The sequence below is a fragment of the Nocardia sp. NPDC060255 genome, assembly GCF_042727395.1.
Lineage (GTDB): Bacteria > Actinomycetota > Actinomycetes > Mycobacteriales > Mycobacteriaceae > Nocardia.
In genome coordinates this window covers 1-114,247 of sequence record NZ_JBHXAU010000019.1, presented here as the reverse complement: position 1 = coordinate 114,247, position 114,247 = coordinate 1, and the positions used below count along the sequence as shown (strand labels likewise).

105 protein-coding genes (1 of these 105 cut by a window edge) are annotated in these 114,247 nt (G+C 67.3%); 59 read left to right on the top strand and 46 right to left on the bottom strand.

The features are described from left to right. Positions 1-302: the final stretch of an aspartate aminotransferase family protein gene (locus ACFWF1_RS29955; RefSeq protein WP_379283809.1), read on the top strand. Its footprint begins 922 nt before the window's first position; 302 of the gene's 1,224 nt are visible here — the last part of the coding sequence; its start codon lies beyond the left edge, outside the window; it ends in the stop codon at positions 300-302. A 100-nt stretch (positions 303-402) separates the two neighbouring features. Here the strand turns inward: ACFWF1_RS29955 and ACFWF1_RS29950 are convergent, their stop codons facing one another. Further along, positions 403-936, bottom strand: coding sequence for a GNAT family N-acetyltransferase (locus ACFWF1_RS29950; RefSeq protein WP_379283810.1), 534 nt, complete (start codon positions 934-936; stop codon positions 403-405). A 127-nt stretch (positions 937-1,063) separates the two neighbouring features. Here ACFWF1_RS29950 and ACFWF1_RS29945 point away from each other — a divergent pair, with 127 nt between their 5' ends. After that, the gene (locus ACFWF1_RS29945) at positions 1,064-2,695 is read left to right on the top strand and encodes an acyl-CoA synthetase (RefSeq protein WP_379283812.1); all 1,632 of its coding nucleotides are present in this window, start codon (positions 1,064-1,066) and stop codon (positions 2,693-2,695) included. A gap of 262 nt (positions 2,696-2,957) precedes the next feature. Here the strand turns inward: ACFWF1_RS29945 and ACFWF1_RS29940 are convergent, their stop codons facing one another. Then, a complete protein-coding gene (locus ACFWF1_RS29940; protein WP_379283813.1) occupies positions 2,958-3,689 on the bottom strand; it encodes an SDR family NAD(P)-dependent oxidoreductase in 732 nt (243 codons plus the stop codon). 261 nt (positions 3,690-3,950) lie between these two features. Between ACFWF1_RS29940 and ACFWF1_RS29935 the strand changes: the two genes are divergently transcribed. The 4 genes from ACFWF1_RS29935 (at position 3,951) to ACFWF1_RS29920 (ending at position 7,229) form a co-directional block, all read left to right on the top strand. Beyond that, positions 3,951-4,988: an AraC family transcriptional regulator ligand-binding domain-containing protein gene (locus ACFWF1_RS29935; protein ID WP_379283815.1), complete on the top strand. Its 1,038-nt coding sequence runs from the start codon at positions 3,951-3,953 to the stop codon at positions 4,986-4,988. A gap of 95 nt (positions 4,989-5,083) precedes the next feature. Continuing rightward, entirely contained in the window at positions 5,084-5,764 is a 681-nt protein-coding gene (locus ACFWF1_RS29930; protein ID WP_379283817.1) for a DUF5134 domain-containing protein, read from the top strand. A 69-nt stretch (positions 5,765-5,833) separates the two neighbouring features. Then, positions 5,834-6,508, top strand: coding sequence for an ECF RNA polymerase sigma factor SigK (gene sigK / locus ACFWF1_RS29925; protein ID WP_379283818.1), 675 nt, complete (start codon positions 5,834-5,836; stop codon positions 6,506-6,508). Continuing rightward, a complete protein-coding gene (locus ACFWF1_RS29920; RefSeq protein ID WP_379283819.1) occupies positions 6,501-7,229 on the top strand; it encodes an anti-sigma factor domain-containing protein in 729 nt (242 codons plus the stop codon). The genes sigK and ACFWF1_RS29920 overlap by 8 nt, the downstream gene beginning before the upstream one ends. 344 nt (positions 7,230-7,573) lie before the next feature. Here ACFWF1_RS29920 and ACFWF1_RS29915 read toward each other — a convergent pair whose 3' ends face one another. From ACFWF1_RS29915 to ACFWF1_RS29905, 3 genes are all read right to left on the bottom strand, one after another. After that, on the bottom strand, positions 7,574-8,248 hold the full coding sequence (locus ACFWF1_RS29915) for a PhzF family phenazine biosynthesis protein (protein ID WP_379283820.1): 675 nt from the start codon (positions 8,246-8,248) through the stop codon (positions 7,574-7,576). Between the two features lie 150 nt (positions 8,249-8,398). Further along, entirely contained in the window at positions 8,399-8,938 is a 540-nt protein-coding gene (locus ACFWF1_RS29910) for a carboxymuconolactone decarboxylase family protein (RefSeq protein ID WP_357378915.1), read from the bottom strand. A gap of 84 nt (positions 8,939-9,022) precedes the next feature. Further along, positions 9,023-9,610, bottom strand: coding sequence for a peroxiredoxin (locus tag ACFWF1_RS29905; protein WP_107658151.1), 588 nt, complete (start codon positions 9,608-9,610; stop codon positions 9,023-9,025). A 123-nt stretch (positions 9,611-9,733) separates the two neighbouring features. Here ACFWF1_RS29905 and ACFWF1_RS29900 point away from each other — a divergent pair, with 123 nt between their 5' ends. Both ACFWF1_RS29900 and ACFWF1_RS29895 read left to right on the top strand, forming a co-directional pair. Then, entirely contained in the window at positions 9,734-10,642 is a 909-nt protein-coding gene (locus ACFWF1_RS29900) for a hydrogen peroxide-inducible genes activator (protein ID WP_379283822.1), read from the top strand. Positions 10,643-10,708: 66 nt separating this feature from the next. Next, the gene (locus ACFWF1_RS29895; RefSeq protein WP_379283824.1) at positions 10,709-11,203 is read left to right on the top strand and encodes a gamma-glutamylcyclotransferase family protein; all 495 of its coding nucleotides are present in this window, start codon (positions 10,709-10,711) and stop codon (positions 11,201-11,203) included. On the opposite strand, the gene ACFWF1_RS29890 is transcribed toward ACFWF1_RS29895, so the two are convergent. Together ACFWF1_RS29890 and ACFWF1_RS29885 are read right to left on the bottom strand one after the other, a co-directional pair. Further along, positions 11,165-11,482, bottom strand: a complete 318-nt coding sequence (locus tag ACFWF1_RS29890; protein WP_379283825.1) for a hypothetical protein — start codon at positions 11,480-11,482, stop codon at positions 11,165-11,167. The two genes, ACFWF1_RS29895 and ACFWF1_RS29890, sit on opposite strands and share 39 nt — an antisense overlap. 3 nt (positions 11,483-11,485) lie before the next feature. After that, a complete protein-coding gene (locus ACFWF1_RS29885; RefSeq protein WP_379283826.1) occupies positions 11,486-11,794 on the bottom strand; it encodes a hypothetical protein in 309 nt (102 codons plus the stop codon). Between the two features lie 109 nt (positions 11,795-11,903). On the opposite strand from ACFWF1_RS29885, the gene ACFWF1_RS29880 reads away from it, so the two are divergent. From ACFWF1_RS29880 to ACFWF1_RS29870, 3 genes are all read left to right on the top strand, one after another. Beyond that, positions 11,904-12,494 carry a TetR family transcriptional regulator C-terminal domain-containing protein gene (locus ACFWF1_RS29880; protein ID WP_379283827.1) on the top strand — a complete coding sequence of 197 codons (591 nt, stop codon included), beginning with the start codon at positions 11,904-11,906 and terminating at the stop codon, positions 12,492-12,494. 75 nt (positions 12,495-12,569) lie between these two features. Next, positions 12,570-13,304 carry an SDR family NAD(P)-dependent oxidoreductase gene (locus ACFWF1_RS29875; RefSeq protein WP_379283828.1) on the top strand — a complete coding sequence of 245 codons (735 nt, stop codon included), beginning with the start codon at positions 12,570-12,572 and terminating at the stop codon, positions 13,302-13,304. Further along, the gene (locus ACFWF1_RS29870; RefSeq protein WP_379283830.1) at positions 13,304-13,504 is read left to right on the top strand and encodes a 4-oxalocrotonate tautomerase family protein; all 201 of its coding nucleotides are present in this window, start codon (positions 13,304-13,306) and stop codon (positions 13,502-13,504) included. The genes ACFWF1_RS29875 and ACFWF1_RS29870 overlap by 1 nt, the downstream gene beginning before the upstream one ends. Before the next feature lie 156 nt (positions 13,505-13,660). On the opposite strand, the gene speD is transcribed toward ACFWF1_RS29870, so the two are convergent. From speD to ACFWF1_RS29850, 4 genes are all read right to left on the bottom strand, one after another. After that, complete coding sequence (speD, locus tag ACFWF1_RS29865) at positions 13,661-14,863, bottom strand: adenosylmethionine decarboxylase (protein ID WP_379283831.1); 1,203 nt, start codon at positions 14,861-14,863, stop codon at positions 13,661-13,663. 8 nt (positions 14,864-14,871) lie between these two features. Further along, positions 14,872-15,972, bottom strand: a complete 1,101-nt coding sequence (locus tag ACFWF1_RS29860) for a type III PLP-dependent enzyme (RefSeq protein ID WP_379283832.1) — start codon at positions 15,970-15,972, stop codon at positions 14,872-14,874. 172 nt (positions 15,973-16,144) lie between these two features. Further along, positions 16,145-18,643 carry a DEAD/DEAH box helicase gene (locus tag ACFWF1_RS29855; RefSeq protein ID WP_379283833.1) on the bottom strand — a complete coding sequence of 833 codons (2,499 nt, stop codon included), beginning with the start codon at positions 18,641-18,643 and terminating at the stop codon, positions 16,145-16,147. A gap of 35 nt (positions 18,644-18,678) precedes the next feature. Next, on the bottom strand, positions 18,679-19,632 hold the full coding sequence (locus ACFWF1_RS29850) for a PAC2 family protein (RefSeq protein WP_379283834.1): 954 nt from the start codon (positions 19,630-19,632) through the stop codon (positions 18,679-18,681). A 246-nt stretch (positions 19,633-19,878) separates the two neighbouring features. Here ACFWF1_RS29850 and ACFWF1_RS29845 point away from each other — a divergent pair, with 246 nt between their 5' ends. Then, positions 19,879-20,583, top strand: a complete 705-nt coding sequence (locus ACFWF1_RS29845) for a sensor domain-containing protein (protein ID WP_379283835.1) — start codon at positions 19,879-19,881, stop codon at positions 20,581-20,583. 155 nt (positions 20,584-20,738) lie between these two features. Next, a complete protein-coding gene (locus ACFWF1_RS29840) occupies positions 20,739-22,445 on the top strand; it encodes a DUF4192 domain-containing protein (RefSeq protein ID WP_379283836.1) in 1,707 nt (568 codons plus the stop codon). A gap of 476 nt (positions 22,446-22,921) precedes the next feature. On the opposite strand, the gene galE is transcribed toward ACFWF1_RS29840, so the two are convergent. Both galE and ACFWF1_RS29830 read right to left on the bottom strand, forming a co-directional pair. Next, positions 22,922-23,902 carry a UDP-glucose 4-epimerase GalE gene (gene galE, locus ACFWF1_RS29835; RefSeq protein WP_379283837.1) on the bottom strand — a complete coding sequence of 327 codons (981 nt, stop codon included), beginning with the start codon at positions 23,900-23,902 and terminating at the stop codon, positions 22,922-22,924. A gap of 3 nt (positions 23,903-23,905) precedes the next feature. Further along, complete coding sequence (locus tag ACFWF1_RS29830) at positions 23,906-24,592, bottom strand: iron dependent repressor, metal binding and dimerization domain protein (RefSeq protein WP_379283839.1); 687 nt, start codon at positions 24,590-24,592, stop codon at positions 23,906-23,908. 198 nt (positions 24,593-24,790) lie between these two features. Between ACFWF1_RS29830 and ACFWF1_RS29825 the strand changes: the two genes are divergently transcribed. Together ACFWF1_RS29825 and ACFWF1_RS29820 are read left to right on the top strand one after the other, a co-directional pair. Beyond that, positions 24,791-26,059, top strand: coding sequence for an acetoin utilization protein AcuC (locus ACFWF1_RS29825; RefSeq protein ID WP_379283841.1), 1,269 nt, complete (start codon positions 24,791-24,793; stop codon positions 26,057-26,059). After that, positions 26,052-28,724, top strand: a complete 2,673-nt coding sequence (locus ACFWF1_RS29820; protein WP_379283842.1) for a GNAT family N-acetyltransferase — start codon at positions 26,052-26,054, stop codon at positions 28,722-28,724. The genes ACFWF1_RS29825 and ACFWF1_RS29820 overlap by 8 nt, the downstream gene beginning before the upstream one ends. A gap of 24 nt (positions 28,725-28,748) precedes the next feature. Here ACFWF1_RS29820 and ACFWF1_RS29815 read toward each other — a convergent pair whose 3' ends face one another. Continuing rightward, positions 28,749-28,898: a hypothetical protein gene (locus tag ACFWF1_RS29815; RefSeq protein WP_379283844.1), complete on the bottom strand. Its 150-nt coding sequence runs from the start codon at positions 28,896-28,898 to the stop codon at positions 28,749-28,751. Between the two features lie 142 nt (positions 28,899-29,040). On the opposite strand from ACFWF1_RS29815, the gene ACFWF1_RS29810 reads away from it, so the two are divergent. Then, entirely contained in the window at positions 29,041-30,456 is a 1,416-nt protein-coding gene (locus ACFWF1_RS29810) for a cytochrome P450 (RefSeq protein ID WP_379283924.1), read from the top strand. 171 nt (positions 30,457-30,627) lie between these two features. Here ACFWF1_RS29810 and ACFWF1_RS29805 read toward each other — a convergent pair whose 3' ends face one another. The 5 genes from ACFWF1_RS29805 to ACFWF1_RS29785 all read right to left on the bottom strand — a co-directional run bounded on the left by ACFWF1_RS29805 (position 30,628) and on the right by ACFWF1_RS29785 (position 38,459). Continuing rightward, entirely contained in the window at positions 30,628-31,596 is a 969-nt protein-coding gene (locus ACFWF1_RS29805) for a sigma-70 family RNA polymerase sigma factor (RefSeq protein WP_357378948.1), read from the bottom strand. Between the two features lie 194 nt (positions 31,597-31,790). Beyond that, positions 31,791-33,311, bottom strand: coding sequence for a methyltransferase (locus ACFWF1_RS29800; protein WP_379283845.1), 1,521 nt, complete (start codon positions 33,309-33,311; stop codon positions 31,791-31,793). A gap of 2,201 nt (positions 33,312-35,512) precedes the next feature. Then, positions 35,513-36,289, bottom strand: a complete 777-nt coding sequence (locus tag ACFWF1_RS29795) for a serine protease (protein WP_379289163.1) — start codon at positions 36,287-36,289, stop codon at positions 35,513-35,515. A gap of 436 nt (positions 36,290-36,725) precedes the next feature. After that, complete coding sequence (locus ACFWF1_RS29790) at positions 36,726-37,541, bottom strand: hypothetical protein (RefSeq protein WP_379289165.1); 816 nt, start codon at positions 37,539-37,541, stop codon at positions 36,726-36,728. A 90-nt stretch (positions 37,542-37,631) separates the two neighbouring features. Then, complete coding sequence (locus tag ACFWF1_RS29785) at positions 37,632-38,459, bottom strand: DUF3097 domain-containing protein (RefSeq protein WP_379289167.1); 828 nt, start codon at positions 38,457-38,459, stop codon at positions 37,632-37,634. 140 nt (positions 38,460-38,599) lie between these two features. On the opposite strand from ACFWF1_RS29785, the gene ACFWF1_RS29780 reads away from it, so the two are divergent. The 6 genes from ACFWF1_RS29780 (at position 38,600) to ACFWF1_RS29755 (ending at position 46,022) form a co-directional block, all read left to right on the top strand. Continuing rightward, positions 38,600-39,031, top strand: coding sequence for an NfeD family protein (locus ACFWF1_RS29780; RefSeq protein WP_379289169.1), 432 nt, complete (start codon positions 38,600-38,602; stop codon positions 39,029-39,031). Next, complete coding sequence (locus ACFWF1_RS29775) at positions 39,031-40,365, top strand: SPFH domain-containing protein (RefSeq protein WP_379289171.1); 1,335 nt, start codon at positions 39,031-39,033, stop codon at positions 40,363-40,365. Before ACFWF1_RS29780 ends, ACFWF1_RS29775 begins: the two co-directional genes overlap by 1 nt. Positions 40,366-40,397: 32 nt before the next feature. After that, positions 40,398-41,693, top strand: coding sequence for an ABC transporter substrate-binding protein (locus ACFWF1_RS29770; protein ID WP_379289173.1), 1,296 nt, complete (start codon positions 40,398-40,400; stop codon positions 41,691-41,693). A 127-nt stretch (positions 41,694-41,820) separates the two neighbouring features. Continuing rightward, positions 41,821-43,641, top strand: a complete 1,821-nt coding sequence (locus tag ACFWF1_RS29765; RefSeq protein ID WP_379289175.1) for a hypothetical protein — start codon at positions 41,821-41,823, stop codon at positions 43,639-43,641. After that, positions 43,638-45,299 carry a tetratricopeptide repeat protein gene (locus tag ACFWF1_RS29760; RefSeq protein WP_379289177.1) on the top strand — a complete coding sequence of 554 codons (1,662 nt, stop codon included), beginning with the start codon at positions 43,638-43,640 and terminating at the stop codon, positions 45,297-45,299. Before ACFWF1_RS29765 ends, ACFWF1_RS29760 begins: the two co-directional genes overlap by 4 nt. Before the next feature lie 45 nt (positions 45,300-45,344). Continuing rightward, positions 45,345-46,022, top strand: a complete 678-nt coding sequence (locus ACFWF1_RS29755; protein ID WP_379289179.1) for an O-methyltransferase — start codon at positions 45,345-45,347, stop codon at positions 46,020-46,022. 249 nt (positions 46,023-46,271) lie between these two features. Here the strand turns inward: ACFWF1_RS29755 and ACFWF1_RS29750 are convergent, their stop codons facing one another. Genes ACFWF1_RS29750 through ACFWF1_RS29740 form a run of 3 tightly spaced genes read right to left on the bottom strand, consistent with a single transcriptional unit; the run spans position 46,272 to position 48,616 of the window. After that, positions 46,272-46,844 (bottom strand): exonuclease domain-containing protein, encoded by a 573-nt coding sequence (locus tag ACFWF1_RS29750; RefSeq protein WP_379289181.1) that lies wholly within the window; start codon positions 46,842-46,844, stop codon positions 46,272-46,274. Between the two features lie 43 nt (positions 46,845-46,887). Beyond that, positions 46,888-47,883 (bottom strand): zinc-binding dehydrogenase, encoded by a 996-nt coding sequence (locus ACFWF1_RS29745; protein ID WP_379289183.1) that lies wholly within the window; start codon positions 47,881-47,883, stop codon positions 46,888-46,890. A 52-nt stretch (positions 47,884-47,935) separates the two neighbouring features. Continuing rightward, on the bottom strand, positions 47,936-48,616 hold the full coding sequence (locus ACFWF1_RS29740; protein ID WP_379289185.1) for a TetR/AcrR family transcriptional regulator: 681 nt from the start codon (positions 48,614-48,616) through the stop codon (positions 47,936-47,938). Positions 48,617-48,706: 90 nt separating this feature from the next. On the opposite strand from ACFWF1_RS29740, the gene ACFWF1_RS29735 reads away from it, so the two are divergent. From ACFWF1_RS29735 to ACFWF1_RS29710, 6 genes are all read left to right on the top strand, one after another. Further along, entirely contained in the window at positions 48,707-50,203 is a 1,497-nt protein-coding gene (locus ACFWF1_RS29735; RefSeq protein ID WP_379289187.1) for an MFS transporter, read from the top strand. A 49-nt stretch (positions 50,204-50,252) separates the two neighbouring features. Further along, positions 50,253-50,693 (top strand): hypothetical protein, encoded by a 441-nt coding sequence (locus tag ACFWF1_RS29730; protein ID WP_379289189.1) that lies wholly within the window; start codon positions 50,253-50,255, stop codon positions 50,691-50,693. Between the two features lie 93 nt (positions 50,694-50,786). Further along, positions 50,787-51,656 carry an SDR family NAD(P)-dependent oxidoreductase gene (locus ACFWF1_RS29725; RefSeq protein WP_379289190.1) on the top strand — a complete coding sequence of 290 codons (870 nt, stop codon included), beginning with the start codon at positions 50,787-50,789 and terminating at the stop codon, positions 51,654-51,656. A 156-nt stretch (positions 51,657-51,812) separates the two neighbouring features. Further along, positions 51,813-52,445 carry an urease accessory protein UreF gene (locus ACFWF1_RS29720; protein ID WP_379289282.1) on the top strand — a complete coding sequence of 211 codons (633 nt, stop codon included), beginning with the start codon at positions 51,813-51,815 and terminating at the stop codon, positions 52,443-52,445. Between the two features lie 27 nt (positions 52,446-52,472). After that, entirely contained in the window at positions 52,473-53,189 is a 717-nt protein-coding gene (gene ureG, locus ACFWF1_RS29715; RefSeq protein ID WP_379289191.1) for an urease accessory protein UreG, read from the top strand. After that, entirely contained in the window at positions 53,179-53,832 is a 654-nt protein-coding gene (locus ACFWF1_RS29710; protein WP_379289193.1) for an urease accessory protein UreD, read from the top strand. Before ureG ends, ACFWF1_RS29710 begins: the two co-directional genes overlap by 11 nt. Before the next feature lie 32 nt (positions 53,833-53,864). On the opposite strand, the gene ACFWF1_RS29705 is transcribed toward ACFWF1_RS29710, so the two are convergent. The 3 genes from ACFWF1_RS29705 to ACFWF1_RS29695 all read right to left on the bottom strand — a co-directional run bounded on the left by ACFWF1_RS29705 (position 53,865) and on the right by ACFWF1_RS29695 (position 56,901). Continuing rightward, a complete protein-coding gene (locus ACFWF1_RS29705) occupies positions 53,865-54,176 on the bottom strand; it encodes a hypothetical protein (RefSeq protein WP_379289195.1) in 312 nt (103 codons plus the stop codon). Positions 54,177-54,387: 211 nt separating this feature from the next. After that, the gene (locus ACFWF1_RS29700) at positions 54,388-55,107 is read right to left on the bottom strand and encodes a hypothetical protein (RefSeq protein ID WP_379289196.1); all 720 of its coding nucleotides are present in this window, start codon (positions 55,105-55,107) and stop codon (positions 54,388-54,390) included. Between the two features lie 357 nt (positions 55,108-55,464). Next, positions 55,465-56,901: an NAD(P)/FAD-dependent oxidoreductase gene (locus ACFWF1_RS29695; protein ID WP_379289198.1), complete on the bottom strand. Its 1,437-nt coding sequence runs from the start codon at positions 56,899-56,901 to the stop codon at positions 55,465-55,467. A gap of 233 nt (positions 56,902-57,134) precedes the next feature. On the opposite strand from ACFWF1_RS29695, the gene ACFWF1_RS29690 reads away from it, so the two are divergent. Beyond that, the gene (locus tag ACFWF1_RS29690) at positions 57,135-58,646 is read left to right on the top strand and encodes a cytochrome P450 (RefSeq protein ID WP_379289199.1); all 1,512 of its coding nucleotides are present in this window, start codon (positions 57,135-57,137) and stop codon (positions 58,644-58,646) included. 32 nt (positions 58,647-58,678) lie between these two features. Here ACFWF1_RS29690 and ACFWF1_RS29685 read toward each other — a convergent pair whose 3' ends face one another. After that, on the bottom strand, positions 58,679-59,524 hold the full coding sequence (locus ACFWF1_RS29685; protein ID WP_379289201.1) for a tat pathway signal sequence: 846 nt from the start codon (positions 59,522-59,524) through the stop codon (positions 58,679-58,681). 654 nt (positions 59,525-60,178) lie between these two features. Here ACFWF1_RS29685 and recC point away from each other — a divergent pair. From recC to ACFWF1_RS29645, 8 genes are all read left to right on the top strand, one after another. Continuing rightward, positions 60,179-63,553: an exodeoxyribonuclease V subunit gamma gene (gene recC / locus ACFWF1_RS29680; RefSeq protein ID WP_379289202.1), complete on the top strand. Its 3,375-nt coding sequence runs from the start codon at positions 60,179-60,181 to the stop codon at positions 63,551-63,553. Between the two features lie 112 nt (positions 63,554-63,665). Next, positions 63,666-67,163: a UvrD-helicase domain-containing protein gene (locus tag ACFWF1_RS29675; protein ID WP_379289204.1), complete on the top strand. Its 3,498-nt coding sequence runs from the start codon at positions 63,666-63,668 to the stop codon at positions 67,161-67,163. Between the two features lie 244 nt (positions 67,164-67,407). Then, the gene (gene recD / locus ACFWF1_RS29670) at positions 67,408-69,321 is read left to right on the top strand and encodes an exodeoxyribonuclease V subunit alpha (RefSeq protein WP_379289205.1); all 1,914 of its coding nucleotides are present in this window, start codon (positions 67,408-67,410) and stop codon (positions 69,319-69,321) included. A 43-nt stretch (positions 69,322-69,364) separates the two neighbouring features. After that, a complete protein-coding gene (locus ACFWF1_RS29665; protein ID WP_379289207.1) occupies positions 69,365-69,844 on the top strand; it encodes an RNA polymerase sigma factor in 480 nt (159 codons plus the stop codon). Further along, complete coding sequence (locus ACFWF1_RS29660; RefSeq protein ID WP_379289283.1) at positions 69,844-70,458, top strand: methylated-DNA--[protein]-cysteine S-methyltransferase; 615 nt, start codon at positions 69,844-69,846, stop codon at positions 70,456-70,458. Before ACFWF1_RS29665 ends, ACFWF1_RS29660 begins: the two co-directional genes overlap by 1 nt. Beyond that, positions 70,458-71,186, top strand: a complete 729-nt coding sequence (locus tag ACFWF1_RS29655) for a 2OG-Fe(II) oxygenase (RefSeq protein ID WP_379289208.1) — start codon at positions 70,458-70,460, stop codon at positions 71,184-71,186. Before ACFWF1_RS29660 ends, ACFWF1_RS29655 begins: the two co-directional genes overlap by 1 nt. After that, positions 71,173-71,451 carry an Ada metal-binding domain-containing protein gene (locus tag ACFWF1_RS29650; protein ID WP_379289210.1) on the top strand — a complete coding sequence of 93 codons (279 nt, stop codon included), beginning with the start codon at positions 71,173-71,175 and terminating at the stop codon, positions 71,449-71,451. Before ACFWF1_RS29655 ends, ACFWF1_RS29650 begins: the two co-directional genes overlap by 14 nt. Further along, complete coding sequence (locus ACFWF1_RS29645) at positions 71,448-72,023, top strand: methylated-DNA--[protein]-cysteine S-methyltransferase (protein ID WP_379289212.1); 576 nt, start codon at positions 71,448-71,450, stop codon at positions 72,021-72,023. Before ACFWF1_RS29650 ends, ACFWF1_RS29645 begins: the two co-directional genes overlap by 4 nt. Here ACFWF1_RS29645 and ACFWF1_RS29640 read toward each other — a convergent pair. Continuing rightward, on the bottom strand, positions 72,016-72,411 hold the full coding sequence (locus tag ACFWF1_RS29640; RefSeq protein ID WP_379289214.1) for a hypothetical protein: 396 nt from the start codon (positions 72,409-72,411) through the stop codon (positions 72,016-72,018). The genes ACFWF1_RS29645 and ACFWF1_RS29640 overlap by 8 nt on opposite strands. A 113-nt stretch (positions 72,412-72,524) precedes the next feature. On the opposite strand from ACFWF1_RS29640, the gene ACFWF1_RS29635 reads away from it, so the two are divergent. Then, positions 72,525-73,172, top strand: a complete 648-nt coding sequence (locus ACFWF1_RS29635; RefSeq protein ID WP_379289216.1) for a TetR/AcrR family transcriptional regulator — start codon at positions 72,525-72,527, stop codon at positions 73,170-73,172. A 53-nt stretch (positions 73,173-73,225) separates the two neighbouring features. On the opposite strand, the gene ACFWF1_RS29630 is transcribed toward ACFWF1_RS29635, so the two are convergent. Then, on the bottom strand, positions 73,226-73,429 hold the full coding sequence (locus ACFWF1_RS29630) for a cold-shock protein (protein ID WP_069166293.1): 204 nt from the start codon (positions 73,427-73,429) through the stop codon (positions 73,226-73,228). 913 nt (positions 73,430-74,342) lie between these two features. Here ACFWF1_RS29630 and ACFWF1_RS29625 point away from each other — a divergent pair. The 5 genes from ACFWF1_RS29625 to ACFWF1_RS29605 all read left to right on the top strand — a co-directional run bounded on the left by ACFWF1_RS29625 (position 74,343) and on the right by ACFWF1_RS29605 (position 78,024). Then, positions 74,343-75,239, top strand: coding sequence for an alpha/beta hydrolase (locus ACFWF1_RS29625; RefSeq protein WP_379289285.1), 897 nt, complete (start codon positions 74,343-74,345; stop codon positions 75,237-75,239). Between the two features lie 139 nt (positions 75,240-75,378). Beyond that, positions 75,379-75,975 carry a TetR family transcriptional regulator gene (locus tag ACFWF1_RS29620; protein ID WP_379289218.1) on the top strand — a complete coding sequence of 199 codons (597 nt, stop codon included), beginning with the start codon at positions 75,379-75,381 and terminating at the stop codon, positions 75,973-75,975. 107 nt (positions 75,976-76,082) lie between these two features. Beyond that, a complete protein-coding gene (locus ACFWF1_RS29615) occupies positions 76,083-77,285 on the top strand; it encodes a cytochrome P450 (RefSeq protein ID WP_379289219.1) in 1,203 nt (400 codons plus the stop codon). 13 nt (positions 77,286-77,298) lie between these two features. Continuing rightward, a complete protein-coding gene (locus ACFWF1_RS29610) occupies positions 77,299-77,529 on the top strand; it encodes a ferredoxin (protein ID WP_379289220.1) in 231 nt (76 codons plus the stop codon). Between the two features lie 135 nt (positions 77,530-77,664). Continuing rightward, a complete protein-coding gene (locus ACFWF1_RS29605; RefSeq protein ID WP_379289222.1) occupies positions 77,665-78,024 on the top strand; it encodes a hypothetical protein in 360 nt (119 codons plus the stop codon). A gap of 145 nt (positions 78,025-78,169) precedes the next feature. On the opposite strand, the gene ACFWF1_RS29600 is transcribed toward ACFWF1_RS29605, so the two are convergent. Then, on the bottom strand, positions 78,170-78,622 hold the full coding sequence (locus ACFWF1_RS29600) for a hypothetical protein (RefSeq protein WP_379289224.1): 453 nt from the start codon (positions 78,620-78,622) through the stop codon (positions 78,170-78,172). Between the two features lie 657 nt (positions 78,623-79,279). On the opposite strand from ACFWF1_RS29600, the gene ACFWF1_RS29595 reads away from it, so the two are divergent. Together ACFWF1_RS29595 and rpmB are read left to right on the top strand one after the other, a co-directional pair. Next, entirely contained in the window at positions 79,280-79,885 is a 606-nt protein-coding gene (locus ACFWF1_RS29595) for a DNA-binding response regulator (RefSeq protein WP_379289226.1), read from the top strand. Positions 79,886-80,090: 205 nt separating this feature from the next. Beyond that, positions 80,091-80,309 (top strand): 50S ribosomal protein L28, encoded by a 219-nt coding sequence (gene rpmB / locus ACFWF1_RS29590; RefSeq protein WP_379289228.1) that lies wholly within the window; start codon positions 80,091-80,093, stop codon positions 80,307-80,309. 399 nt (positions 80,310-80,708) lie between these two features. Here rpmB and ACFWF1_RS29585 read toward each other — a convergent pair whose 3' ends face one another. Continuing rightward, positions 80,709-81,461, bottom strand: coding sequence for a nucleotidyltransferase domain-containing protein (locus ACFWF1_RS29585; RefSeq protein WP_379289229.1), 753 nt, complete (start codon positions 81,459-81,461; stop codon positions 80,709-80,711). Positions 81,462-81,612: 151 nt separating this feature from the next. Continuing rightward, positions 81,613-82,203 carry a helix-turn-helix domain-containing protein gene (locus ACFWF1_RS29580; protein ID WP_379289231.1) on the bottom strand — a complete coding sequence of 197 codons (591 nt, stop codon included), beginning with the start codon at positions 82,201-82,203 and terminating at the stop codon, positions 81,613-81,615. A 76-nt stretch (positions 82,204-82,279) separates the two neighbouring features. Here ACFWF1_RS29580 and ACFWF1_RS29575 point away from each other — a divergent pair, with 76 nt between their 5' ends. Beyond that, the gene (locus ACFWF1_RS29575) at positions 82,280-83,302 is read left to right on the top strand and encodes an NAD(P)/FAD-dependent oxidoreductase (protein WP_379289232.1); all 1,023 of its coding nucleotides are present in this window, start codon (positions 82,280-82,282) and stop codon (positions 83,300-83,302) included. Between the two features lie 357 nt (positions 83,303-83,659). Then, positions 83,660-84,253: an HD domain-containing protein gene (locus ACFWF1_RS29570; RefSeq protein ID WP_379289234.1), complete on the top strand. Its 594-nt coding sequence runs from the start codon at positions 83,660-83,662 to the stop codon at positions 84,251-84,253. 17 nt (positions 84,254-84,270) lie between these two features. Here the strand turns inward: ACFWF1_RS29570 and ACFWF1_RS29565 are convergent, their stop codons facing one another. Genes ACFWF1_RS29565 through ACFWF1_RS29535 form a run of 7 tightly spaced genes read right to left on the bottom strand, consistent with a single transcriptional unit; the run spans position 84,271 to position 92,560 of the window. Next, a complete protein-coding gene (locus ACFWF1_RS29565; RefSeq protein ID WP_379289235.1) occupies positions 84,271-86,385 on the bottom strand; it encodes an MMPL family transporter in 2,115 nt (704 codons plus the stop codon). After that, positions 86,382-87,581, bottom strand: coding sequence for a peptide synthetase (locus tag ACFWF1_RS29560; RefSeq protein WP_379289237.1), 1,200 nt, complete (start codon positions 87,579-87,581; stop codon positions 86,382-86,384). Before ACFWF1_RS29560 ends, ACFWF1_RS29565 begins: the two co-directional genes overlap by 4 nt. A 27-nt stretch (positions 87,582-87,608) precedes the next feature. Further along, positions 87,609-88,655, bottom strand: coding sequence for an NAD-dependent epimerase/dehydratase family protein (locus tag ACFWF1_RS29555; RefSeq protein ID WP_379289238.1), 1,047 nt, complete (start codon positions 88,653-88,655; stop codon positions 87,609-87,611). Further along, positions 88,652-88,927 (bottom strand): hypothetical protein, encoded by a 276-nt coding sequence (locus tag ACFWF1_RS29550; protein ID WP_379289240.1) that lies wholly within the window; start codon positions 88,925-88,927, stop codon positions 88,652-88,654. The genes ACFWF1_RS29555 and ACFWF1_RS29550 overlap by 4 nt, the downstream gene beginning before the upstream one ends. Beyond that, the gene (locus ACFWF1_RS29545) at positions 88,924-90,597 is read right to left on the bottom strand and encodes a fatty acid CoA ligase family protein (protein WP_379289242.1); all 1,674 of its coding nucleotides are present in this window, start codon (positions 90,595-90,597) and stop codon (positions 88,924-88,926) included. Before ACFWF1_RS29545 ends, ACFWF1_RS29550 begins: the two co-directional genes overlap by 4 nt. Next, positions 90,594-91,502, bottom strand: coding sequence for a hypothetical protein (locus ACFWF1_RS29540; RefSeq protein ID WP_379289244.1), 909 nt, complete (start codon positions 91,500-91,502; stop codon positions 90,594-90,596). Before ACFWF1_RS29540 ends, ACFWF1_RS29545 begins: the two co-directional genes overlap by 4 nt. Positions 91,503-91,510: 8 nt before the next feature. Further along, on the bottom strand, positions 91,511-92,560 hold the full coding sequence (locus ACFWF1_RS29535) for a 3-oxoacyl-ACP synthase III family protein (protein ID WP_379289246.1): 1,050 nt from the start codon (positions 92,558-92,560) through the stop codon (positions 91,511-91,513). 559 nt (positions 92,561-93,119) lie between these two features. Here ACFWF1_RS29535 and ACFWF1_RS29530 point away from each other — a divergent pair. Next, positions 93,120-94,613, top strand: a complete 1,494-nt coding sequence (locus ACFWF1_RS29530) for a flavin-containing monooxygenase (RefSeq protein WP_379289248.1) — start codon at positions 93,120-93,122, stop codon at positions 94,611-94,613. Here the strand turns inward: ACFWF1_RS29530 and ACFWF1_RS29525 are convergent. Continuing rightward, complete coding sequence (locus ACFWF1_RS29525) at positions 94,610-95,275, bottom strand: TetR/AcrR family transcriptional regulator (protein ID WP_379289250.1); 666 nt, start codon at positions 95,273-95,275, stop codon at positions 94,610-94,612. The two genes, ACFWF1_RS29530 and ACFWF1_RS29525, sit on opposite strands and share 4 nt — an antisense overlap. A 140-nt stretch (positions 95,276-95,415) precedes the next feature. Between ACFWF1_RS29525 and ACFWF1_RS29520 the strand changes: the two genes are divergently transcribed. Further along, a complete protein-coding gene (locus ACFWF1_RS29520) occupies positions 95,416-96,174 on the top strand; it encodes a ferredoxin reductase (RefSeq protein ID WP_379289252.1) in 759 nt (252 codons plus the stop codon). Positions 96,175-96,315: 141 nt separating this feature from the next. On the opposite strand, the gene ACFWF1_RS29515 is transcribed toward ACFWF1_RS29520, so the two are convergent. Then, entirely contained in the window at positions 96,316-96,990 is a 675-nt protein-coding gene (locus ACFWF1_RS29515) for a TetR/AcrR family transcriptional regulator (protein ID WP_379289253.1), read from the bottom strand. A gap of 159 nt (positions 96,991-97,149) precedes the next feature. Here ACFWF1_RS29515 and ACFWF1_RS29510 point away from each other — a divergent pair, with 159 nt between their 5' ends. Further along, on the top strand, positions 97,150-98,721 hold the full coding sequence (locus tag ACFWF1_RS29510; RefSeq protein WP_379289254.1) for a succinic semialdehyde dehydrogenase: 1,572 nt from the start codon (positions 97,150-97,152) through the stop codon (positions 98,719-98,721). Between the two features lie 31 nt (positions 98,722-98,752). Next, complete coding sequence (locus ACFWF1_RS29505) at positions 98,753-99,583, top strand: SDR family oxidoreductase (protein ID WP_379289255.1); 831 nt, start codon at positions 98,753-98,755, stop codon at positions 99,581-99,583. Between the two features lie 3 nt (positions 99,584-99,586). Here the strand turns inward: ACFWF1_RS29505 and ACFWF1_RS29500 are convergent, their stop codons facing one another. Together ACFWF1_RS29500 and ACFWF1_RS29495 are read right to left on the bottom strand one after the other, a co-directional pair. Continuing rightward, positions 99,587-100,384, bottom strand: coding sequence for a putative protein N(5)-glutamine methyltransferase (locus ACFWF1_RS29500; protein WP_379289256.1), 798 nt, complete (start codon positions 100,382-100,384; stop codon positions 99,587-99,589). A gap of 120 nt (positions 100,385-100,504) precedes the next feature. Continuing rightward, positions 100,505-101,374, bottom strand: a complete 870-nt coding sequence (locus ACFWF1_RS29495; RefSeq protein WP_379289258.1) for a YdcF family protein — start codon at positions 101,372-101,374, stop codon at positions 100,505-100,507. Positions 101,375-101,615: 241 nt separating this feature from the next. Between ACFWF1_RS29495 and ACFWF1_RS29490 the strand changes: the two genes are divergently transcribed. The 7 genes from ACFWF1_RS29490 (at position 101,616) to ACFWF1_RS29460 (ending at position 108,611) form a co-directional block, all read left to right on the top strand. Next, positions 101,616-102,467, top strand: a complete 852-nt coding sequence (locus ACFWF1_RS29490) for a bifunctional 5,10-methylenetetrahydrofolate dehydrogenase/5,10-methenyltetrahydrofolate cyclohydrolase (protein WP_379289260.1) — start codon at positions 101,616-101,618, stop codon at positions 102,465-102,467. Between the two features lie 244 nt (positions 102,468-102,711). Beyond that, a complete protein-coding gene (locus ACFWF1_RS29485) occupies positions 102,712-104,046 on the top strand; it encodes an MFS transporter (RefSeq protein WP_379289261.1) in 1,335 nt (444 codons plus the stop codon). A 78-nt stretch (positions 104,047-104,124) separates the two neighbouring features. After that, positions 104,125-104,844 (top strand): GntR family transcriptional regulator, encoded by a 720-nt coding sequence (locus ACFWF1_RS29480; RefSeq protein ID WP_379289263.1) that lies wholly within the window; start codon positions 104,125-104,127, stop codon positions 104,842-104,844. A gap of 59 nt (positions 104,845-104,903) precedes the next feature. After that, a complete protein-coding gene (locus ACFWF1_RS29475) occupies positions 104,904-105,512 on the top strand; it encodes a thiamine pyrophosphate-binding protein (protein WP_379289265.1) in 609 nt (202 codons plus the stop codon). A 2-nt stretch (positions 105,513-105,514) separates the two neighbouring features. Further along, positions 105,515-106,105: a thiamine pyrophosphate-dependent enzyme gene (locus ACFWF1_RS29470; RefSeq protein ID WP_379289266.1), complete on the top strand. Its 591-nt coding sequence runs from the start codon at positions 105,515-105,517 to the stop codon at positions 106,103-106,105. Next, on the top strand, positions 106,102-107,481 hold the full coding sequence (locus tag ACFWF1_RS29465) for an aldehyde dehydrogenase family protein (protein WP_379289267.1): 1,380 nt from the start codon (positions 106,102-106,104) through the stop codon (positions 107,479-107,481). Before ACFWF1_RS29470 ends, ACFWF1_RS29465 begins: the two co-directional genes overlap by 4 nt. Continuing rightward, entirely contained in the window at positions 107,478-108,611 is a 1,134-nt protein-coding gene (locus tag ACFWF1_RS29460; RefSeq protein WP_379289269.1) for a mandelate racemase/muconate lactonizing enzyme family protein, read from the top strand. Before ACFWF1_RS29465 ends, ACFWF1_RS29460 begins: the two co-directional genes overlap by 4 nt. 9 nt (positions 108,612-108,620) lie before the next feature. Here ACFWF1_RS29460 and ACFWF1_RS29455 read toward each other — a convergent pair whose 3' ends face one another. Continuing rightward, the gene (locus tag ACFWF1_RS29455) at positions 108,621-109,373 is read right to left on the bottom strand and encodes a hypothetical protein (RefSeq protein WP_379289270.1); all 753 of its coding nucleotides are present in this window, start codon (positions 109,371-109,373) and stop codon (positions 108,621-108,623) included. Between the two features lie 171 nt (positions 109,374-109,544). After that, complete coding sequence (locus ACFWF1_RS29450) at positions 109,545-109,970, bottom strand: MarR family winged helix-turn-helix transcriptional regulator (RefSeq protein WP_379289272.1); 426 nt, start codon at positions 109,968-109,970, stop codon at positions 109,545-109,547. Positions 109,971-110,054: 84 nt separating this feature from the next. On the opposite strand from ACFWF1_RS29450, the gene ACFWF1_RS29445 reads away from it, so the two are divergent. Continuing rightward, entirely contained in the window at positions 110,055-111,812 is a 1,758-nt protein-coding gene (locus tag ACFWF1_RS29445) for an ABC transporter ATP-binding protein (RefSeq protein ID WP_379289273.1), read from the top strand. Positions 111,813-111,814: 2 nt separating this feature from the next. Here ACFWF1_RS29445 and ACFWF1_RS29440 read toward each other — a convergent pair whose 3' ends face one another. Next, entirely contained in the window at positions 111,815-112,717 is a 903-nt protein-coding gene (locus tag ACFWF1_RS29440; protein ID WP_379289274.1) for an alpha/beta hydrolase, read from the bottom strand. Positions 112,718-112,858: 141 nt separating this feature from the next. Beyond that, positions 112,859-113,611: a L,D-transpeptidase family protein gene (locus ACFWF1_RS29435; protein ID WP_379289275.1), complete on the bottom strand. Its 753-nt coding sequence runs from the start codon at positions 113,609-113,611 to the stop codon at positions 112,859-112,861. Between the last annotated feature and the right edge of the window lie 636 nt (positions 113,612-114,247).

The window sequence follows — 114,247 nt, the reverse complement described above, 5'->3', positions numbered from 1 at the left end:
ACATCGTCGAGCGGGAGAACCTCCTCGACGAGTCGGCCCGGCTGGAGGCCACACTGCACGCAAAGCTGGCCCCGCTGGCCGGACACCCGCGTGTCGCCGAGGTGCGCAGCGGACTGGGCGCCGTCGCCGCCGTGCAACTGGTCGATCCCGCCGAGGGCCTGCCGATGGTGAAAACCCTCCGTGCCCATGGTGTTTCGAGTCGTGCCGCAGGCCAGGGCGCCATGCAGATCTCGCCGTCGTTCGTGATGACCGACGAGCAGGTCGACGAGCTGGTCGAGGGCTTCACCCGCGCGCTCGGCTGAGCTCCTGCTTACTGATCTGCGGCACGCTTTCTGATCTCCCGCACCGGGAATCGCATGCGAATCTCGGTGCTGGAAATCAGAAAGCGTGCCGCTGTGCTGATCAGAGCGTGCGCGTCATGAAGTGGCTGAACGGGTCGAGTTTGTAGTTGCCGAAAGGTTCGCAGAATTCGAAACCGTGGGCGGCGTAGAGCTTTTGGGCAGGAGTGAAGAAGTCTTGGGTGCCGGTCTCCAGGCTCACCCGCCGGTATCCGCGGGCGGTCGCTTCGGCCAGCAAGTGGCGCAACAGAGTTGACGCGATGCCGCGGCGTTTGTGCGTCGCCGCCGTGCGCATGGACTTGATCTCGGCGTGCTCGGCGTCGAGCTGTTTGAGTGCGGCGCAGCCGGCCAGGGTGTCGCCGTCCCAACCGCTCCACACAGTGATCTCTGGACGGCGCAACGCGTCGAGGTCCAACGCGTGCATGCTCTCAGCGGGGGATTGCGCGCCCAACTCGGCTACGTGTTCGGTGAGCAGTGCGGCGATCTCCGGTCCGGAGAGGTCGTCGATAACGATGCGCAGTGTGAGCTTCGAGCTGGTCGAGGTCGAGTCGGTGGCGCGGGCGCCTGCGGTAGCAGACTGGTCGGTGTTGCTAGACATTTGTCCATAATGCATCGAAGCGCGGCGTCATGATCACTCGACGGACCCCGATCGACCGGCTTTACTGAGAGGGCACTTGCCCGCACTTGCTCGGCGGACGTCGTTGTCCGGCCAGGGGGTCTGAATCATGAAGCTCGCCAAGGTCGCAACCCTCGCCGCGGGCGCTGCTCGCCGTGCCGCCGACGAAACCTATTACGCCACATTGGCCGTGCGGGCCGGCCTGGTGACGCCGGAACGGCCGGACCGGCTGGCCAAGATGGGTGCGGCTGTCTACCGGTTCGGCCTGCTCGGCGCGATTCCGTCGGTCGCCGCCCAGCGTTATCGGGACCGCACGGCACTCATCGATGAACTGGGCTCGATCACCTTCCGCGAACTCGACGATCGCACCAGCGCGCTGGCCAATGCCTGGCGGGCCCGCGGCCTGCGCGACGGCGAGGTCGTGGCGATCCTCGCCCGCAACCACCGTGGTTTCCACTACGCGGTGTTTGCCGCGGCCAAATGCGGTGCCCGAATCGTATTGTTGAACACTGATTTCGCGGGCCCGCAACTGCGCGAGGTGGTCAGCAGGGAGGGGGCAGACCTGCTGGTGTTCGACGAGGAGTACAGGGAGGTGCTCGGCGATCTCACCGCGCCGCGCGGGCGCTACCGTGCCTGGGCCGAGCAGCCCGGCGTCGACACGCTGGAGAATCTGATCGCGGGCGCGGCTCGATCGACTCCGCGACGGGCCACTACCACCGCGAAGGTCATTCTGCTGACCAGCGGGACGACCGGCACCCCGAAGGGCGCACCGCGCAGCGAACCGACCTCGCTGGCTCCGCTCGGCGCGATCCTCGACAAGGTGCCGTTCCGGGCCCGCGAGATCACCGAATGCCCCGCGCCGATGTTCCACACGCTCGGCTTCGCGCACATGTTCATCGCGCTCGGCTTCGGTTCGACGCTGGTGATCCGTCGCCGCTTCGATCCACAGGTCGTGTTGGACAGTCTGCATCGTCATCGCGCCACCGCGTTGGTGGCGGTGCCGGTGATGTTGCAGAGGTTGGTCGATCTCGGCCCGGAAGCTCTTGTGGGACATGACTTTTCCACGCTGCGGATCATCTTCGTCGCTGGCTCGCAGTTGGGTGCCGATCTGTGTACCAAGGTGACCGAGGCGTTCGGTCCGGTCGTCTACAACCTGTACGGCTCCACCGAGGTGGCTTACGCGACCATCGCTACCCCCGCCGACCTGGCGGTTGAGCCGGGATGCGTGGGTAGCCCGGTGTCGAGCGCGATCGTGAAGATCCTCGACGAGCACGGTGCGGAACTGCCCGCGGGGCAGACCGGCCGGATCTTCGTCGGCAACAATTTCCAGTTCGAGGGCTACACCGGCGGCGGCGACAAGGTACGCGTCGGCAACCTGATGTCGACCGGCGATGTCGGCCACTTCGATAGTGTGGGAAGGCTTTTCATCGACGGCCGAGACGACGACATGATCGTCTCCGGCGGCGAGAACGTCTTCCCCAGCGAAGTCGAGGAGCTGCTCTCCGCGCACCCGGCGGTCGCGGAAGTGAGTGCGTTCGGCGTGGACGACGATCGATACGGGCAGCGATTGCGTGCGGTGATCGTTGTGCGGGAAGGATATTCGCTCGGCGAGGACGAAGTACGTGAGCACGTGAAGGCGCACCTGGCGCGCTTCAAGGTGCCGCGCGACGTCTTGTTCATCGATGAGCTGCCGCGTAACCCGACGGGGAAGGTGCTCAAACGCGTACTGCGCGAGCTCTGATCGCGATCAACGCTTGCCCGTTGCGTGTGAGTCAGATGCCCGAACGTGTGGTGCGCTGTGCCCGTTGCGTGTGGGCGAGGTGGTCGATCGTGTGCTTCGGTGCGCCCGTTGCACGTGAGTGAGGTGCTCGCCGATGTACCGCGCAGTGCCTGTTGTGCGCGCTCGAGTGCTCAACGTCGCACTGCGCGAGCCCTGTTCGAGCTACGTCCGTGGTGTGCGATCAAGGTGTTCGAAATGCGTGCTGTGCGAGTTCTGGTCGGACTCAGTGGCTCTGCCCGTTGCGCGTGAACATGCGGCGCAGGATTCCGCCCTGCGGGCGCAGCGCGGCACGTAGGGCGCTGGTCGGTGGCACGCTGATCAGGCCGCCTCGCTGGTGCACGACACAGTCGACTACTGAGTCGGCCACGGCTTCTGGATCCCCGAGTGACCCCGAGGATACGGTGCTGACGGTCACGCCCGTGTCCGCGAGTTCCAGGTCGAGCGCCGCGCCGAGACCGACCACGCCGTGCTTGGTCGCGCAGTACACGGCGACGCCCAACGCCGCGGGGACTCCGGCCGCGGTCCCGATGTTCACGATCTGCCCGTGCCCCTGACTGATGAATCGTTCTGCAGCCAGCCGAGTTCCGATGATCACCGCCCGCAGGTTGATATCGATCTGCAGATCCGACTCGGCCTCCGATTCCGCGAGGAACGGGCCGGACGGCATCATGTCGGCGGCGTTCACCACGACATCCAAGCCGCCGAGTTTGCGTTCGGCGAAGGTGAGGAAGCTCCCGAAACGGGCACTGTCGGTGACATCGAGCGCCAGCCCGATCACCGTGCCGCCATGCGATCGGGCGAGTTGATCGGCGACCGCGCGCACCGCCCCCACATCCACGTCGCCGAGGACGATATCGGCTCCCTCCGCCAGGAACGCCAACGCGGTCTCGCGGCCGATGCCGTGCGCACCCCCGGTGATCGCGACCCGTTTGCCAGCGAGTGTCTTCCGAGACATATGTTTTCGCCTGCCTTAGTCTCCTTCGAACGCTAGAGTGTCGCTGACGTGCGCTCCATGCGATATCGGGTCAGCACTTTGCGCAATCCGGCCAGGGGTAGCTGTCCATGCTGACTTCGGCCGAAAAGGTTGCGGAGACCGGCCACGCCGAACCGGTCGGACGGTTTGGTTTACCGGGCCGAACCCCCTTGGGAGAGTGGAACATACGATCTCCGGCCAAAAACCTTGCGCATATCGGCCATAGCAAGCAACGATGGACGCGTGGCCTCATGGGAGTGGCGGCGGTCGGTGACACACGCGGTGATCCTCGTCGAGCTCGGGGAAGATCACGGTCTCACCCAGAATCAGTGCCTGCGTGGCACGGATCTGGATCCTCGGGTGCTGAAGACGCCCGGCGCGGAGATCACGGCCGCGCAGGAACTCGGTATCGTCCGCAACATCGTCACGCTGCTCGACGACAAGCCGGGCCTCGGCCTGGAAGCGGGCACCCGCACCCACATCACCACCCTCGGCGTGTTCGCCCTCGCCGTGCTCAGCAGCCCGACGATGCGACAGGCCATCGACGTCGCCATGCGGTACTTCAGCCTGATGACCTCGTTCTCCCGCGCCTGGCACGTCTACCGGGGCGAGGAGATCTGGCTCTACGGCGACGACCGCGAGCTGCCCGACGATCTGCGCGGCTTCCTCGCCGAACGCGATGTGTCCGCGCTGCTGACGAACTGGTTCCTGGTGTTCGGCGTGCCGCCGCCGGTGCTGCGCGTCGAGGTCGCGGGCGGACTGCGACCGCGGCTGGCGCCGATCTTCGACCAATTCGAGATCCCGAGCACCGATTCCGCGGAATTGCAGACCGCGGTCTTCGACGCCACCGGCATCGATGAGCCGATGCCGCAGGCCAGCCCGCTCACCGCCCAGCTGTTCGAGGAGCAGTGCGACGATCTGCTGCAGCGTCGCGGCCTGCGACAGGGCGTGGCCGGTTCGGTGCGGTCGATGCTGATGCATCAGATGAACGGCAGGCTCGGTCAGGAAGACGTCGCGGCCGGGCTGCACATGAGCTTGCGCACCATGCGACGGCGGTTGGCCGAGGAAGGCACGTCCTACCGTCAGCTCTGCGCCGAAACCTTCGGCACCCTCGCCGAGGAGCTGCTCTCGACCGGCCTGACCGTCGAGGACGTCGCCTACCGGATGGGATATTCGGGCGCGCCGAGCTTTTCGAACGCGTTCAAGCAGTGGCGTGGCGTGTCGCCGGGCCGCTTCGCGCGCTCGGCCGTCGACCGGTACCGGCAGACGGTGCCGCACTGAGATTGCGGGCCCGGCGAAAAGGGCACCCCTGCGGTTATCGGGTGCGAGCATAGAACGGGCAGGTCCACGGTCGCCGCGACGAGAGGTGGTGGGATGTGGCGCAGTTCGTGCAGGAGTACACCGCATTGCGGTGGTCGGTGGTCGCGGCGTTTCTGATCGCGGGGGCGATCGTGCTCGGGCGGTTGGCCGCGCCTGCTCGGCTGGTCGCGGGATCGGATCATGGGTGGCGGCAAGGGGGTTCGACTGCCGGCTCGGTGTCTGTCGGGTATCACGAGTCCGACGCCGCGCACCTGATCATGTGCCTGGTGATGCTCGCGATGCTGGTGTTTCCTTCCGGCGCGAACCCGTCGGCCGTGCGCGGCGTGCTCACCGCGATGATCGTGGTCTTCGCGGCCTTGCTGGCGAGCCGAATCTCGGAGTGGCACAGCGCGCCTGACCGGACGCCGGTCGAGCGGCTCGTGCCGCTGGGTTACCACACGGTAACCGCCGCGGCCATGCTGTACGCCCTGTCCGGGCACGCGATGTCGGGTCACCCCGGCGGACCTGCCGTGATTCCGGCGCTCGGGCTCGCCGCGGTGTTCGCCGCGGACGCGTTGCTCGTTGCCCTCGCCGTCGGCCGCCCACTCGCCAACACGCCGGGCTACCTGGGTATTCTCTTGCGCTCCGGTGGGTGTGTCGCGGCGCTGACCGGACCGAGCAAGCGGTCGGCGATGGTGCCGCATGTGGTCATGGATCTCGGCACCGCCTACATGTTGATTGCGGCAGTTTCGAATTGACCGGCGTCCCAGACCAATCCGCGAGCCAGCTCATACCGAACCCCTGTCTATGCAGGCAGGGATTCGGCCATGACGGAGCACGGTTTCGCTTCAGCCCATCGGTCCGGTGATCCGGCGCCGGGTGCCGACGATGCGTTACGCCTGTGCCCGCTGCCCAGCGAGCTCGATCGACATCGCTCCGCGCTGGCCGTCCGGCGACTCGCCACCTTGCTCGCGGCGACCGCAACGAGTGACCGCGCCGCGTTCACCGAGTTCTACCGGCTCACCAGCTCTCGGGTCTTCGGGCTCGCCGTGCGCATCCTGCGCAGCCACGCCGCCGCGGAGGAAGTCACGCAGGAGGTGTACCTCCAGGTGTGGTCGAGCGCCGATCACTACGACGCCGCGCTGTCGAGCCCGATCGGCTGGCTGATGATGCTCGCGCATCGCCGCGCGGTCGACCGGGTGCGCGCGGAAGCCGCCGCCGCGGTCCGCGACCTGAGCTACGCCCACTCGCACGGGTGCCGCGATCACGACGTCGTCGCCGAATCGGTGACCCAGCGGATGGAGGAGCGCGAGGTTCTCGGGTACCTGGACGCGCTCACCGCGCCCCAGCGCGAGGCGATCTCGCTGGCCTACTACACCGGGCGCACGTACCGTGAAGTCGCAGACCATCTATCGGTGCCGTTACCCACCGTGAAGACTCGCATCCGTGATGGTCTGAAGAGACTGGAGAAGTGCTTGTCCGTAGAAGGCGCCGATGGCTGACATCCCCCCGCGGTCCGACGCGGAACTGCTCGACCTGGCGTACCCGTGCGCGTTGGACGCCGTCGGCGATATCGAGCGCCGCCACATCGAGGAGCGGCTGGCGAAGGCCGAGCCCGCTGTGCGGCAAGCCTTCTCGGACACCGTGGAGCGGATGCACGAGGTGATGGCGCGGGTCGCCGCCCTCGACGCCCAGGTGCCGCCACCGGAGCTGGAGGCCCGGATTCTGGCGGCACTGCCCGACGACGGGCGCGCCGATCTTCCGTCCGCGTGGCAGCGGCGGATGCGCTGGGTGGTGCCGGTGGCCGCGGCGGCCTGTCTGGTCATCGGCGGCAGCGTGATCGCCGACCGGATCGGCGACGCGCCACCCGGAGTGCCCGGCGCGGAGCAGGTGCATCGCCAACCGGACGCCCGCACGCTGACCAAACCGGTCACCGGCGGTGGCACGGTCGTGGTGGAAGTCTCACCGCAGCAACGACTTGCGGTGGTCGCGTTCGACGGAGTGGCCGAACCGCCGTCCGGGCGGGAGTATCAGGTGTGGTTGCTGCCGACCGGTACCGAGTCGAAGCCGCGATCGGCGGGGGTGCTCGATGAGTTGCCCTCGGCAACAAAGCCTTTCGTGACCGCGTTCGACTCCGGCGAGACATTGGCCGTCAGCGTCGAACCCGTCGGCGGCTCCCCGACCCCGACAACCAGCCCGATCACAAGTGTGCCGCTGCCCTGAGCCCGATTGCCCTGTGGCAGACGCCCCTGCGCCGCACCAGCCCTGCGTGACAAACGTTTCAGCGCCCCAACACAACATGCGCATGCCTCTCGCACCAGCCACACACCGATCGTCCGCCGCGCACAGGTTTGCCTGCCGCGTTCGAATCAGCCAGCGATTTCGTGCGCGGCAGGACGGAACGTGCGCAGCCCGCCGTCGATCGCCCGCCATCGCGCTCGAGGGCGGGCGCGCGCCGGTTTGTCTGCCGCGCACGGGTTTGCTTGCCGCGTATGAATCAGCCAGCGATTTTGTGCGCGGCAGGACGGAACGTGCGCAGCCCGCGGTCGGGTGGACTTGTGGTGTGGTCAGATCTCTACTGATTGGTCGGCGACTACGCGGCCGCCGAGGCGGACCCAGCCGTCGGAGTCCCAGGCGGTGAAGAGTTGGGAACCTTTGCCCTGGGTGATGACCAGGCCGCGGCGCAGGAGGGCGGTGATGGCGACGGCTGCGGCGCCGGTGGCCTCGTCCTCGGCGATTCCCAAGGTGGGGGCGAACATTCGGGAGCGGAGGACGCCTCGGGTCTCGTCGGTCCAGGCCCAGAAGTAGTGCGGCCCGCCGGTGAAGTCGTCGGGGCGCAGGGTGGTCAGTTCGTCGAGGTCGGCGAGCTGGTGGAAGGTGAAGTCGGGGGCCCATTCGCCGCGGGCGGTGATCCAGGTGAGGCCCTCGGACAGCTCGACGGCGACCGGTCCCGCCGGGACGGTCAGTTGCCGCACCGGCTTGCCCTGTTCGGCGAACCACCAGGCGGTGCCTACCGACGGGTGGCCGGCGAACGGCAGTTCGACGGCGGGGGTGTAGATCCGCACGCGCGCGATCTCATCGACCGGGTCCTCGACCACGACGGTCTCGCTGTATCCGGCTTTCGCCGCGAGCGCCTGCCGGTCGGCTTCGGCCACGTCCGCGGCCCGGGCGATGCCCAGTTCGTTGCCGAATCGGCCTGCGGAATCGGTGAAAACTCGCACCACGTCAAGCTGTGTGCCCATGGTCGCCGAGCCTACTATCCGGTGCCGACATCGAACTGTCGCGTAGCCCACACCGCGCGTTCATCGAGTCATTGTCGCTGGTCGGGCAGGTACGACAAAGGCCGCCGACGGTCCGCTGAGCGGATCCGTCGACGGCCTCGGTTCGATTGCTCAGACCTTGGCGGCGGCAAGCGTTTCGGTCGACTCCACGGCCTGGCCGACACCGGCGACGATGGCGGCCGCGCGCAGCGATTCGAAGATCACCTCACGGGACACGCCCGCCTCACGCAGCGTGTGCTCGTGCGCCTCCAGGCAGTGCCCGCAGCCGTTGATCGAGGACACCGCGAACGACCACAGCTCGAAATCGGCCTTGTCGACCCCGGGGGTGCCGATGATCTGCATGCGCAGACCGGCCCGCAGGTCGTCGTAGCGTCCGTCGAGGAAGGCCTTGCCCCGGTAGAACACATTGTTCATGCCCATGATCGAGGCGGCGCCGAGCGCGGCGTTGTACGCCTGCTCGGACAGCACGTCCGCGGCTTCCTCGGCGATCTCGCGCAGCGTGGTCGCCGACCGGGTCGCGGCCGCCGACGCAAGCAGGGTGCCCCACAGCTGCTGTTCGTTCAGCACGGTGGTGCGCGCGAGCGATGACAGATTGAGCTTGAGGTCCTTGGCGTACTCGGGGAGGGAGTTCTTCAGGTTCTCAACGCTCATATGTCTCTATCCTCGGGTCATCCCCGCCAGCGCGGGGAGCAGTGAATTCAGGGTCGATCATCTAGTGGCGCAGTGCTTCTGGGGTCAGACGCTCGCGGCGAGCAGTTCGCCCGCGTTGATGGTCGGGTCGCCCTTCTTCCAGTTGCAGGCGCACAGCTCGTCGGACTGCAGTGCGTCGAGCACGCGCAGCACCTCGTCGACGTTGCGGCCGACCGAACCCGCGGTGACCGAGACGAACTGCACCTCGTTGTTCGGGTCGACGATGAAGGTCGCGCGGTCGGCGACGCCGTCGGCGTTGAGAACGCCGGTGGCGGCGGCCAATTCGCGCTTGAGGTCGGACAGGATCGGGAACGGCAGGGTCTTCAGGTCTTCGTGCTGGGCGCGCCACTGGAAGTGCACGAACTCGTTGTCGACCGAGGCACCGAGCACCTGCGCGTCGCGGTCCGCGAATTCCTCGTTGAGCTTGCCGAACGCAGCGATCTCCGTCGGGCACACGAAGGTGAAGTCCTTCGGCCAGAAGAAGACGATCCGCCACTTGCCCGCGTGATCGTCGCTGGTGATCTGGGTGAAGTAATCGTCAGGCTGCTGAGCGTCGACCTTGGACAGATCACCACCGATGACAGCGGTGAGGTTGTATGCCGGGAATTGGTCGCCGATGGTCAGCAAGGCCATGCCTAATCTCCTCGTTCTGGGTGGGTTTGCTAGCACTGTGCAGAAAAGCAGAAAAGCTCCCTTGCGATCTTGCCGAAGGGCTTGTGAAAGGTAAAGGTGATCAGTCGCACTACACTGATAGCCGTGACCGATCAGACTTATCAGCCGACCCTGTCACAGCTGCGTGCGTTCGTGGCGGTCGCGGAATATCGCCACTTCGGCACTGCCGCAGCGCGGCTCAGTGTGAGCCAACCCACGCTATCGCAGGCGCTCGCGGCACTTGAACACGGGCTCGGACTGCAACTGATCGAGCGGAGCACGCGGCGGGTCCTCGTCACCGCAGCGGGCATGCGGTTGCTGCCGAAAGCGATGGCAACGCTCGAGGCGGCGGATCGTTTCGTGGCGTCGGCGACCGGTGACGGGCTCGGCGGCACGCTACGGATGGGCATCATCCCGACGGTTGCTCCGTATGTGCTGCCAGGTCTTCTTCCGGAGTTACAGAAGAAGTTACCCGCGCTACACCCGCAAGTGATCGAGGATCAGACCGCACGGCTGCTGGACGGGCTGCGCACCGGCGTGCTCGATGTGGCGCTGCTGGCGTTGCCCGCCGACCTTCCCGGCCTCGTCGAGATCCCGCTGTACACCGAGGAATTCGTGTTGGTGACACCGCGCGGCCACGAGCTGGCCGGCCGCACCGACCTCGCCCCGTCCGTCCTCGACTCGCTGCCCCTGCTGCTCCTCGACGAGGGCCACTGCCTGCGCGACCAAACCCTGGACCTGTGCCGCTCGGCCGAGGTCCATCCGGCCGCGGTCGGCGACACCCGCGCCGCGTCACTGGCGACCGTAGTGCAGTGTGTCGCAGGCGGTCTCGGCGTCACCCTGATCCCGGAAATGGCCGTCGCCTCCGAGACCGCCCGTGGCACACTCGATACCGCCCACTTCGCCACGCCCGCACCGGGCCGCACCGTCGGCCTCGCCTACCGCACCTCGACTGCTCGCGCGGAGGACTACGAGTACCTCGCCGCGATCATCCGCAGCAAACGTCCGGAGTAAGGGCTGGAAGGTGTTCGGTGCCAAGCAATTTCATCGGCATTCACTTGCCCTGCGCGCGGATCGACGATGCGAGAGGATGAGCTGATGGACCAGCTGCCGGGCATTGGGAGATGGAATGCGGTTGCTGCACAGGACCGTTCGTTGTTCGCCTACGGAACACTCCAGTTCCCGGAGGTGCTGGAGGTCCTGATCGGCCGCGTCCCACAGCGAACAACCGCCACCGCGCCCGGCTGGCGGGTGGCGGCTCTACCTGGCCGCGTGTACCCCGGCCTGGTCCCCGAACCGAATGCCCTAGCCCACGGCGTCCTCCTCGCCGGTCTCACCGCTGCGGAGTGGGCGATCCTCGACGCCTTCGAAGACGACGAATACGACCTACGCCCGATCCACCTGGCCGACTCGGCGGATCCGGCCTGGACCTATGTATGGACAGCCCCTGTCGCACAAGAAGATTGGCACCGCGGCCACTTCGCCACCCACCACCTCCCACACTTCATCACCCGCTCCGCCGAATGGCGGGATGGGTCAAAGATGTGGTCCGATCGACAGAACGGTGATCACTGACACCGATTCGCCGTCGCGTTCGAAGTCCGGTCCGTACATCCAATAGATGCGCCATGCGCCCGGCGTCTGGTTCTCGATGTAGGAGTCCCAGATCTTCTCCTTCTCCAGGCCTGGAAAGTTTTGGTAGCGATGGGAATTCAGGCCGGGATAGAGCGGGTCCGTCTGCAGTAGACCCAGCGCTCTGTGCACCTTTCTGAGTTTGGTTGCCGTGTGGGGTCTTTTGGTTAGTGTGTGCAAGGCGTCGGCGGCAGCGCGCGCGAAGCGCAGTTCATATGCCACCGGTCAGGCCTTGTCCTCGGGGTCGGTGGCGAACTGCGTGAAGTCGCCGAGGTCGACCGTGTCGCCGGACTCGGCGTCTTTCACGCCCTGCCGGATCTCCGCAGCCAGGTGCGGATTTTCCCACACCATCATCTCGCGTTCCAGAATCGAGACCACTGGCACCAAAACCACCACCCCGTCGCTGTTGATGCGTATCTGGTATCGGCGGCCCGGGCGCGCACCCGCGCGCCCCAATGCGACGCGCCCGCGGGAATCGGCCTCACTTTCGCCGACGATCTCGAAGCGGCTCAGATCCAAACTGGACATTGTCATCGCATTACCTCCGTGCCCATCATGTCACCAAGTGTGCATGTGGGCAATACCCATTTGGTGTCGTTTGGCTCGATTGGCGTTTATAGACGACCGGTCGTATATTTGCGGTATGGCGCGACCGCGACGGAGTGGGGACACTCGGCAGCTTTTGGTGGAGGAGGGGGCTGCTGGGTTTTTGGCGAATGGGTATCACGGGACCGGGATCAAGCAGGTCTTGGACAAGGTGGGGGTGCCGAAGGGGTCGTTCTATAACTACTTTGATAGCAAAGAGAGTTTTGGGCGGGCGGTGATCGAGCATCATTCGCTGTGTGTGCAGCGGAATTTGAGTGAGGCGTTCGGGGGTGCGGCGGATCCGGTCAGTGGGTTGCGGGCTTTTTTCGGGCGGCTGATGGAGGACTTCGTGGCGGCGGAGTTCACCGGGGGGTGCTTGATCGCGAACCTGGGTGGGGAGCTCGAAGGTAGTGAGCTGCTTCGGGAGTCGTTGTCGAGTGCGTGGGGGATGTGGCGTGATCGGGTCGCCGAGCAACTGCGGGAAGCGCAGGGGCTGGGGATGATTCGCGGAGATATCGACGCGGTCGATCTGGCGGATCTGTTGCTCGAATCGTGGGAGGGGGCGGTGATCCGGATGAAGATCGATCGGACGTTGGCGCCGCTGAACAAGTGTTTGGACCGTTTGCTGGGGGACTACTTCATGCCCTGAACCGGGGCTTTCTCAAAAGGTCGTCTTGCTTGCCTATTCCAAGACGACCGGTCGTATCAATCAGAAGGAGTGCAGATGACGAAGACGGTGATCGTGACCGGATCCTCCAGCGGGATCGGGCGCGATATCGCCCGGGCGTTTGTGGCGCGCGGGGACACGGTGGTGCTCAACGGCCGCGATCCGGGCAAGCTGGCCGACGTGGCCGCGGAACTGGGCGCGCCTGACCGGGTTGCCACCTTCGCGGGCGATATCGGCTCTCCGGCAACAGGTTCGGAGTTGGTGCGGGCGGCGGTCGAACGGTTCGGCGGTGTCGATGTGCTGGTGAACAACGCGGGCATCTTCGGTGCCAAGCCGTTCGTGGACGTCACCGAGGAAGACCTCGACAGCTACTTGAACGGCAACCTGAAGGGCACGTACTTCACCACGCAAGCCGTGGTGCGACAACTCAAGCAGCAGGGAACCGGCGGCAGCATCGTGAATATCGGCACGGTGCTCATCAACCACGCACTGGCCGGGCTACCCGCCTCCGCCGCGCTGGTCAGCAAGGGCGGCGTACATGCGCTGACCACCAGCCTCGCCGCGGAACTCGCGGCCGACGGGATCCGGGTCAACGCGGTAGCGCCCGGCATCATCCGCACCCCGCTGTTCGGCGACGGTGACGAAACCGCCTCCGGCCGACTGGCTTTGCTGAACCGCATCGGCGAGGTCTCCGAAACCACCGCCGCCGTCCTGTATCTCGCCGACGCCGAATTCACCACCGGCCACATCTTCCCCGTAGACGGCGGCTTCATCGCAGGCCGGGCCGCCTGATGCCCTACGTCAACATCAAAGTGACCAACGAAGGCGTAACCCGAGAACAGAAGGCGCACTTGATCAAAGGCGTCACCGATCTCCTCCAGAACGTCCTCGGCAAGGACCCGGCAACCACCTTCGTAGTCATCGACGAGATCGACCTCACCAACTGGGGCGTCGGCGGCCTCAACGTCGAGGACTACCGAAACCGTTCCTAGCCGCCCAACACCTCCCCGCAACCCCGACGACTTGACCTAGGAAGCATCCTCCTGACGTAGGTTGCAGCTTGCATCACGCGTATGCAACCTGCGTCAAGTCGAAACAACACCGGCTCCCAAGTGAAATCACTTGGGAGCCGGTGTTGTTCGGGGGTTTTATACGCGCAGGGCGTATGGTTCGATTGCGCCGCGCACGAGGGCTCGGGCGTCGACGGTTTCGGGGCGGTAGGGGAGGGTGGACAGCCGGTCGGTCATGGCCTGTACCGGGTCGTCGAGGCGCTCGTTCGTGCCGAACAGGAATGTCCATTCGTGTTCGTCGCTGCCGTACTGCACGACGGTGTCGAACTGTTCGTGGAAGCGGTTCCAGGAACGCTTCAACGTCTCGTTGCGCCACATGGTCGCGCAGCCGGCCTGGGCGCTCAGCACGCCGCCGGGAGCGAGCAGGGCCCGACATCGGGACAGGAACTCGGACTCGTAGAGGCGGTTGTGCTGCGCGTCTTCGACTCGCTCGTCGGGCAGGTCGATCACGATGACGTCGTAGCGGGTGCCGGCCTCGGCGGCCTTGGCGAGGAAATCCCAGCCGTCGGCGTAGTGCACCTTGACCGGGCCCTCGCCCCGCACGGCGGCGGCCAGCTCGTCGCTGGTGTAGCCGTAGGGCAGGTGCTCGGCGCACAGCTCGACCTCGAGCTGATCGATGTCGACGTGGTCGACCAGCGTCGCGCCTGCGGCGACCGACATCTGGCTGGCCACGCCCTCACCGGAACCGATGATGAGCACCTTGTCCAGCTTCTCGGCCAGCACGAAGGCGGGAACCATCATCGCCTCGTGGTAGGTCACCTGGGAGAACTCCGTGGACTGGCGATCGTCGTCGGAGAACAGGCTGATGCCCTGCTCGGTGCGCGCGATCACCATGTGCTGGAACGGTGTATTGGTGTCCACGATGACCTCGTGCAGGTCCCAGATGCGGGTCAGGCCCGCGCCAACTGGTTCCTCGATCCGCTGCGAGCCGTGCCCGCGGCGGATGACCTGCATTCGAACATCCTTGGGAGACAATCTATCTCGTAGGAGTTCGACGGCTTTCGACGCACCGGCGCCGATACTGCCGCAGGTGAAAACGTCGACAAAGATGTCGCCGGACTCCGGATAGGTGTGAATCGAGGCGTGAGACTCCGACAACAGCGCGAGGACAGTCACCCCCTGCGGATCGAACTTCTTGTGTACGACATCGCAGATGGTGACGCCCGCCGCGATCAAAGACTCACGCAACGCCGATTCGAGTCGTTCGAGGTCGTCGCAAAGGGTCGCGTCGACACCACCGAACTCGGCCAGCACGTGCCAGCCGGTGAAATCCGCCGTCATGGGCAAACTCACTCTCGCTCAGCGCCCGAGACATGAACGGTCAGGGGCGGAAAACCATTGAAGGACACCGACGAATAACTCGCGGTATAGGCGCCGGTGTCGAGGATCTGGATGCGATCACCGGCTCGCAACGTGGTCGGTAGGAGGACACGCGTGCGTTGATACAGTACATCGTCTCCGTCGCAGGTCGGACCAGCCACCACTGCCTCGTCGACAGGGTCACCGTCCCGATCCGTGACGAATCGATAGGCGATGTACTCGTTCTCGGTCTCGGCCATGCCGTTGTAGCGGCCGATGTCGAGATACACCCAGCGCCGGGCGTCCGGCGCGATGCGCACGCCGACAACTTCGGCGTGGATGATGCCCGCGGAACCGACCAGCGCGCGGCCGGGTTCGACCACCAATCCGGCGGTCCCGGGCAGGAATTCGGCCGCGGCGGCGTCGATCACCGCCGCGATCTCGGCGAGGGCGGGCGCGGGATCGGCGTACGCGATCGGCAGTCCGCCACCGATATTCACGGATCGGACGTGAATATCCTTGTCGGCCAACGCTTCCACGATGCGTCCCGCCTGCTCGACGCCGATCCGCCAGGCGTCCGGATCGAGTTGCTGGGACCCGACGTGGAAGTACGGCCCCCCGACGATCAACCCGAGGTCACGGGCCCGCACCAGCAGCCGGAACGCCTCACCCGGCGTGCAGCCGAACTTGGTGCCGAACGGGGTGCGCGACTCGGGAGCCGAAGCGAGGAAGCGGCATTCGACCTCCGAGCCCGGCGCGTGCTCCACGATGCGCAGCAGATCGTCCTCGGTGTCGAAGGCGAACCGGCGCACGCCGAGCGCGTAGGCGCGGGCGATGTCGGCGGCCTTCTTGATCGGGTTGCCGTAGCAGAGCGTGTCGGGTTCGACACCGAGCGCGAGGCACAGCTCGATCTCGCCGATGCTGGCGACATCGAACTCGGCGCCTTCCTCGTCGAGCGCGCGGATGATCTCCGGCACCGGACTTGCCTTGACCGCGAAGCGAATCCTTGCCGCGGGCATGGCGGCATGGAGCGCGTGGAAATTCGCACGCACTCGCTCGGGATAGATGACAAGAAACGGTGATTCGGGCATAGTTGATCTTTCGCTTGGCAGCAGCGGAGAGAGTATCAGCGGCCCCTACCCAGAAACGAATCCGTCAAACCTCGTGCCGGTGGCACCTCAGCGAACCACCCGTAAACGGGCGTGAGATAGCCGCTGACCTGTATGGATTCTGTAGTGATTCGGGTGGGGCGGGCGGTGCGCCTCAGCCTGCGGAGACCGTGATCTCGTCGAAGACGACCTCACCCGCGGCGTCGGACTCGGCCAGATCCACCACACCGACGATCGACCAGCCATGGTCGCCCGCCGGGTCGTCGAGGACCTGACGCACCTGCCAGAAACCGGGTCTTCGTTCGATCTGGAACAGTTGCGGTCCGCGCGCGTCCTGGCCGATGCCGATGCGCTCGTACTCCTCGAAATACGGGGCCAGCTCGGTCTCCCAGTCCGGCCCGGTCCCCATGTCGGCCAGCACATCCCAGCGGCGCAGCGAGGCCAGCTCGACCCGGCGGAACATGGTGTTGCGGATCATCACCCGGAACGCGCGCTCATTGGCGGAGATCGGGCGCACCGTCTCGGCGCCGAAGGCGAGCTGGTCGGTGTCGATCTCCGCGCCGGGGTTGGTGAGCTGCTCCCACTCGTCGAGCAGGCTCGAGTCGACCTGACGGACCAGTTCGCCGAGCCACTCGGTGATGTCGTCGAGTTCCTCGGTGCGTGCGGCGTCGGGCACGGTGCGGCGCAGCGCGCGGTAGGCGTCGGCGAGGTAGCGCAGCACCACGCCCTCGGAGCGGGCCAGCTCGTAGAACGAGATCAGCTCCGCGAAGGTCATCGACCGGTCGATCATGTCGCGCACCACCGACTTGGGTGACGGCGCGAATTCCGACACCCACGGGTGCCCGGCGCGGTAGGTCTCGAAGGCGGGCTCGATCAGCTCGGCCAGGGGTTTGGGCCAGGTGACCTCTTCGAGCAGCTCCATTCGCTCGTCGTACTCGATGCCGTCGGCCTTCATCTCGTTGATCGCCACACCGCGCGCCTTGTGCTGCTGAGCCATCAGCAGCTGGCGCGGATCCTCGAGCGTCGATTCGATGAGGGACACCACATCGAGGGTATAGCCGGGCGCGTCTTTGTCCAGCAGGTCGAAGGCGGCCAGTGCGAACGGCGACAGCGGCTGGTCGAGAGCGAAGTCGCGTTGCAGGTCGACGGTGAGGCGGGCGCGGCGGCCCTGCGCGTCGGGTTCGTCGAGCTGCTGAACCACGCCGGCGTCGCGCAGCGCGCGGTAGAGGCGGATGGCGCGCAGGATGTGTTTGCGCTGGGCCGGGCGCGGCTCGTGGTTGTCCTCGAGCAGGTGGCGCATGGCGTCGAAACAGTTGCCCGGACGGGCAATCACGTTGAGCAGCATGGAGTTCGTCACGCTGAAGCGCGACACCATCGGCTCCGGCTGGGCGGCGACGAGGCGGTCGAAGGTTTCCTCGCTCCACGAGACGAAACCCTCGGGCGGCTTGCGGCGCACCACCTTTCGCTGCTTCTTCGGGTCGTCGCCCGCCTTGGCGAGCAGGCGGGTGTTCTCGACTTCGTGCTCGGGAGCCTGGACGACGACGGTGCCCATGGTGTCGTAACCCGCGCGACCCGCCCGGCCCGAAATCTGGTGGAACTCACGGGCTTTCAGCCTTCGGGTGCGGACGCCGTCGTACTTGGTCAAGCCGGTGAGCAGCACGGTGCGGATGGGCACGTTGATGCCGACGCCGAGGGTGTCGGTGCCGCAGACCACCTTCAACAGACCCTCTTGGGCGAGACGTTCGACCAGGCGACGGTACTTCGGCAGCATGCCCGCGTGATGCACGCCGATGCCGTGCCGGATCAGCCGGGACAGCGTTTTGCCGAAACCGGAGGCGAAACGGAATTCGCCCAATGCCGTGGCGATGGCGTCCTTTTCGGCGCGAGTGGCGAAATTCACGCTGGTCAGCGCCTGGGCGCGTTCGAGGGCGGCGGCCTGCGTGAAATGCACCACGTAGACCGGGGCCTGGTGGGTGGTGACGAGTTCTTCGAGGGTTTCGGTGATGGGGGTGCGCGCGTAGGAGAAGGTCAGCGGGACCGGGCGTTCGGTGCCCGCGACGATGGCCGACGGGCGGCCGGTCCGTCGCTGCATGTCCTCGGCGAAGAAGTCGACCTCACCGAGGGTGGCCGACATCAGCAGGAACTGCGCGCGCGGCAGTTCCAGCAGCGGAACCTGCCAGGCCCAGCCGCGATCCGGGTCGGCGTAGAAGTGGAATTCGTCCATCACGACCTGGCCGACGTCGGCGGCCGAGCCCTCGCGCAGGGCGAGGTTCGCGAGGATTTCCGCGGTGGCGCAGATGATCGGCGCATCCGCGTTGACCGCGGCGTCGCCGGTGACCATGCCGACCTTGTCCGCGCCGAAGACCTCGCACAGGGCGAAGAACTTCTCGCTGACGAGCGCCTTGATCGGGGCGGTGTAATAGGTGCGTTTGCCCTGGGCGAGGGCGATGAGATGCGCGCCGACCGCGACCAGGGACTTACCGGAACCTGTTGGCGTCGCCAAGATCACGTTGGATCCGGACGCCAATTCGAGCAGCGCCTCGTCCTGCGCCGGATACAGCGGGGTGCCCTGCTCGGCCGCCCACGCCCCGAAGGACTCGTAGAGGGCGTCGGCGTCGGTTCCCGGTATCTCCAGCAGCTCGGTCAGATCCACTCCGAACACCCTACGGGCTGGCGCCCGCAGGGTTGTTACCGCTGCTCTTCCGGCCCGGGACCGGTCTCGCCCTCGTAGCCGCCCTGCTCGGCGAGGAAGCGTTCGAATTCGGCGCCGAGTTCGTCGCCGCTGGGCAGTTCGCCGTCACCGACGAGCAGGCTCGACTGGCGTTCCTGCGCGCTGACGAAGCTGTCGTACTGGCGTTCCAGCGCGTGCACGACGGTCTCCACCTCGGAGTTTCCGGCGATGTGCTCGTTGACCTGTTCGCGGACCCGCGCCGCCGCCTCGCCGAGCGCGGCGAGCGGGAGATCCAGGCCGGCGTTGTCGGCGACGTTCTCCAGCAGGGTCTGCGCGGCCTCCGGGTACGCGGTCTGTGCCAGGTAGTGCGGCACGTGCACCGAGAAGCCGACGGATTCCTGACCGTGTTGGGCCATCCGGTATTCCAGCAGCGACGAGGCACTGCCGGGCACCTGCAGTTCGCCGGGCCAGCGCTGATGCTCGGCGATGAGGTCGCGGTCGGACGAATGCGCGGTCACGCCCAGCGGACGGGTGTGCGGGATCGCCATCGGGATGGCGCTGAGGCCGATGCTGCGGCGCACGCCGAGCTGTTCGGCGAGCAGCCGCACCGCGGTGGTGAACTTCTCCCAGCGCAGGTCCGGTTCGATGCCCGCGAGCAGCAGGAACGGGGTGCCAGCCGTGTCGCGCAGCGCCCAGAGGTTGAGCTCGGGCTCGGCGTACTCGGAGAAGTGATCGGTCTTGAACGTCATGAGCGGACGGCGCGAACGGTAGTCCAGCAGCTCGTCGACGTCGAAGGAAGCGACCAGCTCGCTTTCCAGACTCTCGCGCAGGTGCGTCGTGGCCAGCCGCACCGCATGCCCGGCATCGGTGAAGCCCTCCAGTCCGTGCACCAGGACCGGACCCGCGCCGTCGTCGGACGACAGCTGTGGAGCGGGAAACTCCAGTTCGTACATTCGCGACTCGTGCTCCATCGCGTGCTCCTTCCTGCGCGGTTCCGCCGGCCCGGGTGGTGCTCAATCTTCGACACCGAAGTCATTCGAGACGAGCAGCGTCCGAGACGGGGACCAACGTCCATTGTCCCCCATGTGGGTGACAGCCACCGCGCACGGCCGGACACTGACCCATACGACGAGGCAACAGCGTCGGCGCCCCGCGCATTCCCGGTGCGGCGGCGTGGCATCGCGGGCGGGCAGAGGGAGTTTGGCACAGTGGGGTGGGTGACTGTGGCGGATTCGGCGGGCAAAGGGGCGGGCTTCGCCGTGTCCGCGGCGTGTGTCGTGCTGCTCGCCGGGTGCGCGTCGACCGTGGACGGTCATCCGGTCGCGGGGGAACAGACGGTGGTCACGCGGCATGTGGAGGGGGCGTTGTCGGCGTTGCTGGTACCACCCTCGCAGTTTCCGGCGCGGTACCCGGCGGTGGTGTTGCCCGCCGAGGCGGCGGCGCAGGCGGCGGGGGATTTGACCGGGGTGGGGCGGAGTGCACGGGTGCAGCCGGAGAATTGTGTGCCGCCCGCGCAGCAGTTCGGGGCGGACAAGACGGCGATCGCCGTCGGTACCGATGATGCGAGTCGGGCGACGATCACGGTGGAATTGACGCGGACCGAGCAGCCGCTCGCTGTGCTGCGTAACCAGCTGAAACAGTGCGGCTCGGTGCGGGTGAGCAAGGGGCCGGCGATGACGACGGTGACGACGGAGCTCGAGGCGGCGCCGCCGATCGATGCGGACGATACGTTGGCGTTGCGGCGGACGGTGACGCCGGATGTCGGCGGGGCCGGGTTGACGCAGACGATGCGGACGTTGGCCGGACAGGTGGGGGATGTGCGAATCACTGTGACGTATATGTCTTTTTCCGATGCCGAGCCGGATATGACCGCAGTGGATGAGCTGTTCACGACGGCGGTGCAGCGGGTCGAGAAGGGCTAGCGGGCGCGGCACGGTAACAGGTCGTGCTGACAGCCGAGTGGTAGCGGCTGGGCCGTGAAGCTGATTTGTCCACAGGCACCGAGAATTCCCCAGGGCGGCTGAATCGCCAGGTCAGCGCGGCAGGCTCGATGGTATCGGCGGGCAGTCTCGACGCCATGACCACTCCCGCGAACCCTCACCCCTCCGGCAATGCCGACGCGCCGGCCGATTCCACACCCGACGCCCGCGCCCAAGACGAGCTCTTCTGTTCTCGCCCATCGCTGCTCAGGGGCAAAAGCCCTTCCCGCGCACCGGTAAGCCTGGCCGCCGCCATGCGATCGTGCGAGTTCCTCAGGCAGGGCGATAAGCCGATGCCCGATGGTGCCGCGCCGCTGGAAGATACAGCGCGGCTGGAACGGACGGTGCCGTCGGATGACACAGCGCGAGACAGCGCAATACGTCCAGACCAAGCGGCGGATCAGGTTGAGATAGGGCCGGACGAGGCGGCGCAGCTGGGCGGCATAACGTCGCAGGATGGTGTGGCGCGGGTCAAGAACATCGCGGAGGACATCACGGAGCTGTGCGATACGGAGCTGATCGCGGAGATCGACTCGTGCGGCGTGACTGAGGTTCGTGACGACGCTGAGCGGTTTGATGATTCGGCGATTGCGGATGCCGGCGTCGGAGCTGACAGCGGCGAGTTCGGTGTCGATGATCGCGGACGCACCCTGGTCTTTGCCGATCAGGCGCCGCCGTTCGATGCGGAGGTGCCGGATTGCGCTGTGTGCGTGGACGAACCGGGGGAGATCATCGCGGCGGTGCCGGCGATGATCGGGTTTCCGCCGGAGCGGTCGCTGGTGGTGTTGGTGCTGCGGGCCGGGCCGGGGCGCAGTGGGGGGACGATCATCGACGCGGTGGTGCGGTTCGATCTGGAGCAGGAGGGCGGTCGGCGCAGGCTGCGGGCGGGGATGGTGGCGCAGTGCATTCTGCAGATTTGTGCGCATGAGGATGTGGTCGAGGTCTTGGTGGTCGTGGTCGATGATCGGGCCGTGGAGCCGGAACGGCGCAGTGTGGAGGTCGGAGAATGGTGCGGCAGCGGGCGATTCGAGGTGTTGGTCGATTCGCTGGACCGGCGGCTCGCCGCGCACGACATCGACCTGGCCGGGGCTTGGGCGGTGCCCGCGATCGAGCCGGAGCAGCAGTGGTGGAGCCTGGCGGGCCCGGATCGGCGTGGGACACTGCCGGATCCGGCCACCTCGGCGGTGGCGCTGTCCCATGTGCTCGACGGTCGCCAGATCCGCGGCTCCCGCGCGGAGTTGACGGCGCTGGTGGCCGAGGACGTCGAGGTGCGGGATCAGGTGGCGGCGATACTGCACAGTGCGCTGTCGGTGGCCCGCGATCGTTACGCGCGGGCGGTCCGGCGCGGTGATCCGAGCGACTACAGCAGGCAAGCCCTCGACTACGTGCTGTGGCAGATCGCGAACACCGAATCCGGCGTGCAACTCATGGTCCCCGAGCTCGCGGAACTCGCTGCCGCCCTGCGTGATCGGGCGGTCCGCGACGCCATGTTCGCCCTCGCCGTCGGCGACCACGCCGTCGCGGCCGAAGGCCTGTGGGCCGCCCTCACCCGCGCCCTGACCGGACGCGATCGCGCCGAGGCCGCCGCTCTGCTCGGCTACAGCGCCTACGTCCGGGGCGACGGACCACTCGCGGGCATCGCCCTCGAAGCCGCGATGGACGCCGACCCGGACCACCCGATGGCGGCGTTGCTGGAAACGGCATTGATGATCGGCATGCGCCCCGACCAACTGCGCCGCCTGGCCCGCAGCGGCTACGACACCGCGGCAGACCTCGGCATCGACCTGGGTTCGCCCACACCGTGAAGTCCAGTCCGAGACTGGATTTGCTGTCGCTCGTTACCGCTACCGTGCCCGGACGAACATCGAGACGGTCTCCTACGAGTGGCGTGATAGGCCCGGGTAGTACAGGGATGCCGTGCTGGATCAGGGGACATCAGGTCCTCGACCGGCCCGTTCACGCCGCGATCGGAGTAGGGCGGAAGGTCCAGTGCGCAATTGGTTTGCACCGCACCAGAGGTCGGCCGGGTCCCTTCGCGAAGAGCCGCGCCGGCGCTGCGGGATCGTGCTCGTCGTGACCGATTGTGTTCAGCGCCAACGAAATCTGACGCAGACGGGTCAGAGTGGCGCGGCGTACAGGAAATTCTGTGCGAGAAGGTCCGCGAGGGGAGGCGCCACGACAGCTGTGCCAGCCCGGATGGCGCCGACGGCGGGGCCGGATACGACCGGGCGGCACGGCGTGGAAAGCCGTGCCGCCCCGGTGAACACGAAGGGGAGAGACCTCAGCGGGCGCTGTGCGCGCGGGGGCCGAGGGACTGAAGGAAATCCCAGGCGTCGGAGACTATTTCGTCGAGGTCGTTGTGTTCGGGGTGCCAGCCCAGCTCGGCGATGGCGCGGGCGCTGGAGGCGATGAGGGTGGCCGGGTCGCCGGGGCGGCGCGGGGCGTCCTGGGCGGTGATGGGGAGGCCGGTGACGCGTTCGCAGGCCGAAATCACCTCGCGGACCGAGAATCCGGTGCCGCTGCCGAGGTTGTAGACGCGGTGCGTGCCCGCCTCGGAGGTGGACAGGGCCAGCAGGTGGGCCTGGGCGAGGTCGCGGATGTGGATGTAGTCGCGGACCGCGGTGCCGTCCGGGGTCGGCCAGTCGGTGCCGAACACCGAGATGGCCTTGCGGTGCCCGAGCGCGACCTGCAGCACCAGCGGGATGAGATGTGTTTCCACCACCCGGTTTTCGCCGAGGCCACCGTAGGCGCCGGCGACGTTGAAGTAGCGCAGGCTGGTCGCCGCCAGCCCGTGCGCGATCGAGTAGGAGGTGATGGCGTGATCTATGGCGAGTTTCGACGCACCGTACGGGTTGGTCGGCCGGGTCGGCGCGTCCTCGGTGATCGGTACCTGTTCCGGCTCGCCGTACACGGCGGCGGTGGAGGAGAACACCAGTCGCGGCGTGCCCGCGTGGCGCATTGCCTCGAGCAGTTCGAAGGTCTTCACCACATTGCCGTGCCAGTACTTCTCCGGCTGCTGCACCGACTCACCGACCAGCGACTGCGCGGCGAAATGCAGGACACCGTCGAAGGTTTCGGCGGCCAGCAGCGCGGTCGCGGCCTGCGCGATGTCGCCCTCGACGAAGCGGGCGGCGGACGGGACGCCGTCCGCATTGCCGGTGGACAGGTCGTCGACGACGACAACCTCATGACCCTCTTCGAGCAGCACCTGCGCGCAGACGCCGCCCACGTATCCGGCGCCACCCGTGACGAGAAGTTTCACGCGTCAGACCAGCTTCACCTGGACGGCGTGCGCCATCTCGTCGGACAGCTCGAAACCCTCGTGACCCGGCACGGTGATGACCACCGAGCCCGGCCTGTTCTCGACGGTCACGCGCGCGTCGGGGACCACGCCCGCTTCCCGCAGCTGACCGATGACCTCGGGGTCGGTCTGGATGTGCTCGGCGAGCCTGCGCACGACAACCGCGTGCACCTGACCGTGCGGCAGATCCGACAGCCGGACCAAGGTCTCCTCGGCGGAGGTCGATGCCACGATGCCCAGCTCGTCCAGGCCGGGGATCGGGTTGCCGTAGGGGGAGGTGGTCGGGTGGTTGAGCACCTCGACGAGGCGTCGCTCGACGTCCTCGCTCATCACGTGCTCCCAGCGGCAGGCCTCGGCGTGCACGTTCTGCCAGTCCAGGCCGATGATGTCGACGAGGAGTCGTTCGGCGAGGCGGTGCTTGCGCATCACCGCGACCGCCATGCCGCGGCCCTTCTCGGTCAACTCGAGATGCCGGTCTCCGGCGACCAGCAGCAGGCCGTCGCGCTCCATCCGGGCGACAGTTTGGCTCACCGTCGGCCCACTCTGCTCGAGGCGCTCGGCGATGCGGGCGCGCAGGGGCACCACGCCCTCCTCCTCGAGGTCGTAGATGGTACGGAGATACATCTCCGTGGTGTCGACCAGATCTTTCACCTGTTACCCCTTCGTCGGCACGAATTCTACCTGCGCACACCGACACGGCCCTGCGCCGGACGGTGTCGCGCCGCGCAACACGCGGCAATGCGGGATTCCGGTCGGCGCACGGCTTGCGGCCGCAAACGCTCTTCTCTGTATTTCTACTGCATAGCAACGTTCGACGGGGCTTGTACCTTCCCGCGTAGCGTTGCGACCATGGCCACTGCACCGCGCAGCGAACACCCGGCGCCACCCGGCGAACAGCGCAGCCGGGGAACCGTCGTCTGGACCGACCGATTTCTCGACTACGCCTGGACTCCGGAACACCCGATGAAACCGGCGCGCCTGAAGTTCACCATGGCGCTGGCCGAAAGTCTCGGATTACTAGACGGTGTCGAGCTATTGGCGCCCGCCACGGCCGAGCGGGCCGACCTACTGCGCATCCACACCGCCGACTACATCGACGCGGTCGAGCACGCGAAACCACCGGCCGGATCGCCGCAGGCGCCGCCGTACGGGCTGGGGTCGCCGGACAATCCGGTGTTCCCCGGGATGCATCAGGCGGCCTCGGTCATCGTCGGTGGCACCCTGGCCGCGGCCAGGGAGATCGCGGCGGGCCGGACGCGGCGGGCGGTGAGCATCGGTGGCGGCATGCATCACGCGATGGCCGACTCGGCGGCCGGGTTCTGTGTGTACAACGATGCGGCCGTGGCCATCTCCTGGCTGTTGGACAACGGCTTCGACCGGATCGCCTATCTCGATGTCGATGTGCACCACGGTGACGGTGTGCAGAGTGCGTTCTACGCCGACCCGCGCGTGCTCACCGTCTCGCTGCACCAGCATCCGGCCACGCTCTGGCCGAACACGGGCTGGCCGGAGGAGACGGGCATGGGCGCCGCCGAGGGCACCGCGATCAACCTGCCGTTGCTGCCCGGCACCCGAGACGCCCAGTGGCTGCGCGGTTTTCACGCGGTGGTGCCCGGTGCGTTGGCGGCCTTCCGCCCGCAGATCGTGGTCAGCCAATGCGGCGTGGACACTCATCGCGAGGATCCGCTGGCCGACCTGGAACTCACGGTGGACGGCCAGCGTGCCGCCTTCCGCGCGATGCGCGACCTGGCCGACGAGCACGCCGAGGGACGCTGGCTCGCCGTCGGAGGCGGCGGCTACGGGCTGGTCCGGGTGGTGCCGCGCGCCTGGACGCACCTGCTCGCCACGGCACTGGACCGCACCATCGCCCCGGAGACCGCGATCCCGCAGGACTGGATCGACCAGGTCCAGGCGCACGGGCCGAGGGTCGACCCGCCGCGCACGATGGGTGACGGCGGCGACATCGCCTACCGCCCGTGGGATGGGCCGGGCGGCACGGGGGAGACTGGGGACCCGCGGGTAGACCGCGCCCAACGCGCCATCGACACAGCCGTGCTGGCCACCCGCCGAGCAACTTTCGGATTGCTCGGCCTGGACCCGGAGGACCCTCGTGACTGACCCCGTAGACACTCCGGACACGCCTGCGGTTCCGCCGCCCCCGCCGCAACACTGGTTCGCCGACATCCTCGCCTCCGACGGTGGTGTGGTCCGGCTGCGGCCGATCACACCCGACGACGCGGACGCGCTGCAAGAGTTCCACGCGGCGCTGTCGGACCGCACCAGGTATCTGCGCTATTTCGGTCCGTACCCACGGATTTCGCCGAAGGACTTGTATCGGACCACCCACGTCGACTATCACGATCGCGTCGGTCTGGTGCTGGTGCTCGGGACGGCGATCATCGCGGTGGGCCGCTACGAGGGGCTCGACCGGGTGGGCCGGCGGTCCGCGGAGGTCGCGTTCGTGGTGGCCGACGGGCATCAGGGGCGCGGACTCGGCTCGATCCTGTTGGAGCACTTGGCCGGTGCCGCCGCGGAGAACAAGATCGAGACCTTCGTCGCCGAGGTGCTCGCCGAGAACACCACCATGGTGACGGTCTTCCGGGACGCGGGCTACCAGGTCGAGCGCAGCCGGGACGGGTCGGTGCTGCACCTGGAATTCGCCATCGATCCGTCCGAAGCCCTGCTCTCCGTGCGGGATTCGCGTGAGCGTGCCTCCGAGGCGCGCAGCGTGGGCAATCTGCTCACCCCGCGATCGGTGGCGGTGATCGGTGCGACGCTGAGCGCAGGCCGGGTGGGCGGCGCGGTGCTGAACAACCTGCTGTCGGGGGTGTTTCAGGGGCCGGTGTTCCCGGTGAATCCGAATCGGCACTCGGTGCGCGGGGTGCGCGCCTACGCGACGGTGCGCGAGATCCCGGACGAGGTCGACCTCGCGGTGGTCGCGGTACCGCCGGGGGCGATCGGTTCGGTGCTCGACGACTGTATGGCCAAGGGCGTCAAGGGACTGGTCGTGCTCACCGCGGGATTCGACACGACGGGGATCGGCGGCGGCGAAGCCGAACGCGAATTGGTCGCGGCCGCACGGGGACACGGGATGCGGGTGGTCGGGCCGAGCGCGCTCGGCATCGCGAACACCGATCCGGCGGTGGCGCTCAACGCGACGTTGGCGTCGGTGCTGCCCGGTCGCGGACGGATCGGGTTCTTCTGTCAGTCCGGGCCGCTGGGTGCGGCGATCCTCGGGGAGGCCGCGGCCAGGAACCTGGGGCTGTCGACGTTCGTGTCGGCCGGTGACCGCGCCGATGTGTCCGGCAACGACCTGCTCCAATACTGGGACACCGACCCGGACACCGATGTCGTCCTGCTGTACCTGGAGAGCTTCGGCAATCCGCGCAAGTTCTCCAGGATCGCGCGCCGGGTGGCCAGGACCAAGCCGATCGTTGCGGTGAGCAGTGGTCGCCATGCGGCCCGGCCCGCGGGGGATATGGATCGTTCGATCGTGCGAGACCTGTTCGCGCAGGCGGGAATTGTGCAGGTCGACTCTATCTCGGAACTGTTCGACTGCGCCGCGCTGCTCGGGTATCAGCCGCTGCCCAGCGGTTCCCGGTTGGCCGTGGTGGGGAACAGCGCGGCACTGAACTGGTTGGCCGTCGACGCGGCGCAGAGCGAAGGACTCGACGTCGGCGACCCGGTGAATCTTGGTCCGCAGGCGACCCCCGGCGCGTATCTCGACGCCACGGTCGCGGCGTTGCGTTCGGACGACATCGACTCGGTGCTGGTGGTTTTCGCGCCGCCGGTGCCGCTGCCGATGGCGGGTTTCGCCGACGCCATTCGTGCCGCCGCCGCGGAGGTCCCCGACGCGGGCAAGCCGATCCTGACCACTTTCGTTGCCGAACAAGGCATTCCGAATCTGCTCTCGGTCCGCGGCCCCGGTGCGTCGGCGGTGCGTGGGTCGATTCCCTCGTATCCCGATCCGGAGCGGGCCGCGCGAGCGCTCGCGCGAGTCCGGCGCTATGCCGAATGGCGAACGAGGCCCGTGTCGCAGGTGTTGCGTCCCAACGGAATCGATACCGAACGAGCGAGGCGGTTGGTGGCGCAGTGGATGACCGATTCGGGCGGCCGTCGGCTGACCGATCTGGAAACCGTCGAACTGCTCGACTGCTACGGCATTTCGGTAGTGGAGTTCCGTGAGGTGCGCAACGCCGACGAGGCGGTCGCCGCGGCCGAGGAGCTCGGCTACCCGGTGGCGGCGAAGGCGACCGGCGAAATGTGGCGCCGCCGACCGGATCTCACCGGTGTCCGCCTGGACCTGTGGCGTCCCGAAGCGGTGCGCCAGGGATACGCGGACCTCGCCGAGCTGTGTGGCGACCCGGTCCTGCACATCCAGAAGATGGCGACCAAGGGCGTCGGCTGCGTCCTCCGCGTCCAGGACGACCCGTCCTTCGGCTCGGTCATCGAATTCGGCCTCTCCGGCCTGATCATCGAACTTCTCGGCGACCGCGCCTACCGAGCCCTACCCCTGACCGCCGAGGAGGCGACCGCCCTCATCGACGCTCCCCGCGCCGCCCCGCTGCTCTCCGGCACCCCGGCCAGCCCCCGCGTCGACAAGGCAGCCCTAGCCGAACTCGCCCAACGCATCTCAGCCCTCTTCGACGACCTCCCCGAGATGCGCGAACTCGCCTTCGACCCCGTACTCGCCTCCACCAACTCAGCCGAGATCCTGTACGCGCGTGGACGAATCGGCCCTGAACCAAGTCGCTTCGACACTGGACCGCGCCGACTCGGCTGATCTGCGCGACTATCTGGCACTGAATCAGCCTTGCGTGCAACCGCGTTGCCGCACGAGCGGCAGGTAGACCTCGTCGACGATCTCGATGAGGACATCTTCTGGTGCCGTCGGGACGCCGCGCGTGACGAATTCGTTGCGTAGCAAGACGATCGCGACGGTCCGCGCCGCGGGCACCGGCGGCGACCGGCGATCTGGACTCGGAGTTGCACAGCCTGCTCGAATTGGCCCGGCATTGGGCTGGCGCACAGACGATCGTCGCGGCGGCCGATACCGTTGCTGTCGCACGCGATGAACAGGAGCGTTTCGGTTGACTGATGTGTCGGTACGTACTGCCAGGCGGTTGCCGCATCCGCCGTATCGGCTGCCGTTCCTGGGGGACTTGCTCACTGTGCGGCCCGGTAAGCCGACGCAGGCGGCGATGCGCGACGCTCGGCGGCTCGGCCCGATCTATGAGCGGCTGATTGTTACCTATCCGATCGTCATCGTCTCCGGGGTCGATCTTCTTGCCGAGATCAACAACGAAGACCACTGGACGAAGAATCTGAGTCCGCTGTTCCGGTTGATGCGACCCATCGCTCGTGACGGACTGTTCACCGCTTACAACGATGAGCCGAACTGGCATACGGCACACAACATCCTGGGGCCTGCGTTCACCCAGGCTGCCATGCGTGGCTACCACGCGAGCATGGCGGACACCGTCGCGGAACTCATCGATTACTGGTCCGAGCGGGAAGGGTGTTGGGTCGACGTCGCCGAGGACACCAACAAGTTCACCTTGGAGGTCATCAGCCGCACGGGTTTCAGTTACTCGTTCGATTCGTTCACTCGCGCCGACAGCGCCGAGCATCCGTTCGTGGCCGCGATGACCCGTGGACTGCAATTCGTGAATCGCAATGCGAATCTGCCGCCGGTGTTGCACAAGTTTCCGCGCCGTCGTGTCGAACAGCAGGCGAAGGACATCGCGTTCGCCAAGCAGTTGGTCGACGACGTCATCGCCACCCGACGCCGTACAGACCCTGATAACATCCGCGACCTACTCGGGTTGATGCTCAACAGCAGCGACCCCACTTCGGGCAGCCGACTCGACGAGAAGAACATCCGCCATCAGATCCTGACGTTCTTGGTGGCCGGTCACGAAACCTCAGCCGGTGTGCTCGCGTTCGTCCTGTATTTCCTCGCCGACCACCCCGATGCCGCGGCTCGCGCGCGCACCGAAGTCGATGAACGCTGGCCCGATCGTGCCAAGCCCGACATCGGCTACGAAGACGTCGCAAAACTTCGATACCTGCGCCGTGTCGTCGACGAGACGATGCGACTGTGGCCGATCGCGCCGGGCTATTTCCGAGAAGCCAAGCACGACACCACGATCGGCGACGACCGCTACCACTTCGAGCGTGGCGAGTGGGTTTTCGTGCTCACCCTCGCCGCGCATCGTGACCCGGGCTGGGGTGCCGACCCTGATGCGTTCGACCCCGACCGATTCTTGCCGGAGAATCTACGCAGGCTCGACCCGAATGTTCTCAAGGCCTACAAGCCGTTCGGTACCGGCGCGCGGGCATGCATCGGCCGCCAATTCGCTTACCACGAAATCTTATTGGCCCTCGCCCACATCATCCACACGTTCACCTTCGAGCCCGAGCCGGACTATCGACTCGACGTCGTCGAGCAGATTACGGTGAAGCCCAAGGGATTTCGCCTCCGATTCCGTCAACGGCTCGGAACATCCGGGTAGCCGGGCAGATTCACGCCGACCGGTTCGCGGCTCCCGGAGGGGGCGGGGAGCGCGGCACCGGCCGGCGTTGGCAGGTGACCCCGAGGGGCACCAGGTCGGACGCCGGACCGGCCTCGGGAGCCGCCCGGCGTCAGGTGTGCCGGAGTGAATCCGGCACGGGTTTCGGGGATGTCAGCTGGCGTAGGCGCGGAGGCGATCGGCTCGCTCGCCCTTGCGCAGCTTCGCCATGACCTCGCGCTCGATCTGCCGGACGCGCTCGCGGGACAGGCCGAAGAGCTTGCCGATCTGGTCGAGGGTGCGCGGCTGGCCGTCGTCGAGACCGAAGCGCAGGCGGATGACCTGCTGTTCGCGCTCGTCGAGGGTGGCGAGGACGCTGCGGACGTCGTGGTGCAGCAGGCCGGCGATCACCGCGGACTCGGCCGAGGTGGCCTCGGAGTCTTCGATGAAGTCGCCGAGCGGAGCCTCTTCGTCGTTGCCGACCGGCATGTCCAGGCTTACCGGGTCGCGGCTGTGATCGAGCAGATCGGAGATCTTCTCGACCGGGATGCCGGACTCGTTGGCCAGTTCCGCGTCGGTGGCTTCGCGGCCGAGCTGCTGGTGCAGTTCACGCTTGATCCGAGCCAGCTTGTTCACCTGTTCGACCAGGTGGACGGGCAGCCGGATGGTGCGGCTCTGGTCCGCCATGCCGCGGGTGATGGCCTGACGGATCCACCAGGTGGCGTACGTGGAGAACTTGAAGCCCTTGGCGTAGTCGAACTTCTCCATCGCGCGGATCAGACCCAGGTTGCCTTCCTGGATGAGGTCCAGCAGCGGCATGCCGCGGCCGGTGTAGCGCTTGGCGAGCGAGACGACGAGGCGAAGGTTGGCTTCCAGCAGGTGCGACCGCGCGGCTTGACCCTCGCGAACGATTTGCGCCAGATCGCGCTTGCGGGTGGCCGACAAACGTTTGCCGGTCTCCAACAGGTTCTGCGCGTAGAGGCCCGCCTCGATACGCTTGGCCAGCTCGACCTCGTCGGCGGCCGTGAGCAGCGCGGTACGGCCGATTCCGTTCAGGTACACGCGTACCAAGTCGGCTGCGGGGCTCTGGGCGTCGAGGTCCTGATCGCTGATGCGCACACGAGTGGTGGCGGGGCTTGTCATGACTTGCCTCCTGTCGGTGGTGTCTCACTCCGAACAACGGACCCGACAGAGAGAAAGTTCCCCGTCTCGGCTCAGATAAACCGCTCTGACGTGCGGTTTTCATCACTCTCGTCTGAGAAGTTCCTGAGAAGGTCTCAGCCGTGGAACACGCCTGTTGTCCGGTGCCTGCACCGACCTACCCGCGATTGCCGGAATTACACGGGCCGCACCAGTCCGTGGCGGACCAATCCGGCCACCACGGACAACGCGTCGGCCGCAAACTCCGTGGTCACCTCGTCAGATCCTTGGGCAACCGCCAGCAGTTCGATCAATTCGTATAACGGCAGGCCGTCGGCGCGCATTCCCGCGAGCAGAGAGATGGTTGTCTCGTCCACCTCGTGCTGCCAGCGGGGTCCGTCACCGCGGTGCACGCGCGCGACCTGCTGCGCCCAGCCGTCCGGGCCCGGCAGCGCGACGCGTTCCAGCGCGGTCGCCGGGTCGACCACGAAACGTGAAGTCCAGGCGAGTTTTTCGTCGCCCGCGACGGCGCGCAACCAGGCCGAACGCTCGAAGTAGCGGGTGGCCTCATCGCCGAGTGGATCGTCGAAACCGTGGGTGAGGTCCTCGGCGAGCAGTTCGGTCGGTCCGTCGATGGCGCGCAGATAGACGAAGCCGAAGCCGATGCCCTCGACGTCGGCGGCGGTGAAGGCGTCGAGCCACTGTTCGGCGCGCGCCTGCGCGGCCGGGTCGCGTGGGTCGAGACCTGCGTCACGCAACCAGGTTCCGACGTAGAGGGCGGGATCGGCGACATCACGCTGCACCACCCAGGCATCGACACCGTCCGCGGGCAGCCAGGACGACACCCGATGACGCCAGTCCTCGCCGTCGACGTGCACCCAGGCCGCCAGCATCGCGGCGGTACCGCCGGGCGCGAGCAGATCCGCCGCCTGTCCGATGACCAACTCGCTGGCGCCGTCGAGGGCGAGGCCGGAATCGCGGTAGGTGTGTTCGATCCGGGCCGGGCCGACGACGAACGGCGGATTGGCCACCACCTGATCGAAACGTCGTCCCGCGACCGGCTCGAACCAGGAGCCCTCGAGGAGTTCGATATCGAGTCCGTTGAGTGCGGCGGTCGCCTCGGCGAGCCACAAGGCGCGCGCGTTGACGTCGGTCGCGGTGACACAGTCGGCATAGGAGGCGGCATGGACGGCCTGCACACCGCAGCCGGTGCCGAGATCGAGCACGGTGCCGACCTTGCGCGTCGGAGTGGCGCGCAGCAGCGACAGAGAGGCATGGCCGACGCCGAGCACGTGCTCCTCGGTGAGCGTGCGCCGACGCATCGAGTCGTCGAGATCGGACAGGATCCAGCGGGTGCCCGCACCGGCGTCGAGAGGACGCAGGTCGAGGGCCGCACGAATGGTGTCACCATCACGATTGAGCAGACCCGCCGCGATCGCGCGTTCGATATCTACCGGTGCGAGCGCGGCAGCAACATCCCGCTCCGGCAGCGGATCACCGAGCAGCAACAACCGAATCAGCGTGCCCAGTTCCCCCGCGTCCCGAGCGGCCCGCCGCACCGGCACCGGCTCCGACCGCCCCAAAGCCGCACGCACGTCCTCCCCGAGCACCTCCAGCAACGTATCGGCGTCATACCCGACCCGAGTAAGCGCCGCCCGCAGATCCGGGCACAACGCCGTAAGCAAAGATCCGTCAGTCGCAGCTCGGTCAGTAGGCACACCGGTACTCTGCCACCGCCCCCCCACACCCAAGACACCGAGCCAACCCAAACCCCCACCCCACCCGACACCAGAATCCGCACCCTCACTCAGGATCGGCACCGACTTTAGGGCCCTATTCCGAGTGCCGATCCCAAGTGAGCGTGCAGATCCGGTGCGATCCGGCCCGCATCCGGAGCGGCGGTACGGGTCGAAGCCTCCGCGGCCGGTAGGCACCTGTGAACCCCGCACCTCACCGCCATGTTTCACCACACCGGAGCTCTCAGAGCGCGCCACGGCCAGATCGCCACGCAGGCGGCGGAATCCGCACTCTCACTCGGGATCGGCACCGACTTTAGGGCCCTATTCCGAGTGCTGATCCCAAGTGAGAGTGCGGATTCTGTGGTGAAACTGGGCACGGCATGGCCGGCGCTGAACCGCTCACCCCTTGTTTAACCTGTACACCCGCTATACCGGGTGTACAGGTTATGCAGAGGGTGAGCGGCTTCCAATTCGCTACGCGGGCAGCGGAATCGGCACCCTGTGTCGGTATCGCGCACCCGGATCAGGGCCCTACTGCCGGTCCGATTCCGAGAGAGGGTGCGGATCGGTGCTCGAAACCGGGTACAACACCGCCACGAGCGCCCAGCACCCCGCCCACCCCGTCGAACCCAGAATCTGCGCACTCTTTCGGGACCTGCACCGGCTTTAGGGCCCTATTCCCAGTGCAGGTCCCGAGACAGAGTGCAGATCCTGGGGGCACCGGCTCGGAGCACACCTGGCGGGTGCGGATCGCGCACCGAAACCGACAGCCGAGCATCTCGCGGGTTTGATCGGCCACCGAAACCGCCGCCGACCGCCCCGCTGTTGTCCAAAGTGCTTGTGACGCAACCACAGCCAGATGACCACCTCCAGAACGCAACATCGCGCACCTGACGCGCATCTAAGGCCGGGTACGGCACCTGACGTGCCCAGCACTCCAAGCCGAAAGCAGAATCTGCGCACTCTCTCGGGACCTGCACTGGCTTTAGGGCCATATTGCGAGTGCCGATCCCGAGATGGAGTGCAGATCTCGGGCATGCAGGCGCGTACGGAATTGCCGGCAATACCTTGCGCAGCTGCACACTTCATGTGCGGCGACACATCTCCGGATCCTGCGAAGTCCCGACCAGCGCTCACTCGCTCTTGTCCAAAGCGCTTGGGACGCAACCACAACCCGATCGCCACGTGAGAACCAATCCGTACACCCACTATGTCAGCCGAACGCCGGGCGTGTACCGGGTGTGCAGGTTATGCGGAGGGTGAGCGGCTTCCAATTCCCCACGTGGGCAGCGGAATACGCACCCTATGCCGGATCGTGCACCCGGATTATGGCCCAGCTGCCGAGCGGATGCCGAGAGCGGGTGCTGGTCGGTTCTCGAATCCGGGTACGCACCCCGCCACGAGTGCCCAGCACCCACCTCACCAAGCCGAATCCAGAATCTGCGCACTCTCTCGGGACCTGCACTGGCTTTAGGGCCCTATTCCCAGTGCAGGTCCCGAGACAGAGTGCAGATCCTGGGGACACCGGCTCGGAGCGCACCTGGCGGGTGCGGATCGTGCACCGAAACCGGCGCCGGGCATCTCGCGGGTTTGAATCGGCCACCGAAACCGCCGCCGACCACCCCGCTCTTATCCAAAGCGCTTGTGACGCAACCACAGCCAGGTGACCACCTCGGAAACGCGACATCGTGCACCTGACGCGCACCTAAAGTCGGGTACCCCACCTGACGTGCCCAGCACTACTCACAAGAAAACGTGGGATCAGGTCTTCAGCTCATTGGACAGGTCATCGCCTGGAGTCCCTAAGCAGCACTTGCCCGGATAAGTGCACCTTTTTGAGGGTCTGTTTGTGTACTGGCCCGGGTTGGTGTGCGCACAGAGAACTCCGGTGGTGTGCTGTCCCAGAGGTTTTCTACTGGTTCATCGGATGACCGGAGTAGTGCTGGGCGCGTCAGGTGGGGTACCCGGCCTGCTCTTCCGCGGCTTGTGATGGGCAACGCTTGTGTTCCAGCGTGAGGACTGGCTGTGGTCCGGTTGAAAGATGCTCGGGAAAAGCGAGGCGAGTCAGGTGGGTGCTGGCGTCATCGAGTCGAGCAGAGTCAAGTGGTTGTTGGCGTGATCGAGCAGAGTCATATGGTTGCTGGCGTCATCGAGCAGAGTCATATGGTTGCTGGTGAAGATCAATTGGCGGCCATATGACTCTGCTCGATGAAGTTGTTTGGGATGCGGGTGTAGACGCCTGGGAAGCCGGGGCGGGCGGCGCCTTTGCCCCATGAGGTGAGGGCGGTCAGTTGGCCGTCTATGAGAAGTGGGCCGCCGCTGTCGTATTCGGCGGTGTCGGCTTCGGGGGAGCCGGCGCAGAGCATGTCGGTCGGGTCGTAGGCGGAGCCGTATGCTGCGGCGCAGTCGGTGTCCGAGACGAGGGGGACGGTGGCGTGGCGGAGGTGGGTGTTGGTTTCGTCGGCTTCCGACGTGGCGCCCCAGCCGAGGATGGTGCCGGTCTTTGCCTGGGCGGTACCGACTTTCACGAACGGGCCGGGTTGGGGGTGGTCCAGGGTGAGGATGGCGAGGTCGTTGTGGTGTACGGTTTCGCCGTCGAAGTCGGTGTCGTAGAAGTCCGGGTGGATCCGAATGTCCTTGACGTGCACCTTGACTCCGTCGGAGTCGCGTAAGTCGGTGCGTCCGAAGGTGACCGTGACCGCCTGGGAGACCAGTCGGGCGAGCGAAACACAGTGCGCCGCGGTGAGTACTTGGTCGGGGGCGATCAGTGCGCCACCGCAGAACTGGCCGGACGGCCTGGTGAAGAACAGCGGGCTACCGACCGCGCCGAGCCACGGGTAGGCGCTCGCCTCGGTTTCGGTGCCGCCGACGATCGCCGATGCGGGCGCTGCGGCGGGCAGGCCGAGGGCGAGCAGTGCGGCGACGAGGGTCGCGGCACCGCGACGCGTAAAGTTCATATCATACCGCCTGCTGAGAGGGCCGGAGGGTCGCATCATTCAACCAGATGGAAGGACACGGCGCGCGCACTGTCCGTAGCGTCCGTGTTGCCCGCTTCGTCGATCGATCCGGAGTCGCACGGGCGCCGTCGAATTCATGGCGTGCTGCGGGCCGCCGCGTGTATGGCTACGAGGCGTGCGGCCCGGATGGCGTCCCATAGCGGGCGTAGCTGCGACTCCTGTGCGCCGATCGCGCTCGCCGGCGTCGGCGAGGACGCCGGTTCCCGTTGCGCCACAGTGAGTGTCCAATTCACGGCGTGCTGCGGGCCGCCGCGTGAATGGCTACCAGGCGTGCGGCCCGGATGGCGTCCCATAGCGGGCGTAGTAGCGACTCCCGTCGCGCTCGCCGAGGTCGGTGAGGACGCTGGTTCTCGTTGCGCCACAGTGAGTGTCGAATTCATGGCGTGCTGCGGGCCGCCGCGTGGATGGCTACCAGGCGCGCGGCCCGGATCGCGTCCCATAGCGGGCGTAGTAGCGACTCCTGTGCGCCGATCGCGCTCGCCGACGTCGGTGAGGACGCCGGTTCTCGTTGCGCCACAGTGAGTATCGCTGCGACGTGATCGGCGGTGTCGAGAATCTTTCTGGCTCGCAACGGGATCGAGCCGGGGTAGTCGTGCCGGGAGTAGTCGGCGAGCTCGGCCTCGATGAGTTCGCGCGGGTCCGAGTCGGCCGAGCCGACCGAGGTGGTGTGCAGCTGCAGCAGCGCGTCGGCGGCGTCGCGGACCGCCTCGCGCATCGCGTATTCGGCCTCGCCGAGCGACATGTCCTGGCCGGGCACCGGCGGAATCGGCGTGCTGTAGACGGCCCACTGCAGCGTGTCCTCGTCGGTCCACTGCGGGATGAGGCCGGTGCCTTCGGTGCCGGGCACCCCGATCAGCAGCCCCTCCTCCGCCTCGATCGCGTCGGCCGCGAAGGCGGTGCCGGTGGGCAGGCCGCGCACGTCGCCCGGCACCGGGAGCACCAGCCGCAGCTGGGCGCCGGGCTGGGCCATGCTCTCGCGAATCACCTTGAGCAGCGCCATCATTCCGGTACCGGGCAGGTTACCGCGGGACGACCACGGCAGGTCGGTGCGGCCGCCGGTGACCGGGTCACCGGCGGCGATGGTGTGCTGGGGCGCCCACGCGTGCAGGGCCTCCAATACGTCGTCGGGCGCGCTACAGCCGGCCAGCCAGGAGCCGGCCCACACCGTCAGCGTGGCACTAGGAGAGCACATAATTATCGAGCATAAAGGGTGACGGTTATTCGCGGGCATTCCCGGAAAGGGCATTCCTGAGCAGCGGTGCGAGGCACCGGCGCGGACCTGCTATTCCGGTTCGGTGACGAAGTCGATGAGACGTTCCACCGCCCCGATCAGCGGAGCCTCCAGGTCGCGGAACGACTCGACGGAGTTGTAGACCCGCCGCCAGCCCTGCTGTGGCGTGCCCCACCCCAGTCGATCGCAAATGCCGGTTTTCCAGTCTTCGCCGCGCGGCACCTGCGGCCAGGCCGCGATCCCGACGGTCGCCGGGCGCACCGCCTGCCAGACGTCGATGTACGGATGGCCCGTGACCAGCACGTTCGCGCCGAGCCCGGTGGTCAGCTGGGTTTCCTTGGATCCGGTGACCAGATGGTCGACCAGCACGCCGACCCGGCGGCCAGGTCCCGGCGCGAATTCGGTGAGCCGCTCGGCCAGATTGTCCAAGCCTTCCAGATGCTCGACCACCACGCCCTCGACCCGAAGGTCATGTCCCCAAACCCGCTCGACCAGCGCGGCGTCGTGCACGCCCTCCACCCAGATCCGGCTGGTCCGCGCGACCCGTGCACGCAGACCCTCCACCCGGGTCGACCCGGACGCGGACCGCGTTTCCTTCTTCGGTGCCGCCGCGGTCGGCCGGATCAACGTCACGGGCTCGCCGTCGATGAGGAACGCCGCCTCGCGCATCGCGAACAACCGCACCGCGCCGCGCGCGTCCTCGAGTTTCACGAACTCGCCGTCGTAGCTGCGATCGAAACCGACCACGGCACCACAGAATCCGCTGGCCGCGTCCTCGACCACCAGGTCGCGATCCGCCGTTACCTGCGGCACCGCGCGCTTTTTCGCTCGGGAGTGTCCGGCGAAGATGTCGCCACCATAGCTGTTATGCCCGCTCACCCGCCTGAAGCTAGCACCGCCGCTGGCGATTTCGATACAGCGGCGCGGTCAGCGCGTCCGCGCGTGATTCGTGATTCACCCGAGATCTGTAGTCGTGTCAGTGCGACCCGAGATCATCACCCGCGCACTAGAGTGGTTTTGTGGCCGCAATAGTTTGGCTGGTCGCGGGGATCTTGCTCGCGGCGGCGGAGATGCTCACCGGCGACCTGACGCTGCTCATGCTCGGCGTCGCCGCGCTCGGCACCGCGGGCGTCAGTGCGGTCGCGGATACCACACTGGTGGGGGATGCCATCGTTTTCGGCGTGCTCACGCTGCTGCTGTTCCTCGGCGTGCGGCCGCTGTTGCGCCGCCGCTTCGGCACGCCGCCGCCGACCCCGACGAACGTGGCTGCGTTGGAAGGCAAGTCGGCGGTGGTGCTCGAGGAGGTCGCCGCGCACTCCGGTCAGGTGAAACTGGGCGGCGAAGTCTGGACCGCGCGGCCGATGGACGAGTCCGAGGTTTATGAACCGGGTACGAAGGTGTATGTCATGAGGATCGAAGGCGCGACCGCCGTCGTCTGGAAGGGGCCGTAATGGCTGTACTGATCGTTGCCGCCGTACTCGTGCTTTTGGTGGTGGTGGTGGTGTTCAAGTCGATCGCGCTGGTGCCGCAGGCCGAGGCGGCGGTGATCGAGCGGCTCGGCCGGTATTCCCGCACGGTGTCGGGGCAGTTGACGTTCCTCGTCCCGTTCGCCGACCGCATCCGCGCCAAGGTGGACCTGCGCGAGCGGGTGGTGTCCTTCCCACCGCAGCCGGTGATCACCGAGGACAACCTCACGCTGCACATCGACACCGTGGTGTATTTCCAGGTCACCAGCCCGCAGGCCGCAGTCTACGAGATCAGCAACTACATCGCCGCGGTCGAGCAGCTCACCGTCACCACGCTGCGCAACGTGGTCGGCGGCATGACCCTGGAGCAGACGCTGACCTCCCGCGATCAGATCAACGGCCAGTTGCGCGGCGTGCTGGACGAGGCGACCGGACGCTGGGGTCTGCGGGTGGCGCGGGTCGAGCTGAAGAGCATCGACCCGCCCGCATCGATCCAGGAGTCGATGGAAAAGCAGATGAAGGCCGACCGCGAGAAGCGCGCGATGATCCTCACCGCCGAGGGCACCCGTGAATCGCAGATCAAGATGGCCGAGGGTTCCAAGCAGGCCCAGGTTCTTTCCGCCGAGGGCGCCAAGCAGTCGGCGATCCTGGAGGCCGAAGGCGAACGGCAGAGCCGCATCCTGCGCGCGCAGGGTGAGCGGGCCGCCTCCTACCTGCAGGCGCAGGGCCAGGCCAAGGCCATCGAAAAGGTCTTCGCCGCAATCAAAAACGGCAAGCCGACGCCGGAACTGCTTGCCTACCAATACATGCAGACACTCCCGATGGTCGCGCGCGGCGACGCCAACAAGGTGTGGCTGGTGCCCAGCGACTTCGGCAAGGCGCTCGAAGGATTCGCCACCAGCTTCGCCAGCAAGGGCGAGGACGGCATCTTCCGCTACGAGGCGCCCGCCGCCGACAGCGAACCGACCAAGGTGGAGGACGACTCCGAGGACGTCGCGGACTGGTTCGACACCGCACCCGACCCCGCCATCGAACGCGCCGTGCGCGCGGCAGAGGCGACGGCGCGCAAGCCGGTGGACGGCCTGATGACCGCGGCCACGCCCACTTCGCACGAGGTGTCGCCGCATCAGGCGGTGATGCCGCCGCGCGAGGAGGCGTACCCGCCGCAGCGGGAGACCCCGCCGCAACAGCAGCTGCCGCAACAACAACCGCCCCAGCAGCAGCCCCCGCAGCAACAGCCGCAGCAGCAACCGCCGGTCTACCGGCCCGACGACCCACACGGTCGGCCGTGGCAGCCGCCGGAGAACTTCTCGAAGTAAGCGGTCGCAAGAAGTAGCCGGGCCCGGGGGATATGCGAAGCAGGCGGGAACTACTGCGAGTGGCGCTGATCGCGCCGCTGGCAGCCGCCTGTGCCCCGAATCTCCTGCTCGGCAATCCCGATGCGGTCCGCATCGGGGTGTCGTGGAGCGGTTCCGAACTGACGGCGTTCCGGGCGGTGCTCGCGCGCCTCGGCTACGACAGCCAGGTGGATGTCGTTCCGCTCGGCGATGAAATCGAGACCGCATTCACGGCGGGTGGGCGTTCCGCGCCGGACATCGTGCTGCTGCCGCAGGCGGGCCGGGTGCAGCCGCTCGCCGAACAGGGCAAATTGCGGCCGGTTCGCGCCGAGTTGTGGTCCGATGAGCTCGGCTCACGCTACCCGGACGTGTGGCGGCAGTTGTTGCGGCACAACGGGAAACCGTATGGCGTGCCGTTCAAGGCGGCGGACAAGTCGATGGTCTGGTATGACCGGCAACTCGTCGAGAAGTACGGTCTCGGGGATCCGGTGGGCTGGACCCTGGCGGACTGGCTGGACCGAATGGAGGTGCTCGCCGAGACGCCCGTCCGGTTGCTCGCCCTGGGCGCGGCCGACGGCTGGGTGCTTTCCGACGTGTTCGAGAACGCGTTGCTCGCCGAATCGCCTCGCATCTACGACGAGGTGGCCGCCGCACGCAATGACCGCACCTGGGAGAGCCCTGCGGTGCGGGCCGCGTTCGATCACCTCGGTTCGCTGTGGGGACACCGGCACGCGTTTCCCGGTGGCGTCGCCGCCGCGTTGACCCGCCAGTTCCCGGACGCAGTCCGTGAGGTTTTCGAGCATCGGCGCGCGGTGATGGTCGTCGAGGCGGACTTCGCCGAGCCGATCGTCCGCGCCGCGGTCCAGCGCTCGGGGCGGCGTGCCGAAGACGTGGTCGGCGTCGCCGCCTTTCCCGCCGTCGCGGCCGATCAGGATCCGCCACGGATCGTCGGCGGCGACGTCATGGTGGTCACCGAGTCGGCGACCGACCGCGCGATGGAAGTGGTTGGCACCCTTGCCGATCCAGCGGCCCCGCTGCCCTGGATCGAGAACTACGGCGGCTTCATCGCCCCGAACCTCCGGACGAACGCCCGATACTCGCCATACCTCGAGGCATCGGCCCGCACCTTGAGCACCCGCACTGCCTTCGACCTGTCCGATCGAATCGGCACGGTCGGCGGCCGAAACGGATTGTGGCGCATACTGACCGACTTCCTGATCGCGGTGGGGGACGGGAAGAGCGAGCGGCTCGACGACGCGACGGATCGCGCGATCGCCGCGCTCGACGCGGTGGATCGGGGGGAGCGATGATGGGCCGGGCCGACTTTCGGGTCAACGGGTCATGGCTCGGGCCTGTTGTCCGCGGCCTCCGTCGTCCGCTCGCCGCCCGCTGCGCTCGCGCGGTCGCCAGCGGTCCGAGTCGCGGAGAGGTGGGGTGATGGCAGGTTCGCCCGATTTTCAGGCCAACGGATTGCGGTTGGAGCTTGCTACCCGACGGATGCGGGGGCCGTTGGTTGCGGGGAGTCATCCTCGGCGGTGGGTCGGTTTGGCGGCAGGGTTGCCTGCGACGGTGTTGACGGTGTCGCTGGTTGCGGTGCCGGTGGTGTGGACAGTGGTGAGCGCGGTGCGGGCGCGTCCGTTGGTGGTCGGGTCGTGCCTGCTGGTGGCATTCGGGGCTGTCGGATTGACGCAGCTTGCTCGGCATCGGTGGTTTTCGGGGATTCGGTTGGTGCCGTGGCCGATTCTGCTTGCCGTTGTTGTCGCGGGGTTGTGGGTGCTCGGCGGGGCATTGGGGCGCGACGGTAGTTGGGCGTATCTGCGGACGTTGGTGTGGGTGCTGTTCGGGGTGGTGCTGCTCGCGGTGGCGATGGGGATCGCTTGGTGGGGACGGGATTCGCGGTGGTTGTGGCGGCCGCTGATTGTGCCGTTCGGGATCTCCGCAGTGGTATCCGGTGTCGCCTTTCGGCTGATCTTCCAGTACCTCGGCGACCGGCTCGGGATCGAAAGCGTTGGGGTATACCGGTTCTGGTTCGCGGCGATGCTGGGTTTCGCGTTCCTGTGGACCTGGCTCGGCTTCGTTACCGGGCTGTTCCGTGCCGGTATCCACGCTGTCGAGACCGATCCGGCGCGCGTCGGTGATCTGCATCGCACGGACAAGCCGTTGCCGTTGCGGCTCTACGTGTTACTGCGCCCGGTGGTGCTGATCGTCGGACTTGCTGTCGGAGTGGCCGCGGCCAGGGTGTTCGATGTGGTGCTGATCGGGGTGCCTGGTTCGATGCAGTACCAGGTCGACAGCGCGACCGTGCACTGGTGGCGGTTGGCCGTCGACTCCGATGTCGACGCGGGTGTCGCGGCGGCCTACGGATTTCCGCTCGCGGTGCTGGTCGGATTCTTGGCCTGGCTGCTGCAACACGATGTAGGTAAGCATCGGACCAGCTGGTCCGCGCCGACGGAGCAGGCCGGGCCCGCGGCGTGGCGACCGCCGAAGCCGCTTCGGGTCCTCGGGATGCTGACGGTGTCGGGGGTGGCATTGTTCCCGATCGTCGCGCTGATCCTGACCATGCTGCAGGACCGGAATGGCTGGGGCTTGGGCGCGCTCACGCGCATGTGGCGCGACCCCGCACTGCTGCGGTCACTGGAGACGACGGCGTGGGTGGCAGCCCTGGCCACACTCGTGGTGGTGGCCGCGGCGGTGCCGGTCGCGTATCGCCTTGCGGCACTGCGGCCGAGCAGACCCGCGGCGGGCATCGCGGTGGTCTTCCTGGTGGTGCTCTCGGTGCTGCCGGTGCAGAGCTACCTCGGCCCGGTGAATGCCTTCATCGACAGCTACGGACTCTCCGGCACCCGAATCCCGTTGATCCTGCTGCATGCCGCTGCCGGGCTGCCGGTCGCCATCCTCGTTCTACGTGGCGCCCTGCTCGCTCCGCCGGGTAGCCCTGCCGCAGACGCCCTGCATGGTCTGGCCGGCCCAGGAACAATCGCCCGACGTGTGCTGACGTCGGCGGGCCCAGCCCTCGCCGCTGTCGCGGTGCTCGAATTCATCCAGGTCTGGAACGATTTCGTGATCGGGCTACTGATCAGCGGCGCGGGGGCGACGCCGTGGTCACTGCTGCTCTGGGGCGAAGCGCGCCAATTCGGCGAGAATTCAGCGCAATTGGCGGCAGGCGCGTTGATATCGGCGATCTTGCCCGTCGCGCTACTGCTCGCAACCTGGCGTCGCTGGCTGGTGCCCGGTCTCACCGGAGGGGCATTGCGATGAGTCATCCCGGGGAGCAGCAGCGGCAGGGAGAGGCGTCGTCGGTCGAGCCGAGCACGCCGAGATCCTCTATCTGGCAAGGGTTTCTGGGTACCGCCTCGGTGGTGGCCTACGCTCTGCTGTTCGAGTTGGCCCGCAATCTGGTGCTGAATTCGTTGGGGGAGAGCGCCGCGGTCAAGGTGGCGGCGGGCGCGCTGCGGTGGTTGTCGGTGCTCGTTGTCGCGGCAGCGGCAGTCTATGTGGGACATCGGTTTATGCAGCGGTATCGCGAAAGGCTCGGCACGGCAAACGAACTCGAGATGATCGCGGATCTGGCCGATTCGGGCCCTCCGGTACGTGCCGCATCGGTGCGGCATCCGGCCAGGTTCGTCGACGCGGCGTGGGAGGATCTCGAGATCGCGGTATTGCGGTATCTGCCCGTGCGTGATTTCGAAACGGCCGCATTGCTTGCCGTGTTGGCCGCCGTGCTCGACGCACCGGCTCGGCTGCCGGTCGCGCAAGCCGAGTCACGTGCCACGGCCGTCACCAAGCTGGCCGAGCTCACCAGGGCCGGCATCGTGACACCGCTTGGCGTGCAACGCTATTGCCTGTGCAAGGTGCCGGGGGTGCCGACCAAGTGGGAGGTGACCGCGAGGCCGCAGTGGCGGGCGGCGTTGACCGCGCTCGTGCACTTTTACGCCGACCGGGCAACCCGGTGGGCGTTCGCACTGGATTCGGAGCGCTTCGCCGCGGGTGCGCGACTCTGGTTCGACGCCGAAGAGCGGGGTCTGCGTGAGCTGGTGTTCGCCTGCGCGTCGCTGGGTGCGGCAGTACCGGCCACCCTGGTGTCGGAGTTGGTGCGGATCGGGGATGCGCTGGACGGATGGTATGCCCGAATCGGTAAGGGGGAGAACCATCGCCAGTTGGCTGCCGAGCTCAACCGGATACGCGGGTTGAACGGTCTTGTGGTGCACCGAGATCTGGTGCAGATGCGGGCGGGCCTGCTGCGCGAACGGCCGAAACGTTACCGGCCACGCAACCTGTCCACCAGCCTGGCCGCGAGATGGGAGCACCGGGAGGCACTACGGATACTGACCGAATCGCCCGACAACCTGCCCGCGGTGGCCGCGCGATTGGAAGCAGCCTGGTGGTTGCTGCCGCGGGAGGACGTGGCAGGTGAGGTTTGCGCGCTGGTCAACTTGGCTGTCGTCCATATCCATCAAGGCAGGCTCGATGCCGCCCAGGACCGCCTGGAACTGGCTGACTCATTGACCCACGCAGGCCGTGAGCCCGACGGTCGCGCCCAGATCCAGGAGACCATGGGCGTCGTGCGGTGGGCGCGCGGTGATATTCGCCGCGCACTGCGCTTCTGGCAGCGGGCACTGACCGGCTACCGCACACTGGCCGACGATCCCGGCACCGCCCGCTGCTTGCAACACCTCGGCTCCGCCATGATCGTCGCGCCCGAATACAGCGACACACTCTTCCGCGCCGACCAGCCCCTGTCCCCGCTCGAAGTCCAACGCCAGGCCAGCGGCTGGCTCGCCGAGGCCCACCGCTTACATCCCGCCGCCCGCCACACCGAACGCTATACAGCCAAAGCCCGTTGGGTTCTGGCCGGCACCGAACTCAGCGTGCTGGACCACATCGACCGCTGGCCCCTACCCGCGGTGGGCCGCTAGCTGGGAGTCCGGCCAGGGGGTGGCCGCGGTGGCAGACTGCTGGGTATGACGACAACCGAATGGGGCGATGTAGACAGCTACATCGTGGACACGCTGGTGCGGGATGCGGATACGGCGGCGGCGTTGACGGCGAATGCGGCCGCGCGGTTGCCCGCGATCGATGTGTCTGCGCCGCAGGGGAAGTTCTTGTATCTGCTGGCGCGGACGGCGCGGGCGCGGCGGGTGCTGGAGATCGGCACGCTCGGCGGGTACAGCACGATCTGGCTCGCTCGGGCGGTCGGCGAGAAGGGCCAGGTGATCACCCTCGAATTCAAATCGGAGCACGCCGAGGTCGCGCGCAAGAACCTGGACAATGCGGGCGTGGGGGACCGGGTCGACATTCGGGTCGGTGCCGCCCTGGACAGCCTGCCGGTGCTGGCCGAGGAGCGGCCCGAACCGTTCGATCTGGTGTTCATCGACGCCGACAAGGTCAACAACTCGAACTACGTGCAGTGGGCGTTGAAGCTGACCCGGCCGGGTTCGGTGATCATCGTCGACAACGTCGTTCGTAGGGGCGGCCTCGCCGATGCGAACTCCGCGGACGAGGCGATCCGCGCTAGCCGCGCTGTCGTCGAACTGTTCGCCGCCGAGCCGACCCTGGAGGCGACCGTTGTGCAGACCGTCGGCAGCAAGGGCTGGGACGGCTTCGCCTATGCGGTGGTGAACGGCGACCCGACAGACTGACATCGCCGAGATCACGGACGACGCCAGGCGCGATCAATCACACCCCAACAGAATTCGCACCAATCGTCAACGTGCGACGAATCCATATTCAGTGGCACATGATGGCGGCGAAGTAGGCCCGCCGTGGTGTGCCACTGAGTAGAGGTTCGGCAGTGCCCAAGCGTGCAGGTGGGGCGGGTTCATCCAGCTGCGGGGTTCGCGCTGTGCGTCCGCGGCGTCGCGCCGCACGCCAGTGGAGGCCGGGCCGGCTCAGTCGGTACTCGTTACTCGCCATGCCCCACGTCGTGCGATAGCGAGAACCAGCGCCGCGATGTTCCACGCGTCATCCTCGCCCCGATGGTGCCGCCCTTCGAGCGGAAGCCCGGCGATATGCAGCGCGCCCGCCATACCTTGCCGCCGGTTGAGCCCGTAGGCCTCGCTGAACACCAGTTTGGCGTTGGTGTGCCGATGTCCGAACGGGTAGGCGGTATCGGTGGCGTTGCATTGGCTCAGGAACTGTTTGCGGTCGTAGTCGCCCCAACTGGCCCAAGCGCGTACACCCGCTTCGTGCTCGGTCGCCAACAACCGGCACGCCTCGGCGAACGAGATACCCGTATCGACCTCGTCCTGGGTAAGGCCGGTCAATTCGGTGCAGAACTCACTCACCGTGGAACGGGCGGGCCGGACCAGAATGCGATGCTTGCCCCGCCGCTCACCCGACGCCAAATCCACCACGGTCAAACCGATTTCGATGATCTCACTCACCGCACCGGGCGGCGTCTTGCCATCCCAACAGGTCGCCTCGACATCGACGACATTAAGCAGCCCCGTATTTCCTCCCATAGCTGTCGAGCGTAGAGAGGAAACACGAAGCCGCTCAATCGGTTTAAGGGATCAACACAACTTTGCCGGTCGTCGCCCTGGTCTCCAGGGCGCGGTGTGCGGTGGCAGCGTCGGCGAGTGCGAACCTTTGCACTGCGGGCCGTAGCCGTCCGGCGGCCGCCGCGGCGATGGCGCGATCCTCGAGAATGCGGAGGTCGCCGCCCGCGCGCTGGATCATCGGCGGCCCGAGGACGAATTCGGAGGTGACACCGCGCGCGGCCAATTCCTCGGTCGACAACGCCGGCGCAGCGGCATCTTTCGGATTCTGCCCGGACGCACCGAATACCAGCTGCTGTCCACCTTTGCCGAGCAGATCGACAGCGGCGCGGGCTATTTCGCCGCCCACCGAGTCGAACAGGACGGTCGCGCGCCGATCCGCGAGGAAGCCTCCGACCTGTTCGGGCCAGTCGGGGAGTAGATAGTCCACCGCCAGGTCAGCACCGTTGCGTTGCACCAGTTCGACTTTCGCGGGCCCGCCGGCCAGCCCGATCACGGTCGCTCCGGCATTCTTCGCGAATTGCACCAGTAGCGTGCCGATTCCGCCCGCCGCGGCCGTCACGATCGCGACAATGTCGGGGCCGAGCTCGGTGAATTGCAGAATCCCCAAGGTCGTCCGCCCGGTGCCGATCATCGCCACCGCCTCGGCCGGTCCGAGATTCGCCGGAATCTCGTGCAGCCGAGCGACTTCGGTCACGGCGAGCTCGGCATAACCGCCGGGCGCCATGCCGAGATGCGCGACCACCTGCTTACCGAGCCACTCCGGGTCGACCTCGGCACCGACCGCATCGATCGTCCCGGCGACCTCCCGTCCGGGCACCGTTGGCAGTTCGGGAACTGGATACGGTCCGGGCAACCCTTTGCGCAACGCGGTATCGATGAGATGAACGCCGGCCGCTGCCACGGCAATTCGCACCTGACCCGCCTCCGGCGTCGGATCGGGAACGGTCTCGTAGCGCAGATTGTCGGCCGGGCCGAAGTCATGAAGGCGAATCGCGTGCACGGTGGCTCCTGTTCGTGATGGTCGCCACCCACCGTGCAACATCAAGCTAGGTTCAGGTCAAGTCGGCCCGCTGTCGCGCCTTGGCCTCGAAGCCGTCGCAGAGCGCCGCCAGTCCGGCGTACAGCAGATCCTCCTGCGAGAGATCGTTGATCCCGCTACCTTCCAGGTCGGCGAGCGCCGTGGGCACCGGGAACTGTGATCTTCCTTTCAGCATCGTGCGCAGCCCGTTGTCGCCCTCCGGGTTCATGCCCTTGCGCGCCATCAGCGCGGCGCTGATGTGCGGCAGGGTCGCGCCGGAGATGTGATTCCAGACGGTGAACGCCATCGTGGTCGCCTCGCGGGTGGAGACGTTCAGCTCGGCGAAACCCTCGACCATCCACGCGAGGCAGGCCAGGCTCATCGGCCCGAAGCTGTAGCGCGGCGTCGCGAAGGTGAGCAGCACCCACGGATGTTGCTGATAGAGCGCCCAATCGATCTCGGCGGCGATGCGGACCCGATCGCGCCAGGTCCACTGCTGTCCTTCCGCGGACGGGTAGGGGTTGCGCCGCGCTACCTCGTCGGTCATCGCGGCCAGCAGTTCGTCCTTGTTCGCGACGTGCCGGTACAGCGACATGGCGCCGACGCCCATCTTGTCGGCGATCCGCCGCATGGACAACGCGTCGAGGCCCTCTTCGTCGGCAAGCGTTATCGCGGTGTCGATGATGGCGGCTCGGTTGAGCTTGAGCTCAGACATCGGATGACTCACTTTCACTTCCTGGGGAGGTTGCGTACACTGTACTCCAGTTCGTGCGTACGCCGTACGCGAGATGAGAGGAAATTCAGGATGACAGACGTTGAGGCAGTGCGGTCCGCTCAGGCGGTGCCCGCTGTCGGCTCGCGCCGTGCCTGGCTCGGCCTTGCGGTATTGCTGCTCCCGGTGCTGCTGGTGTCGATGGACATCTCGGTGCTGTTCCTGGCGATGCCGACCCTCACCGTCGACCTCGACCCGTCGGCCGCCCAGCAGCTGTGGATCCTCGACATCTACGGCTTCCTGATCGCGGGCCTGCTCATCACCATGGGCAACCTCGGCGACCGGATCGGGCGGCGCAACATCCTGCTGGTCGGCGCCACCATCTTCGGCATCGCCTCGATCCTGGCCGCCTTCGCGCCGAGCGCCGCGGTGCTGATCGTCGCGCGGGCGCTGATGGGTGCGGGCGGCGCGACCCTGCTGCCGTCCAGCCTCGCGCTGATCTCGACCCTGTTCCCCGACGCGCGCAAGCGGGCCGCCGCCATCGGCGTGTGGACCGCGTTCTTCGCGGGTGGCTCGGCCGTCGGCCCGATCATCGGCGGCATGCTGCTGCACCAATTCTGGTGGGGCTCGGTCTTTCTCATCAACATCCCGGTGCTGCTGATCCTGCTCGCGTTCGGGCCGTTCGTGCTGCCCGAGCACCGCGCGGGCGTGCGCGGACCGCTGGATCTGCCGAGCGTCGCGCTGTCCATCGGCGGCATCCTGCCGTTGGTGTACGGCATCAAACACGCTGCGGCCGACGGGGTCGATGCTCAGGCGATCATCATCTCGCTGATCGGCGTGGTGATCCTGACCGTCTTCGTGCGCAGGCAGCGCAAGCTCGACGAACCGCTGCTGGACCTGCGGTTGTTCTCGCGCGCCGGGTTCTCGGTGGCCATCGGGTCCAGCCTCGTCGGCATGATGTCGCTGGCCGCGATGAGCTACCTGACCAGCATCTACCTGCAGTCGGTCACCGGCCGCGATCCGCTCGCCGCCGCTCTGTTCGGCATTCCGATGGCGGTCGCGGTGTTCGTCTGCTCGATGAGCGGGGCGCGGTTCGGTCGCCGGTTCGGCACCCGCAATACCTTCGTGTTCGCGCTGACCGCTTCGGCGGCAGGCAATCTCATGCTGCTCGGCGTCGGCGTGCACGGTGGGCTCTGGTGGTATCTGGTCGGATCCACCATCGCCGGTATCGGTTACGGCCTCGCCTTCACCCTGGTGTCGGATGTTTCGGTGTCCTCGGTGCCGCCGGAACGCGCCGGCTCGGCCGTCGGCATCTCCGAAACCAGCTTCGAACTCGGCAACGCGCTCGGCCTCGCCCTACTGGGATCCCTTGCCGCCCTGATCTTCCGGTCCGGCGGCGACTACGCCTCGACGCTGGGCGAGACGATCCAGAAGGCAGGCGACAACACCGCACTGATCGAGTCCGCCCGCGAATCCTTCGTCTCCGGAATGCATATCGCGACCGCGGTCGGCGCCACGGTGCTCATCGCAATGGCGATCATCGCGCGACTCGCCTCACCCGCTCGCGTCGAGTCGAGTGCGGGTCACTAGCGGCGCGCCTCCCACAGGAGAAGTGTTGTCCGCGATATAATTAAGTGTCATGTTCTCGCATGATCCGGCTGTCGCCGACAACAATTCTTCGCAGGACGCCGCCGCGGTGTCGGACTTTGTCCGCCGCTACGACGACACCGTCAAAGCCGCGGACTTCGACACGCTGGCAAGCTTTTTCGACCAGCAGGTCCTGGTGATCACCCCGACGTCGAGCCGCTCGGTATCGCGGGCGGAGTTCGCCGCCGCCGCCGAAACCCGTGCCCGCCACATGGATTCGGTACCGCGCGCGGAGCTGATCGAACAGTCGACCGCCGAATTCGGCGGGCACTACTGGCTCGCCTCGGTGCAGTGGCGGTTGACGCTCGCGAACGGCCACCTCGATCTCTACAGCGACTTCCTCATCCGACGCGTCGACGGCGAGCTACGGATCGCCGCCTATCTCACTCGGCAAGATCTGCCTCAACTCATGCGGGCGGCTGGTCAAGAGTGATCGGCCGGAGACAAGTGGCGCGCAAAGCCGCACCGCTCGATCGCGGCCAAGGATCTCGGGCCAAATTGGCGTGCTGCTAATAGAGTCGGGGGCGTGAACGAAACACCGGCGCAGAGCAACGGGCGGCCGATCGCCGAGCGAGTGGCGACGCGGCTGCTGTATCCGAAGTCCCGGCCGCGCGACACGGCGCTGCGGGCGGCCGTCGACGGGAAGATCGTGCTGGTCACCGGTGCGTCGCACGGGATAGGCAAGGCCAGCGTGCGCAAGCTCGGTGCGGCGGGCGCGGTCGTGCTGCTGGTCGCCCGGTCCGTTGACGACCTGCATCAGGTCGCCGCCGAGATCAAGGCCGACGGCGGCACGGCGCACGTCTATCCGACCGACCTCACCGACATGGACGCTGTCGAGCAGCTCGGCCGTCAGTTGCTGGCGGAGCACGGCCACCTCGACGTGGTGATCAACAACGCGGGCAAGTCGATTCGCCGCTCGATCGACCAGTCCTACGATCGCTTCCACGATTTCACCCGCACCATCGACATCAACTACCTCGGCCCGGTGCGCCTGCTGCTCACCCTGCTGCCGGACATGCGCGCACGCAAACAGGGCCACATCGTCAACATCTCCACCTGGGGCGTGCTCTCCCCGCCCGCCCCGCAGTGGGCCGCCTACGGTGCATCGAAGTCGGCCTTCGACGTCTGGCTGCGCAGCGTCGCCGCCGAGGTCTCCGGCGACGGCGTCACCACTACGTCCATCTACATGCCGCTGGTCCACACCAGAATGAGCGCACCCACCGACTTCAGCCGCGTCCCCGGCCTGACCGTCGACGAAGCCTCCGACCTCGTCTGCCACGCCGTAACCGCCAAGCCCCGCGAAATCGCCCCCTGGTGGTCCGCCCCCGTCCAAGCCTGGACCGACCTCACCCGCAACCAGGTCCAGCGCTTCTTCGAACGCACCTTCCGCCGCTGACCAGCATCGAGCGGAGTCATATGGTCGCTGCTTGATCTTCGACAGCAACCATATGACTCTGCTCGATGGTGGAGGACGGCCCCGGGAGTGTGCATACCAGGACACGCCGACGCAACACGCCGGGCATAGGATCCGTCGGTGGGTGAAATCGGGTCGGTGAGTCTGGCGACGCTGCTGGCGTTGGCGGATTCGCGGCTGCCGATCGGTGGGCACGTGCATTCCGGGGGAGTTGAAGAGGCGATCGCATCCGGATTGGTGCGTGACGTCGCGACGGTCGAGCTGTATCTGCGCCGCCGGATCAGTACTTCGGGGATCGTCGCGGCCTCCTTGGCCGCCGCGGTATGCGCGGGCGCGCTCGAACCGGCCCGGGCCGAGGCCGAAGCGGATGCGCGAACACCGTCACCCGCCGCGCGAACCGCCTCGCGCGCGCAGGGACGCGGCCTGCTGCGATTGGCGAAACAGCTGTGGCCGCAGGAGGATTGGTCCACCGTCGGCCCGCGCCCGCACCTGTCGACGGTTTTCGGCATGGTGGGTGTCTCCTGCGCGGTGACCCCGCGGGAGATCGCGGGTGTGGTCGTCTACACGACGCTGACCGGCGCCGCGACCGCCGCCCAACGCCTGCTCGCCCTCGATCCCGCCGCCATCGCGGGCTGCACGGTCCGCCTCGCCGAGCTGTGCGACCGCACCGCGGCCGAGGCGGCCGACGGCCTCGCCTGCCTGTCCGACCCGCTGCAGGACGTGCTCGCCCAACGTCATCTGCACCGCGATATGCCACTATTCGCCAGCTGAGTCCCCGGAACGAAGGAGATTGCCACCATGCCACCGCACCTGATCGACGGTGAACCGCACGACCACACCCACGATCGGCCGAAACGCCAGCGCACGCCCGGCGAGGCGCTGCGCATCGGCATCGGCGGCCCGGTCGGCTCCGGCAAGACCGCGCTGGTGGCCGCGCTGTGTCGGCAACTGCGCGAAGAGCTTTCGCTCGCCGTGCTGACCAACGACATCTACACCACCGAGGACGCCGACTTCCTGCGCAGGCACGCGGTGCTGCCGGACGAGCGGATCACCGCGGTGCAGACCGGCGGCTGCCCGCACACCGCCATCCGCGACGACATCACCGCGAACCTGGACGCCATCGACGACCTGATCGCCGCGAACCCGCCGCTGGATCTGATCCTGGTCGAATCCGGCGGCGACAACCTCACCGCCACCTTCTCCTCCGGCCTGATCGACGTGCAGATCTTCGTCGTCGACGTCGCGGGCGGCGACAAGGTGCCGCGCAAAGGCGGTCCGGGCGTGACGTTTTCGGACCTGCTGGTGGTCAACAAGACCGACCTCGCCCCGCTGGTCGGCGCGGACCTCGGCGTAATGGAGCGCGACGCGGCGAAGGTGCGCGAGGGCCGCCCGACCGCGCTGATCTCGCTCACCGACGATCCGGCCGCCACCCAGGTGCTGGCCTGGGTGCGCGAGCAGCTGCACGCGATGGCCGAGCAGGATCGGGCCGACACCGAACCCGCTGTTGCGCACTGAAGTTCGGATTGTCGCGAGCACCGCGGCGCTGCCCGAGATCCACGCGAGCGGCGGGCTCTCTGCCCGCCGCACCGGCCCGCACACCGTGCACCTGATCGGCACCGCGGCGACTCCGCTCGGCGGCGACGAGCTCGACATCACCATCGTGGTCGGTCCGGGCGCGCGGCTCGCCGTGCGTTCGGTCGCGGCCACCATCGCGTTGCCGAGCGCGATCACGCCGGCGTCCTTGGCGCGCTGGAACTTTCAGGTCGACAGCGGGGGAGACCTCGATTTCGATCCGGAACCGACGATCGTGGCGGGCGGCGCACACCACCACACCATCACCTCGATCCGGCTCGCGCCGGACGCCAAACTGCGACTGCGCGAACGAGTCCAGATCGGCCGTTCCGGTGAGGACAACGGTGGCTGGCGCGGCGACCTGATCGCCGACCTCGGCGAAATCCCGTTGCTGCGACACCGTTTGGAGCTCGGGGCGGGCACGGCCGCGGACGACCCGCTCACCGCGCCACGGGCGTTGGAAAGCGAACTGCGCTACCCGGACGATCGACCGGTGGAAACCACCGGCCTCACCGAGACCCGCCTCCCGCTGGCAGCGGGCGGAACCCTGTTCACCCGAACGAGCTCACTCCTGGCGGTCCGCTGATCGGCGCGGACGAGCTGCTCACCCGTACGAGCTCACTCCTCGCGGTCCGCTGATCGACGCAGCTCACCTGAACCCGCACCCTCGCCGCCGTTCGCTGATAGACGCGACCGCTCCGGCTCACCCGTCGCTTGCCACGGCTGCGATGTCCCGGTGCCGCCGAAGTCCTCCTGGAAAACGGTGCCCGGCAAGACACCGCCGCCTCCTGCCTTGGCGAGCGGATCGTTGAACTCACCCCCGTGCCGCCCGTACCGCCGGATGCGCACGTATCGCGCGACCATCAGTCCCAGCGCCGCGAAGAACGGCGCGATGGAGAAGAACACGACCACCCATTGCCCGGCTTCCATCGCATCCCCCTGACGACGATTAGCTGTCGTGTTGCGCTGATCTTGACCCTACGACGACTCGCCGAAAGCGACGCGCCGAATTTGAAACGCGCGTGGGTGGCGGCCGTCACCCGGAGGTGTAGTCCGCCCAGAACGGGAGAAAAGAGAAAGGGTGGGAACTCGACAGTGTCGTCGAGCTCCCACCCTGGTGCGTACTAACCGCACCCGACGATCAGTCGCCGACGACCCGCGAGGGGGCGTTGAACGCGTTCACCGCGCCGACGGCCGCGCCGGCTGCCGCGCCGATCGCCGCCGCGGGGACGGTGATCACGGCCGCGCCGAAGGTCGCACCCAGCATCGGGCCCGCCACGACACCGACCGGCACGAACGGCAGCCCGACCACCAGGCCCACAGCGCCGCCGACGAGCGCGGAGGTCGCGGCGATCGGGGCACCCGAGGCCGCACCGGCCAGCGCGCCCATGGCGGCCGTGCCGATGGTCTGCCCGGCGATCCGGTCGGACCTGCTGCGTTCCATCCCGATCGAGTCGAGGAAGGTGGCCAGGTTGGCCTCGGCGATGGCCGAGTTGTCATTGATCTGGATGGCCTGCTCGGAGTCGATCCAGTCCGGCGCGTCCACCTGCACGTCGCCGAAGCGGAACTTGCCGGGCGGCGGCGCGATCGGCGGCACCGGGGCCACCGGGAAGGGCGCGTGCAGCACGCCGACCGGTGCCAGGTACTTCTTCTCCGGCAGCGGCCGCGACCACTGCATCGAGCTCTTGGTGTTGTCCGGGATCTGCAGGCCCTCGTACGGCATCGCGTTCGGTGGCTCGGCCGCGGGCCACTGGGCCGGATGGTCGGGCTGTGCCGCCGCGTTGGGTTGTGCAGGCTCGGCATTGGCGGTGCCGGTGCCGACCAGTGCGAGGACCAGCGGTACCGCACCTGCCGCGACCATCGAGCCCACCTTTTGCCGCTGCGGGTTGGGGGCTCTGTGCTTGCCTGTGCCCATAGGTAGATCGCCTTTCGTCAGGTCAGAAGAACTGTCACTTTCGACGTCCCACATTCGGATCTGCTCGGCGCCTGGATGGGTGCATTTCCGGCCGATATGGCGCCGGTGGCATTGCCGTTAGATAGCTACGTGTGGGTTGCGAATGCGACCGGCGAGCGGCATTTCAGACATCCGGGCACACACCGGCCGAAGCCGACCCGTCAGTCGCTGCACCCGGTTCGCGGCGAGTCCGCGTCAACGACGAAGGCGACCTTCCGCTGTCCAGACAGCGTGAAGATCGCCTTCGGTTGATCAGTCGGAGCCTCAGCTCACCCGGCCCTCGACCGCAGCCTTGGCCTTCTCCGCGAGCTTCCCGTTCGCAGGCGGCGCACCCAGCGCCGCCGCGAGTTCATCGGCCTCTTCCTCATCGGAATTGACCTGCTCCAGCGCGAGCCGCGCGAACACCCACTGCTCGGTGGCCGCCATCTGGCCGCGACTACGCCCGAGGAACGTGACGAACCACTGGATGACGGTGACGATCCGGCTGCGATACCCGATCAGGTAGTACAGATGCAGCGCCAGCCACGCCAGCCAGGCGATGAACCCACTGAACTCCAGCTTGCCCACCTGGCACACGGCGTTGAACCGCGACACGGTCGCCATGCTGCCCTTGTTGAAGTACTTGAACGGCTTACGGTCTTGCGGCGCTTGGCCATTCAGGCCCGCCTTGATCGCCTTGGCCGCATAGGTGGCGCCCTGGATCGCGCCCTGCGCCTGGCCCGGCACGTCCTTTACGGACATCAGGTCGCCGACGACGAAGACGTTCGGATGTCCCTTGATGGTGAGATCCGGTTCGACGATGACGCGCCCGGCCCGGTCCACCTCGGTGCCGTCGGAACGCTCGGCGAGCATCTTGCCCAGCGGGCTGGCCTGCACCCCGGCCGACCACACCTTGCAGGAGGATTCGATACGCCGGATGGTGCCGTCGGAGTCCTTGACCGTCACGCCGAGCGCGTCGATATCGGTGACCATGGCGTTGAGCTGGATCTCGACGCCCATCTTCTCCAGCCGCTTCTTGGCCTTGAGGCCGAGCTTCGGTCCCATCGGGCCGAGCACCGCGCCCGCACCCTCGAGCAGCACCACGCGGGCGTCGCGCGGATCGATGTTGTGGAACGTTCCTTCGAGCGTGCGATCGGCGAGTTCGGCGATCTGCCCGGCCAATTCGACTCCGGTGGGCCCGGCGCCGACCACCACGAAGGTGAGCAGGCGGTCCCGCATCTCCTGGCTGGTGGCCAGCTCCGCACCCTCGAACGAGCCGAGAATGCGGCCGCGTAGTTCGAGCGCGTCGTCGATGGTCTTCATGCCGGGGGCATAGGTGGCGAACTGGTTGTTGCCGAAGTACGACTGCTGCGCGCCGGTGGCCACGATCAGGCTGTCGAACGGGGTGACCGTGTTCGAGTTGAGCAGGCGCGAGGTGACCGTCTTCGCTTCCAGGTCGATGTCGATGACATCGCCGAGCAGCACCTGTGCGTTCTTCTGCTTGCGCAGCACCAGCCGGGTCGCCGGCGCGATCTCACCGACCGAGAGGATGCCGGTGGCAACCTGGTAGAGCAGCGGCTGGAACAGGTGCGACGTGGTCTTGGAGATCAATGTGACGTCGACGTCCGCGCGCTTGAGGTGTTTGGTGCCGAACAAGCCGCCGAAGCCGGAGCCGATCACCACCACCTGGTGACGACGGTTCTCCACAGACTGTGTGCTCATCGCCCTGACTCCTCGACAGACCTGGGGGTTTGGCCCCCGCGAACGGTTGTTGTCAGGTCCTAACCGTAGTCGGGTCCATCCCGGCCGTCGCGACGACGTCCCTGTTCCCGGTGTGTTGCGGTGCGGTACCCGATGCCCGCCGGGGCATCATTGCCGTCGTCAGATGCGGCGAACCGACCTTGGGAAACTCCAAAAAAGAATACGATGAATACCCTCGTTCAGGGAGGTTCGCGATGGTCGCCGGGGACCGTGCAGTCGGCCGAAAGCCCAGTGCGCGCGGAAGATCCGAGGACTTACCCGGCTCCGAGAACGCCGCGCTGATCGACATCCCACACGACCACCTGCTCGATCGGGCCTTGGATCGGCTCCCCGAGCGGCACCAGATCCTCGCGACGCCGCCACAGGGCAGCGAGACCACCGCGGTGCACGGCGACGCCGGGCTGCCGTACCTCGGTCGAGCGCTGCAGTACATGCGCTGGGGTCCGGCCGAGATGGTCGGCCGCTATCGCAAATACGGACCGGTCTCGTTGAACACCTCGCTCGGCATCGACCGGGTGCTCGTCGCCGGACCCGAGGCGCTCGACGAGGTACTCGGCCGCCGCCGCCGTGACTTCGGCCAGGGCTGGGACTACTTCATCGGCCCGTTCTTCCGGCGCGGCCTGCTGCTGCTCGAATTCGACGAGCACAAATTCCACCGCAGGATCATGCAGCAGGCGTTCACCAGGGACCGCCTGGAAGCTCACCTCGCCGCGCTGACCCCGGTGGTGCGCGCCAGCATCGAACGCTGGATTCCGCAGGGCGGCAACGCCGAACGGACGGTGCGGCTGTATCCGACCATCAAGGAGCTGACCCTCGATGTCGCGGGCGAGACGTTCATGGGCGTCGATGTCGGTGCGCAGCGACGCGAGCTGATCGACGCGTTCATCGACTGCACGCACGCGGGTCTCGCGATCATCCGGCACTCGGTGCCCGGCGGCAACTGGCGGTCCGGACTGCGCGGCCGGAAGGTGCTGGAGGACTACTTCACCGCGATGCTGCCGGAGAAGCGGCGCACCGAATCACCGGACTTCTTCTCCGGCCTGTGTCACGCGCGCAGCGAGGACGGCGGTGTGTTCGGCAACGCGGATGTGGTGAACCACATGATCTTCCTGATCATGGCCGCGCACGACACCACCACGACAACGGCCACCGCCGTCGCCTACTACCTGGGCAAGCACCCGGACTGGCAGCAGCGGGTGCGCGCCGAGGTGCTCGCGCTCGACGCCGAAATCGACGGTGCGGCACCGACTATCGCCGATCTGGAGGGGCTGCGCGATCTGGATCTGGTGGTGAAGGAGAGCCTGCGGCTGATGCCGCCGGTGCCCGGGCTGTCGCGTCGTGCGGTGCGCGACACCGAGATCGCGGGCCGCTACATTCCGGCGGGCACCCCGATCGACCTCGCCTACCAGGTCAACCACCTGCTACCCGAATTGTGGACCCGGCCAGAGCTTTTCGATCCCGAACGGTTCGGCGAGGAACGGCGCGAAGACAAGTCGCATCGGCTGGCCTGGCTGCCGTTCGGCGCGGGCGCGCACAAGTGCATCGGCATGCATTTCGGCACCTTCGAGGTGAAGACGGTCATCGCCGCGCTGGTGCGTGCGTACGCGTGGCAGATTCCCGAGGCGTACCGAATGCCGTGGGGGTACACCTCGATTCCGTTCCCGAGGGACGGAGCGCCGATGGTGCTGCGGCGGCGCTCCGCCTGAACCCGTTGTGTGCGTAGCGGGTTCGGTGCCGGTCAGCGACCGGCGAACAACATCTCGGCCACTTTGGTGTCGGTGTCCGAGCCCTCGGTGAAGCCGCCGCTGTCGCCGAGCGCGGTCATGATGGCCAGGGTGTAGCGCTCGCCGGGTCCCGCGAACCCGACGGAGTTGACCACCCAGCCGCCCTGCTCCTGGGACCAGCCGTTCTTCAGGCCGGGCCGCATCGCCGCGCCCGCGCCCCACACGCCCCAGTGCTGGTTGCTGTCCACCGCGCGCATCCGGTCCAGCAGGTAGTTGCGGTCGTCGGGGTGCATGCGGTTGAGGACGTTGTCCATCAACCGATCCAGATCGGCGGCGGTGCACTTCTGGAACGACCAGTCCGGGAACAGTGCGGTGTTGGTCGGCTGCGGGTCGAGGGTGGCCATGCCGTTCGCGCGGAACGCGTTGTTGAACGCCATCCGATCGATGCCCGAGTACTTGGTCCACAGGATGTCGGCCGCGCCGTCGTTCGACGTCGCGAGCATCGACTCCATCGTGCCGCGATCTTCCGGCGTCAGGTTGATCGCGCCGACCCTGGCCCGGTTCAGCAGATCCTCGGCGATGGCCAGCTTGATCGTGGACGCGGTCCAGACCTTGTTCTCCGCGTTGGCATTCGCGTACACGCCACCGGAGACCCGGTCGCGCACAACGTAACCGGTGACGCCGGGGCGACCGGTCAGGTACTTGTCGACCGCGGCGATCCGACTGCTCATATCGCAGTCGAAACCGGCCAGGCACCCACTGGTGTGCGCGACGGGCACGGCGGCCGCGCTGGGCAGCAGAGTTGGCGCGCTGGGGATGAGGATCGCCGCAGCGGCGAGGACACAGGCGGATGCGGCCACGCGGGGAACGGAACGGGTGGCGGGCGAGGGATGACGCACGAGGCAACACGATCGCACATCGGCGAGCTCGACGCACGTCTTGAGCTCAGGACCGGCGTGTGCTAGACGATGTTGCGCGCTTGCGTCCCAGCGGGTTTCGGCCACCACCGCCCCATTCAGCGGAACGCGGCCTGTAATTCCTCTACCGTGCGCCCATTGAGGCGATAGCAATGCTCGAACGCCTCGGTGTGCTGATCACGCGGCCAGGAATGTAGGACGACGGTACGGCCGTAGCCTCGCGAGTTGACGAGCTCCCAACGATCTCCTACGCGGCGGACTGTGAACCCGCCTCGTGGAACCAGGGGAATCACCATCGCAATCATGAACGCGAACCAGCCTTTCGGTGCAGCTCTCTCGTCCTCCCCGGTTCAGCACTGTTGCACATCGGGCGCTCGGATCCGAGCGGACACGGCGTAGGAATGTGTTCTTGTGTGGCTCATTTCACTCCAGTCACACAGGTAACACTATGAGGTCCGTTCGGACCTGCTTCGGGGTGGCGAAGTCGCTCGGGAGTCGCTGCGCGTATAAACGTGCACGAAGGCCGAGGCGCGCCCGAGCGATCAGGGAGCCGCGAACTCCAGCGCCGTCCGATACTCCACCGACCGAGAGGCGCAGATGCCGCTGCACATTCACCGTGCCGAACGCGCCGATGTCCTGGCGGACGGACTGGCCGGTCTGTTGCGCACGCCACTGCCGGACCCGTTCACGGCGGAGGTGGTCGCGGTGCCCGCCAAGGGGGTGGAGCGGTGGTTGACGCAGCGGTTGTCGTCGGTGCTCGGAGTGTCGGGGGCCGTGGCGTTTTCCGCGTCGTTCGATGCGGCCTCGACTGACGGCGTCGCGGCGAATATCCAGTTCCCGTCGCCGTCCGCGCTGGTCGCGACGGCATTGGCGGCGGCGAGTGGGGTTCGGCCCGAGGATGATCCGTGGGCTGTCGAACGTGTCGTGTGGACGCTGCTGCGGGTGATCGACGCCGCACTCGGTGAACCGTGGTGTGCGGTGCTCGCCCGGCATCTCGGCGTACAGGACCCGGCCCGACCCGACTATCGGATCGGTCGCCGGTATGCGACGGCCGCCCATCTGGCCTCGTTGTTCGACAGTTATGCGGCGCAACGGCCCGGGTTGATCCTCGAATGGGCGGCGGGTTCGGACACCGACGGCGCGGGAAATCCGGTGCCCGATGATCTGCGGTGGCAGCCGGAACTGTGGCGGCGGCTGCGCGCCGAGGTGGGTGCGCCGAGTCCGGCGGAGCGGCTCGACGGCGCGTGCGCGCGGCTGCGGGCGGACGCTGAACTTGTTCCATTTCCGGCGCGGTTTTCGGTGTTCGGCTCGACCAGAATGTCGACCGATCAGCTCGCCGTGCTGTCGGCGTTGGCCGAGACCCGCGAGATCCATCTGTGGCTGCCGCATCCGAGTCCGGTGCTGTGGACCGAGCTGGCCGGGAGCCCCGCGGCCGGTTCGCGTGCTGCGGATCTCAGCGGGAGTGTCGTGCGTCACCCGCTGCTGGCCGGTCTCGCGCGCGATGTCCGGGAACTGCAGCAGCGGCTGGGCGAGTCCGCCGAGACCTACTATCCGGCTTCGGATGATCTTGTGCCGGACGGTGATACGACGCTGCTCGGCGCGTTGCAGGCGGGCATCCGCGACGATCGGTGGCCGCCGGCCGCGGTGCGGGCCGGCGACGGCACCGTGCAGGTGCACGCCTGCCACGGACCCGCGCGACAGGTCGAGGTGCTGCGCGAATGCCTGCTCGGGTTGTTCGCCGCGGACGACACGCTGGAGCCGAGGGACGTGCTGGTCATGTGTCCCGAGGTGGAGGCGTACGCGCCGCTGGTGCGCGCGGCATTCGGGCAGCGGGTACCGGGAGCCGTTGAGCCGGCACCGGATTCGGGCCACCCGGCCCATCGCCTGCGGGTGCGGCTGGCCGACCGGGGCCGTGGGGTCACCAATCCGCTGCTGGCGGTGATCGGTGTGCTGCTCGAGCTGGCCGACGGCCGGGTCACCGTGACGCAGGTGCTCGATCTGGCGGCGGCCGAAACGGTCCGGCGGCGTTGCGGATTCGACGACGACGATATCGAGCGGCTGCGCGAATGGGCCGCCGAGGCCGGCGCGCGATGGGGGATCGGCCAGCGGCAGCGACAGGCGTTCGGGCTGGCCGACTTCGCGCAGAACACGCTCAACGCCGCGGTGGATCGGATTCTGCTCGGCGTCACCGCGGGCGAAACCTCCGACGACTGGCTGGATCTCGCATTGCCGCTGGACGATGTGGACAGCAACGACGTCGATCTGGCGGGCCGGTTCGCCGAATTCATCGACCGGCTCGCGGTCTGCCTGCGCGATCTGCGCGGCCCGCGTCCCGCGCACGAATGGGCGACGGTGCTCGGCCGTGCGCTGGATCTGCTTACGGACGTACCGGATTCACAGGCATGGGTGCGCACCGAGGCCCGGCAGGAACTGGCCGCCGCCACCGAGCACGCGGGCGATGTGCCGCTGCGGCTCGCCGACGTCGGGGTGCTGCTGCACTCCCGGCTGGCGGCCGCGCCGACCCGCGCCAACTTCCGCACCGGCGAGCTGACCGTGTGCACCATGGTGCCGATGCGGTCGGTGCCGCATCGCGTGGTGGTGCTGCTCGGCCTCGACGACGACGTGTTCCCGCGCACCAGCGGCGTGGACGGCGACGACGTGCTCGCCCGCAATCCGCTACTCGGCGAACGGGATCCGCGCAGCGAGGACCGGCAGCTGCTGCTCGACGCGATCCTCGCGGCCGAAGACAAGCTGCTGGTGTTCCACACCGGTGCCGACCCGGTCACCGGTGCGCACCGGCCGCCCGCCATTCCGGTGGCGGAGTTGCTCGACGCGCTGCGGGCCCATGTCGGTGCGACCGGCCTGGATTCGGTGGTGACCCGGCATCCGTTGCAGGCCTTCGACCGTCGCAACTTCCGGGCCGAGCGGCCGTTCAGCTTCGACACGGTCGCGCTCGCGGGTGCCGTGTCCGCCGGGCAGCCCGCCGTGCCGCGACCCGCGTTCCTGCCGGAGCCATTGCCGGCGCCGGAACTCGCGGATGTGGCGCTCGCCGATCTGATTTCGTTCGTCGAGCACCCGATCCGCGCCTTCCTGTGGCAGCGGCTCGGACTGCGCGTTCCCGAACACGAAGAGGACATCGCCGATCGACTGCCCATCGAACTCGACGGCCTGGCGAAATGGGAACTGGGCGAACGCCTGCTGGCCGCTCGCCTGACCGGCGCCGACCCGGCCGGGCTTCGTGCCGCCGAGTGGCGGCGTGGCACGTTGCCGCCCTTCGGTTTCGGCGCCGCGGTGCTCGACGAGGTCGAGCACACCGTGGACAAGCTGGTTCGCGCGTCGCAGGGCGACTACGAGGGTGCGCCGCGCGCCGTCGACGTCGCGGTGGATCTCGGCAACGGGCGCAGGCTCACCGGGACGGTGCCCGAGGTGCGCGGCGAAACGCTGGTCCGCACCACGTTCTCCCGGCTCGCCCCGAAACACCGGATCGCCGCGTGGGTGTCGCTGCTGGCGCTCGCGGTGACCGAGGACCGCTCGTGGCGCGCGGTCACCACCGGTCGTGGCCAATTCGGCCGTCCCGCATGGCGTTCCGAGATCACCGCGCCGGACATGCCTGCGGCACGGACGATCCTGCGCGAGCTCGTCGCTCTGCGCGATGCCGGACTGACCGAGCCACTGCCGATCACCCCCGGCGCGACAGCGGCCTACGCCGAACGTCGCTTCCGCGGTGCCAATGTCGACGAGGCGATAGTCGCCGCCGAACGCGAATTCAACGGTGGTCCGAACGGACCGGGCGCGTTCGGCGACCACACCGACCGCCACCTGCGCTACGTCTGGGGCCCGGCTCCGCGCCTCGAACACCTCATGGAGATTCCGGCACCGCCTGGCGAACCGGGGGAGACCACCCGTTTCGGCGCGCTGGCCCGCCGCATGTGGGTGCCGTTGCTGAGCGCCGAGAGTCAGGGGCAACCGTGAATCTCGGCGATTCGGCGGCTGCTGCGGCGACCGTCACGCGTGTCGGTGGCACAGCCGCGTGCGTCGGAACGGCAGAATGGCGGTTTCGGCGGGTCGAAAGGCGGGTGTTCGCGTGACCGTGCAAGACACCTCGTTCGTGGTGCCCGAATTCGACGCACCCGACAGCTTCGAGCCGTACGGTCCGCTGCCCACCGGGACGACCGTGCTGGAGGCGAGTGCGGGAACCGGTAAGACGCACGCGATCGTCGGGTTGGCGGTGCGGTATGTCGCCGAAGCCGGGATCGATGTCTCCGAGTTGCTGTTGGTGACGTTCAGTCGTGCGGCCACACAGGAGTTGCGTGAGCGCACCCGGGACCGGTTCGTCGTGGTCGCCGCGGGGCTCGCGGATCCCGACCTGGCCCGCGTCCACACCGATGACCTGATTCGCTATCTGGCCCATGCGGATTCGGACGAGGTGCGCCGTCGGCGGGCCCGATTGCTCACGGCTCTTTCGGATTTCGACGCGGGCACCATCGCGACCACCCACAGCTTCTGCCAGCGGATGCTGGACGAACTCGGCTTGGCGGGCGAGCACGATCCCGGCTCGCGGCTGGTCGAGAACGTCGACGAGCTGATCGGCACGGTCGCCGACGACCTCTACCTGAACCGGTACGCCCGCAAGGAACCGCCGTTCTCGGTGAAGGAGGCGCACACACTCGCGCTGGCCGCCGTGCGCGACCGGCACGCGGTGCTGATGCCGAAGGGCGACTCCGCGGCCGGGGAACGGGTGGCCTTCGCGACCGCGGTCCGCGCGGAAACCGAACGCCGGAAGCGGCTGGCCGGTCTGCGCGACTTCGACGACCTGCTGGTGCTGCTGCACGACGTGCTCGCCGACAGCGAGCACGGTCCCCGCGCCTGCCGCCGCATCCGCGAGCGCTACCGGGTCGCGCTGGTCGACGAGTTCCAGGACACCGACCCGCTGCAGTGGGACATCCTGCGCCGCTCCTTCCACGGCCACACCACCCTGGTGCTCGTCGGCGACCCGAAGCAGGCCATCTACGCCTTCCGCGGCGCCGAGGTGCTCAGCTACCTGGACGCCGTCGCACACGCCGACACCCGTAAAGAACTCACCACCAACTGGCGCAGCGACGCCGGTCTGCTCGCCGCACTGGACCACCTGCAGGGCGGAGCGGCCTTGGGGCACAAGGAGATCACCGTCTACCCGGTGGCCGCCACCCGGCCGTGGTCGCGGCTGTCCGGGCCGGATGAGCTCGTGACGCCGATGCGGATGCGCTGCTTGCCGCGCACCGGTGCGGGGCCGTTGAACAAGTCCGGGTTCCCCGCGGTCGGCCGGATGCGCGCGAAGGTCGCCGACGACCTCGCCGCCGATATCGTCCGGCTCCTGGAGTCCGGGGTCGCGTTGGCCACCACCGCGCGACCGAGTCACGCCGGACCGAATTCGCCGGTGGCCGTGCCGAATACCGCATTCGGCGAGGCGATCGCCGAACCGGCACCAGGGCAGGACTCCGGTCGAGGAGACCGCGCTGGCGCTGATGGCGATGGTGGACAACCGTCGGATGTCACGCACCGTCCGATTAGCCCCGGTGATATCGCGGTCCTGGTGCGGACGAGGTCCCAAATCGATGTGGTCCGAGCAGCTTTGGATCGCGTCGGGGTCGCCTCCGTGCTGGCGGGCGGCACCAGCGTGTTCGCGACCAGCAGTGCCACCGACTGGCTGTGGCTGTTGCGCGCATTGGAACAGCCGCATCGCGGCGACCGGGTCCGGTTGGCGGCGTGCACACCGTTGATCGGCGTCACCGCCGCCGAGATCGACAGCGGCGGCGCGGATCTGGTCGGCCGCGTCAGCGCGCAACTCCGGGATGCCGCCCGGCTGTTCGCGCGGGCCGGATTCGCCGCGGTCTTCGAGAAGATCTCCGCCGAAGCGGATTTGGCGCACCGGCTGCTCGCCGTCGAGAACGGCGAGCGACAGCTCACCGATCTGCGGCACGTCGCGCAGCTGCTCGATCAGGTGTCGCTCACCGAATCACTCGGGCTGACCGCGCTCACCCGCTGGCTGGGTGACCGGGTACGCGATCCCGCGTCGGGCACCGTCGCCGACCGCAGCCGCAGGCTCGACCGCGACGCCGCCGCCGTGCAGATCGCCACCGTGCACGCCAGCAAGGGCCTCGAATTCCCCCTCGTCTACTTGCCTTTCGCCTGGGACAACGCGAAGAACCCGTACCCGGCGACGCTGCTGTTCCACGACGACAACGACATGCGCGTGCTCGATGTCGGCGGGCCGGACGCGTCCGGGTACGCGGAACGCAAGTTGCGCAGCGAATCCGAGGAGGCGGGCGAGGAACTGCGCCTGCTGTACGTCGCGCTGACCCGCGCCATGTGCCAGGTCGTCGCGTGGTGGGCGCCCGCGATCACCACCGCTGCCTCGCCGCTGCACCGGATGATCCTCGGCCGCCCGGACGGCGGCGACACCGTCCCGCCGCGCGCCTCGGTGCCCGCGGATGCCGTTGCACCGGGACTCCTTTCGGCCTGGGCCGGGGGAGCGGCGCAAGCCATCTCGCTGACCGCCGTCGCCGGAGCCGATGACGTCGCGATCCAGCGGGTGCGCACCGCGCCCGTCACCGGCGAGCTCGCCGCCGCACACTTCGACCGCAAGCTGGACCAGCAGTGGCGGCGCACCTCGTACTCCGCGCTGACCGCCTCCGCACACGGACCCGTCACACCCGAGCTGGAGATCGAAGCCGAGAACAATCGCGGTCCGGCCGACGAGCCGAGCACCCCGGTGGTCGCCGAGGTGGAGGAGGTGTTCGCGGGCCCGGCGTCGTTGATGAATTCGCTGCCCTACGGCGCGGAGTTCGGCACCCTCGTGCACGGCGTCTTCGAGCTGATCGACACGGACGCACCGGATCTGGCCGCCGAGGTGGACACCCGCTGCCGCGCGATCATCGGCGAACTCATGGCCGAGGCCGACCCGGCCGTGCTCAGCACCGCCGTCCTCGCCGCGCTGCGCACCCCGCTCGGTTTCGGCTCGCTCGCCGACATCTCCAGCCGAGACCGCTTGAACGAGTTGGAATTCGAGCTCCCGCTGGCCGGTGGTGACTCGCCGAGCGCCGAATCCGCGACGCTGCGGCAGATCGCGGACCTGCTGCGCACCCACTTACCGTCCGACGACGACCTTTTCGTCTACGCCGACCACCTGGCGACCCTCGACGACATCCCGCTACGCGGCTACCTCACTGGCAGCATCGACGCCGTCCTGCGCGTAACCGACGGCGCGGACACCAGATTCGTGATCGTCGACTACAAAACCAACCGGCTCGGCACCGGTGACCTCACCGTCGACCACTACACCCGCGACCGCATGGCCGCCGAGATGATGCGCTCCCACTACCCACTCCAGGCCCTCCTCTACGCGGTAGCCCTGCACCGCTACCTGCGCTGGCGCCTGCCCGACTACGACCCCGCCCGTCACCTCGGCGGCGCCCGCTACCTCTTCGTCCGCGGCATGATCGGCCCCGAAACCCCCACCGGCCATGGCGTCTTCGACTGGAACCCACCCGCCCCGCTGATCATCGCCCTGTCCCAACTCCTGGCCGGGGAGCCCACCCGATGATCACCACCACCCCGCCAGCCACTGTCGACGCCAGCCGCACGCTTCCTGATTCCCCGCACCGGCTTTCGCATGCGATTTCCGGTGCGGCAGGTCAGAACGCGTGCGGCGTCACGTCCTCGCGGGCTGTGCTCGCCTGCGGCCCGAGTCGCCGCACGGTTCCTGATTTCGCGCACCGGCTTTTGCATGCGATTTCCGGTGCGGGGAATCGAGAAGCGTGCGGCTTTATGGCCGGGAGGGCGGGGCGATGACCTCGATTCAGTTGGCGCAGCGGGGGACCGGGTTGCTGCGGACGTTCAACGAGGCGGGGGTGCTGTCGGCTGCGGACGTGCATGTCGCGGTTCGGTTGGGGAGGTTGGGGCGGGAGGACACCGAGGAGGTGTTGTTCGCGGCGGCGCTCGCGGTGCGGGCGGTGCGTTCCGGGTCGGTGTGCCTGGAGTTGCATCGGATGCGGGAGATCGGTATCGATGCGGATGAAACCTGGGACACGGGTGAGCGCATCGATCCGGCGACGCTGCCGTGGCCTGACATCGAGGCGGTGGTGGGCGCGTTGCGGGTCAGTCCGCTGGTGACCGGTGGGCCTGCGGGTCCGCTGCAGCCGTTGCGGCTGGTGGAATCGAGCAGCCGCGACGACACCGGCCCGCTGCTCTACCTGGACCGGTATTACCAGCAGGAGCAGACGGTCCGCCGCGTCCTCACTGAGCGGTCCGGACACCATCCCGTGGTCGACGTGAATATCATTCGCCGCGAGCTGGATCGGCTGTTCGACGCACCTGTTGGCGGCGTCCCCGACCGTCAGCGGCTCGCGGCCGCGCTCGCCGCGACGCACTGGACCACGGTGGTCGCGGGCGGCCCCGGCACCGGCAAGACGCACACCATCGCGCGCATCATCGGTCTGCTCGACGCACACCGTAAGGCGAATCCGAAACTGCCCGCGCTGCGCATCGCATTGGCCGCGCCGACCGGTAAGGCCGCCGCGCGACTCCAGGAGGCCGTGCGCGAACAGGCCGAGGAGCTGGGCCTGCCCGACCTCACCGCCGCCACCCTGCACCGTCTGCTCGGCTGGCAGCGCGGCCGCACCACCCGGTTCAAATATCACGAATTCAACCGGCTCCCTTACGACGTGATCGTCGTCGATGAGACCTCGATGGTGTCGCTGACCATGATGAGCAGGCTGTTCGCCGCCGTGCGCCCCGACACCCGGCTGGTCCTCGTCGGCGACCCGGACCAGCTCGCGTCGGTCGACGCGGGCGCGGTGCTCGCCGACCTCGTCGCGGGACCCGTTGCGGGCACCCCGAATCCGATGCTCGACGAGATCCTCGGCGCGGACTCGCCGGAATCGGCCGCGCCGGAACAGAACCCGGCCGCGCTCACCGCGCTGGAACGAACTCGCCTGCGCGGCGGCATCGTTCGACTGACCCGCGGCCGCCGCTTCGGCGGCCGGATCGCCGACCTCGCCGTCGCGGTCCGCGCGGGCGACGCCGACACCGCGCTCGACCTGCTTCGCGCGGGCGGCGACGAACTCTCACTGAGCGCTCCCGACGAGATGGCCGGTGTCCGTGCCGATGTCGTGCGCGCCGCCCGCGAGGTGACCACCGCTGCCCTCGACGGTGACGCGGCGGGCGCGCTCACCGCCCTCGAATCGCACCGCCTGCTGTGCGCGCACCGCCAGGGCCCGTTCGGTGTCGAGCGCTGGGACCGGATGGCCGCCGAATGGGCCGCTGCCGGGGGAGCCGGACCCGAATCCTATTCGGCTCCTTGGTATCCCGGCCAGCCGCTGCTCGTCACCGCCAACGATCACGAGGCCCGCATCTACAACGGCGACACCGGCGTCGTGGTGCGGATGCCCGACGGTTCACTGCGCGCCGCACTGCAACGCGGCAGCGAGCCATACCTGGTGCATCCGACCCAGTTCCCCGCCGTGGTCACGGTGTTCGCGATGACCATCCATCGCAGCCAGGGCAGTCAGTACGACACCGTCTCGGTGGTCCTGCCCGAACCGGAGTCGACCCTGCTGACCAGGGAACTGCTCTACACGGCGATCACCCGCGCGCGTCGCCACGTCCGCGTCATCGGCACCGACGAATCCATCAGGGCCGGTATCGCCCGCCGCGTGCTGCGCGCCAGTGGGCTGTCCCGCCGGGCGGACGGCACCCGATGACCAGCGGATCTCACGTTTCCGACGTCCCGGACGTCTACCCAGTGTGAGATTGCCTCCGTTCGAGGAAGTGGTGGCCGAATACGGCCCGATGGTGCTGCGCGTCTGCCGGGCGGTGCTGGGACCGACCGATGCGGCCGACGCGTGGTCGGAGACGTTCCTGTCCGCCCTGCGCGCCTATCCAGACCTGGACGCCGACGCGAACATCGAGGCATGGTTGGTCACCATCGCGCACCGTCGCGCGATCGACGTCGGCCGCGCGCTCACCCGCGCTCCCGTCCCGGCCGAGACACTGCCCGAGCGCCCGTCCCCGGCCCCCGGCCCGGCCGACTACGACCCGGACCTCTGGGCCGCCTTGAAAGCGTTGCCGCCCAAGCAACGTCAGGCGGTCGCCTACCACTATCTGGCAGGCCTGCCACACGCCGAGATCGCCGAACTGCTCGGCAACTCCACCGACGCCGCCCGCCGCGCCGCCGCCGACGGCCTCAAAACTCTGCGCAAGCTCTATCCGAAGGATGAAACATGATGGCCACCATCGACCGTGGCGACCCGAACGGCCTGTTCGACGGCCTGACCCCCGACCGTGACCTGCTGGCCCAGCTGCACCGCCGGTTGGCCGAGGACGCACAGTCCGCGGGCTTGCTCGACGTCGCCTACCGCACCATCGACACCCCGGTCGGCACACTGTTGCTCGCGGCCACCCCTGCCGGATTGGTCCGCGTCGCCTATCCGAACGAGGACCACGACACCGTCCTGACCACACTGTCCGAGCGGGTCAGCCCGCGCGTGCTCGCCGCACCCGCGCGCCTGGATGCCGCGGCCCGCGAGATCGACGAGTACTTCGCCGGTGCCCGAACACATTTCGACCTGCCCCTCGACTTGCAACTGACCGGTGGGTTCCGCCGTCAGGTGATCGAGCATCTGAGCGACATCGGCTACGGGCAGCGCGAAAGCTACGCCGTCGTCGCCGCTGCCGTCGGCAATCCCAAGGCGGTCCGCGCCGTCGGCTCGGCCTGCGCGCACAACCCGCTGCCCGTGGTGATTCCGTGCCATCGGGTGGTGCGCAGCGACGGAACGATCGGCCAGTACGTCGGCGGCATCGAAGCCAAAACCACACTGCTGACGCTGGAAGCCGCGTAATGCGAAACACCGAAACCTTTGCCCCGCTGGCCGATCGAGTTGCCGCGCAGTCCTGGACCGACCTCATCGATGAGATCGACGCCTACGGTTGCGCCCAGACCGGCCCGCTCCTGACGCCCGACGAATGCGCCGAGTTCACCGAAATGTGGGACGACCTGGCGAGATTCCGCTCCACCATCGACATGGCACGCTATCGATTCGGGCAGGGCACCTACCGATACTTCGCCGATCCGGTGCCCGAGCCGATCATGACCATGCGGGCAGCGTTCTATCGAAAACTGTTGCCAGTCGCCCGTTCCTGGGCCGAACGGCTCGGCGATCCGGCACCGTGGCCCGACGACTTCGGGGATTGGCTCGACGCCTGCCACGCCGCCGGTCAGTCCAAGCCGACGCCGATCCTGTTGCGCTACACCGAAGGTGACTGGAACGCCCTGCACCGCGACCTCTACGGCGACCTCGTGTTCCCACTGCAGGTGGTAATCGGACTGGACCGTGCCGGGGTCGACCATACGGGTGGTGAGTTCCTGCTCGTCGAGCAACGCCCGCGCGCACAGTCGAAAGCCACGGTCACCGTGCTGGAGCAGGGACACGGCCTGATCTTCACCACGCGTGACCGGCCGACCCCGTCGAGCCGCGGCTGGTCGCGCGCCCCGGTTCGCCACGGTGTCAGCCGAATTCGCGGCGGTATCCGCCACACCCTCGGCCTCGTCCTGCATGACGCCCAATAACACCTTCACGCTGCTCGACGCCGACGGCCGCCCGTACCTCAGCCCGACTCCGGGCAGGTTCGGCGGTCATCGGCGCGGGCGAATCTACGGTCGCCTGGATTGTCCGTCCGCCTTACGCGCCCTGGCTCGCGGTGCCTACCGCACTCACCGCGTGTTCTTCGCCGACGAGGCCACCGCGATCAGCGCGGGCTATCGGCCGTGCGCGGTCTGCCTGCCGGAGCAGTACGCCACCTGGAAAGCAGCCCGGCACAACAATTCTCCGTGATCTCACGTTTGCGGCTCGGCCGGCGTCTACCTGATGACAAGAACGCCGAACAGGAGCACACCATGCACACCTCGACAGCCCACACGGTTCACGCCTCGACCTTCGGCAACCTCCGCATCGAAGCAAGCTCGGTGGGTATCACCCGCGTCGTGTTCACCGATGACGCACCCAGCACGCCAACTGCCGAAAATTCCTGTGCACTCGACTATCTCGTCACCGCGATCGCCGAGATCGACGGGTACCTGGCGGGCACCCGGCAGGAGTTCACGGTCCCCGTGGACCGGTCTGCGATCAGCACCTTCGACCGGCAGGTCCTGGAAACCCTGGAAGCCACAACGGGTTACGGCGATACGACAACCTACGGCGCGCTCACTCGCGCACTCGGCCGTGGCCCCGAGGACGCCCGCAAGATCGGCGGCGCACTGTCGCGCAACCCGCTGCTGATCCTGATCCCGTGCCATCGAGTCCTCGGTGCGGGCGGCGCCCTCACCGGCTACGCGGGCGGACTGCCCGCCAAACGCGCGCTGCTGGACCTCGAGTCCGCCGATCTGCTACTGCCGCTGGCTATTTGACGATCACCCCGTACGCGGTGGTGAGCATCGCGATAGCGAGCAGCAGGCCGCCGAAGGCGGTGAGCGTGTTCGCGGCCGACCACTTGCCCGGCTTGCCGATCGCGAGATTCAGGAACATGCCGCCGGATTGGGCGATCACGCCGAGCGCGAGCAGCGTGCACACGACCCACAGCACGCCGTCGCCGAATCCGGTGTCCGCCAGGATCGCGAGCGTCGCCAAGGTCATCACCAGCAGCACGCCCGCGTGTGCGTGCCCGGCCCGGAAGTAGGTGCGCTGGTATTCGGTGAGCTTCTCGGCGGTGAGCAGGCGCAGGGCCATGACGCCGCCGAACATCACGGTGGGCAGGGAGATCAGCGCGATGGCGGTGAACAGCTTGATGGGGTCCATAGGTAGTTCCTCAGTCGATGTGTCCGTTCCACTAATCTGAACGGCGTACAGAACATAAATCCGTATCTGGATGCCGTACAGATTCTGTGAGGCGAATCACATGACGAGGTTTCATGACTGAGCGCAATCCGCAGGCCGCACGCCGCACTACCTACCGGCACGGTGCGCTGGAACCGGCGCTGATCGAGGCGGGGCTGCGCCTGGCGCGGGCGGGCGGTGGCCCGGATGCGATCGTGCTTCGGGAGGCGGCTCGGCAGGCCGGTGTCGCGCCGAACGCGGCGTACACCTACTTCGCCGACCGCAATGCGCTGGTCTCGGCGGTGGCGACGGCGGCGCTGGCGCAGATGGCGACCATGATGGCCGCGGAGCAGGCGAGTCTCACGCTCGATGCGGATCCCGCGGTGGCCGCGCGGCAGCGTTTCCGCGGTGTCGGCATCGGCTATTTGCGCTTCGCGCGGACCGAGCCCGGGTTGTTTCGCACCGCGTTCACGATCGGCCGGGATACCACCGCGACGGACTCGCCGGACGCCGCCGGTCCGACCGGTCGATCCGGCATCGAACTGCTCGCAGACGCGCTCGACGAGATGGTCGCTGTGGGGAACCTGCCGCCGGAACGTAGGCCGGGCGCGGAGTACTTGGTGTGGTCGGCGGTGCACGGGATGGCGTTTCTGGCCATCGACGGCCCGCTGCGTACCTTGCCGGACGATCAGCTCGACGCTATGGGACAGCGGATGCTGGACATGATCGCCCGGGGTATTTGAAGCAGGTGTGCCCCTCCCACCCGAAAAGTGGGAGGAGCGTCAATCCGGCCTGATCAGATGGCGCGGACGTCCGTGGCCTGCGGACCCTTCTGGCCCTGGCCGACCTCGAACTCCACACGCTGTCCCTCATCGAGGGACTTGAACCCGGACCCGCCGAGAGCCGAGTAGTGGACGAAGACGTCGGGACCGCCGCCGTCCTGCGCGATGAAGCCGAACCCCTTCTCCGCGTTGAACCACTTGACGACGCCCTGTGTCATATTTTCTCCTTGTACTCAGTGATGTTTCAGTCCACAGAAATGGTGCAAAAATTACGGACTCAGTGGACAGCATTCCATGCGCGCTGGCCGCATGGTTAACGCGGGCGAGCGGAATGTGTGCAAAACCATTCTCCGCTCACTGCTCTACCGGCCGGGAGCCGACAGCACTAGCGCCGCGTCAGCCTACCTTTTTCCCGCCGATTGTGGGTGGCGCCGCCTAGGCGGCTCGACGGACAACCCATGTCCGGCCTTCGGCGCGCCGCGTTGGTGTCGCCGCTGATCGGGGCGGTCCTCGGCGTCGGCCGGGCCGGCTTGTGCATTTCGACACGATATCCGCGGCGATTGTGTGTGATTTGTTCACCGACATCGGGGTTTAGTTCGGTACGGGTTGTGCTTCGACGGTGGTGGCGGGCGCGGGCGAAATTTCGTGGTATGCGAATTGGCGTCCGATGCACGTTCGTTCGTCGGAACCGAACGGCTTATACGCGCTGCAAACCTGGGCGTCCACCTCGAGTGGATTTCCGGCAGAAATCGGACAGGAATGAATTTCTTGTGAGCGGCCGCCTCGCGGCAGGGTGCTCCGAGGATCTTCACGGCACCGACCGCGATCACATCGCCGGCGAGCTCCTGGCGCGTGCTGAATGTTCGCTGGAGTGCTCGGCATCGCCGAATCGGCAAGTCGTGCCGCTGTTTTCGATCCCCTCGTCCCGCCAGCGGCGACAGCGCCTGTACCCGTTCGTCGCCGGGGTCATCTTGGCTGGTCTCGGGCCTGTGAGCCAGATGAAACGACAGCTCGGCCGCACTGTCAAGACCCGAATCTTGGTCTGCCGCTGCGGGTTTTACCATGCCGTGCCAGCGGTATAACGGAATAGTGGCGGTTGCAAAGTTTTTGGTTTCACTCGTTGGTGTGTTGATGGTTTCGGTCTGCTCGGTCGGTCCGGCTGCGGCGGCTCCGGCCGGGGCCCGGTTGGCCGATGAGGAGTCGTTGGGCGGGTCGGTGTCGCGGATGGATGTCTACTCACCCTCGATGGATCGGGTGGTGACCAACCGGGTGATTCGGGCCGCCGGCGGGCCCGCGCCCACGCTGTATCTGCTCACCGGGATCGGTGGCGGGCAGGACGGTATTTCGTGGTGGGACGACACCGATGTCCGGGACTTCTTCGCCGACAAGCACGTCAACGTGGTGATGCCGGTCGGCGGCGCGTACAGCCTGTACACCGATTGGCTCGCCGACGACCCGGCGGTCGGGCGCAACCGGTGGACGACCTACCTCACCCGTGAGCTGCCGGGCGTCCTCGACGCACGGCTCGGCAGTACCGGACGGAATGCGATCGCCGGCGTGTCGATGAGTGCCGGGTCCGCGGTCGACCTCGCGATCCAGGCGCCCGAGGTGTACAGCGCGGTGGCCGCGTACAGCGGATGTCCGTGGACCGCTGATGCTCTCGGGGTGGCGATGGTCAGCGCCCAGGTGCTGCGCGGTGGCGGCAATTCCGTGAACATGTGGGGCGTGCCGGGTGATGCGATCTGGCGGGCGCACGACGCGTTCGCCAATGCCGCTGTGCTGGCCGGGAAGACGATCTACCTGTCCGCCGCCACCGGTACGCCCGGCGCGATCGACGAAGGGGGACTGGCCTTTCCGCCGATCGAGGCCATCGCCAGCGCCTGCACGGCGGCCTTCGCGGGCAGGCTCGATCAGCTCGGCCTGCCCGCGGTGCACGTCAACCGGCCCGAGGGCGCGCACACCTGGGGACAGTTCGAAACGGACCTGCACGACTCCTGGCCGCACCTGGCCAGGGCACTCGGTGCGTGAAGCCCTCGCGAAAATAGTCGAAGTAGACAATCCTTGACGGCAGTTGTGGACCGCCCGGTCGGTGCCACGGCTGGTGTCAGCGAAGGATCGGTTGCCTGCTTTACGCTGCTCTTCCGCAGATTTGGCAACCGGAGGATGCATGTCCAGCGAGAACGAAACGGTCAGCCGGAAAAAGGATTCGGCCGCCACCAGCGCCGCGATCCTGGCGGCGGCGCAGGAGCTGTTCGCCGAGCGGGGGTATGCGCGCGCCACGGTGCGCGACATCGCGGCGCGCGCCGGGGTGAATCAGGCGTTGCTGTTCCGGTATTTCGGCAACAAGGACGAGCTGTTCCGGGCGGCGATCGCGGACCAGGGGCGCCGCAGGCTCGCGGACGGACCGGTCGAGGGACTGCTGAGCAGGCTGCTCGCGGGCATGCTCGAGCCGACCGGCCCGGCGGCGCAAGAGTATTGGCTACAGGCCGCGCTGCGCTCACCCGGACACGATGAGGGGACGTCGGCGATTCGCCGCGAGCTGGGCGACGAGTACGTGCGCGCGATGTCCTCGCTCGGCGACGGCCCCGATAGCGAGCTGTGTGCCGACCTGCTGCTCGCCTGGTTGCTCGGCATCGGACTGCTGCGCTCCGTGCACCGCAGAGAGCCGCTGGCCAGCGCGGACCCGGCGGCGGTTGCCGGTCATGTGCTGCGCGCCGCCCAACTGCTTTTGGCCAGGACGGACGTGAATTTCCCGCCGCCGTAACGGAATCCGACCGTTGACGGAGCAATGTGACCTCCCTAACATGAGGTTGTGTAAGCAATTGCTTACATCGCTACCGCGCCAGTCGGCGTCGGCCAAGGGAGACCCGCATGACCGTGAAAACTGAGGTGCGCCAATACCCTTTCGGTGAACCCATCCGCCTAGACATGGACCCGCTCTTTGCCAAGCTGCGTCGCGAAGAACCCGTCTCGCGTGTCCAGTTGCCCTACGGCGACGCGGGCTGGTTGGTCACCCGCTACGCGGACGCCAAACTGGTGCTCGCCGACCCGCGATTCAGTCGCGCCGTGACGGTGGACCGCGAAGACATCCCGCGCACCACGCCCAACCCGTCGCGGCAGAACTCGCTGCTCAGCATGGACGCACCCGAGCACAGCAGGCTGCGCAAGCTGGTCGCCAAGGCGTTCACCAGCCGCCGCGTCGAAGAACTGCGTCCGCGCGCACAGGAGATCGTGAACGAACGGCTGGACGAGATCGAATCCGCCGGTCCCGTAGCCGATTTGGTGCAGAGCCTGGCCTTGCCGCTGCCGGTCACGGTGATCTGCGAGATGCTCGGCGTGCCCACCCACGACCAGCACCGGTTCCGCGACTTCTCCGACACCGTGCTGTCCACCACCGCGCACACCACCGCGCAGATCGATGACGCGCGCGCGGCCCTCGAGGCCTATCTCGCCGAGGTCGTCGCGCAGCGCAGAAAGCAGCCGAGCGACGATCTGCTCGGCGCGCTGGTCGCCGCCCGCGACAACGACGACCGGCTCACTGAAGACGAACTGGTCAATATGGGGATCGGCCTGCTGATCGCGGGCCACGAAACCACGGCCAACCAGATCGCGAACTTCACCTACGTCCTGCTCAGCGAGCCGCGGCACTGGGAACTGCTGTGCGGCAGGCCGGATTTGGTGCCCGGTGCGATCGAGGAACTGCTGCGCTACGTCCAGCTCGGCTCCGGTGGTTCCTTCGCCCGGGTGGCGACCGAGGACGTCGCACTCAGCGGTGTCACCGTGCGGGCCGGAGAGTCGGTCATCGTGAACACTCAGGCCGCCAACCGCGACGAGAGCGTCTTCGAGGACTCCGAAGAACTGGACCTCACCCGAATCAACAACCCGCACATGGCGTTCGGTCACGGCGTGCACCACTGCTTAGGCGCCCAACTCGCCAGACTAGAGCTGCAGGTCGCGTTAGGCTCACTGCTGCAACGCTTCCCGACGCTGCACCTCGCGGTCCCGTTCGAGGAAGTACCGTGGAAGACCGGCTTGCTGGTACGCGGGCCGAAGGCACTTCCAGTGAGCTGGTAAGGGGAAAACTGGTATGGCAGAGCAACAGTGGCGGATCGAGGTCGACCGGAGCACCTGCCTCGGCTCAGGCATGTGCACCGGCCTCGCCCCCGACCACTTCACCCTCGTCGACGGCCGCTCCAGCCCGATAACAGAAGTCGTCCCCCCGGACGACCTCCTCATCGACGCCGCCGAATCCTGCCCCATCGAAGCGATCCTCGTCCGAGCGGCAGAATCCGGCGAAATCCTCGCCCCCGAACAGTAACCCCCATTCGAATCCACATTCAGTGGCCCACCACGGCGGGCGCTTCTCGACGTTCGCCGCCACCATGTGCCACTGAATGTGGATTCGTCAGAGAGCGTCCATATCCCTATCGGGTCACGCGTCTACGCTGTTCGCATGATCGAGATCGGTTCGAGGGCGCGACGACTGCCCGCGCCGCCGTTCGTCGTGTGGGAGTCGCTGACGGAGCCGCGGCGGCCGCAGGCGCGGGCGTGGCTCGCACTGCTGTCCGACGAAGTCGAACCCAGAGTTCTGGCGGCCGAGAAACCCAGCACGGTCGTATGGTCGTCACTGTGGCCGAGCAGACCCAATGACCAAGTGCACTTCGAGCTGACGGCCGTCGAGCGCGGTGACACCTCACTGAAATTCACGTTGCTCACCCCCGATGAACCCCCGGATCAAAGCAAAACCGGCCACCTCCGCCGCCGCCTCAATCAACTACTCTTCGCCGACCTTCGGTTCTCTTACGGTCAGTGACGGTTCAAGAGTGATTCGGCCTCGGTGATCGACTGCGCCAGGGACTTCGGGTCTTGGGTGAGTCCGGTGATGATCGGGTCGAGGTCGCGTAGGCCTGCTCGGTCCAGCATTCGCTTTTCGTTGATGGTCCATTCGCCGCGGGCGGCTAGGACCGCGTGGGCTGTTTGCATTGCGGCGTCGAGGTGGTGCGCCAGGATGACGGGATCGGTTCAGTCCCAACAGATTTGGTCGGCCATGGCAAGTAGGCGTTGGCGGCGCCGTTGGATTTGGGTACGTGCCGATATCGGTAGTGCGACAGAGGTTCTCGCGCAGTGCGCAGCCAGCCGCCGAGGTCGGCGAACCAGTCGAGTTCCGCCGGTGTCAGATTGAGCATCGTCGCGACCGCGCGCAGGTCGGGCAATTCGGGGACGCCGAAGTAGAGCGGAGCCGGTTCACGGACCAGCGGTATGAGGGTCTCCGGCAGCTTGGGCAGTTCGGTGAGCAGGGCGTGCAGGGTTGTTCGTCGGTCGATGGGTTCCAGCGGCATCAGGTCCAGCACCCGATAGGTGAGCGCCTCCGCGCGCTCCGGGCCGACGACGGTGGCGAACGCTTCCGCCATCTCGGCGCGGCACCAGGACCGGTCGAGCTTTTCGAATTCGTGGACGGGGGCGGCGGCGACCGACCTCGAGATCGCGCGGGCGACCATCAGTCGTGCGACGGGGTGGGGCGACCGTCAGCGCAGGACGGTCTTGGTTCGCATGAGGAATTCGCCGAGGTAGCCGTCGTGTGGAGGCCGGGTTCCAGCCTGTTAGTGGGGTGGTTGCCTAGGTAAACGTCGCTGATGTCTGTCCAGCGCGGTGCAACGGTTCCGCGACATGATCATCGAGCAGCTGAGCGGAAAATAGATTGGCGCGCAGCGGGGACCGGTCGTACGGTGGCGTTCGCGGGGCCGCGTACCGCGCCCGGCTTCCATCGAGTTCTGAGGTGATGACCTATCCCAAACGCTTAGGAGTCGTCGTTCCGGCACTGACACCGTGAGCCGCTGAAGCGTGCTCTGGTCGGTTTGCCGACGGCTGCTCCCGATGGCCTGGGATGTTGGTTGTACCTCTCCTGCTCCTGTGCGCAGTTGATCTACGTGGCCTGGCCTGCCCGTCGCTACTTCCTGCTGTCCGGCAACCGGTGCCGAGTCCCGGGCGGATCGGCTCGGGTAGCCCGGGTGGCCGCGTGATATCAACGGACGCAGTGTATTCGGCATTGGCCGACAAGGAATACGCTCATGATTCGAGTGCTGATCGCCGGGGGCCAACGGCTGCCCCGCGAGGCGGTGGCCGCTGTACTGTCCGGCGAGCCGGGAATGCAGGTCGTTTCGCAAGTCGCGTTGGGCACCGAGGTGGTGGCGAGTGCGCGGCGCACCCGGCCGAACGTGGCGCTGCTGGACGCGGAACTCGCGGGGCTGGATGGGGTTTCGGCCGCGGCGCGATTGAAGTCGGTGCTGCCCGACTGTCGCGTGATCGTCGTGACGACCCCGAACCGCCCCGACGTGCTCAGGTCCGCGCTGGCCGCACAGGTGGAAGGGTTCTTGAGTAAGGGCGCGTCGATCGACGCGCTGACCGCCACCGTGCGCCGAGTCGCGCACGGCGACCGGGTATTGGACCCGCAGGCGGTCACCGAGGCACTGGATGGACCGGACAATCCGCTCAGTGCCCGCGACGTCGACATCCTCCGGCTGGCCGCACGCGGGCGCACACCCGACGAAATCGCTGTGGCGCTGCATCTTTCGCCCGGCACGATACGCAACAACCTGGCCGCCATCAATCGCAAGGTGGGGGCGCGCAACCGCATCGAAACGATCCGCGTCGCCGCCGACCGCGGATGGATCTGAGGCAGTGCGATCTGCACGCGATGCCGTGCGATCCGCATCGATCCGGCGGCTCGCGGATGCGCCGACGAGCACCATTGGTGCTGGTCAGTGCCCCACATATCGATAACTCAGTGAACTCGACCGCAGCGCACGGTTAGAGGTGATCACCAACAATGCAACCGACCACCGATGCCGACGGCAATGCCTTCGGGGAACAGGAGAGACGATGTCCGCCCAGTGTGACGTCTGCGGTAAGAAGCCGAGCTTCGGAAAGCAGGTGGCGCGAGCCGGCCGACGTGCGCAGCGACGGTACGTGAAGGGGCGGACGAGTCGCCGGTTCAATCCGAATATTCAACCTGTCCGAGCCGTGAAAGACGGTGCGCCCGTACGAATGAAGGTGTGTACCTCGTGCATCAAGAAGGGCAGCGTGCAGCGCCGCGCTTAGTTCGGTCGCGCAGAATATTTCGGATACGATGCGTCGATTGCTGATGTGGTTGAACAGCATCGGCGATCGACCCGTCGACACAAGCCATTTCGAGCGCGACGAATTTCCCTGCCATGAATGCGGATTGGCGACCGCGCCCATTGACGGTCCCGATGAGTGGTACACGGTGCACGACGTCGTGTGGAAGTGCGCTGCGGCTTCGGCAGACAGCATTCTGTGCGTCGGTTGCCTCGAAGCGCGACTCGGACGGCGACTGATACACGCCGATTTCGTTGCCGCCGTACTCAATCAACCGGGATATGGACACCACAGTCCGCGATTGCAAAGTCGCCTGCGACCGAACTGACGGTCGGCACGGCACGCTCCTCGGCCGCCCCGCCGAGGAGCGTGCGCACGGCCTCAGTTCATCGCGCCGTCGAGCAGTGCCTCTGCCTCGATGATGGCCTGAGCCAGCGACTTCGGATTTGAGTCGAGTCCGGCGACAATGGCGTCGATGTCACGGAGTCCGGCTTGTTGCAGGAGCCGCTTTTCGTTGGTGGTCCATTCGCCACGGGCAGCCAGCAGCGCGTGCGCGGTCTGCATTGCGGCGATGACCACCGTTGCCGCTACTTCGGCGGCCTGACCGCGCTTGACGTAGGCGTTCTTGGCGTACTGCAACGTCATCGAGGCACGGTTCTGCCATATCGGCGGCGCTGCCGTGCGCAGCGCCCGGGGGTAGGTGGGACGGGGGAGGGTGCCGTGTAGGACCTGGTTGATGGCGAGTTCGGCGACGACCAGGTAGCTGGGGATGCCGGCCAGATGAAACATCAGTGGTTCCCAATGGAATCGCCCTTGCTCGGCTTCGGCGAGTTCGTGTTCGACCACGTCGAGATCGCGATAGTGCACGTCGACCTGGCGGTCGTCGATGGTGAACCAGGCGCCACCGTTGAAGACGCCGCCGCCCCAGCCGCCGACGTCGGAAACCTCACCGGGCCAGTCGAATTCGCGGAGTTCGTTGGGGTCGAAGGTTGCTCGGTAGTAGATGGCGAGGTCCCAGTCGCTGCCGGGGGTGTGGGTGCCTTGGGCGCGTGAGCCGCCGAGGGTGACGGCTTGGACGCCGGGGAGGGCGGCCAACCGGTCGGTGACGTGCTGGAGGAAGGTGTCGTCGGGCATGCGGGTCCTAGGTCGCAGGAGTGATGACGGATACGGGCAGCACCGCCGGGCGCTGAAACCCTCAGTGGGGTAGCGGGATACGGCGGGCGCACGCGGTATCGGTCATCACTCCATGGCAAGGATGGTACCGAGCCGCGGGGGCGAACTCGACTTATTTTTCGGGGGATTTGGGGCGGGCGCGTAGGTGTGCGCGTTCGCCCTGTTTGCCGAAAAGGCTGAGGAACTCGGCGGATTCGTTGGTGGCGGCGCCGAACCAGTGCGGGACCCTGGTGTCGAATTCGGCGGCCTCGCCGGGGTTGAGCACTATGTCGCGTTCGCCGAGCACGAGCCGTAGCTTGCCGTTGAGGACGTACAGCCACTCATAGCCCTCGTGGGTTTGCGGCGACGGATCCTTGCGGCTGGAGTCGGCCGGAAGCACCATCTTGAAGGCTTGGATACCGCCCGCTCGGCGCGTGAGCGGCAGGATGGTCATGCCGTGGGCGGTCATCGGGCGCAGGTGGATACGCGGGTCGCCGGTTTGCGGGGCGTCGACGAGTTCGTCGAGCGTGACGCCGTGCGCCCGGGCCAGCGGGAGCAGTTGCTCGAGGGTCGGGCGGCGGCCGCCGGATTCCAGGCGAGACAGGGTGCTCACCGAGATGCCGGTGGCTGCCGACAGGGCGGCCAGGGTGGTTTCGCGCTGCCGGCGCAGCGCGCGCAGGCGTGGCCCGACCGCGTCGAGCGCCTGATCGAGATCGTCGTCCATGCATGCATCTTGCCAGATCGGCAACAAACATTGCGTATATGCCTGGTTTAATCGCATGGTGGTCGCGGAGGTGGTCATGGTGACTGAACAGCTGAAAAACAGCTATGACGTGGTGGTGGTCGGCGGCGGCGCGGCCGGGCTGAGCGGTGCGCTGATGCTCGGACGGGCCCGGCGGTCGGTGCTGGTGATCGACGCGGGTGCGCCGCGCAACGCGCCGGCCTCGGGCGTGCACGGACTGCTCGGCCGGGAGGGAATGTCGCCGGTCGAGTTGCTGGAACTCGGTCGCGCGGAGGTGCGCGGATATGGCGGGCATGTGGTTTCCGGCGAAGTCGAGACCGTGTCCCGCGCCGACGACGGATTCGCGGTCACACTGTCGGACGGACGGACGGTCGACGCGCGGCGACTCTTGGTGACCACCGGTCTGGTCGACGAGCTACCGGAAATACCGGGCCTGCGGGATCGCTGGGGACGCGACGTCCTGCACTGTCCGTACTGCCACGGCTGGGAGGTGCGCGACCAGGCCATCGGTGTGCTCGGCACCGGGCCGATGTCGGTGCACCAGGCCTTGCTGTTCCGTCAGTGGAGCGACGACATCACACTCTTCCTGCACACCATGCCGTCGCCGACGCAGGACGAGTTCGAGCAGCTCGCCGCCCGCGGCATCACCGTGGTGAAAGGCGAAGTGGCCGCGTTGGAGATCACCGAACACCGGCTGACCGGCGTGCGCCTGAGCGATGACACGGTGGTCCGCCGTGAAGCGGTGGCGGTCATGAGCCGAATGGTGGCGCGCACCGATTTCCTTGCCGGACTTGGACTACGGCCGGAACAGCACATGTCGGGTCTCGGCGAGCACATTCCGGCCGACCCGACCGGTCGCGCCGAGGTGCCCGGCGTGTGGGTCGCCGGCAACGTCACCGATCTGTCCGCTCAGGTCGGCGGTGCCGCTGCGGCGGGCGCTTTCGCGGCAGCACAGATCAACTTCGACCTGGTCACCGAGGAGACCCGCCTAGCGGTCGAGGCCTACCGGAACCCGTTCTCCGCCGAAAATGAGGCGAGGGTCAGCGAATTGGTATCGGCCGAACGTCGGCACGGCGTGTGAGTGCGACTTCACCCCTCGGGCAACGGAATCAGCTCGAGGTGCTCGGCCACCTTGGGCGGGCTGCACGCACTCCGGCCGGTCACCAGATTCACCCCGCCACCGTGCGAAACCAGGAATCTGCCACACACGCAGCGCAAATAGCGCACCGCCCCATGCGAAGAGACAAGCATCGGCGATGGCCAGGAGCAGGAGGGGCAGGCGGCGGACATGGGAGCTAAGCCTGGGGAGTGCGCGGAGGTATTGCAATCTTCGCCGCGGCGTGGCGACCGATCGGTATGAAAATTATTCTGCAAACAAGATATTCACCGATGTTCCAGATGCTTTTCTTGCACTCGGTCCGACGGCTACTGTGCGCCAGTGAATTCCGTGATGCTGCACCGAGCGCTGACCGATTCAGCGGATCCGGCCTTGCGGCCGTTGCCCGACGCGGCGGCGGACCTCCTGGTGGAACTCGCGGCGCCGCCGCGGCTGGCCGCGCATCTTCGCGCCGTACATGACGTCGCATGGCAGCTGGTGGCATGGGTCGAGAGTCGCTATCCGGCGGTGTCATTCGATCGGGTGGCCGTGTTGTTCGGTGCGGCCACGCACGATGTCGGGAAGGTGGTGCATGTGGCGGAGCTGTCCGGCCCCGGCTCTGCCCATGAGCAGACGGGTTACCAACTGCTGCTGGACCACGGCGTCGACCCGGGCTTGGCCCGGTTCGCGTGGACGCACGCGTCGTGGCAGTCGACCGACATCGAGATCGAGGATCTGCTGGTCAGCGTGGCCGACAAAGTATGGAAGGCGAAACGGGTGGCGGATCTCGAGCAGCGGTTAGTGGATCGGCTCGCCGCCGTTGCCGGGCAGCAGTCGTGGGAAGCCTTCATGACGCTGGACGATGAACTCGGCCGGATTGCCGCGGACGCCGACCGCCGGTTGGCATTTCAAGCGAGTTATCCGGTATTCGACTGACGCACAAGCCAGCACATTCACAGAATCCGGGCTGGTTCCTCGACTTGTTCGACGGTGGCGGGGATGTGGCGGTCGCGGGCGAACGGGTTCCACCAGTTGGCGGGGCCCATGAGTTTGACGAGGGCGGGGACCAGCAGCATGCGGACGAGGGTGGCGTCGATCAGCAGGGCGATGATCATTCCTAGGCCGAGGAAGCGCATCGGGGTCAAGGGAGAGAGGGTGAAGGCGCCGGTGACTATGACCAGAAGGGTGGCGGCAGCGGTGATTACGCGGGCGGTTTTCAGGGTGCCGATGCGGACCGCGCCGGCCGTGTCGGCACCGGAGTTGTGGGCTTCGACCATGCGGGACAGGAGGAAGACCTCGTAATCGGTGGAGAGGCCGAAGACCACGGCGATGATCAGGACGAGCATGCCCGCGGCGAGTGGGCCGGGGCTGATGCCGAGCACGCCTGCCAGGTGGCCGTCGTTGAAGATCCAGGTGAGCACGCCGAAGGTGGCGGCGAGGCTGAGGAAGGCCATCAGCACTGCCTTGAGCGGCAACACGATCGATCGGAACGCCGCGAAAAGCAGTAGGACGGTCGCGGTGATCATGACGAGGATCATCCAGGGCATGGCGCGAACGATGGAGTGGACACTGTCGACGGTGGCCGCGGTATCGCCGCCGATCCGCAGGACCGTACCGTCGGGGGGAGTGAGAGCGCGGATGTCTTTCACTGTGGCCGAGGCGTTTTCGCTGCGATCGGTGTTGGTCAGGAACGCATGGAAGACGACGAAGTCATCGGCCCGGCCCACCTGGAGCACCTGCCGGACGCCATCAACATGACCGAGAGCGGAGCTCGCGGCATCGACCGCCGCCGACTGTGGCGGACCATCGATCCCCTGCAGCACCGCGGTGACACCGCTGCTCGCCGCGGGGAACCCGGCGGTGAGTTCCTCTACGGTGGTGCGCATTTCGTTGCCCGCAGGCAACGCACGATGGTCGATATCACCGAGCTTCGCACCGGTGAGCGGCAAAGCGAGCAGCACCAGCACCACACCGACCACGACGGTGACCAGCCCCGGCCTGCGCAGCACCGAATCCACCACGCGACCCCAGAACTGCTCGGTCCGATCCTTGGTGCCCGCCTTGCCGATGCGCGCCCCGAACAGCGCGAGCATGGCGGGCAACACGGTCAGTGAGAGTCCGGCGGCGAGCGCGACCGCGGCGATCGCGCCGAAACCCAGCGACCGCAGCACAGCCTGCGGGAACACGAAAGTGCCCGCGAACGCGCAGATCAGCAGTAGCGCGGAGAAGGCGACGGTTCGGCCGGCGGTGGCGCAGGTGCGTTCGATAGCGGACTCGACGTCGCGCCCGCCCGCCAGCTCCTCGCGGAAGCGGGTCACCAGGAACAACCCGTAGTCGATCGCCATGCCGAGCCCGAGCAGCGAGGCGATGTTCACCGCGAACGTGCTCACCTCGGTGAATTCGGTGAGCACCCGGATCGTGCCCATCGCGCCGAGCACCGCGAGCACGCCGACCGCCACCGGCAGCGATGCCGCGACCAGGCCGCCGAACACCAGCACCAGGATCAGCAACGTGAGTGGCAGCGAGATGGATTCGGCCCGCACCAGATCGTGCTGCGACTGACCGTTGATCTGCGTCGCGAGCGCGCTGTAGCCGGACAGCTTGGTGTCGATGCCCGGAACCTTCAGCGCCGCTTCGATATCCGGGTAGGCGGTGACGCGTCGATTGTCGTCACCCGCCAGGAACACCGCCGCCAGCGCTTGCCGGTTGTCGGCGGATTTCAGGAACTGCTTACGCGGCGGCACACTGTTCCAATAGGTTTCGATCGGACGCTGCAGCAGCTTCGGATCGATAGTGGCCAGCGACTGCTGCACCTGAGGACCGATATCGTCCAGGGTCTGCCCGGCCGGCGCGGTGTACAGCGCGACGGCATCGGGCGTCTGCGGGCCGAAATGGTCGCGAACGAGCTGATCGACCGCCGCCGACTCACTGTGCGGGTCATTGAATCCGGCCGCACTGACCTTGTCCGCGGTGTGCATGCCGAGCAGCCCGAACAGCAGCATCACCCCGACGACGACGGCGAGCACCGCGCGCGGCCGGGCGCTGACGAACCGTGCCCAGCCGGTCATCGCACCGGCGAATCATGCGGCGCGAGATCGGCTTCCAGCGTCGTCGCGATCTTGTCGAGCAGCGCCTCCAGCCTCGGCTCGATGCCTTCGCCGTTGCGACAGGACACGGTCAGCTCGATGTTCCCGCGCGATTCCAGCATGCCGAACAGCAGCGGCATCGCCCCGCTGTGCTGCGGCAGCACCCGCATCGTGCTCGGCGTCCAGCCGGGCACCGCGAGCTCGTCGAGGTCGAACTTGCCCATGTGTGAAACGGTGGCGGACACCATGTTCCGGTTGTGCCTGGCGCCGAGCCAGTTGCTCAGGCGCAGCACGGTGCGGATGGCGGCGGCCGGAAACTTCGACAGGCCGCCGTTGTCCAGCTGGTTCAGTTCGGTCTTCTGCTGCAGCCCGGCGCGCATCCTGGCGCTGATCGTTTCCCAGCTGTCGCCCGGATCGACGTCGAGAAACAGCGGCAGCGCGAGGTTTCCGGTCGACCGCAGCGCCGGATCGTGCCTGCGCAGGTCGACCGGAACCATAAAGCGCGACTTCACTCCGGCCTCCGCGGCGAGGATCGCCGAGACCCGCGCCACCATGCCCTTGCCGGTCGCGTGAATGGTCCGGTGCCGCAACAACCATCGCGAAGCCGTCGGATCCTGGCGGCCACGCCCGGTCGCCGCCCGATAGGTCGGCAGCACCAACGTCTGCTTTCCCGGCGCACCCACCTGAGCCACGAGTTCGACGTCGGAGATCGGGTCGGGCGCCCCGACCGGAGCCACCCCGCGCAGCGCGCGGAGCACGTCGTCTACCCACATTCGCATGCCCATCCCGTCCATCACTCCGTGGAAGACACGGAATACGACGGTGGTTTGTTCACCGGTCAGCAGCAGCACCTCGGTGGTCCGGTCGGGTGTCGGCCCGATCGGACTGTTCAGCACCGCATCGTCTTCCAGCGTGGCGTAGTCGAGCGTCCACCCCGGCACCACCCGGACCTTGGCCGGGACACCGCTGTCCACCCAGTAGTTACCGTCGCGGACCAGCCGCGCACCGGGATTCGCCGCGGACGCCACATCCACCGCCCGCTGCACGACGTCCGGGTCGAGGACGCCGACGCCGTGCACGACCATGTGCATCAGGAACGGCGGCGACACCTCCCTGGTGAAGAAGTACAGGCGCTCAGTGGGCGAGATCTTCCGACGGAAGACGGTGTCCTGGGTCATGATTGCCTCCGGTGACGCTGGGGAGTTTCAGCGCAGATTTCGAGTGAGTTCGACAGCGCCGCCCTGTTTTTCGAGCCACGCGAGGAAGGTGGCCAGCCCGCTGTCCCGGTCCACGACCGGGGCGTAACCGAAATCGCGACTGGCGGCGGCGGTGTCGTAGGTCGCGCTGCGCGTCATCAGCGCAACGGCATAGCGGGACAGCGGTGGCGACCAACGCGTCGCGACAGCCGGTATCCGCCAGATGGTTTCGATGACATTCACTACGGCGTTGATCACCTTGGGGTTCGGTTTCCGGCTCGGCGGCGTGTAACCGAGACCGGTCGCCACCGAACCGAGGAACTCCCAGACATTCGTCTTCTCGGCATCCGCTATGAAATACGCCTTGCCGCCCACCGCATCCGAGGCCGCCGCCTTGACGCACGCCTCGACGATGTTGTCGACATGGCACAGCGACGCGTACACAGTGCGACCGAACGAGATGTCCGGCAGCTTCCCGGTACCGGTCTTGCCGAGCAACCGCACGATCGGACCGGACCGATCGCCCGCGCCCCAAATCGCCCGTGGCCGCAGCGCGCAGGTAGTGAATCCGTCAGTGTTCGCGGCCAATACAGCGCGTTCGGCCGCGGCCTTGGTCTCCGAGTACAGGTTCAGGTACCGCCGCGGATAGGGGACCGACTCATCGACGTCGAGCTGATCGCCGCCGTCGTAGTCCATCAACGCGCTGGGGCTGGAGATGAACACGAACCGAGACGCACCACCGCGCCGCGCCGCCTCCAGGAGCCGCTCGGTCGCTCGAACGTTCTCGTCCCAGAACTGTTCCCGCGTCCCGCGCTCGTCCACCCGCGCGGCACTGTGGAACACGATGTCGACGCCGTTGGTCGCGGCGACCAACGAGGCCGGATCGGTGAGATCGCCATAGACCAGCTGTACTCGATCGACATCCGCGCCGAGGTCGGCCAGCTTGCTGCTGCGCCGCACCAGAATCGACACGTCATGCTCGCCGTCGCGCACCAGCCTGCGCACCAACGCACCACCGAGAAACCCGGACGCACCGGTCACCAACACTTTGGTCATCGAGTCTCCTGTGTTCGCCACCAGGTCATTCCGAAGATCTGCGTCAATACCGCCGTCTCGACGGGGGAGCGCCCCGAACCCTCGGCCGCCCGCAGCGCGGGCCGGATCTGCGCCGCGTGCACCACGACGCTGAGGAACGCGTCGATCCACCACGCAGCGCGCAGCACTCGGTTGACGGGCACCTGATCCGTCGCGACCGCGGCCACCCCGCCGGCCAGGTACAGCCACCCGAGCACGGGAATCGCCCGCAGCGCCGTCGTTTTCGCGTTCACGCGGGCGCTCCGATCTGCTTGGCCGCCCACTGCGACAGCTGCTCCCGGCCGATCTTGGCGTTGTGCCGGATGTCGACCGGGAACCCGGGATGCACCAGGAAGTCCGCGATCGCGCCGGTGAGTTCGTGCTCCGCCCCGCGGGCCCGCAGCGCGGCCCCGACCGCCACGCTGTCGGCCTCGGGCTTCACTTCGAAGCACAGCACTGGTCGCTGCGCACCGCGCGCACCGACGCCGACCAGCGCCGTACGGGCAACGCCCGCAACGGTATTGAAGATCTGTTCCACCTGGACCGTGAACATCGGCCCCTCGGCGGTATCCACCCGCTGACTCTTGCGCCCGCAGAACCAGATCCGGCCCTCGTCATCGATCCACGCGAGATCGCCGGTGCGATGCCAGATCCGGTCACCGTCGACGATCTTGCCCTGTCGATTCGCTTCTTCCGGCCAGTAGTAATGCGTGCTGACATTCGGCCCCGCGACGACGAGTTCGCCGATCCCGCGCGAGCTTTCGAGCCCACTGGCCAGCTCGCCGACCCGCGCCCAGCCCGGGATCGGGTCATCGGTGATCGCGATGATCCTGGCCTCGATCTTGTCGGCGGGCCGGCCGATGCAGGTGCCCTCGCCCTGGTGCGCCCGCTCCACCAAACCGCTGAACAGTTCCCGCGATTCGATGAGCGACATCGGCAAAGCCTCGGTGGACCCGTACCCGGCGAAGATCTGCACGTCCTCGGCCAGCACCTCGCGCAGCCCGGCGATGCACCAGTCCGGCACCGGCGCGCCACCGGAGTAGATGCTGGCCAACGTCTTCAGCTCGATCGGCTGCTGTTCGAGATGACGCAGCAGCGGAATCAACAGGGCGGGCGAGGCGAACATCGTCCGCACCCCGAACTTCTCGATCGCGTGCGCGACATGCGCCGGATCGGTGGAGCCGACCTTGCTCGGGATCAACGGCGGTAGCACGCACCGCGATCCGAGCAGCAGATCGAGAATCCCGACGAGCGGCAACGTGATCAGCGAGGTCTCCGGTGCCACCTCGCCGCGCGCGGTGTGCACCTGGTCGATCATCGACGCCAGATTGCCGTGGGTCAGCTCGACCGCCTTGGCGGGTCCGGTACTGCCGGTGGTGAATCCGATGACGAGCACGTCGCCTGGGTCGGCGGGCACCCGCTCAGCTGCGCCGCCGGACGGCGTGGTGCCCCACGCCGCCAGCCGCTCGCCGCGCCAGAACCAGCGCTTGCCGACGGTCACCGTGGTGCGCACCTTGCGGAAGCTGCGCCGGAACAACACCCGCACGGCATGCGCGGGCGGGATCCCGATGAACGCCTCCGCCTCGACCGCGCGCAGGCAGTGCACCATCTTGCGCAGCCCCATGCCCGGGTCGATCACCACGGGCACGGCGCCGATCTTCAACAGCGCGAACAGAATTGCGTAAAGCTCGGGGCTGGGCAGCACGAGCACGATGGTGCGCGTGCCCGCGCCGACGCCCGACGCGGTGAGCCGCTCGGCGATGGTCTCGGACCAGTCGTCGAGCTCGCGGTAGGTGACGTGCCGATAGGACGGCAGGCCGGCGGACGTCGTCCCGTCGGGGTAGATGACCGCCTCTCGATCCGGTTCCGTGCGCGCGAACGCACGGAACCGGTCGATGGCCGCCCAGTAGGTCGCCGAGGTCACGCAGCCGCCCCGGCGAACGCGGGCAGCCGGTACAGCACCGCCGCCGCGGCCGGGCCCGCGCCCGCCGCCACGAACAGCACCTGGGCGTGCTCGGTGAGGGTGTCCCCGCCGATGGCCCGGTCGTAGGCCTGGGTCAGTGACGCCGTGTGCGGGTCGCCGTAGGCGAGATCCGGGGTACGCACCGAATCCTGGTCGATACCAAGGGCATCGGCCAGCCGCTTCGGGAACTCCGGTGTCGGCGTCGAGGCGATCAGCGCGATGCCGGTGCGGTCCGCGACCTCGGCCAGCGCGGCGCCCGCCGCCTGGACCGCCACCTCGAGCAGTCGATCCTCGAAGTCCGGCTCGCGCTCGACGGTCATCAGCCCGCGACCGGCGGTTCCCATGGTCGCGGTGTCGACGTAAGCCTCGACGGCGGTGCTGCCCTCGCCTGCCGCCGTGTGCACCTTGCCGAAGCCGACGGGATCGTCGGTGCGCTCCAGCAGTAGCGCGGCACCCGAAGTGGCATAAGGGAAGTCGTCATCCGCGGCATACCGCAGCAGCGACGGGTGGGTGTCGCCGGAGACGATGAGCACGTGCTCCGCGCTACCGGTTTCCAGGATGGCGGTGGCCACCTGCACCGCGTTGAGCACGCTGGTCGCACCGTTCATCAGGTCGAACGAGAAGGTCCGCGGATCGTCCTTGGCGTATTCCAGGCCGATGCCCGCCGCCTTCTGGATCAGCGCCGAGATGGCGGGCTCGACGGTGTTGTAGTCCCGGAAGATGCCCGCGTTGATGACCACACCGACCTGGTCGGGGCGAACCCCGGCCCGTTCCAGGCTCTGCTTCGCGGCTCGACCGCTGTGCTCGACGACACTGTGGGTGTCGCTGGTACGGCTGACACTGGTGGATTTGATGCGCACGCCCATGGCTGACCTCAGACCTTCAGAGACGAGATGGTGGTGGACAGGTAGCCGGCCACGATTCCGGAGGCGGCGGGAATCATCAGCAGCTTCGAGCCCGCCGGGATGTTCTGGTCGCTCAACTGATCGTGCAGCACGATGAAATGCGAAGTGGTGGAGGTATTTCCGTACTTCTCGATGACCCGGAGATCCGGCGGCATCGGGCTGCCGAGTTCCCGTTCGGCGATCGCGTTCATCCACGGGATCGCGGCCGCGCCGAACTGGTGATGGACGATGTAGTCGAACTTCTCGTCGGCGAAGGTGCGCCCCAGCTTTTCCAGGTGATTCCCGAGGCTGTTGGAGCCGAAGACGAAGCGGTCCTCGTTGTGCATTTTGCGGTTGTCGGTGTAGAGCGCAATCCCCTGGCTCTTGTCGCTGGGCATGCCGAGGCACAGGTTCGCGTACTCCGCGGCCGTGACCAGTTCGATGTAGTGGATCTTGTCGTTGTCGTCGACCGCCTGGTCCAGCACTACCGCCGCGCCCGAGTCGCCCACCGACAGCGAGGCGAACTGCGGGTCGTATTTCGCGGAGATCTCGTTTGCCGCGGTATCGGCGATCGGGGTAATGGCCTCACCGCTGACCACCATGCCGTTGCGCACCGCGCCGGAGCGGATCATCCGGTCCAGAATGTAAGTGCCGGTGAGCATTCCGGCGCAGGCGTTCGATACGTCGAACGTAATGGCGTTCTTCGCACCAATAAGACGGCTTATCGAACCCGCGAAGGACGGCTCCATGTACATGCGGGTGGCGTGGTTGCTCCGTGTGATGGAGGTGGAGATGATCACGTCGAGCTCGGCTGCTTCGTATCTCGACCTGGACAGACAGTCCTCGGCGGCCTTGATGGCGATCGCGAAGGAGTCCTCGTAGCTGTCCGGGTTCGTGTCGTGCACCCGGCGTTCCTGCACTCCGGTAATTTTTTCGAGATCGAAAGACGGTGGTTCCTTCAGCCGCGAGAGCAGCTCCTTGGTTGTGACGATATTCGAAGGCAGATAGGCGCCGATGGATTCGAATCGAGAATGCGACACGCGCGCTCCTGGAAATCGTGGAAAGAAAACGGTTCCGGATCGTCTCTGATCGTCGGTGCGACGGACACTACCCGACGGTAACTACGAATGCCTATGGCCCGGATCGGGGGGTGAGAGACGGTGTAGAAGTACATGTTTCGTGAAGTATCACTAACTGGTGATCGACTGGCTATGGCGGAGTGCCGACGTCCGATTGGGGCGAATATCGCGGGTCGCCAACGGTTTTCAGGTCTGGTGGACGAGAGCGACACGGTGGTGTGTATCTTCGCGCCAACAATAGTGGGCGAACGTCCAGCTAACATGTTGCCCAGCTGGAAAAGTGAGTGCCGCGGCATGGCGATGTGAGTGACTTCACTGCGAAGTGTGCAATTGGATACCGTTCGGTCTCGCCTGCGGTGCTGCTGTCATACAACGCTTAACTATGTTGCGGCCGAACGGAATCCACACAAAGCGGTCAGCGGTAATGCGGGAGAAACATCCCACGATTTATCCGGCTGCGCCGGACCAACTGTCTGGGTCGTAGGCTGAGAACACACGCCGCCTAACCGAGGAGAGAGCGATGACAACCGTTGCTGAGCACATCGATGTGCTCATCGTCGGCGCCGGACTGTCCGGCATCGGCGCGGCCTATCATCTGCAGCGGGCGTTCCCGCGGCGGACCTACGCGATCCTGGAGGGCCGCGAATCGCTCGGCGGCACCTGGGATCTGTTCCGCTATCCCGGAATTCGCTCCGACTCCGACATGTACACCCTCGGCTACCGGTTCAAGCCGTGGCTGGGCGACAAGTCGATCGCCGACGGCGACGCCATCCTCGACTACCTGCGCGACACCGCCGCGGAAAACGGCATCGACCGGCACATCCGCTTCCGGCATCGGGTGCTGCGGGCCGAATGGTCCACGGCGGAGAACCGCTGGACCGTGCAAGCCGAGCGCGCCGACACCGGCGAAACCGTCACGCTGACTGCCGATTTCCTGCTGTCCTGCGCGGGCTACTTCCGCTACGACGAGCCTTATGTGCCGGATTTCGCGGGCACCGAGCGCTTCGCCGGACCCGTTGTGCACCCGCAGTTCTGGCCCGCGGACCTGGACTGCGCGAACAAGAAGGTGGTGCTGATCGGCAGCGGCGCCACCGCCGTCACGCTCGGCCCCTCGCTCACCGAGCAGGGCGCGCACGTGACCATGCTGCAGCGCAGCCCGAGCTACATCGTGTCCAGGCCCGCCAAGGACAATTTCGCGATGAAGGTGCGCCGCTACCTGCCGCCGCGCGCGGCCTACGCGGTGGTCCGGGCCAAGAACGTGGCCTTCTCGACGACGATGTATGAACTGAGCCAACGGTATCCGGCCTGGATGCGCGAACGCATCCGCGGCCTGCAGGAGCGCTGGCTGCCGCCGGGCTACGACATCGACACGCATTTCACGCCCAGCTACAACCCGTGGGATCAGCGACTCTGCTTGGCGCCCAACAACGATTTCTTCCGCGCCATTCGCAAGGGCCAGCTGGAGATCGTCACCGATCGGATCGAAACATTCACCGAGACCGGCCTGCGACTCGTCTCCGGCGCGACGCTGGACGCCGACATCATCATCACCGCAACAGGATTGAACCTGGTCGCCTTCGGTGGCGTAGACCTCGTGGTGGACGGTCGGCCGGTGACGGCGTCGGACAGCATGGCCTACAAGGCGATGATGCTGTCGGACGTGCCGAACTTCGCCTACACCTTCGGCTATACCAACGCGTCGTGGACATTGAAGGCGGATCTGGTGTCCGAGCACGTGGTTCGGCTGCTGCGGCACATGGACGCACGCGGCTACGCGCGCTGCACGCCCGTGCGTGATCCGTCGGTCGGTGCCGAATCGTTGTTCCTGAACTTCAATCCCGGCTATGTGCAGCGCTCCGCGAGTCAGTTCCCGATTCAAGGCGATCGGGCGCCTTGGCGATTGCGGATGAACTATCTGCGTGACCTGGTCACACTGCGGCACGGATCCGTCACCAACGCTGCGCTGAGTTTCGAGCGGGCGGATCAGGCTGCGCCGGTGGCGGCGCGGGACTAAGCCTCGGTGATCACCGAAGAACGGGCCCGGGCAATGTGTTCCAGTACGGTCGCGGCGTGTTCGTCGAATCGTGCGCGGGGGACCGGGATCTCGCCGTCCAGCCAGGGGCGGTAGAGATAGGCCAGCGCGCCGAAGATGGCGCTGGCGTTGAGTGCGTAGTCGTGTTCATCGGGAGCGGAAGTCGAGTAATCTCCGGCGCTGATCGTCAATGCGATCGGCGCCGTGAATAAGCCGATGAGTTCGTTGGCGCGGGGCATCAGCACCGGGGTGGCTTGCGATTCGACGAACATGATCCGGCCGCGGCGGCGGTCTTCGGTGAGGTAGTCGGTGAAGATGGCGACCATATGCCGGAACATCGCGTCGCGTTCGATGGGCGCGGTGGGTAGCGCGTCGAGTAGTCGGTCGCGCGCGCCGAGCACGACAGTGTCGAGCACGGTGGTGAGTAACGCGTCCAGGTTTGCGAAGCTCTCGTAGAAGTAGCGCTCGGTCAGCCCGGCCTGCCGGCAGACGCCGCGCATCGACGTCTCGGCGGCACCGGCGGTGGCCATCAGTTCGGTACACGCCTCGATGAGCTGCTCGCGGCGACCGGCGACCCGATCGGCGGGGGACCGTCCGCGCCAGCGGCGCATGCCGGGGATGGACCCGTCGTCGTCGGCGACCATGGCGTCATCCTCTCACAGTCACATTGGTGACATCGGGCGATGTTGACAGCACTCGATGTCATCAATAGATTTGCCTGGATGCTCGCGCTTTCCAGGCCGGGTGTGTCGGGCTTCGCCGTTCAGAGATGAGGGATGCGCGGGTGTTCACCGAAGGTAATACCGCGCAACTGCTTTCGCGCCCACAGTCGGTGCGGCACTCCGGATACGACTTCACGGTCGCCATCGATCGGATCGAGGCGGAGGCCGACGGGGTGGTCAGCCTGACCCTCGCCGATCCGGACGGTGGGCCGTTGCCCGCCTGGACGCCGGGTGCGCACCTGGACGTGGTGCTCCCGTCGGGACGTCAGCGGCAGTACTCGTTGAACAGCGATCCGGCCGATCGTCGGCGGTATCGAATTGCCGTGCGCTACATCGCCGATGGTGGCGGCGGTTCGAGGGAGATCCACGAGCAGCTGCGCGTCGGCGATCGGCTGTCGGTGCGCGGGCCGCGCAATGCGTTCACGTTCATCGAGGCGGAGCAGTACCTGTTCGTCGCCGGAGGCATCGGGATCACGCCGATCCTGCCGATGGTCGCGGCGGCCGAGCGGGCCGGAACACCGTGGCGGCTCATGTATTTCGGTCGCTCGCGGGCGCGGATGCCGTTCCTGTGTGAGCTGGCGCAGCTGATCGGCGGCGATGTGGTGGTGCGTCCGGACGACGAATTCGGCATGCCGAATCCTCGGATGATCTTCGAGCAGACCCCGACCGGCGCGGCGGTATATGTCTGCGGCCCAACGCCGTTGGCCGAGGCGGCACGCACGGTGTTGTCGCTGCACGACCCGACGGCCTCGCTGCACACCGAACGGTTCTCGCCGCTGCCGGTGCGCGATGGCACGCCGTTACTCGAAGTAGACCTGTGAACTCGGCGACCAACGTCGCTCGCCGAGTTCGCGGGGCCGGCTAGCCGCTGGCCCACCAAGTTCGCACACCTGCCCGAGTCGTCACACACCCACCATGCGTCGGATGGGGTGTGATGGGCGGAGCAGGTGTGCGAATTTGGATCACGGACCGGGGAAGATACCGGGCAGCTTCATCGCATACTCGAGGTCAGTGCGGGTGCCGAGAGTGGTCAGCAACACGCGGATCATCGTAAGTCGTCCGGCGGCAACCGTTTCCGGGTCCGGCTCGGCACCGGGCGCGGTGCCCGCGGAGATCCGGTACACCACGTACTCGCAGACGTGCAGTGCCGCATCGAGATCCAGCGGGCTCGGCACCGGGCGGCCGAGTTCGGTGAACGTCGCACGCACCAGCGCGCGGATATCGTCCAGTGCCCGTTCCCGATACGCCGACACCGGCGAGCCGGGATCGTGCAGTTCGGCGAACAGCGGGCGCAGCATCGCGCCGTGGCCACCGGCCCAGGCCAGGTAGGCGTCGATCAGCCGGATGCCCAGCTCGACGGGCTCGTCGGTGCCGGTCAGCGCCACCCGGATGCCGTCGACCAGGCCGTCGTTCGAGGTGTTGAGCAAGACGTGCAGCGGCTCGGTGGCGTTACCGAAGTAGCGATAGAAGGTGGGCCGGGCCAGCCCGGCCTGCTCGATGATCTGCGCGACGCTCAACCCACGGGACCCGCTGCGGGTGAACACCTCCGCGGTGGCGAGCACGATCCTGGCGCGAACCTCTTCGGCCTGCTCCTGCGTCTGCGGCGGCCTACCCCGCCGGGTCGTCGCCTCGGTCATCGGGCCTCGGAACCGACATGGTGCTGCCTCACAGCGAGCAGCCTGCCATGTCTGTGTTCGATGACGAAGTCCTTGACACGAGGCGTGGCACGCCTATTAATCTAACACTAGTGTTCAGTTAAAGATGGCTGCGCTGCAAACACCCACGAGAGGGCCGATATGACGACCGCCTCCCAGCTCGCCACGGCAGACGCGTTGCCATCGACGCTGGTCCAGCCGTTGCTCGACCGGGCGGTCGCGGGCGGTGCGCCCGCGGTCGAGGTCTTCGCGCCCGCCACCGGACGCAAGATCGCCGACCTGCCGCAGTCGTCGGTCGCCGATATCGACCGGGCCTTCGCGACCGCCCGCACCGTGCAGCACGAGTGGGCCCGCCGCCCGATCCGCGAGCGCGCCGCCGTGCTGCGCCGCTTCCACGACCTCGTGCTCGCCGAGCAGGACACCATCCTCGACATCGTGCAGACCGAGACCGGTAAATCGCGCGCACACGGCTTCGACGAGGTCGGCGACGTCGCGGTCAACGCCAGGTACTACGCGCAGGTCGCCGCCAAACTGCTCGCCACCCGCAAGCCGCGCGGCGTGCTGCCGCTGCTCACCCAGGTCGACGTGCGGCACCGGCCGAAGGGCGTCGTCGCGGTGATCTCGCCGTGGAACTACCCCCTCGCGCTGGCCGCCTCCGACGCACTACCCGCCCTGGTCGCGGGCAACGCGGTGGTGGCGCGACCGGACAACCAGACCGCGCTCACCGCACTCTGGGCGATCGACGCCGCCGAACGCGCCGGACTGCCGAAGGGACTGTGGCAGGCGGTACTCGGGCGCGGCTCGGTGATCGGCCACGAAGTGATCGCACGCGCCGACTACGTCGACTACACCGGTTCCAGCGCAACCGGCCGCACCATCGCGCAACAGGCGGGGGAGCGGCTCATCGGCTACTCGCTCGAACTCGGTGGCAAGAACCCCCTGGTGGTGCTCGCCGACGCCGATGTGTCCCGGGCCGCCAAGATCGCCCTCCGCGCCTGCTTCGCCTCGGCCGGGCAGCTGTGCGAATCGATGGAGCGAATCTATGTGCACGACAAGGTGTATGACCAGTTCGTCGCCGAATTCATCGAGCACGTCCAGGGAATCGCGCTCGGCGGCGGCCTGAACTACGACAACGACATGGGCTCGCTGACCTTCCCGCGCCAATTGGCCACGGTCCGTTCGCATGTCGACGACGCGGTGGCCAAGGGCGCCACGGTGCTGGCCGGCGGCAAGCACCGCCCCGACCTCGGCCCGTACTTCTACGAGCCGACGGTGCTGAGCGGCGTGCGGCCCGGCATGACCGTGTATCGCGAGGAGACCTTCGGTCCGGTCGTCTCGATCTACCGGGTCGGCAGCGACGACGAGGCGGTCGAGCAGGCCAACGACACCGCGTACGGCCTCAACGCCAGCGTCTGGACCAAGGACATCGGCCGCGGCCGCGAGGTCGCGGCGCGGATCAACGCCGGTTCGGTGAATATCAACGAGGGCTTCATCGCGGCCTGGGGCAGCGCCGACGCGCCGTCCGGCGGGCTCGGCATCTCCGGCACCGGGCGCAGGCACGGCGCCGAGGGGCTGCTGAAATACATCGACACGCAGACCATCGCGGTGCAGCGGATGCTGCCGATCGCGCCGCTCCCCGGTATGTCCGAGGAGCTGTGGGCCAAGACCATGACCTTCTACTTCGGTGTCATGAAAACACTGCGCCAGAAGTAACTTTCAGCGGAATCGACAGGGACAGGGACGGATGAAACTCGACACGGTCGCAGGCAAGAAGGTGCTCGTCACGGGTGCCGCGATGGGCCTCGGCAAGCTGTTCGCCGAGCGGGCGGTGCGGGAGGGCGCGGCCGCGGTGGTGCTGTGGGACATCAACGAGGTCGCGCTGAAGGAGACCGCCAACGAGCTCACCGGGCTCGGCGGCACCATCCACCACTTCGTGGTCGACGTGTCCGCGCCGGACGCCATCGCCGAGGCGGCGGAATCGGTGCGCGCCGAGGTCGGCGGCATCGACATCCTGGTCAACAACGCGGGCATCGTCCGGGGCAACAACTACTTCTGGGACACCGGGAATCGCGCCGACATCGAGAAGACGATGGCGATCAACGCGCACGCGCCCATGTACGTCACCCTCGAATTCCTGCCCGCGATGGTGGCCGGTTCGACCGAGGCGCGCGTGCTGACCATCGCGTCTTCGGCTGGGCTGGTGTCGAATCCGCGGATGAGCGTCTACGCGGCCTCCAAGTGGGCGGCGCTCGGCTGGTCCGACTCGGTGCGCATCGAACTGGAGCAGGCGGGCCACGAGCACGTCAAGGTCACCACGGTCTGTCCGACCTACATCAACACCGGAATGTTCGACGGCGCAAAGGGATTCCTGTTCACGCCGATCCTGGAGCAGGACGAGGTGGTCGATACCTCGTGGCGGGCGATGAAGCAGGGCAACCCGCTGGTGATCCTGCCGTGGACCTCGCGCCTCAACAAGGCGCTGTCCGGCATTCTGCCCATCAAGCTGCGCGACCTGTTCCTCAACACGGTCGGCGTCTACCACTCGATGGACGAATTCACCGGCCGTAAGAAGTAGGGACTATCTCGCCGGTCTGGTGCCGATGACGACGGTGGCATAGTCCTCGTCCGATTCGGCGACCTGGCCCGCGAGACCGTGCTCGGCCAGCACCGCGACGGCCACGGGTGCCTGCGCCGCACTGGATTCGATCAGGAGGTGACCGCCGGGCGCGAGCCAGGATCGGGCGTGCTCGGCGACGCGGCGGAAGATGTCCAAACCGTCGGGGCCGCCGTCGAGGGCGGTGCGCGGCTCGTGGTCGCGGGCCTCCGGCGGCATCTGCGCGATCTTGCCGGACGGCACGTACGGCGTGTTGGCGAGCAGGATGTCGATGCAGCCGCGCAGTTCCTCGGGCAGCGGTTCGAACAGGTCGCCATGGTAGACCGGGGCGCCGATCGGGGTGAGGTTGCGGCGGGCGCAGTCGACGGCGACGGGGTCGATGTCGGCGGCGGCGAGGGTCACCGGGGTGTGCTCGGCGGCCAGCATGGTGGCCAGCGCCAGGCCCAATGCGCCTGAGCCACAACATAAATCGACGACCACCAGGTGACGGCTGCGGGCGCGGGCCAAGTCGGCCGCCGTCTCGACGAGGAACGCGGAACGCTGGCGCGGCACGAAAACGCCCGGCGCTACCGCGACGCGCAGCCCGTGGAATTCGGCCCAGCCGAGCAGATATTCGAGCGGCGTGCCGGCGACCCGCTGCGCTACCAGCGCGTCGAGTTCGGCGTCGGTGGCCGCGGCGGCGATGAGCAGGCGGGCCTCGTCCTCGGCGAAGACACAACCCGCCGCGCGCAAGACCGCCACCACCTCGGTACTACCTGCCATCACGCGGGACATCCTGCCGTGCGCGGCCGTGCTCGAGCCACCGAATTTCTCGTGACGTCGATCTCGGCGGCGCACCCGGGATCCACCGGGCCGGGCGGATCCCAGGTGACAGCGCCGACGTCAGCGCGAAATGTCCAACTCGAACGTGCGGGTGGCGTCGAGGTAGATGCCGCGCTGGGACTGCCGGGCCGGCGGCGGTAGCTGGGAGACCAGCTGTTCCAGCGAGGTGGTCGCGCCGACCACCTGGGTGCCCGCCACGATGAAGTCGGCGACGGCGCGCCGAATGTGGTTGGGCGAGGTGACCACCACCGCGCTGGTCGCGCCGACATCACGCAGCAGCTTGGTGCTGAACAGGGCGTTCTGCACGGTCGACCCGGCCCGGCTCTCGACGTGGATCCGGTTCGGCGGCACGCCGTGGCCGATCAGCCAGCCTGCCATCGCGTCCGCCTCGGTGAGTCCGTTCTGCGGGTTGCCGCCGGTCACCACGATGGGCGACAGCGGCGCGGCAATCGACTGCAGCCAGGCCGCGGTCAGCCGGTTCACCAGCTCGGGACGCATTGCGCCGTCGGGCAGCAGGCCGTAGCCGAGGACGACGATGCCGGTCTGCGGGCCGATGAGCGCGGGCAGCGGATTCGGCAGCGTGCCGACGGCCGCGCCGATGGCGTTGAGCACGTTGGTGGTGCCCGCGGCCATGCCGGGGTCGACGACGTTGAGCCGGGCCATCGCGTCGGCGAGTGCGGGCAGGTCGCCCGCGTAGTGCGACCAGATGGCCTGCAGCGAGAGGGCGTCGGCGTCGCCGGGATCGGCGCCGATCAGGTTGCGCAGGTCGGCGCGGCCCGCGACGTCGTTGCCGTCGGTGAAGTTGCGCTGGGCGGAGTTGTAGAGGGCGTCGGTTTCCCCGGCATAGGCCGGGACGGCGGCCAGGCCGGTGACGATGACGGCCGCGAACAAGGACGCGGCTAGATGTTTCCAGTGCCTCGATATCTTCACTTCAGTCGACACCTTTCCGCGAAATGCTGTTGGCAAGCTGGGTGCTCGGCAAAAACTCGGGTAGGGCACGTGCTGGCAGTTAGCCGTGGGCAAGCATGATCACGATACGGCGGCGTGATCTGGAAATCGCGTATTTGCCGGGCGGATTCTGCGGCTTATTTCGCGGCATCGGGGCAAACCGGGCGCGGCTTGTCGGGCGCAGTCGGCACGACCGTCGGCAGCCCCGATAAGGTGTGACAGCGTGGATACCGTTTCGCTGACCGGCAAGGAACTCGCCGCCGCCATCAACGCCGACACCAAGCAGCGCGCCGCCGCACGCACCGAGGCGGGCGCCGCGCCGCGCCTGGCGCTGATCGTCGCGAACGACGACCCGGCCAGCGCCTGGTACGTGAACTCGCTGCGCAAGGCCGCCGAACGGCTCGGAATCGCTTGCGACACCGTTGATCTCGGCGCCGACGCGAGCGCGGACACGATCCGCGCGGAACTCGCGGCGCGCAGCGCGGACAGCGCGACCGATGGGATCATGCTGCAGACGCCGCTGCCCGCGGGCATCACCCTCGAAGAGGTCAGCTCCGCGATCGCCGCGACCAAAGACGTCGACGGCGTGAGCCCGCTGTCGCTCGGGTTGCTCGCGTCGGGGCTGGACGGCTTCGTCGCAGCGACCTCCGAAGCGGTGGTCGAGCTGCTGAAGCATCACGAGATCCCGCTGTCCGGTCGGCATGTCGCGGTCGTCGGCCGCTCCAACGTCGTCGGTAAGCCGCTCGCCCAGCTGCTGCTCGCCGAAAACGCCACGGTCACCATCTGCCACTCGCGGACCACCGACCTGCCCGCCGTCACCTCCGTCGCCGATGTTGTCGTCGCAGCGGCGGGCCGCATCGGCCTGGTCACCGGCAAGCATGTGCGCGAGGGCGCGGTCGTCATCGATGTCGGCACCAACGAGGCCGCCGACGGCAGCATCGTCGGCGATGTCGACGCCGATTCCGTGCGCGGCAAGGCCGCTGCGCTGAGCCCGGTTCCCGGCGGGATCGGTCCCGTCACCACCGCATTGCTGATGCGTCATGTCGTCGTCGCCGCGGAGCACGCCGCTAGCTGACGAATCCGCAGGCGAGTTACTCGACACGGCCGGTCCGGGCCAGCATTGCGAACCCCGGACCGGCCGTCGTCGTTTCCGCGCCCGCCGCACTAGCGCATTTCCGCCATCTCCGTTCGTCACCTCTGCGAAACTCTTGTGCGTCAGGTCACAGCGTGAGTAGCATGCCACTCATCAAGTGAGACATGTTACTGATCAAGGTGGCATGCCATCACAGCTTTTGGCTCTGTGCTGTGGAGGAAAGAAGATGGACCGTGCGATCCCCCGAACCGAGGGGGAAGTTATGCAGGCGAACGCGATACGGAAGATCACCCGCCGGGTGGTGCCGTTGCTGGTGATCGGCTACATCGTCAGCTACATCGATCGGATCAACGTCAGTTTCGCCAAGTTCGGCATGGAGGAGACGTTCGGCATGAGCGCGACCCAGTACGGGTTCGTGGCCGGCATCTTCTTCGTCGGATACGTGCTGGCCGAGGTGCCGAGCAACATCATCATGACCAAGGTCGGCGCCCGGATCTGGCTCAGCCGGATCCTGGTGACCTGGGGCATCGTCGCCGCGTTGACCGCGTTCGCGACGAGCGTCGAGATGGTTTATGTGCTGCGCTTCCTGCTCGGCGTCGCGGAGGCGGGCTTCTTCCCCGGCATCATCGTGTACCTCGCAAGGTGGTACCCGAATGCCCAGCGCACCAAGGTGATTTCGACCGTGATGGTGGCGATCCCGGTGGCCAGTGTGCTCGGCAGTCCGCTCAACGGGTGGATTCTCGACACCTTCGACGGCGCGCTCGGCCTGGACGGCTGGCGGTGGATCTTCATCGTCGGCGGCGTACCGGCGGTGATCCTCGGCGTGGTGTTCTTCTTCGTACTCACCGAATCGCCGGAAAAAGCGAAGTGGCTCAACGACACCGAACGCGCCTGGCTCAAGGCGACACTCGACGCGGAGAACGCCGAACGCGCGCAGACGGCACCGGCCGGTCACCTCGCCGCACTGCGCGACAAGCGAGTGATCGCCCTGTGTCTGGCCTACTTCCTGCTGCTGTGCGGCGCGTATCCGCTGGCCTACTGGATGCCGTCGGTGGTCAAGGAGGTCGGGCACGGGTTGAGCAGTTTCCAGATCGGCTGGCTGTCGGCGATACCGTTCCTGCTCGCCGCGATCGGCATGTACATCACCGGACGGCTGGTGCGTAACGATCGTTCGTCGCGGCCGGTGCTGATCGCGCTGGCCATCTCGGTGGTCGCGTTCACCGTGACGGCGTTCGCACTCGGCTCGCCGCTGCTCGCGTTCACCGCGATCACGGTCGCCACCATGGCCGCGCAGACGGCGAAACCGCTGTTCTGGTCGGTGCCGACGGCCTACCTGGCCGGGGCGGGCGCGGCCAGCGGCATCGCGCTGATCAATTCGCTCGGCAACGCGGCGGGGTTCGTCAGCCCGTACGCGTTCGGCTGGATCAAGGACGCGTCCGGCGGGCACACCAGCTTCGCCATCGCGGTGATGATCTTGGCCAATGTCGGCGCGCTGGTGGTGGTCGGCGCCATCGCCGTGCGGGCGCGGGCCCGCCGCGCCGCGACGGTACCCGCTGCCTGAGCGACTATGCTGGGGAATCGCCCGAGGTCGGTGTGCCACGGGCGATTTCCCGTAGCTCTCGTTCCATGAAGAGGTGCCTTGTCGCAGGACGCGGTAGACAGCAAGTCCGAGCAGATCGCTGCCGATATCCGGGACGCGATCCGGCAAGGGCGGCTCGAGCGCGGCATCCTCTACTCCTCGCGTGAGCTGGGTGAAATGTTCGGCGCCTCGCGGACGCCGGTGCGTGAGGCGCTGCTGAAGCTGGCCGATCTGGGCTTGGTCAAGATCGAACGCAATCGCGGCGCGCGGGTACTCGGGCAGGACGGGCGCGGCATCGTCGACCTGTGCAGCCTGCGCGTCCTGCTCGAACCGCCGGCCTGCCGCAGCGCCGCCGCCGTGCTGACCAGCCGCGACGACGAAGCCATGCTCACCGAATACCGGATCATGGAGCGCACGGCCGACGGCGGCACCGAATACTTCGCGGCCGACGAACGCCTGCACGAACTGATCCTGCAGGCCAGCGGCAATCGCCGACTGGCCAAGTTCGTCAACGAGTTACGGCAGACGCTGGCCCTGGACGGCAGGCACAGTGTGCCGCGTTATCAGCCGGTCGATACCGCGCTGAAAGACCACTGGGCCATCATCGAGGCGCTGCGCAAACGCGACGGGGTGGGTGCCGAGCGCGCGATGCGCAAACATCTGGTGCGCTCCGGCGATCTGCTCGTCGCGCACAGCAGTGACGACAACCGCGGCCTGGTCGCGGAATGGCGGCGCTGGGTCTCGGTGTCGGTGCCCGAGGGCGACCAAGTCACCTACTGACAGATCTGTTCGACACTGGATAGGTGTCACTCATAATCGAGTGTTGCATGCTACTCATCATGAGTAGTATGTTGCAGACACCAAGTGGCTGCGATCAGGCAGCCGGTCCGGCGAAGGGACATTCGGTGAATTCCAACTCGTATGCGACGTCCGTCGCCAGAGGCATCTGGGCGGCGGAGGTCGATCTGGTCGGGTACGTGCCATCGGTGAGCGTGGCACCCGTCATCACGGCGCTGGTGGACAGCAGCGGTGGTGCGGCGGGCATCTCGGAGCGGGTGTTCCCGCTCTCCAGGGAAGAGGAGGCGGCCGGGCTGATCGGCGCGCTGCCGCTGACCGGGAAGCTCGGCGCGATCGTCATGCAGGACAACGGTTTCGGCAATGCGCTGACCGCGCTGACCACGTTCAACCTGGCCTACCACCTGCCGATGCTGATCGTGGCGAACACCCGCGGTGGGCTCGGTGAGTACAACTCGATGATCCACACGTTCAGCCAGCACGTGCCGCGGATGCTCGACCAGTTCGGGATCCAGACTTTCCAGATCGACCGGCGCAGTAGCCCGGAGGACTGGGCGGCGGTGGTCGCCGAAGCGGGGGTGCACGCCCGGATGACTTTTCGGCCCGTGGTAGTGCTCGCGCACTTCTGGGCGACCGACGGTAAGGCGGCTTGATCGTGAAACGTATTGACGCACTGCGGATTATCGCCGCGCAGACGGGTGACCTGCCGGTGGTGGTGACCTGTGCCGCGTCCAGCCGGGAACTGGCGGCAGTCGCCGATCGTCCGAATCATCTGTATCTGCTCGACGCGATGGGGCTCGCGGGTTCCGTCGCCACCGGGGTCGCGTTGGGTATCGCTGATACGGATGTGCCGAAGGTGGTCGCGATCGAGGGTGACGGGTCGCTGTTGATGAACCCGAATGTGCTACCGACAGCGGGGTTTCTGCGGCCGTCGAAGCTGGTGATGGTGTTGCTGGACAACGGCGTGTACGGCGCTACGGCCAACCTGCCGACCTATGGTTCGCGAATTGACTTGGGGGAGATGGCCACTGCTGCGGGGTGGACAGTGCTGCGAGCAGCTGATCCCGAGGAGTTGGGGGAGCGGTTGACGGAGTCGCTGACCCTGGAGGGTCCCGTGTTCCTGCATGTGCGCATCGCGGTGGGCAATGCCACCGGCGTGCCGAAGCTGCTGGAGAACCCCGTGATCATCGGACGGCGCTTCCAGGATTGGCTGGCGTCGCGCTACACCCTGAAGGCGGGCCGATGATCACCACGATCAACCCCGTCGACGGAAGCCCCATCGAGACATACTCTTTCACACCTGACCACCAGCTGTCCGCGCTGCTGAACCGCGCGGTCGCCGCCGCACGTCGCGCCGTCGACGAACCGGTCGTCGACCGTGCCGACCGACTCCGGCTGATGGCCGCCCGGCTGCGCGCCGACGCGCAGGCGCTGGCGTTGCTGATCACCACCGAGATGGGCAAACCGATCGGCCAGGCCGCCGCCGAGATCGAGAAGTGCGCGCTCACCTGCGACTACTACGCCGACCGTGCCGCCGATCTCGTTGCGCCGCAAGCGGTCGACGTGTTCCCCGACGGCGGGCAGATCCGGACCAGGCCGCTCGGCGTGATTCTGGCGATCATGCCGTGGAATTACCCGTTCTGGCAGGTCTTCCGGTCGATGCTGCCCGCGGTCGCGATCGGCAATACGGTGCTGCTCAAGCATGCCGACAATGTCACCGGATGCGCGCTGGCCGTGCAGCGGCTGTTCGACGAGGTGTGCGGCACAGGTGTGCTGACCAGCGTGGTGCTGCCGCCGGATCGGATCGGTCCGCTCATCGACGATCCGCGCATCGCGGCGGTGGCGTTCACCGGCAGCAATCGGGTCGGTGCAATCGTCGGCGCCAGGGCGGGTCAGGCGGTGAAGAAGGTGGTGCTGGAACTCGGCGGGTCCGACCCGTTCATCGTGCTGTCCGATGCCGACGTCGCCGACGCGGCGGCGGCAGCGGTGCGCTCCCGCTTCCTCAACGCCGGGCAGAGCTGCATCGCCGCGAAGCGAATCATTGTCGAGCGGAACATCTTTCCCGAATTCACCGCGGCCATGGTGGCCGAGCTCGGCAAGCTCGTCGTCGGCGATCCGACCCTGCCCGGCACCGATATCGGCCCGATGGCCCGCGCCGACCTGCGCGACGAGCTGCGCAGGCAGCTGACCGCGACGGTGGCCGCCGGTGCCGAGGTATTGGTCGGCGGCGCAGGCGATTCCGGTCCCGGCGCCTGGTTCACGCCGACCATCGTCGCGGTGCCCGACACGTATTCCGTTGCGTTCCAAGAGGAAACCTTCGGCCCGCTCGGCGCGGTGCTGCCGGTCGGATCCGCGGCCGCGGCGCTGACCGCCGCGAACGCCTCGGCCTACGGCCTCAGCTGCTCGATCTGGGGCCGTGACCTCGGCCGGATCGAGCAGCTCGCGGCCAATATCGCGGCCGGATCCGTGTTCGTCAACCGGATCTCCGAATCCGACCCGCGGCTGCCCGTCGGCGGGGTCAAAGCCAGTGGGCACGGCCGCGAGCTGAGCAGCTACGGCGCCACCGAATTCGCCAACATCCAGGCGGTACGCACCGCCGCATCCGCGAGGAGCAGTCGATGACCATCACCCGAATCTCAGCCCGCGTCGTCGGCATCCCGGTCGACAAGCCGACCCGAATGTCCAACCGCGACTTGACCGATCGGCACTACGTCCTAGTGGAGGTCACCGACGACAGCGGCGCGACCGGGCTCGGCTACACCTACGCCGGAACCAGCGGCGGCACGCTGACCAAGTGCGCGGTCGACGACGTGCTCGCACCGGTCTACCTCGGCGCCGACTACAACGACGTGCACGGGCTGTGGAGCCTCGCATACCAGGAGGCGCTGCTCGCCGGCCGCCGCGGTGCCGTGCTGCGGGCGTTGTCGGCGATCGATATCGCGCTGTGGGACCTCCGCGCCAAACGGGCCGGGCTACCCCTGGTCAGCCTGCTCGGCGGCTCGACCGCCCCGCTGCCCTCGTACGCGTCGGGCGGCTACTACCGGCCGGACGAGGGCGAATGGACCCAGGCCGTCCGCAAGGAGATCGAATTCAATGCGGGCCAAGGCTTTACCGATCACAAGATCAAGGTCGGCGGCCTGAGCGTGGCCGAGGACGCGCGCCGGGTCGCGGCCGCGATCGAGGCGATCGGCGACACCGGCAGGCTCGCGCTCGACGCCAACAACGCCTACCGCTCCGTGCACGAAGCACGCAGGGCCATCGAGGCTTTCGAGCGTGCGGCGGGCGACCGGGAACTGTGGTGGTTCGAGGAGCCGCTTGCCCCGGACGCGATCGCCGGGCACGGCGAGCTCGCCAGGCAGATCCGGACGCCGGTCGCGACCGGCGAAATTCACCAGACCCGCTGGGAATTCCGGCAACTCATCGAGGCGGGCGCCGCCTCGGTGCTGCAGGCCGACGCCGGTGTGGTGGGCGGTGTCACCGAGTGGCTGCGGGTGGCGCACGCCGCCGACGCCTTCGGTCTGCAGATGGCGCCGCACTGGCATCACAACCTGCACGTCCACCTGTGCGGTGCGGTCAGCAACACGCTGGTCGTCGAGTACTTCGCGCTGGAGAAGGGCATCTACAACTTCGAACAGCTGCTCACGCCCGAGACGCGGCTGCGCTACGGGGCCAACCAGGTGTTCGTGCCGCAACGTCCCGGGCTCGGCATCGAGCTCGACGAAGAAATCGTCGCCAAGTACGAGTTCGCCTGAGCGACAGTACTATTGGCCGGGACTGATGGCGCTGATGAGGGTGCGCCCTTCGTCCTTGGTGGTCGTGACGAGCTGCGGGTTGTAGGTGACCGGCGTGCGGCCGGGGCGGTTCTCGGTGACGACCACCATGTACTGGCCCGCGAACGCGCCAGGGGTGATCGCGACGCAGTAGGTGGTGCCCGCCGGAACGGTGTCGATACCGCGCTGGATGGCGTCGGCCGGTTCCACCGCCGCGTCGGGGGTGGTCGCGGCGCGGGCCTCTTCGCCGGATCGCGTGACGTAGTACGCGTGCTGGAAGGCGAAGATCGCGCCGGGGCCGGAGTCGAAACCGCCCGGGTCGTTGCCCTTGATCCGGTTGCCGACCCGCTCGGCCGTGCACTGCGCGCCCGCGGAGGTGGCGGGATCAGCGATCCGGCCGGGATTGTTCGACGCCGCGGGCGGCGGCGAGTCGTTGCCGAACAGGAAAAATGCGGCGGCGGCCACGGCGGCGACACCGAGCACGCCCAGCAGCGGCACCGCCCAGCGGCGGGCCGACCGGTTCCGCTTGGACCGGTCGATCAGCCCGCTGAACTCGTCCTCGAAATAGTCCGGTTCGTAGTCCGGTTCCGGTTCGTGCTCGGGCAGCCGGCCGACCCAGTCGGCATACTCGCCCTGATACCGGTCGTCCGGTGGGTACCGCTGTTCCGGCACACCACGATTCATCATCTGCGGCCCCCGCCCATAGTCGTATCCGGGCTGTGCGCCCATCTCCGGTCGATCCATCGCCCCACCTTCGTCAGGTCATATCGCCAGGTTATCCGCACCGTTCCGGAAATGCAGCAACGCGGAGACGGGTTTGCCCTGCCGACCGCGCTGTCGCTCGAGGAAGAATACTGCGCGGTTGCTGACTATGGGGGACGCCGGGGGGATACCGGTCGGTAAGTCCGGATTGTGTTAGACGGTCGCGGAATCCAGAGTTGCCAGCAGGTCTCGCAGGGTTTCGCGTTGCTCGGCGGTGAGGGTGGCGAAGAGTTCCTCGGCGGCCTCGCGGCGGGCCTCGGCCATCCGGGCGAGGGTGGCGCGGCCGGTTTCGCTCAGAGTGACCAGGGTGGCGCGGCGGTTGGCGGGGTCGGGGGCACGGGTGACCAGATCGGCGGCGGCGAGGGCGTCGACGACCGTCGTTGCCGAGCGGGGCACGATGCCGAGGCGGTCGGCCAGCGCGGTCATCCGCAGCGGCTCCTCCTGATGCGCGATGATGCGCAAAGCGCGGGCCTGGGCGGGGGTGAGGCCGAGCGGGGCGAGCCGGCCCACCTGGTTGCGCCGGATCCGTTTGGCGGCACGCAGGAACAGTTCGGGCAGGTCGGTGTCGGCGGACTCCATGATTCTGAGCATAACTCATTGTTTCGGGAACAATTATGAGTCATGCTCAGTTTCATGACGTAGTTCTCTCGGAAGGAGGCGCCTTTGCAGCCCCCACATCACCTTCGCCGGATCGTCCGGCTGTTCCGGCCCTATCGGGCCCGGCTGGCCCTGGTGGCCGCCCTCGTCTGCCTGTCCTCGGTCGTCGCCCTGGCCTCGCCGTTCATGCTGCGCGCGGTGCTCGACGACGCGCTCCCGCACGGGCGCACCGGCCTGTTGACCCTGCTCGCCGTGGGCATGATCGCGGTCGCCGCGCTGACCAGTGTGTTCGGCGTGCTGCAGACCTACATCTCGACCACGGTCGGCCAGGACGTGATGCACGACCTGCGGTCCGCGGTCTACGCGCAGCTACAGCGAATGCCGTTGTCCTTCTTCACCAAAACCCGCACCGGCGAGGTGCAGTCGCGCATCGCCAACGATATCGGCGGCATGCAATCGACCGTCACGTCCACCGCGACGTCGCTGGTCTCGAACTTCACCACGGTGCTCGCCGCGGTCACCGCGATGATCGTGCTCGACTGGCGGCTCACCCTGGTATCCCTGGTCATGCTGCCGTTCTTCGTCTGGATCAGCCGCCGCGTCGGCAGCGAACGCCGCAAGATCACCGGCCAGCGACAGGAGAAGCTGGCGGGCATGTCGGCGATCGTGGAGGAGTCGCTCTCGGTGAGCGGCATCCTGCTCGGCCGCACGATGGGGCGATCGCCCGCGCTGGTCGACAGTTTCGTGCGGGAGTCGCGCGGGCTGGTCGATCTGGAGGTGCGCGCGAGCATGGCGGGACGGTGGCGGCAGTCGACCATCATGATCGTCATGTCGGCGATGCCCGCGGTGATCTACTGGGCGGCGGGGCTCAGCGTGACGGGCGGCAAGCCGTTGGTGTCGATCGGCACGCTGGTCGCGTTCACCACGTTGCAGACCACGTTGCTGCGGCCGATGGTGCAGTTGCTGTCCACCGGTGTCGAAGTGCAGAGCTCGATGGCGTTGTTCGGCAGGATCTTCGAGTACCTGGATCTGAAGCCCGATATCGAGGAGCCCAGTCGGCCCGTCGCGCTCGGGAAGGTCACGGGTGCGGTGCGGTTCGATCATGTCGGGTTCTCGTACGGGTCGGGGAATCGAGATGTGCTGAGCGACATCGATATCAGCGTGCCTACCGGGTCGAGCCTGGCGATCGTCGGCGAAACGGGTTCGGGGAAGACCACTCTCGGCTACCTCGTGGCGCGGCTCTACGACGTGAGCTCCGGCGCGATCACCATCGACGGTAAAGACGTGCGCGACTTGTCCTTTGCGGATCTCGCTACTGCTGTCGGTGTCGTCTCTCAGGAGACGTATCTGTTCCACGCCACCGTGGCCGACAACCTCCGGTTCGCGAAACCCGATGCGACGGAACAGGAATTGCACGAGGCGGCCCGCGCCGCGCAGATCCACGAGCACATCATGAGCCTGCCCGACGGGTACGACACCCTGGTGGGTGAGCGCGGCTACCGGTTCTCCGGTGGTGAGAAGCAGCGGCTCGCCGTTGCCCGCGCCGTGCTGCGCAATCCGCCGATCCTGGTGCTGGACGAGGCGACCAGTGCGCTCGATACCCGCACCGAGCAGGAGGTGCAGCAGGCCATCGACGCACTGTCGGTCGATCGCACCACGATCACTATCGCGCACCGGCTGTCGACCATTCGTGACGCCGATCAGATCGTCGTGCTCGATCAGGGACGGATTATCGAACGTGGCTCGCACGATGAGTTGATGGCACTCGACGGTCGTTACGCCGCGCTGCTGTCTCGCGACAATGCGCTGATCGAAGCGGCGTAACGTCAGCTCGGGAGTAGGTGTTCGACAAGGAAGGTGGTTTCGTCGGCCACCACCTTGTCGAAATCGGGGGATACGTAGATGTCGAAATGGCCTGCCGGATATTCGTGCACCTCGACGGTGGATCCGACGGCCGCCGCGTAACGCAGGGTGCGGCGGGGCGGGGCGACGGTGTCGTTCAGGCAGACGCCGAGGAACACCGGGGCCTCGATCTTTCGCAGGCTGCGACCGGGGTGATAGAGCGGGAGGGTCAGCCCGATCCGGGCGGCGACGGCGTTGGGGTGGGTGAATTCGGCGGGCACCAGCGAGGTGTATCCGGGGGCCGCGTCGGGGGCGTTCATCAATGCGGTCTGGCCTGGCTTACCGGTGAGCGGGACAGTGACCGGCGGCCTGCGCAGTGCGGCGGCACCGAGGTCCAAGACCGCGCGAGCGGCGATGGCGAGCAGCGGCCGGAGTCCGACCGTCGGGGCGGAGGCGAAACCGTTGGTGAACGGGCATTGCGAGACGACCGCGGCGACGCGGCGGTCCTGTGCGGCGACGCGCAATACGTGGCCGCCACTGAAAGATGTTCCGAACAAAGCGATTCGAGCCGGATCGATGCCGTCGAGGGTGGCGGCGTAGTCGATCGCCGCCGACCAATCGGCGAGTTGTCGACCGATGCTGAGCAACTGCCTCGGTTCGCCGTCGCTCGCGCCGAAATGCCGGTAATCGAAGACAACTACGGCAATTCCGGCGTCGGCGAAACGTTCGGCGAAGGCATCGAGACGCATTTCCTTGACGGCACCTAGACCGTGCGCCATGACCACGACGGGAACCGGGCTCGCGGTGGTCTCCGGGCGATATAACCAGCCCCGGACCGTGCTGCCGTCCGACTGAAATTCGATATCCGAGCGGGTTGCGGTCGTCATCCGTCAGCTCCTGCCAGTCCCAGCGACCGAGATCTACTGTCTCACTCGCTCGATCATGTCATGAGCGGCGGCTATCGGCGATCCCACCCGGACCCGCGGACCACCGGAGCGGTGCGCGGGTGCGAGATACGGTCGCCGCGATTACCAGTGCAGCGTGACGGGATCACCGACATTGATTGTGTGGTAAACCCATTCGGCGTCATCCGGGGCAAGGTTGATGCAGCCGTGGCTGACATTCGAGTTGCCCTGCTGCTCCACCGACCACGGTGCGGAGTGGATGTAAACACCACCCCAGGTGAGGCGCTCGGCGAATTCACCGTTGATGATGTAGCCCTCCGGCGAGCTAAGCGGAATGCCGATGGTGCGCGAGTCGAACACCACGGAGCGGGCCTTCTCCAGCACGGGGAAAGTGCCCGACGGGGTTTCGCGGCCCGGCTTGCCCATCGACGCGGGCATCGTCCTCGGGATGCCGCCGACGGTGAGCGTGAACGTGTGGTTCGACATGTCGCCGTCGCCGAAAACGCCTGCGTTGGTGTTGAATTCGGCGCGAGCGTTACCCGCGCCGACGGTGATGCGGGCATTGGCAGGCAGGAAGCCGGACGGCGTCCACACCGCCTCCCGGTCGTTGGTCCACGCGAACGTCCCGGTCAACGGTTCGGTGGCCTTGATGCTGATACTTTGCTCAGCTTTGGCGCGGTCAGCGACCTGCGCCGCGAATCGAACGGTGACGGGGTGGGCAACGCCGACCACCTGACCATCCGAGGGCCCGATCGCTTCGACCGAACTCGCTGTTGTTGTGGTTCCGATCAGCGTCGCTGTCGCCGTCCCCGACCAGAACACGGCCAATACCGCGATCAAGATCATTAGGAACAGATATCGGATGACATTTCTCATGAGCTCCACCCCTTCGAGATGGTGGGTAGGCAAGCAAACTAAATATTAGGCCGCATGATCAACTCGGTCTACGAATCGATCCCAGCCGTGCCGCAGTCGTAACCGACCACCATGCCCCTCACTACGTTGCCTACCCGCCCCCACCACCCCCAAAACCCACCCTTCCACCTATCACACGACCGTTCGTGCACCCCCGCATCGACAGAACCTGCACCCCAACTCGGGACATGCACCGCCTTTAGGGCCCTATTCCGAGTGCATGTCCCGAGTACCAGTGCGGATTTCGAACGGTCCCGGGTTTGGGCCGTCCCGGGACGGTTCATTCCCGGCAACAGCCGTGAGCCGAGGCGGACTGCGGAATCCGCACGCTCGCCGGGGTAGCTCTCGCGCCTCGCCGCCGAACCGGCGGCGCAGATCGGAGCCACCCCGCGCGCCCGCCGATCTCACAGAGCGCCCATACCCCTCACAGCAGCTCTAACTGCTGTGAGGGGTATGCACACTCTGTGCCCCCTCCACCGAACCGCGCTATTGGCGAAATCTGCAGGGAGTGTCAGATTAACGGTGGATCTGCCCTGGCATCGGTTAGTTACTACTCGGCGTGATGCGGCCTTCGAAGGTGATAGCGAAGGCGTTCAA

Coding starts and splice junctions, on each gene's coding strand:
- ACFWF1_RS29450 (WP_379289272.1), bottom strand. CDS start 109,970: ATGGAGTCCGCCGACACCGACCTGCCCGAACTGTTCCTGCGTGCCGCC.
- ACFWF1_RS29895 (WP_379283824.1), top strand. CDS start 10,709: ATGCGAGAGGATGAGCTGATGGACCAGCTGCCGGGCATTGGGAGATGG.
- speD (WP_379283831.1), bottom strand. CDS start 14,863: ATGACGGCGGATTTCACCGGCTGGCACGTGCTGGCCGAGTTCGGTGGT.
- ACFWF1_RS29630 (WP_069166293.1), bottom strand. CDS start 73,429: ATGACACAGGGCGTCGTCAAGTGGTTCAACGCGGAGAAGGGGTTCGGC.
- ACFWF1_RS29575 (WP_379289232.1), top strand. CDS start 82,280: ATGGTGACTGAACAGCTGAAAAACAGCTATGACGTGGTGGTGGTCGGC.
- ACFWF1_RS29805 (WP_357378948.1), bottom strand. CDS start 31,596: ATGACAAGCCCCGCCACCACTCGTGTGCGCATCAGCGATCAGGACCTC.
- ACFWF1_RS29950 (WP_379283810.1), bottom strand. CDS start 936: ATGTCTAGCAACACCGACCAGTCTGCTACCGCAGGCGCCCGCGCCACC.
- ACFWF1_RS29455 (WP_379289270.1), bottom strand. CDS start 109,373: ATGGATCGACCGGAGATGGGCGCACAGCCCGGATACGACTATGGGCGG.
- ACFWF1_RS29695 (WP_379289198.1), bottom strand. CDS start 56,901: ATGAGCACACAGTCTGTGGAGAACCGTCGTCACCAGGTGGTGGTGATC.
- ACFWF1_RS29885 (WP_379283826.1), bottom strand. CDS start 11,794: ATGACAATGTCCAGTTTGGATCTGAGCCGCTTCGAGATCGTCGGCGAA.
- ACFWF1_RS29750 (WP_379289181.1), bottom strand. CDS start 46,844: ATGGGAGGAAATACGGGGCTGCTTAATGTCGTCGATGTCGAGGCGACC.
- ACFWF1_RS29770 (WP_379289173.1), top strand. CDS start 40,398: ATGCGAAGCAGGCGGGAACTACTGCGAGTGGCGCTGATCGCGCCGCTG.
- ACFWF1_RS29580 (WP_379289231.1), bottom strand. CDS start 82,203: ATGGACGACGATCTCGATCAGGCGCTCGACGCGGTCGGGCCACGCCTG.
- ACFWF1_RS29690 (WP_379289199.1), top strand. CDS start 57,135: ATGGTCGCCGGGGACCGTGCAGTCGGCCGAAAGCCCAGTGCGCGCGGA.
- rpmB (WP_379289228.1), top strand. CDS start 80,091: ATGTCCGCCCAGTGTGACGTCTGCGGTAAGAAGCCGAGCTTCGGAAAG.
- ACFWF1_RS29525 (WP_379289250.1), bottom strand. CDS start 95,275: ATGGTCGCCGACGACGACGGGTCCATCCCCGGCATGCGCCGCTGGCGC.
- ACFWF1_RS29660 (WP_379289283.1), top strand. CDS start 69,844: ATGGCCACCATCGACCGTGGCGACCCGAACGGCCTGTTCGACGGCCTG.
- ACFWF1_RS29540 (WP_379289244.1), bottom strand. CDS start 91,502: ATGGGCGTGCGCATCAAATCCACCAGTGTCAGCCGTACCAGCGACACC.
- ACFWF1_RS29655 (WP_379289208.1), top strand. CDS start 70,458: ATGCGAAACACCGAAACCTTTGCCCCGCTGGCCGATCGAGTTGCCGCG.
- ACFWF1_RS29530 (WP_379289248.1), top strand. CDS start 93,120: ATGACAACCGTTGCTGAGCACATCGATGTGCTCATCGTCGGCGCCGGA.
- ACFWF1_RS29795 (WP_379289163.1), bottom strand. CDS start 36,289: ATGAACTTTACGCGTCGCGGTGCCGCGACCCTCGTCGCCGCACTGCTC.
- ACFWF1_RS29940 (WP_379283813.1), bottom strand. CDS start 3,689: ATGTCTCGGAAGACACTCGCTGGCAAACGGGTCGCGATCACCGGGGGT.
- ACFWF1_RS29640 (WP_379289214.1), bottom strand. CDS start 72,411: ATGGACCCCATCAAGCTGTTCACCGCCATCGCGCTGATCTCCCTGCCC.
- ACFWF1_RS29555 (WP_379289238.1), bottom strand. CDS start 88,655: ATGACCAAAGTGTTGGTGACCGGTGCGTCCGGGTTTCTCGGTGGTGCG.
- ureG (WP_379289191.1), top strand. CDS start 52,473: ATGCCACCGCACCTGATCGACGGTGAACCGCACGACCACACCCACGAT.
- ACFWF1_RS29945 (WP_379283812.1), top strand. CDS start 1,064: ATGAAGCTCGCCAAGGTCGCAACCCTCGCCGCGGGCGCTGCTCGCCGT.
- ACFWF1_RS29735 (WP_379289187.1), top strand. CDS start 48,707: ATGACAGACGTTGAGGCAGTGCGGTCCGCTCAGGCGGTGCCCGCTGTC.
- ACFWF1_RS29475 (WP_379289265.1), top strand. CDS start 104,904: ATGAGTAGTATGTTGCAGACACCAAGTGGCTGCGATCAGGCAGCCGGT.
- ACFWF1_RS29500 (WP_379289256.1), bottom strand. CDS start 100,384: ATGGCAGGTAGTACCGAGGTGGTGGCGGTCTTGCGCGCGGCGGGTTGT.
- ACFWF1_RS29825 (WP_379283841.1), top strand. CDS start 24,791: ATGGCCACTGCACCGCGCAGCGAACACCCGGCGCCACCCGGCGAACAG.
- recC (WP_379289202.1), top strand. CDS start 60,179: ATGCCGCTGCACATTCACCGTGCCGAACGCGCCGATGTCCTGGCGGAC.
- ACFWF1_RS29870 (WP_379283830.1), top strand. CDS start 13,304: ATGCCCTACGTCAACATCAAAGTGACCAACGAAGGCGTAACCCGAGAA.
- ACFWF1_RS29605 (WP_379289222.1), top strand. CDS start 77,665: ATGATCGAGATCGGTTCGAGGGCGCGACGACTGCCCGCGCCGCCGTTC.
- ACFWF1_RS29920 (WP_379283819.1), top strand. CDS start 6,501: ATGGCTGACATCCCCCCGCGGTCCGACGCGGAACTGCTCGACCTGGCG.
- ACFWF1_RS29765 (WP_379289175.1), top strand. CDS start 41,821: ATGGCAGGTTCGCCCGATTTTCAGGCCAACGGATTGCGGTTGGAGCTT.
- ACFWF1_RS29755 (WP_379289179.1), top strand. CDS start 45,345: ATGACGACAACCGAATGGGGCGATGTAGACAGCTACATCGTGGACACG.
- ACFWF1_RS29875 (WP_379283828.1), top strand. CDS start 12,570: ATGACGAAGACGGTGATCGTGACCGGATCCTCCAGCGGGATCGGGCGC.
- ACFWF1_RS29600 (WP_379289224.1), bottom strand. CDS start 78,622: ATGGCGGAAGCGTTCGCCACCGTCGTCGGCCCGGAGCGCGCGGAGGCG.
- ACFWF1_RS29760 (WP_379289177.1), top strand. CDS start 43,638: ATGAGTCATCCCGGGGAGCAGCAGCGGCAGGGAGAGGCGTCGTCGGTC.
- ACFWF1_RS29635 (WP_379289216.1), top strand. CDS start 72,525: ATGACTGAGCGCAATCCGCAGGCCGCACGCCGCACTACCTACCGGCAC.
- ACFWF1_RS29850 (WP_379283834.1), bottom strand. CDS start 19,632: ATGGAGCACGAGTCGCGAATGTACGAACTGGAGTTTCCCGCTCCACAG.
- ACFWF1_RS29435 (WP_379289275.1), bottom strand. CDS start 113,611: ATGAGAAATGTCATCCGATATCTGTTCCTAATGATCTTGATCGCGGTA.
- ACFWF1_RS29485 (WP_379289261.1), top strand. CDS start 102,712: ATGGACCGTGCGATCCCCCGAACCGAGGGGGAAGTTATGCAGGCGAAC.
- ACFWF1_RS29700 (WP_379289196.1), bottom strand. CDS start 55,107: ATGGTCGCGGCAGGTGCGGTACCGCTGGTCCTCGCACTGGTCGGCACC.
- ACFWF1_RS29905 (WP_107658151.1), bottom strand. CDS start 9,610: ATGGCCTTGCTGACCATCGGCGACCAATTCCCGGCATACAACCTCACC.
- ACFWF1_RS29620 (WP_379289218.1), top strand. CDS start 75,379: ATGTCCAGCGAGAACGAAACGGTCAGCCGGAAAAAGGATTCGGCCGCC.
- ACFWF1_RS29915 (WP_379283820.1), bottom strand. CDS start 8,248: ATGGGCACACAGCTTGACGTGGTGCGAGTTTTCACCGATTCCGCAGGC.
- sigK (WP_379283818.1), top strand. CDS start 5,834: ATGACGGAGCACGGTTTCGCTTCAGCCCATCGGTCCGGTGATCCGGCG.
- ACFWF1_RS29730 (WP_379289189.1), top strand. CDS start 50,253: ATGTTCTCGCATGATCCGGCTGTCGCCGACAACAATTCTTCGCAGGAC.
- ACFWF1_RS29840 (WP_379283836.1), top strand. CDS start 20,739: ATGACCACTCCCGCGAACCCTCACCCCTCCGGCAATGCCGACGCGCCG.
- ACFWF1_RS29615 (WP_379289219.1), top strand. CDS start 76,083: ATGACCGTGAAAACTGAGGTGCGCCAATACCCTTTCGGTGAACCCATC.
- ACFWF1_RS29585 (WP_379289229.1), bottom strand. CDS start 81,461: ATGCCCGACGACACCTTCCTCCAGCACGTCACCGACCGGTTGGCCGCC.
- ACFWF1_RS29560 (WP_379289237.1), bottom strand. CDS start 87,581: ATGACCCAGGACACCGTCTTCCGTCGGAAGATCTCGCCCACTGAGCGC.
- ACFWF1_RS29775 (WP_379289171.1), top strand. CDS start 39,031: ATGGCTGTACTGATCGTTGCCGCCGTACTCGTGCTTTTGGTGGTGGTG.
- ACFWF1_RS29860 (WP_379283832.1), bottom strand. CDS start 15,972: ATGCCCGAATCACCGTTTCTTGTCATCTATCCCGAGCGAGTGCGTGCG.
- ACFWF1_RS29650 (WP_379289210.1), top strand. CDS start 71,173: ATGACGCCCAATAACACCTTCACGCTGCTCGACGCCGACGGCCGCCCG.
- ACFWF1_RS29510 (WP_379289254.1), top strand. CDS start 97,150: ATGACGACCGCCTCCCAGCTCGCCACGGCAGACGCGTTGCCATCGACG.
- ACFWF1_RS29595 (WP_379289226.1), top strand. CDS start 79,280: ATGATTCGAGTGCTGATCGCCGGGGGCCAACGGCTGCCCCGCGAGGCG.
- recD (WP_379289205.1), top strand. CDS start 67,408: ATGACCTCGATTCAGTTGGCGCAGCGGGGGACCGGGTTGCTGCGGACG.
- ACFWF1_RS29880 (WP_379283827.1), top strand. CDS start 11,904: ATGGCGCGACCGCGACGGAGTGGGGACACTCGGCAGCTTTTGGTGGAG.
- ACFWF1_RS29740 (WP_379289185.1), bottom strand. CDS start 48,616: ATGTCTGAGCTCAAGCTCAACCGAGCCGCCATCATCGACACCGCGATA.
- ACFWF1_RS29460 (WP_379289269.1), top strand. CDS start 107,478: ATGACCATCACCCGAATCTCAGCCCGCGTCGTCGGCATCCCGGTCGAC.
- ACFWF1_RS29790 (WP_379289165.1), bottom strand. CDS start 37,541: ATGTGCTCTCCTAGTGCCACGCTGACGGTGTGGGCCGGCTCCTGGCTG.
- ACFWF1_RS29440 (WP_379289274.1), bottom strand. CDS start 112,717: ATGACGACCGCAACCCGCTCGGATATCGAATTTCAGTCGGACGGCAGC.
- ACFWF1_RS29515 (WP_379289253.1), bottom strand. CDS start 96,990: ATGACCGAGGCGACGACCCGGCGGGGTAGGCCGCCGCAGACGCAGGAG.
- ACFWF1_RS29565 (WP_379289235.1), bottom strand. CDS start 86,385: ATGACCGGCTGGGCACGGTTCGTCAGCGCCCGGCCGCGCGCGGTGCTC.
- ACFWF1_RS29610 (WP_379289220.1), top strand. CDS start 77,299: ATGGCAGAGCAACAGTGGCGGATCGAGGTCGACCGGAGCACCTGCCTC.
- ACFWF1_RS29465 (WP_379289267.1), top strand. CDS start 106,102: ATGATCACCACGATCAACCCCGTCGACGGAAGCCCCATCGAGACATAC.
- ACFWF1_RS29910 (WP_357378915.1), bottom strand. CDS start 8,938: ATGAGCGTTGAGAACCTGAAGAACTCCCTCCCCGAGTACGCCAAGGAC.
- ACFWF1_RS29705 (WP_379289195.1), bottom strand. CDS start 54,176: ATGGAAGCCGGGCAATGGGTGGTCGTGTTCTTCTCCATCGCGCCGTTC.
- ACFWF1_RS29505 (WP_379289255.1), top strand. CDS start 98,753: ATGAAACTCGACACGGTCGCAGGCAAGAAGGTGCTCGTCACGGGTGCC.
- ACFWF1_RS29625 (WP_379289285.1), top strand. CDS start 74,343: ATGGTTTCGGTCTGCTCGGTCGGTCCGGCTGCGGCGGCTCCGGCCGGG.